The sequence below is a fragment of the Georgenia sp. Z1344 genome (genome assembly GCF_057652375.1).
In genome coordinates, this window is the sequence record NZ_CM172728.1 from 2,966,442 (window position 1) to 3,080,149 (window position 113,708).

A 113,708-nucleotide genomic window follows, 5' to 3' on the forward strand; every position below is an offset into this window, starting at 1 on the left:
CGGCACGGTGACCAAGCTGGACCCGTGGCGCGAGGTCGTCGTGCCGGAGGGCGCCGCGCTGCGCGTGGGGGACTCGCTCCTCGAGTGGGACGACCCCTGGTCGGAGGACGAGGACGACGCCGGACAGACCATCCTGCGCTGACCCGGGCGCGCGGCTACCAGGCCTCGAGGAGGCGCAGCCACACCTCGCTCATCGTCGGGTAGGCGGGCACGGCGTGCCACAGGCGGTCGAGCGGGATCTCGCCGACCACCGCGATCGTCGCGGCGTGCAGCAGCTCGGCGGCGTCGGGCCCGACGAACGTCATCCCGACGATCACCTCCCGCTCCTCGTCGACGACCATCCGGACCTTCCCGGCGTACCCGTCGGCGTGCAGCGCCGAGCCCGCCACTGCGCCGAGGTCCTGGTCGACGACCCGCACCGGGTGGCCGGCCTCCTCGGCCTGGGCTGCCGTGCGGCCGACGCTCGCGACCTGCGGGTCCGTGAACACCACCTGGGTCGTCGCGAGCGCGTCGGCCGTCGCCGCGTGCATGCCCCACGGCTCGGCCTCGACCGGCTCGCCTGCCGCGCGGGCCGCGATCGCCGCACCCGCGGCGCGCGCCTGGTACTTCCCGTGGTGCGTGAGCGGGGCGCGGTGGTTGGCGTCCCCGACGGCGTAGAGCCAGTCCAGCGGCGCGCCGTCGGGGCCCAGCGCACGCAGCGTCTCGTCGACGTCGACCCACCCCTCCGGCAGGCCGACGGCGTCGAGCCCGAGCCCTGGCCGCGGCTCCCGGCCGGTGGCCACGAGGAGCTGCTCGGACCGCACGGTGGAGCCGTCGTCGAGATCGATCTCGACACCCGAGGCGATCCGGCGCACGGCCGACGGTGAGACGCCCGTGCGGACGTCGACGCCGCGCGCGGCCAGCGCCTCGGTGACCGTCTCGCCCGCGAACGGCTCGTAGCCGCCGAGGAGGCCGCCGCGCACGAGCATGGTCACCCGCGCACCGAGGTCGCTGAAGGCTCCCGCCAGCTCGGAGCCGACGGCCCCGCCTCCGATCACCACGAGGGAGTCGGGGATCTCGGTCGCGGACACCGCCTCGCGGTTGGTCCACGGCTCGGCCTCGCGCAGTCCCGGGACGTCGGGCAGGAACGGCCGCGTCCCCGTGGCGAGCGCGACGGCGTGACGGGCCCGCAGCACGCGCTCGCCGCCGCCCTCGAGCTCGACCGTCACCTCGCGCACCCCGCTCAGCCGGCCCCTCCCGCGGACGAGGTCGATGCCGGCCGAGCCGAGCCACTCGACCTGACCGGCGTCGTCCCAGTCGGACGTGAACGAGGTCCGTCGCGCGAGGACGGCCCCGACGTCGAGGTCGCCGGTGACCGCCTGGCGGGCGCCGTCGACGGCCAGCGCGGCGCGGCGTGCGTCGCCGCTGCGCAGGAGCGCCTTGGACGGCATGCACGCCCAGTACGAGCACTCCCCGCCGACGAGCTCGGCCTCGACCACCACCGCCGAGAGCCCGCCCTGGACGGCGTAGTCGGCGACGTTCTCCCCGACCGGTCCGGCCCCCACGACGACGACGTCCCAGGTGTCGGCGTCGTCGTCGGGCGGTGACGGGTGCTGCTCGGACGGGTCGCTGACGGACATGGAGCCCCACTTCGTCGGGCGGTGCTGGCGCTGATGACCCTACGCTCGGGGGATGGCATGCGCACGAGGGGCCGCCGGATGATCGAGCTCCGGTCCGTCACCAAGACCTTCCCGGGCGGCACGCGCGCGGTCGACGATCTCGACCTCGTCATCCGTCCGCACGAGGTGACCGTCCTCGTCGGCTCGTCCGGCTCGGGCAAGACGACGATCCTGCGGATGATCAACCGGATGGTCGAGCCGAGCTCGGGCACCGTGTCGATCGACGGCACCGACGTCGCCACCCGCGAGCCCGTCGCGCTGCGCCGCAGCATCGGCTACGTCATGCAGAGCGCCGGCCTGCTGCCGCACCGCCGGGTGATCGACAACGTCGCCACCGTCCTGCGCCTCACCGGCACGCCGAAGGCCGCCGCCCACGAGAGGGGCCTGGAGCTGATGGACACCGTCGGCCTCGAACGGTCGCTCGCGCGCCGCTACCCCGCCCAGCTCTCCGGCGGGCAGCAGCAGCGCGTCGGCGTCGCCCGGGCGCTGGCGAGCGATCCGAACATCCTGCTGATGGACGAGCCCTTCGGCGCCGTCGACCCCATCGTCCGCACCGAGCTGCAGGACGAGCTGCTCCGCCTCCAGCGCACCCTGTCGAAGACGATCGTGCTCGTCACCCACGACATCGACGAGGCCTTCCGGCTCGGCGACCACGTGGTGCTCCTCGCCGAGGGCGGCCGGATCGTGCAGCAGGGCAGCCCCGCCGAGCTGCTCGCCGCTCCCGCGGACGACTTCGTCGCCTCCTTCATCGGCGCCGACCGGGGTCGCCGTGCGCTCCGGATCGAGGAGGCGGACGGACGCCGGATCGTCGTCGACGCCGACGGGCGCCCCGCGGGCGTGCTCGCCGACGACCCGGGCACCTCCCGAGAGGGCGCCGGATGACCTGGGTCGCGGACAACCTCGACCTCATCGGGGAGCTCACGCTGCGGCACGCCCGGCTGTGCCTCATCCCGATCGTCGCGGGCTTCCTGCTCGCCCTGCCGCCCGGCATCCTCGCGTGGCGCTACCCGGCCGCCCGCGGCGCGGTGCTCACCGTCGTCGGGCTCCTCTACACGATCCCCTCGCTCGCCCTGTTCGTCCTGCTCCCGCCGGTCCTGGGGATCGGGTTCCTCAGCGAGCTCAACGTCGTCGTCGCGATGACCATCTATGCGGTCGCTCTCATGACGCGCACCGTCACCGACGCGCTCGGCGCCGTCGACCCCGACGTCCGCCGCTCCGCCACCGCCCAGGGCTACTCCGGGCCGGGACGCTTCTGGTCGGTCGAGCTGCCGCTGGCCGGACCCGTCCTGCTCTCCGGGCTCCGCGTGGTCGCCATGAGCACGGTGAGCATGGTGACCGTCGGCGTGCTCGTCGGCATCCCGAGCCTCGGCTACCTCTTCATGGACGGGCTGCAGCGCGGCATCGTCGCCGAGATCGTCGCGGGGATCGTCGCCACCGTCGTCGTCGCGCTCGTCATCGACGTCGCGCTCCTCCTGCTGGGCCGCCTCCTCATGCCATGGAGCCGATGGACGGGGGCGCGCGCATGAACCTCTTCCGCGACGCCCTCGCGTGGCTCACCGACCCCGAGCAGTGGACGGGGCCCGGGAACCTGCTCGAGCGCATCGGTGAGCACGCCTGGTACTCGCTCGTCGCGCTGCTGATCTCGGCGCTCGTCGCCGTGCCGCTCGGCTACCTCGTCGGACACACCGGCCGCGGGAAGCAGCTCGTCGTCGGCCTCTCCGGGGCTGGTCGCGCCCTGCCCTCGCTCGGCCTGCTCACGGTCCTCACCCTGCTCGTCGGTGTCGGGGACGCGCTCCTCGCCGCCACGGTGGTGTTCGTCGTCCTCGGCATCCCCTCCGTGCTCGCGGGTGCCTACGCCGGCGTGGAGAACGTCGATCGCGTCGTCGTCGACGCCGCCCGCGCCCAGGGAATGACGCACTGGCAGGTCCTCACGCGGGTCGAGGCACCGCTCGGGCTGCCCCTGCTCGTCGGCGGGCTGCGGAACGCCGCGCTCCAGATCATCGCCACGGCCGTGCTCGCCGCTTACGTCGGCCTCGGCGGCCTGGGCACCTACATCCAGCGCGGCATCTCGCTGCAGCGCTACGACGAGATGCTCGGGGCGGCGCTGGTCATCGTGGTCCTGGCCCTCGTCGTCGACGGCGTGTTCGCGCTGATCGCGAGGCTCGCCGTGCGGGCGAGCGGTGCGCGGGGGAGACTCGGAGACGTCGTCCCTACGGAAGGTCGCTGATCATGCGTCGCCACACCACCACCGCCGCGGTCCTCGCCGCGGCCGCCCTCACGCTCGCGGCCTGCGGGTCGGAGGACCCCTTCGAGGAGGAGACCTCCGCGGACGCGCCCGACGACGCCGGCGAGTCCGGCTCGGAGACCGGTTCCGACGGCCCGGGGGCGGCGGGGGAGACGGTGGTCGTCGGCTCGCAGGCCTACTACTCGAACGAGATCATCGCCGAGATCTACGCGCAGGTCCTCGAGGACGCCGGCTACGGGGTGGAGCGGCAGTTCCAGATCGGCCAGCGCGACGTCTACCTGCAGGCGATGGAGGGTGGCGAGGTCGACGTCCTGCCCGAGTACACGGGCAACCTCCTGCAGTTCTACGCGCCCGACACGGAGGCGCGGGCGAGCGAGGACGTCGCCGCCGAGCTCGAGCGGGCCCTTCCGGAGGGGATGGCGGTTCTCGAGTACTCCGAGGCCCAGGACGCCGACTCCTACAACGTGACGGCCGAGTTCTCCGAGGAGAACGGCATCACGAGCCTCGCGGACCTTGCCGAGTACGACGGCGAGATCACCGTCGGGGGCAACGCCGAGCTCGAGGAGCGCCCGTACGGACCGGCGGGACTCGAGGAGTTCTACGGCGTCGAGGTCGAGTTCCTCGCCATCGGCGACTCCGGCGGCCCCCTGACCAAGGGCGCCATCCTCGACGGCACCATCACGATGGGCGACATCTACACCGCCGACCCGGACCTCGCGTCGGGCGACTTCGTCACGCTCGAGGACCCGGAGAGCATGATCCTCGCCCAGAACGTCGTCCCCCTCGTGCCGGAGGATCTGTCCGGTGAGCTCGGCGAGGTGCTCGACCCCGTCAGCGAGGCGCTCACCACATCCGAGCTCATCGAGCTCAACGCGCGCAGCGTCGAGGAGCAGCTGGACTCCGCGACGATCGCGACCGACTGGCTCGCCGAGAACGACCTGGGAGGGAACTGATGGCCACGACCAACGACATCCTTGTCGATGCGTTCACCCGCATCAACGGCTCCGTCCACCGCGCCGGCTTCTCGCTGACCCGTGAGCAGCTCGACGCCCGCCTCGATCCCGGGGCGAACTCGATCGGCTGGCTCCTGTGGCACCTCACGCGGGTGCAGGACGACCACGTGGCCGGCGCCTTCGGCGTCGACGAGCTGTGGTCGACGGAGGGCTGGGCGCAGCGGTTCGACCTCGACGTCGAGGGCATCGGCTACGGGCACACCGCCGAGGACGTCGACCGGGTGACGGGCTTCGACGCGCGTCTCGTGCTCGACTACCACGACGCCGTCCACGAGCAGACGATCCGGTGCGTCCGCGGGCTCACGGAGGCGGACCTCGACCGGGTGGTCGACGAGAGCTGGGACCCGCCGACGACGATGGGGGTGCGGCTCGTCAGCGTCGTCGACGACTGCCTCAAGCACGTCGGCCAGGCCGCGTTCGTCCGGGGGATCCTCGAGCGCCGCTGACCACGCGGGCGCCCCGGGGCCGGCTCGATGGCCGACGGGCAGGTTAGACGGGCTGGTTCGCCTGGCCGGGTCGCCGGCGTGGTCGACGGGGCGGTTCGCCTGGCCGGTTCGCCGGCGCCGGCGGTCAGACGGCGAGCAGCTCGCGGGCCACGAGTCCGCGCTCGTGCAGCGCCGCCTCGACGCCCGCCCAGATCGCGTCCGCCCACACCTCGTAGCCGGCCGCGTTGGGGTGGAACAGGTCCTCGGCCATGTGCGTGAAGACGATGCCCGGCCACAGCGGCCGGGTGGCCGCGTGCAGCGGCGCCACGTGGAGGTCGTGCGTCTGCGCCACCTCCTCGATCGCCGCGTTGGCGCGGCGCACCCACACCTCGTGCGGGCCGTAGCCGTAGCTCGGGACGTCGGCGACGACGCTGCCGTGCGGCAGGGCGGTCGCGATCGTCTCCATGCGCTCGGCCAGGCCGGGGGCGGTGACCTGCCGCTTCGCGACGTCGTTTGCCCCGATCTCGCAGATGACGAGGTCCGGAGATCGCTCGAGGTCCTCGAGGAGCGGCAGCTGGTCGGCGATGAGATCGGCGGAGGTCGCTCCGGAGACCGAGAGGTTCGTCGTGACGACCGCGCGGTCGAGCGTCTCGGCGAGACGCCGCTCGACGCGGGCGACCCAGGCGTGGCTCGGGTCCGGGACCCCGACACCCTGGGCGGCGGAGTCGCCGACGACGACGAGGTGGAACGCCTCCGGGACCGCGGCGGCCCTGACCTCGTGGGTCCGCTGCGCCCAGTACTCGCGGTGCACCGGCACCTGCCGGCTGACGATGCAGCGTCGGCCGAGGTAGGTGGCGGCGGCCCCCGCGGTGGCCACGGCACCGGCGGCCACGGCGCTCGCGACGACCGCGACAGGACCCCACTGGGGGCGCGCGGAGGACGACGATCGAGAAGGCATGCCCGCCAGGTTAGGGCGCGTCGCGCCGGACCGGCCAGTGGAGAGGGCCCGCGGCGGAAGGATCACAGGGTGGGCGTGGCCCAGGTCGATGGACGCCGTCACGTGGCAGGGGCCGCACCGTGGTCGGATGCGGGGCGCGCCGCCGTCGCCGCGCGGACGGCCGGGGTCGCGCGGACGGCCGCCCAGATGGCGTCCGCCCACACCGCGTACCCCCGGGCGTTCGGATGGAACCAGTCCCCGGCCACGTACCCGAGGATGCGCACCGGCCACAGCGCGGCCGACGCCCCGTGCAGCTCGGCCACCGTGTGGCCGTGCCGCTGGGCCGCGGCGCTCACGAGCGGGTTGAGCCGCCGCACGCGCGGCTCCCACGGCGGGTGCCCGAAGCAGGGCACCTCACCGAGCACGCTCCCGGCCGGCAGGGCGGCGGCGATCTCCTCGATGCGGGCACCGAACCCTGCCGGCTCGTAGTCCCCACGCACCACGTCGTTGGACCCGATGACGCACACGACGAGGTCGGTGTCTGCGCGCAGGCCCTCGAGGAGCGGGAGCTGGTCGGCGATGAGGTCCGCCGTCGTCGCCCCGGAGACCGAGAGGTTCGTCGTCGCGACGGGACGGTCCAGCTCCGTCGCCAGGCGCTCGGCGACCCGCACCACGTAGGCGCGCGCCGGGTCCGGCACACCGACGCCCTGCGCCGCGGAGTCGCCGAGCACGACGAGGTGGAACGCGTCGTCGTCGGGCGGGGTATGTGTCCGGGCGGCCCACCAGTCGCGATGGATCTCGACCTGGCGGCGTGTGCGCCGGGAGCCGAGCGCGAGCGCGGACGCCCCGATCGCCGCCGCCGCGAGAGCGACGACGGCCGCCACCGCGCCGGGGGAGAGTCGCACGCGGACACCGTATCGGCGGACGGATGGTCGACCACCGCGGCGGGCGGAGTATGGTCGTCCCCGTGCGTACCGAGCTCCTGCTCCTTATTTGCCGCGGCGAGGCCCTCTGAGGCCGGCTCCTCGTCGCGGGAGACGTCGTGCTGGCCGCACGTGACCCTCGACCAGGAGACCTGATGAAGACTCGCGGCACCACCAACCTCCAGCGCCCGTCCGGGATGCCGGTGACGAAGTACCGGCCGTTCGCCGAGACGAACCCGGTCCACCTCCCGGACCGCACGTGGCCCGACAAGCGGGTGACCGTCGCCCCCCGGTGGCTCTCGACCGACCTGCGCGACGGTAACCAGGCGCTCATCGAGCCGATGACGCCGGAGCGCAAGCGCACGATGTTCGACCTTCTCGTCCGCCTCGGCTACAAGGAGATCGAGATCGGCTTCCCGGCCGCCTCGCAGGCCGACTTCGACTTCGTCCGCTCGCTGGTCGACGATGACGCCGTGCCCGAGGACGTCACCGTCTCCGTCCTCACGCAGGCGCGCCCCGAGCTCATCCACCGCACGGTCGAGTCGCTCGTCGGGTTCCCGCGCGCGACCGTGCACATGTACAACGCGACGGCGCCCGTGTTCCGCGACGTCGTGTTCCGCGCCGGCCGGGAGGGCACGCGTGACCTCGCCGTCGACGGCACACGCGAGGTGATGGCGCACGCCGAGAAGGTGCTCGGCGACGAGACCGTGTTCGGCTACCAGTACAGCCCCGAGATCTTCGTCGACACCGAGCTCGACTTCGCCCTCGAGGTGACCGAGGCCGTCATGGGGGCGTGGCAGCCCGAGAGCGGGCGCGAGATCATCCTCAACCTGCCGGCCACGGTCGAGCGCGCGACGCCGAACGTCTACGCCGACCAGATCGAGTGGATGAGCCGGCACCTGAGCAACCGAGAGCACGTCGCGCTGTCGGTGCACCCGCACAACGACCGCGGCTCCGGCGTGGCGGCCGCCGAGCTGGCGATGCTCGCCGGCGCCGACCGGGTCGAGGGCTGCCTGTTCGGGCAGGGCGAGCGCACCGGCAACGTCGACCTCGTCACCCTCGCGATGAACCTGTACTCGCAGGGCGTCGACCCGATGATCGACCTCTCCGACATCGACGAGGTGCGCCGCACGGTCGAGCACTGCACCCAGATGGACGTCCACGCCCGCCACCCGTACGGCGGCGACCTCGTCTACACCTCGTTCTCCGGATCGCACCAGGACGCCATCAAGAAGGGCTTCCAGGTCCGCGACGCCAAGGTGGCCGAGGCGGGCGACGACGACGCCGCCGTGGTCTGGGACCTGCCCTACCTGCCCGTCGACCCGAAGGACGTCGGGCGGACGTACGAGGCCGTGGTGCGCGTCAACAGCCAGTCCGGCAAGGGCGGCATCGCCTACCTCCTGCACTCGACGCGCAGCCTCGACCTGCCGCGTCGCCTGCAGATCGAGCTCGCCGGCATCGTGCAGAAGCACACCGACGCCTACGGCGGGGAGATCGACGCCGAGCGGCTGTGGTCGATCTTCGTCGACGAGTACCTGCCCTACACCGTGACCGACGGCCTCGCGCCGTGGGGCCGGTACACGCTGCGCAGCACCTCTCTCACCTCCCACGGGGAGGGCGGCGACGCCGACCTCACCGTGGTGCTCGACGACGGCGGGGAGGAGCTCCTGCTCTCCGGGCGCGGCAACGGACCGATCGACGCGTTCGTCCACGCGCTCGGCAGCATCGGGGTCGAGGCCTCCGTGCTCGACTACGCCGAGCACGCGCTCTCGGCGGGCGGGGACGCGATGGCGGCGGCCTACCTCGAGGTGGAGACCGGCGACCAGGTCGTCTGGGGAGTAGGCGTCGACCCGTCGACGATGACCGCGTCCTTCCAGGCGATCATCTCGGCCGTCAACCGGGCCGCGCGCACGGCAGGGGGTCCGGCCGCGGGCTGACGGGCGGGCCTGCCGCGGGCTGACGGGCGGGCCTGCCGCGGGCTGACGGGCCCGCGCGCCGGGACGCCCGTGCCTACCTCAGGTCGATGACCTCGAGGCCCGTCGCCCGTGCGAGGTGCTCGTAGTCGACGTCCCGGTGCGCGAGTCTCGCTCCGTGTCGGAGGGCGATCGCCGCGATCAGGCAGTCCTGGAGAGCCCGGGGCTTCGTGCCCGCGGCGCGAGCCGCGTGAAACACGTCGACGGCGCCGCGGTAGTCGAGGGTCGGATCCACCCGGCACCAGTGCTGGCTGAGCATGAGCCGCTCCACCTGCTCGGTCCGGCGGCCTGCCCGGGTCCCCGCGAGGAGCTCCATCATCACCGGCTCGGTCGTCGCGAGGTCACTGCCCAGGTGGTCGCGGACGAACTCCGTGGCCGGCGTCGTCGTCCCGCGGAGGAACTCGATCCACACCGATGTGTCGACCAGGATCACGGGCGAACCACGCGGTCGGCCCGCATCTCGTGGAGGTCGCCCTCCCAGCCGGTCCCCTCGAGCGAGAGCATCTCGGAGCGGTTCATCGCCGGCCCGACCAGGCGTCGCAGCGCCAGGTCGACCGCCTCGCGCTTGGTCCGCACGCCGTACCTCTGCATCACCTCGGTGACGAGGTCGTCGTCCAGGTCGATGTTGGTGCGTGCCATACACCAACGATACACCTCGCTTGTGCGACGCGCGGCGCGGCCCGTGGTGGTCCGTCGTCCTGTCGGACCGAGGGGCGACAATGGGGGAGTGAGGCTCTACCGGGACGAGGCGGTGGTCCTGCGCTCCCACGACCTGTCGGAGGCGGACCGCATCGTCACCATGCTCTCGCGCGAGCACGGTCTGGTCCGGGCGGTCGCCAAGGGCGTGCGCCGCACGAGCTCCCGCTTCGGCGCCCGGCTCGAGCCGTTCACCGTCGTCGACGTCCAGCTGCATCGCGGCCGCAACCTCGACACCGTCACGCAGGTGGAGACGATCGCCCCGTACGGCCGTTCCCTCGCCACCGACTACTCGCTGTTCACGTCCGCGACCGTCATGGTCGAGACCGCGAACCAGCTCACCGAGGCCGAGGAGGTGCCTGCGCCCCAGCAGTACATCCTGCTCATCGGGGCACTGCACGCGATGAGCATGCGTCGGCACGCGGCCACGCTCGTGCTCGACTCCTACCTGCTGCGCTCGCTGGCCGTGGCCGGCTGGGCGCCCAGCTGCTACGACTGCGCCCGCTGCGGGGCCGACGGCCCGCACCGCGCCTGGTCCACCCAGATGGGCGGGGCGATGTGCGCGTCGTGCCGGCCGCCCGGGTCGGCCTCGCCGGCGGAGGAGACGATGACCCTGCTCGGCGCCCTGCTCTCCGGCGACTGGCCCGTGGCCGACGCCTCGCACGACCGCCACCGCACCGAGGCCTCGGGGCTGGTCGCCGCCCACCTCCAGTACCACCTCGAGCGCCGCCTGCGCTCCCTGCCCTTCGTGGAGCGCGCATGAGCCGGCCCCCCCGCACCGACCCCGTCCCGCCGCCGCCCCACCCCTCCGGCGAACGCCCGCCGCAGATCCCGCGCGAGCTCGTGCCCGCGCACGTCGCCGTCATCATGGACGGCAACGGCCGGTGGGCCAACGCCCGCGGGCTGCCCCGGACCGAGGGCCACGCGGCGGGGGAGGCCTCGCTCCTCGACGTCGTCGCCGGAGCGATCGACATCGGCGTGACGCACGTCAGCGCGTACGCGTTCTCCACCGAGAACTGGAAGCGCTCGCCCGCCGAGGTCCGCTACCTCATGGGCTTCAACAGGGACGTCATCCGACGACGACGGGACGAGATGCACGCCTGGGGCGTCCGCGTGCGCTGGGCCGGTCGGCGCCCACGGCTGTGGGGCTCCGTCATCCGCGAGCTCGAGACGGCCGAGGAGCTGACTCGGCACAACACGACCGCCACGCTGACGATGTGCGTGAACTACGGGGGGCGCGCCGAGCTCGCCGACGCCGCCGCCGACCTCGCCCGCGACGTCGCCGCCGGCAGGGTCAACCCCGACCGGGTGACCGAGCGGACCCTCGCGCGCTACCTCGACGAGCCGGACATGCCCGACGTCGACGTGCTGTGGCGCACCGGCGGCGAGCAGCGCACGAGCAACTTCCTCCTGTGGCAGTCCGCCTACGCCGAGCTCGTCTTCACCGACGAGGCGTGGCCCGACGTCGACCGGCGCTCCCTGTGGCGGGTGGTCGAGGAGTACGCGCGGCGGGATCGCCGTTGGGGCGGTGCCGTCGACCGGGCGGCCGAGCCGTCGGGCTGACGGAGCCCTCGTCGGGTGTCGTGGGATGGCTCACTCAGGTGAGCCTTCGACCAGGCCGCCCGGCCGTCGGGCTGACGGAGCCCTCGTCGGGTTTCGTGGGATGGCTCACTCAGGTGAGCCTTGCCTATGCATTCGCAGGTCGGTAACTTTTCGACACGCAAACGTAGCGTAATTGGTGGTCACGGCGTCGTGAGACGAGGTGGCCGCCCCCGAACGAGAGCTGGTCCCCCGTGCGTCACCCCCGACTCCATGTCATCGCCGCTGCCTCGGCGGTGGCCCTCACCCTCGCCGCCTGCGGCGGCTCCGACGACTCCGCCGACGAGGGGGACGACGCCGCGGTCGAGGAGACGACGGACGAGCGCTTCGACGACGACGGCGCGGGTGACGAGAGCGCCTCGGAGTCCGGCTCGGAGTCGGGTTCGCAGGGATCGGCGGACGAGTCGTCGTCGGGCGATGCGGGTGACGGGTCCGCGGACGCCGGCGCGGCCGGGATCTCCGGGGCCGAGCTCCCGATCGAGATCGAGCACGCCTTCGGGACCACCGTCATCGAGGAGGTCCCCGAGCGGGTCGCGACCGTCAACTGGGCGAACCACGAGGTCCCGCTCGCCCTCGGTGTCGTGCCCGTCGGCATGGCGTCCGCAGACTTCGGCGACGACGACGGCAACGGCATGCTGCCCTGGGTCGAGGAGGAACTCGAGGCGCTCGGCGGCGAGCAGCCCGTCCTGTTCGACGAGACCGACGGCATCGACTTCGAGGCCGTCGCCGACACCCAGCCCGACGTCATCCTCGCCGCGTACTCCGGCCTCACGCAGGAGGACTACGACACGCTCAGCGAGATCGCGCCCGTCGTCGCCTACCCGGAGACGGCCTGGGGGACCTCCTGGCGGGACACGATCAGCTACAACGCCGCCGGCCTCGGCCTGGTCGAGGAGGGCGAGGAGCTCGTCGCCGAGCTCGAGGGCGAGATCGACGCCACCGTCGAGGCGCACCCCGAGCTCGAGGGCGTGTCGACGATGTTCATGACCCACGTCGACGTCGCCGACCTCAGCACCGTCAACTTCTACACCGCCAACGACACCCGCGCCGCGTTCTTCGAGGACCTCGGCCTCGCCACGCCGGCCGCGGTCGAGGAGGCCTCCGCCAGCGGCGAGTTCTCCGGCTCCGTGAGTGCCGAGCAGGTCGACATGTTCGACGACGTCGAGCTCATCGTCACTTACGGCGACCAGGAGCTCGTCGACACGCTCGAGGCGGACCCCCTCCTCTCCCAGATGCCGGCCGTCGAGTCCGGCGCCATCGTCTTCCTCGACGGGTCCGGCCCGATGGGTACGGCGGCGAACCCCACGCCGCTGTCCATCTCCTGGGTCCTCGAGGACTATGTCGACCTCCTCGCCGAGGCAGCAGCCGGGTCGCAGTGACCCAGGCCCCGGAACGCGAGGAGGTCGGGAGGGCGCCGTCCACGCCCTCCGGACCCGGGCCGGACGTCGCCATCCTCCGACGTCCGGCCCGGGCACGTCTGTTCTGGCTCCTCGTGCTGCTCGCCGCGGTCGCCGCACTGACGATGGCCTCGGTGGCGATCGGCTCGCGCGCGGTCTCCGTCCAGGAGATCCTCGCAGGACTCACGGGCTCCACCGACTCGGTCGGTGAGGCGGTCGTCTACACCCGCGTGCCCCGGACCTTCCTCGCCCTGCTCGTCGGGGCCGCGCTCGGCGTGGCCGGCGCCGCCATGCAGGGCGTCACCCGCAACCCGCTCGCCGACCCAGGGATCCTCGGCGTGACGATGGGCGCCTCGCTCGCGGTCGTCGTCGGGATGGCCTGGTTCGGCCTGTGGACCCGGACCGGCATGATCTGGACCGCGATCCTCGGGGCGGGCCTCGCCGCCGTGTTCGTCTACGTCATCGCCTCGGTCGGCCGCGGGGGTGCCACGCCGCTCACCCTTGCCCTCGCGGGAGCCGCCACCTCGGCCGCGCTCGCCTCCTTCATCACCGCGGTCGCCCTCCCGCGCGGCGACATCGCCGGCAGCATCCGCTCCTGGCAGGTCGGCGGGGTCGGCGGCGCGACCCACGAGGCCACCGGCCAGGTACTGCCGTTCCTCGTCGTCGGGCTCCTCGTCTGCCTGGCCTCCGCGCGCAGCCTCAACTCGCTCGCCCTCGGTGACGACGTGGCCGCCGGCCTCGGCGTGCGCGTCGGGGTCGCTCGGCTCGTCGCGGCCGCCGGGGCGGTCGTCCTGACCGGTGCCGCGACGGCGGTCGCCGGACCGATCGGGTTCGTCGGCCTCGTCGTCCCGCACCTGTGCCGGCTCCTCGTCGGGACCGACCACCGGTGGCTCATGCCCTTCTCCGCGCTCGCCGGCGCGGGGCTGCTCGTCGGAGCCGACGTCCTCGGCCGAGTCGTGGCACGCCCCGGCGAGATCGACGTCGGCATCATCACCGCCGTCGTCGGCGCCCCGGTCTTCATCGCCATCGTCCGCCGCACGAAGGTCCGCGAGCTGTGAGCGCGGTGACCGAGCGAGCGCGGACGACTGCCTCGTCGACACGCCCCGACGACGCCGGACGGACCGTCACGGGGCGCCCCCGCGCGGCGGACGCCCTCGCCCGGGCGCGCCGGCGCCGGACGCGTCGGGGCCTCACGGTGGCGCTCGTCCTGCTCGGCGTCGTCGTCGCGCTGTGGTGCGCCTCCCTCATGGTCGGACGCACGTTCTACCCGCCCGCCGACGTGTGGGCCGTCGTCACGGGCGAGCAGGTCGAGGGGGCGAGCTTCACCGTCGGTCGGCTGCGCCTGCCGCGGGCGACCCTCGCCTTCGTCGCCGGCCTGTGCCTCGGCCTCGGGGGCGTCACCTTCCAGACGATGCTCCGCAACCCGCTCGCGAGCCCGGACATCATCGGGATCAGCGCGGGCGCGAGCGCGGCAGCCGCCTTCGCCATCATCGTGCTCGACCTCGACGGCGGGCAGGTCTCCGCGGTCGCCGTGATCGCCGGGCTCGGTGTCGCGGTACTCATCTACGCGCTGTCCTACCGGGGCGGGGTCGCCGGCACGCGGCTCGTGCTCATCGGCATCGGGATCGCGGCGATGCTGGACTCGGTGACGAGCTACCTGCTCGACGGCGCCGCCCAGTGGGACCTGCAGGAGGCCATGCGCTGGCTCGTCGGCAGCCTCAACGGCACGACGTGGGGGGCCGTCGTCCCCGCCGCGATCGCCCTCGCCGTCCTCGGTCCCGTCCTGCTGTCGCGCGGCCGCGACCTGTCCGCCATGCAGCTCGGCGACGACGCCGCCCGCGCACTCGGCGTCCGGGTCGAGCGCACGCGCCTCACGCTCGTCGTGGCGGCGGTCGGCCTCATCGCGTTCGCGACCGCGGCCGCCGGCCCGATCGCGTTCGTCGCCTTCCTCTCCGGGCCGATCGCCGCGCGCGTGGTGGGCCCCGGGCGGTCCCTGCTCGTCCCCGCGGCGCTCGTGGGCGCCGTCCTCGTGCTCGCCGCCGACCTCGCCGGGCAGTACGCGTTCGGCACCAGGTTCCCCGCCGGCGTCATCACGGGCGTCCTCGGGGCCCCCTACCTCGTCTACCTCATCGCACGCACCGACCGGGCCGGAGGCTCACTGTGACCGACCGAACGCTGACCGCCGAGAACGTGTGGGTCGGGTACCGCGACCGCCGGGTGATCGAGGACCTCAGCCTCGCCGTCCCGCCGGGGCGGATCACGGCGATCGTCGGTGCCAACGCCTGCGGGAAGTCGACGCTGCTCCGCGCGATGTCTCGCCTGCTCGCGCCCGCGAAGGGGCGCGTGGTCCTCGACGGGAAGGACGTCCACCGCATCCACGCCCGCAAGCTGGCCCAGGTCCTCGGCCTGCTCCCGCAGACGCCCCTCGCCCCGGAGGGGATCACCGTCGCGGACCTCGTGGGGCGCGGCCGGCACCCGCACCAGGGCATGCTCGCGCGCTGGAGCGAGGCCGACGACGTCGCCGTCGCGCGCGCCCTCGAGGCCACCGGGACGACTGACCTCGCGGACCGGCCGGTCGACGAGCTCTCCGGCGGGCAGCGGCAGCGCGCCTGGATCGCCATGGTGCTCGCCCAGGAGACGGACGTGCTCCTGCTCGACGAGCCGACGACGTTCCTCGACGTCTCCCACCAGGTCGAGGTCCTCGATCTGCTCACCGACCTCAACATCGAACGCGGCACGACGATCGTCATGGTGCTGCACGACCTCAACCTGGCCGCCCGCTACGCCGACCATCTCGTGGCCGTCGCGGGCGGGACGGTGCACGCCGCGGGGAGGCCGACCGAGGTGCTCACCTCGGCGTGCGTCGAGGCGGTCTTCGGGATCGGCTCGACGATCGTGGCCGACCCGGTGACCGGGAGCCCGCTCATGGTGCCCATCGGCCGGCACCACGCCCGACCCATGGAGGTGGCCTCATGACCCCGACCGCCACGATCACCCCCGCGCGGGCCGGCGCCGTGACCTACCCGCCCTCGCGCGCCTTCCGTACGCGGGTGCGCGCCGTCGAGCCGCTCACGCCGCACCTCACCCGCATCACCCTGACGGGCGACGAGCTCGAGCATGCCGGTCCGTTGTGCCTCGACCAGCGGATCAAGCTGTACCTGCCCCGGGCCGACGGGACCCTGCCCGACGTCGGGCTCTTCGACGAGCCGCGTCCCACGATGGCCGAGTGGTACCGCCGCTGGCGCGAGCTGCCCGACGCCGAGCGCAACCCGATGCGGACCTACACGCTGCGGGCGGTGCGACCCGGGTCGAGCGAGATCGACATCGACTTCGTCCTGCACGGCACCGAGGGTCCGGCGTCCGCGTGGGCGAGCGCGGCGCAGGTCGGCGACGAGCTCGTCGTCATCGGCCCGGACGCGCGCAGCGAGTCGGAGAACGGCGGCATCGCGTGGCATCCGGGCCGGGCGCGCCGTGTACTTCTCGCCGGCGACGAGACGGCTCTCCCGGCGATCTGCGGCGTCGTCGAGACCCTGGACGCGAGCTTCTCCGGGGAGGTGTTCGTCGAGGTGCCGACCGCGGAGGACGTGGTCGAGCTCGCGGCGCCCGACGGCATGACCGTCCACTGGCTCGTGCGCGGCGAGCGCGAGCACGGGGCCGCGCTCGATACCGCCGTCCGCGCGTGGGGCGACGAGCGTTTCCCGGCGGGCGGACCGGTGGCCGACGGCGCGGCGCGCGCGGGCACGGGACCTGCGCCGCAGACCGGCCCGGGCGACGACGCACCCTCCGCCCCGACCCCGGACCCGGAGGGGATCCTCTGGGACGTCCCCGCCGACGTCGAGGGACCCGACTACGCGTGGCTGGCGGGGGAGGCGAGCGTCATCACCGCGCTGCGCCGCTTCCTCGTGCGTGACAAGGGGCTCGACCGCCGCTCGGTGGCGTTCATGGGCTACTGGCGCCGCGGGCGGTCCGAGGGCAGCTGACCGGCGCGGCCGGGCGGTAGGACCGGTGCTGCCGTCCGGCACGGGAAAGGTGCACCCCGCGGGGAAGGTCCCGCCGGAGGACCCCCTGCTGCGGGTGGCCTCCGACGTGGTCGGCACCCGGCGAGGTGGGCTCCATGCCCTCCTGCTCCAGGCCGGGCACGTCATGCGGTCGCCGACCGTCGACCGCCTGGTCGAGCGCTGGCCGCGCTGCTGTCGGCCGGCAACCTGCTGGTGCTCATGGACCACGAGATCCCGTGGTCCGGACGCGTGCACGAGCGCGGTGCGGCGCTCGAGAACGGCGGGTGGGGAGCAGCGGCCTCCGCCGATGTCGGTCCGCTGCTCGACGCCATGGTGGCGGGCAACCTGTTCGGGACCCTCAAGCTCCTCACGATCAGCTGAGCGCCGTACCCGCGAACGAGGCGCCGGGTCTCGTCCCACGCCCCACGTCGGAGGTGTCGGGACGAGACCCGGGGCGGCCCGGGCGATCGACGTCAACGCGCCGGCGGCTCCCAGCCCGGGTCGCGCCCGATGAACCCGACGAGCCGGTCCTGCGCCGAGGCGTCCTCGGGCACCGGCACCGCCGGCCCGTACTGGCCGCTCGAGCGCAGGACGTCCTCCATCGGCGCCATGCCGTCGAGCATCGCCTCGGCCAGCTCGGGATCGAGACCCGGCTCCTGACCGGTCGCTCGCGCGAGGTCCCACGTGTGCATGAAGACGTCGCCCACGTAGAACTGGCTGATCGCCTGCGGGAGCGGGACCTCCCCGACGTTCGGGTTCGACAGGGACAGGTCGGCGGACGCCGGGTCGTCGAGGAGCGCCTGGACGGCGTCCCGCTGGTGGTTCCAGGCGCCCGCGGGGTCGTCGTCCGCCGACGGCCCCGGCGGGAGGTCCGGCCCGCCGGAGCCCGCGAGCATCGCGGGGAACCACGTGGTCAGGTGCCCGACGACGTCGCGGGCCGTCCAGCCCGCCACCGGTGACGGCGCGTCCCACGCCTGCGGTGCGACGCCGTCGACCACCGCGGTGAAGGTGCCGGCGACCTCGCGGTGGAAGTCGGCCGGTGGGGCGTCGGGCCTCATGCCGCGCCCGCCTCGAGGAGGTCGTCGAGCTTCTCGAAGCCCTCGACGACGCCGGTCTCCATGCCGCTCGCGAGCATCGCGTCGCGTGCCTCCATCGTGTCGACGACCGAGTGCAGCGTGAGCCGGGTGCGGCCGTCGCCGAGGTGCTCGAACGTGCCCGTCTCGAGGGACACGCCGTTCGGAAAACCGGTGAACGTGAACGTCTGGACGATCCGCTCGTCGGGCCGGACCTCGTGGAACGAGCCGTAGAAGCGGTACTCCTCGCCGTCGGCCCGGCTGACGTACCGGTACTTTCCGCCGGTCGTGCAGTCCCACTCCTCGATCTCGGTGGGGAGCTCCCTCGGGCCGATCCACCGCGCGAACAGGTCGCGATCGGTGTAGGCGTGGAACACCTTCGACACAGGGTGGTCGAACTCGCGGACGATCGTGATCGTCGGCAGTGCGGGGTCGGCCTGGATGGTGGTCTCGGGGTGCTGGGTGGTCGCGCTCATGGTCTCTGCTCCTTCGGTGAGGTGCTGCTGGCGGTGATGTCGGTGGCGGCGTCGTCGTCCATCGAGTCGAGGACGGCGTCGAGGCGGCGGAACCGGTCCTCGGCCCGTGCCCGGTACAGCTCGATCCACGTCGTCATGCCGGCGAGAACCTCCGCCTCGAGGTGGATCGGTCGGCGCTGGGCGTCCCTGGTGCGGGTGACCACACCGGCGCGCTCGAGCACCGCGATGTGCTTGGCGACCGCCTGCACCGAGAACGGGTAGCCCTCGGCGAGCTCGGTCAGCGTCGCGTCACCCTCGGCGAGCCGGGCGACGATGTCGCGCCTGGTCCGGTCGGCGAGTGCCGCGAACATCTGATCGAGGGAGTCGTCCTGCACGGTGTCATCCTCTGCGTCCCTGTTGTTCAACCTCTCGGTTGACTATGAAGGTAGGGGACGGGCGTGGCGTGGTCAACCCTTTGGTTGAGTACGCAGGGCGAACGTGTCAGGTCGTGGTGCCGCGGTCCGCGGTGGTGACCGCCGCGGAGTCGCCGTCGGCCGGCGTGGCGTCAGCCGTGAGGGCGTCGGCCGGCGTGGCGTCAGCCGGGAGGGCGTCGGCCGGGGTGGTGGCCGCCGTGGAGTCGCCGTCGGCCGGGAGGGTGTCGGCCGGGAGGGTGTCGGCCGGGGTGGCGTCGGCCGAGCGCCGGCGCGCCCGGCGGTGCAGGGCGAACGTCGTGAACCCGACGACGAGGAGCGCGGCGATGACGAGGAGCCCGAGCGGCGATCCGGCGAACGCCGCGATGAGCGCACCCCAGACCGCGAACCCGATCGTCGAGTAGATCGCCGCCCACGCGAGGGCCCCGGGGACCTGGGCGATCGAGTACTTCCACCAGGCGATGCGCAGGATGCCGGCACCGGCCTGGATCATCGACTGGAACCCGACGGTGAGGTAGCCGATCGGCACCATGACCAGGCCCCATCGGCGCAGGGCGTCGACCCCGCGCTGCGGGCCCTCGCCCGAGAGCCAGCCATGCGCCCTCGCCTGCCAGCCTCCTGTCGGGTGGGTGCGGGTGACCGTCAGGTGGGTCGCCCACCGGCCGAGCCAGTAGATCATCTGCCCGCGCGCGGTCGCCCCGAGGTAGAGGACGACGAAGACGACCCAGAAGGGCCATCCGGCGAGGAAGTCGGGCACACCAGCATTGTCACCCCCCGGGGTGGCGGGCGGGCCGCGACGTGAGGAGATCCACCGCGCCGCCCCGGCGCGGGTGCGCGGGCGGTCGGGGCGCGCGGGGCGCCGATCGGCGGAGAGACCGTGGCGTCAGCGAACGGAGGTGATCGGCGCGGTGTCGTGCGTGCGGCGCGACAGCGGCGTCAGCCGGCGGAGCTGGGCGGCGCGGTGACGGTGACGTCGTCGTCGTGCTCGGGGTGGGGGTCGACGGGTGCGGACCGCCGGCGGCGCGACGCCTCGAGGACCGGCCGGACGACTGCCGCCGCGGCGTAGGCCCCGATCGCGATGACGACGATCGTGGCCCCGGGGGACCAGGGGTTGACGTAGGTGACGACGAGGCCGAGGACGGTGACCACGAGGCCGATCGCCATCGCGAGCCGCATCGTTCCCCGGAAGGACCGGGTGAGCTGCTGGGCCGCCGCGACGGGGACGATCATGAGCGCCGACACGAGCAGGACGCCGACGACCCGCATCGACACCGACACCGTCAGCGCCGCCATGACCGAGACGGTCGCGGACAGGAGCCAGGTGGGCAGGCCGGAGGCGCGGGCGAGCTCCTCGTCGTGGCACAGGGCGAAGAGGGCGGGCCGCAGCCCGACCCCGACCCCGATGACGACCACGGCGAGCGCGAGGGCGAGCCACATGTCGAGCGAGCTGACGGTGGCGATCGACCCGAACAGGTAGCCCGTGAGCGTCGAGCTCGAGCCGCCCGAGATCGTGATGATGAGGACGCCACCCGCGATGCCGCCGTAGAAGAGCATGGCGAGCGCGACGTCGCCCGAGGTGCGGCCACGCGCCCGGACGAGCTCGATGAGCAGGGCGCCGACCACGGACGCCACGACGGCTCCCGGCACCGCGAACCGGTCCACCGGCATGACGCCGAGCGCCGAGCCGACGAGCCAGCCGAGCGCGACGCCGGTCAGCGCGACGTGCCCGATGCCGTCCCCGAGCAGGGCGAGCCGCCGCTGGACGAGGTAGGTGCCCATGACCGGGGCCGCGATCCCGACGAGCACCGCCACCAGCAGCGCGCGGCGCATGAGGGGGCTGGCCAGCATCTCCTGGAGCGTGGTGAGCAGGTCCATCAGCGCACCCCCGAGGGGTCGGGGAGCGGGGCGCCGACGTCGAGGACGCCGGGCCGTGCGTCGTCGGTGTCGCCGTGCGCGTGGTCGTGGTGATGGTCGGGATGGTCGTGGCCGGCCGCGGGCGCGGGCGGCGCCCCGTCGTGGACGACCCGGCCGTGGCGCAGCACGACGGCGCGGTCGAGGAGGGGGCCGAGCGGCCCGGGCTCGTGGAGGACGACGACGACGGCGCCGCCGCCCGCGGTGAACTCGGCGAGCAGGTCGGTGGTCGCCCGCTGCGACGCGGTGTCCATCGCTGACAGGGGCTCGTCGAGGACGAGCAGGTCGGGGTCGCGCACGAGGGCGCGGGCGAGGAGGATGCGCTGCTGCTGGCCCCCGGACAGGATGTGCACGGGGTCGGCCGCACGGTCCGCGAGGCCGACCCGGTCGAGCGCCGTGCGGGCCCGGTCCGCCACGCCGCGGCGGGGCCGCCAGCGCCAGCCCGCGAGGTCGCCCGCGGCGACCACCTCGAGCGCCGTGGCCGGGACGCCCGCCGCCGCGGACGACCGCTGCGGCATGTAGCCGAGCCGACGCCAGGGGACGAGTCGGCGCGGCCCGGCGAGGTCCGCGCCGTGCAGCCGCACGATGCCCGAGGTCGGCGGCCGCACGCCGACGACGGCGCGCACGAGCGTGGACTTGCCCGACCCGTTGGGCCCCATGAGGGCGACCCGTTCGCCGGGCCGGACGGTGAGGGAGACGCCGCGCAGGATCGGTTGGCCGTCGATGCTCACCCGGACGTCGTCGACCTCGAGGGGGCTGGGGGCGGGGGCGGGGTCAGCCACAGCGCTGCCCGGTGGCGAGGGCGTCGATGTTCGCCTGCATGGCGTCACGGTAGTCACCCTCGGCGGGGGCGATCTCGAGCGGGTCGAGCACCGCGACCTCGGTCGAGGTCTGCTCGGCGACCGCGCGGACCGCGTCGTCGGGCGCGTTCGCGTCGCGGTAGAGCGTGCTCACGCCGGTGTCCTCGACGAGCGCCGTCAGCTCGGCGATGCGCGCCGGGCTCACCTCGGTGCCGCCGTCGAGCCCCGCGAGCCCGGTCTCCTCGAAGCCGTGCGGTGCGAGCAGGTAGCCGTACGCCTCGTGCCCGACGACGACGGTCGACACCTCGCAGCCGGCGAGCTCCGACCCGATCCGACCGCCCAGGTCCTCGAGGTCGGTCACGACCGTCTCGAGGTTGGCGGCGTAGGTCTCCGCGCCGTCCGGGTCGATCTCGCTGAGGGACGCCGTGATCTCCTCGGCCAGGGCGATCATCCGCTCGGGGTCGAGCCACACGTGCGGGTCGAGCGCGCCGTGGTCGTGGCCGGCGTGCGCGTCCTCGCCACCCGTCTCGGGGGCCGCGTCCTCGTGCGTGTCGTCGTCGTGCTCGTGGTCGTCCGAGGCGGAGTCCTCGTCGTCGTGCTCGTGGTCCTCGTCGGCGCCGGCGCCCTCGGCGAGGAGCTCCTCGGGGGCGAGCGGCCGGGTGGGGGTCGAGGCGTCGAGGACGGACGTGCCGCCGAGCTGCGCCACGGCGTCGTCCATCGCGGACTGGTACTCCGGCAGGTGGACGACGAGGTCCGACTGCTCGAGGTCGACGACCTGGGCGGGGGCGAGCTCGAGCGAGTGGGCGTCGGCTCCGGGCGGCGTCACGTTGGTCACCGCGACCCGGTCGCCGCCGAGCTCCTCGGTCAGCCACTCGAACGCATAGACGGCGGTGCCGACGGTGACCTCGGCGTCCGGGTCGTCCCCGGAACCCGAGCCGCAGCCGGCGAGCAGGAGTGCGGCGGCAGGCGCAGCGAGCGCGAGGGGGCGGCGGGGCATGAAAGTCATTCTCAAGAGGTGTGAGAACGGTTGTCAACACGAGGGAGTCGTCGGCGGTATGACGTGCGACGCACCCGCCCGTCGCGGGCACGACCCGGGTCGGGCACCGTCCGCCGGCCACGAGCCACGGGCCACGGGTCACGGCGACCCGGGTGGTGCGCGTGGGCCCCACCCTGCAGGACCGCCGGTGGTCAGTACCCTGTTCTGGTGGTGCGCCTGCGCGACCGTGCCGGCGAGCAGGGGGAAGAGGAGTCATGTCAGGTCGGCCGCTCGGCAGCCGGTACACGCTCGATCGCGAGATCGGCCGGGGCGCCGTCGGGTCCGTCTGGCGCGGGCACCGCAACGACGACGGCCAGGTGGTCGCGATCAAGCGCCTGCGCTCGGAGGTGGCCGAAGACCTGGAGATCGTCCGCCGGTTCATCCAGGAGCGGGCGCTCCTGACGAACGTCGTCCACCCCAACGTGGTGCAGGTGATCGACCTCGTGGTCGAGGGCAGCACGCTGGCGATCGTCATGGAGCTCGTCGAGGGCGGTGACCTGCGCCAGGAGGTCGACCGGCGTGGGACCCTCGCGCCCGGCGACGCCGCCGCGTACGGCGCGGGGGTGGCCCGCGGGCTGGCCGCGATCCACGCCGGCGGCGTCGTCCACCGCGACGTCAAGCCCGCGAACATCCTGCTCGACCGCACCGACGACGGGGCGGTGCCGAAGGTGACGGACTTCGGCGTCGCGCGCGTGACGCACGGCGAGATCACCGAGGCGACGAGCGCGACGATGGTGGTCGGCACCCCGCTGTACATGGCCCCGGAGATCGTCCTCGAGCGGCTGCCCACCCCCGCGAGCGACATCTACTCGTTCGGGATCCTCGTGTACCGGATGCTCACCGGCGTCACCCCCTTCACCGGTGACGGCGGGACCTACGGCGTCATGCGCCGCCAGACCGAGCTCCTGCCGGGCCGGCCCGACGGCCTCCCGGACGAGCTGTGGGACGTGGTCCAGCGCTGCCTCGACAAGGAGCCCGAGGCGCGCCCCGAGGCCGCGGCGCTCGCCGACGAGCTCGACGCGCTCGCGACCGTGCTCGCCGACCTGCCGGCCCGACCGAGGCTCGTCCACCCGCCGGTGGGGACACCCGCCCGGCGCCCGGCTCTCGCCGACGGTCCGACGGCGCTGGGCGTGACGGCGGACGGTTCGAGCGAGGGCGGACGCCCGTCGGGCAGCTCGCCGGCCGCCGGGTCCAGGCCCGCCGACGACAGCTCGGCCGGTTCCCGGGCGGCAGGCTCGTCGTCGTCCTCGTCCGTAGGAACGGCCTCCGCCGGCTCCTCGTCGTCGGGGACCGCGGGTGAGCACGCGCCCGACGACGCCGAGCCGACCGTGCGACGCGACCGGACCGGGCTCGTCCCGGCCGTCGGGGGCCCGGTCGTCTCCGCCGGGGCGCCCGGCAGGGGAGCGCCGCTGCGCGTGCACGGCGAGGTCGTCGACGACGGGTACGACGCGCGTCGCAGGCGCGGCCGCACCCTCCCGCTCGTCCTCGTCTCCGCCGTCGCCGTGCTCGCCCTCGTCGTGGCCGGCGTCCTCTGGTTCACGCGCGACACCGAGCCCGAGGTGACGGTCATGCCGAACCTGTGGGGCATGACGCTCGAGGAGGCGGAGGAGGAGATGGGCGGCGTCGACGTCGTCGCCGTGGACGGCCTCGCCGACAGTCACGAGATCGGCACGGTGATGGGTCAGTCGCCGCGGACCGACGAGCCCGTCGACGGCGAGGTCGAGGTGACGATCGCGCGGGAGAGTGAGCGCCGCGACCTCGCGGACCTCGAGCCCCTCACCGGCGATGACCTCTCCGAACCCGTCCAGGAGGCCGTCGACCTCGGCGAGGAGGCCTTCCTGCGCGGATACACCTCCGAGCCGAGCGTGCCGGAGGGCGCCTGGGGGTGGGACCTGGACTCCGGGTTCCGGGTGTTCCGCGCAGAGATCGGCCGGATGCCCGCCACCTTCGACGACGAGGCGCATCAGACGACCTACGACTCGTACACGGTCGCCGTCGAGGTCACGGGCGACGGCGAGATCCTGTGGAGCGGGTCCGTCACGCTCGACGAGCCCCGGGCGCTCACGCTCGACGTCGAGGGGGTCGACGAGATCGTGGTCCGCTGGTCGCTGACGAGCGGCGGCGACAATGCCACTGCCGGCTTCGCCATCGGTGACGGGCGTGTGCTCGCCGCGCCCGGCGAGCTCCCCGAGCGCTACCAGGACGGCTGACGCGCCGCGGATCGGTACCCTGTCGCAGGACCGTTCCCCCCTTCCCGCCCCTCCGCACCGACACCCGAGGATCCATGACGTCACGCCCGCTCGGCAGCCGATACACGCTCGACCGCCAGGTCGGCCGCGGCGCGATGGGCTCCGTCTGGGCGGGGCACCGCAACGACGACGGCCACGAGGTGGCGGTCAAGATCCTGCGGTCGGAGTACGCCGAGGACCCCGAGATCGTCCAGCGGTTCGTCCAGGAGCGCTCGTTCCTCGTCCGGGTCGTCCACGCCAACGTGGTACGGGTCCACGACCTCGTGGTCGAGGGCAGCACGCTCGCCATCGTCATGGAGTTCGTCGCGGGCGGCGACCTGCGCGGCCTGCTCGACGAGCGCGGGACGCTCCCGCCGGGCGAGGCCGCGTGGTTCGGCCGACAGATCGCGGTCGGGCTCGCCGCCATCCACGATCGCGGTGTCATCCACCGCGACGTCAAGCCGGGCAACGTCCTGCTCGCCGGCGGAGGCGGTGACGTCGCCGAGGGTGACGACGGCGGCGCGGGCGAGGGGATCGTGCCGAAGGTGTCCGACTTCGGCGTCGCCCGCGTCACGCAGGCCCTCCACTCGACGACGTCGACCGCGATGCTCGGCACCCCCCTCTACATGGCGCCCGAGGTCATCGAGGAGCTGCCGCCCGGCCCGGCGACGGACGTCTACGCGCTCGGCGTCATGCTCTACGAGATGGTCGTCGGGGTGACCCCGTTCGCCGGCCCCGGCGGCACGTACGGCGTGCTGCGCCGGCACTCCGAGCTGCTGCCCGGCCGCCCCGACGGGTTCCCGGACCAGCTGTGGACCGCCGTGACGCGGATGGTCGACAAGGAGGCCCGCGAGCGTCCGTCGGCCACCGACGTGGCCGAGGAGCTGGGGCACCTGGCCGAGGAGCTGCGCGGCCTGCCGGCGCTGACCGCGCTCGACGCGCCGCCTCCGGGTGCGCCCGCGCCCCGGCGGACCGACGACGACGCCACGGCCGACCTCGGCCGGCGCACCGCGACCGCCGCAACCGGTGGTGACGAGACCCGTCAGGTCGACCCGGCCCTGCTCGAGCAGGGTGCGGGTCCCGGCAGCACGCGGCTCGCGCCGAGCGCGGGAGGTGCGGCGGCCGCGGGAGGCGCCGCGGGGGCCGGTGGCGCCTCCGCGCCAGGCTCAGTGCCGGCGGCCGGTGCCCAGGGCGCGCCGCCGTGGTCCGCGGCGTCCGCGCACGACCCGGGTGCGGGGCCGATGGTGGCGGGGTCGCCCGCCGCAGCGCCCGGCACGTACGGCAGCCCCGGCGCGGGTGCACCAGGCTACGGCGGGCCGGGTGGCGGCTCGTACGTCGGACCGGCCGCAGGTGGTCCCGGGTACGGGGGAGCGGCCGGCGGGCCGTACGGCGGTTCGGCGTCCTACGGCGGTCCGGGCTCGCCCGGGTCCGCCGGTGGTGGTCCGGCCGGGTACGGCGGCGCGGCGGCCTACGGCGGCGCAGCGGCCACCGGTGGGAACGCCTCCCGCGCCCCGGGTGCGGCTGCGCGACCGCGCCTGCCGCTGCTCGTCGGGGGCGGCGTCGTCGCGCTCCTCGTCGTCGTGCTCCTGCTCTGGGCGTTCGTGTTCCGGTCGAGCCCGACCCCGGACCTTGCCGGGCAGACGGTCGAGCAGGCGCAGGCAGAGCTCGGCGACGGCACCGAGATCGCCACCACCGAGGTGCTCTCGGACGGTGAGCCGGTCGGCACGATCGTCGGGCAGACCCCCGCGGCGGGCGAGGACCACGACGGGTCGGTCGAGGTCGAGGTCGCCGTCCCGAGCACCTCGATGTATCTCGACGAGCTCGACTACATCTCCGGCTCCGGGTTCAACATCGCGGGGCAGGGGCCGATCGAGATCGCGGGCCGGTCCTACCCGAGAGCGCTCGACTCCGGCAACTACAACGACTCGGGTACGTGGGGCTGGACGCTCGACGGCGGCTTCGAACGGTTCCGCGGGACGATCGGGCGGTTCGAGGACCCCGAGCTCGCCGGTGACGACCTCGAGGGCTTCGACGACCGGGTCGTGCGCGTGCAGTTCTCCACTGACGGCGCGCTGCGGTGGAGCGAGGAGGTCACCCTCGGCGAGCCCGTCGAGATCGACCTCGACGTGGCCGGCGCGGAGGAGCTGACGATGACCTACACGTCGCTCGACGGAGGTATCGCCACCGTGGCGATCGGCGACGGCCGCGTCCTCGCCTACCCGGACCAGGTCCCGGAGATCTACCGGGAGAGCTAGCGGCGAGCGTGTCCGAGCCGGGCGAGCCCCCGGTCCCCGTGCTGCAGCGGGCCGCGTGGCGCCCGACACCGGTCGCGGTCCGCGCTGCGGCGGATCGATGTGCCCCGCGGCGTCCCGTCCGTCTACGGTTGTCCCCGTCCGCACCACCCGGGTGCGGCTCGAGCGCCGGGCACCGCCCGGCAGAACCTGGAGACCACATGGCCGCCACCGCTCTCGACAACGTCATCTCCCTCGCCAAGCGCCGGGGATTCGTGTTCCAGTCCGGCGAGATCTACGGCGGTACCCGCTCCGCCTGGGACTACGGTCCCCTCGGCGTCGAGCTCAAGGACAACATCAAGCGCCAGTGGTGGCGGCACATGGTCACCTCGCGCGACGACGTCGTGGGGCTGGACTCCGCGATCATCCTGCCGAGCCAGGTGTGGCACGCGTCGGGCCACGTCGGTGTGTTCACCGACCCGCTGACGGAGTGCCTCGAGTGCCACAAGCGGTTCCGGGTCGACCAGATGCAGGAGGAGTACGCCGAGCGCAAGGGCCTCGACGACCCCGACGCCGTCGAGCTGACCGAGCTGCCGTGCCCCAACTGCGGCAACCGCGGGAAGTGGACCGAGCCCCGCGACTTCAACATGATGCTCAAGACCTACCTCGGCCCGATCGAGGACGAGTCCGGCCTGCACTACCTGCGGCCCGAGACCGCGCAGGGCATCTTCGTCAACTTCGCCAACGTCATGACCTCCGCGCGCCGCAAGCCGCCGTTCGGCATCGGCCAGATCGGCAAGTCGTTCCGCAACGAGATCACGCCCGGCAACTTCATCTTCCGCACGCGCGAGTTCGAGCAGATGGAGATGGAGTTCTTCGTCGAGCCCGGCACCGACGAGGACTGGCACGAGTACTGGATCGAGCAGCGCACCGCCTGGTACACGGGGCTCGGCATCGCCCGCGAGAACCTCCGGCACTTCGAGCACCCCGCCGAGAAGCTCTCCCACTACTCCAAGCGGACCGTCGACATCGAGTACAAGTTCGGGTTCACGGGCAGCGAGTGGGGCGAGCTCGAGGGCATCGCCAACCGCACCGACTTCGACCTCTCGACGCACTCCGAGCACTCCGGCAAGGACCTGTCCTACTTCGACCAGACGAAGGACACCCGCTGGACGCCCTACGTCATCGAGCCGGCCGCCGGTCTCACGCGCTCGCTCATGGCGTTCCTCGTCGAGGCCTACACCGAGGACGAGGCGCCCAACGCCAAGGGCGGGGTCGACACCCGCACCGTGCTCAAGCTCGACCACCGGCTCGCGCCCGTCAAGGCCGCCGTGCTCCCGCTCTCGCGCAACGCCGACCTCTCGCCGATGGCGCGCGACCTCGCGGCCGAGCTGCGGCAGAGCTGGAACGTCGACTTCGACGACGCCGGGGCCGTGGGCCGACGCTACCGTCGGCAGGACGAGATCGGGACGCCCTACTGCCTCACGGTCGACTTCGACTCGCTCGAGGACCGGGCCGTCACCGTGCGCGACCGCGACTCGATGACCCAGGAGCGCGTCTCGCTCGACCAGGTGGCGGGGTACCTCGCCCAGCGTCTCGTCGGAGCCTGACCGCCGTCCCGGCGCCTGACGGATTCAGCGCGCGGGCGGGTCGACATCGTCCGACCCGCGTCGGTCACTCGTCCTGGGTGGCCGGCGCGGGGGCGCCGTGAGGACCGTCGCACGCCTTGGGCCGGTTCGCTGCCGCACAATGGAGGGTCCGTCGCCCGGTGCGGCGGGCACGAGGCGGACGGCGGACGAGCAGGAGCTGGTGGATGAGCGAGTCGACGACGCGGGTGACCGGCGAGCCGGACCCGCCGCACACGGCGACGGACGCGCTGCGCACCCCGGCCCCGCTCCAGGTGGGGGAGGTTCGCGTCGGCGTGCCCGTCGTCCTGGCCCCCATGGCCGGCGTCACCCTGCCGCCGTTCCGGCAGCTGTGCCGTGAGGCGGGCGAGGCGGCCCTGGCGCCGACCGCCCGGGTGAGCTCCGCCGTCGGGACCCATGCCCCGGCCGGGCTGTACGTGTGCGAGATGATCACCTCCCGCGCGCTCGTCGAGCGCACGCCCGAGACGATGCGGATGATCACCCCCGACCCCACGGACCCCGTGCGGTCAGTGCAGCTCTACGGCGTCGACCCGGTCACGGTGGCGGCCGCGGTGCGGATCCTCGTCGAGGAGGACTGGGCCGACCACGTCGACCTCAACTTCGGCTGCCCGGTCCCCAAGGTCACGCGCAAGGGCGGGGGAGCGGCGCTGCCGTGGAAGGCCGACCTGTTCAGCGACATCGTGCGCGGTGCCGTCGACGCCGCCCGCTCGGCCAGCCGGGGTCGCGGGCACGAGGTGCCGGTGACCGTGAAGATGCGCATGGGCATCGACGACGAGCACCTCACCTACCTCGACGCCGGACGGGCCGCCGAGGCCGCCGGCGCCGCGGCCGTCGCGCTGCATGCCCGCACGCTCGAGCAGCACTACTCGGGGACCGCGCGCTGGGAGGCGATCGCCCGACTCAAGGAGGCCGTGACGACCGTCCCCGTGCTCGGGAACGGCGACCTGTGGTCCGCCGAGGACGCCGCCGAGATGATGCGGACGACCGGGGCGGACGGCGTCGTCGTCGGTCGTGGGTGCCAGGGCAGGCCGTGGCTGTTCACCGACCTCGTCGCGGCGGCGACCGGCTCGGACCGGCGGGTGCGGCCCGGGCTGCGCGACGTGACCGGGGTGCTGCGCCGCCACGCCGAGCTCATGGCCGAGCACTTCGGCGACGAGGACCGGGCCATGCGCGAGATGCGCAAGCACGTGGCGTGGTACTTCAAGGGTTACCCCGTCGGCGGCGACGCGCGTCGGGCGTTCGCCCTCATCTCCACGCTGGCCGAGCTGGATGCGCTGATCGCCGACCTCGACCTCGACTCGCCGTACCCGGGTGAGGGAGCCGAGGGGCAGCGGGGAAGGGCCGGCGGACCGAAGCGCGCGCACCTGCCGGACGCCTGGTTGAGCTCGCGCACCGTCGACGACGAGTTCGCCGCGGTGCTGCGGCAGGCCGAACTGTCGGTGTCCGGGGGCTGACACCGGGGCGGGGGAGCGTGAGGTCGCGGGAGCCGGACGCGCGAAGGGGCGCGCAGCCGCGGTGGCCGCGCGCCCCTCGGCACGTCGGGGAATCCCCTCGCTCGCGGGAGGAGTTCCCCTCACTCGTCGATCAGTTGACGTCCTCGTCGACCCAGTCGAACGTCTTCGTCACGGCCTTCTTCCACAGGCGGTAGGTCCGCTCGCGCTCGGCCTCGTCGAGCTGCGGCGTCCACCGCTTGTCCTCGGCCCAGTTGTCGATGACGTCCTGCTCGCCGTTCCAGAACCCGACGGCGATGCCCGCGGCGTACGCGGCGCCCAGCGCGGTCGTCTCGGCGACGACGGGCTTGACGACGTCGACCCCGAGGATGTCGGCCTGGAACTGCATGAGGGTCTCGTTGGCGACCATGCCGCCGTCGACCTTGAGCTCGGCGAGGTCGACGCCGGAGTCGGCGTTCATCGCGTCGAGGACCTCGCGCGTCTGGAAGGCCGTGGCCTCGAGGGTGGCGCGGGCGATGTGCCCCTTGTTGACGAACCGGGTCATGCCGACGAGCGCGCCGCGGGCGTCGGACTTCCAGTACGGGGCGAACAGGCCGGAGAACGCCGGGACGAAGTAGGTGCCGCCGTTGTCCTCGACCGTCTTGGCGAGCTCCTCGACCTCCGGAGCGCTGGAGATGATGCCGAGGTTGTCGCGCAGCCACTGGACGAGCGAGCCGGTCACGGCGATCGAGCCCTCGAGGCAGTACACGGCCGGCTGGTCGCCGATCTTGTAGCCCAGCGTGGTGAGCAGCCCGTTCTCGGAGAACACCGGCTCGTTCCCGGTGTTGATGAGCATGAAGTTGCCCGTGCCGTAGGTGTTCTTGGCCATGCCCTTCTCGAAGCAGGCCTGGCCGAACGTGGCGGCCTGCTGGTCGCCGAGGATGCCGGAGATCGGCACGTCGGCGAGCAGCCCCTGTCCGCGACCCTTGCCGTAGACCTCGGAGGAGGAGCGGATCTCGGGGAGCATCGAGAGCGGGACGCCCATGTCGGCCGCGATGTCCTCGGCCCAGCTCAGGGTCTTGACGTCCATGAGCATCGTGCGCGAGGCGTTGGTGACGTCGGTGACGTGCAGGCCGCCGTCGACGCCGCCCGTCATGTTCCACAGCACCCAGGCGTCGGTGTTGCCGAAGATGAGGTCGCCGGACTCGGCCTTCTCGCGGGCGCCGTCGACGTTGTCGAGGATCCACTTGATCTTCGGCCCGGAGAAGTAGGTGGCGAGCGGCAGTCCGACGCGGGACTTGTACTTCTCGTCGCCCTCGGAGCCCGCGAGCTCCTTGCAGATGGCGTCGGTGCGGGTGTCCTGCCAGACGATCGCGTTGTAGATCGGCTCACCGGTGGTCCTGTCCCAGACGACGGTGGTCTCGCGCTGGTTGGTGATGCCCGCGGCGGCGATGTTGCCCGCGTTGAGGGAGGCCTTGGACAGGGCCTGGCCCACGGCCTCCCGGACGTTGTTCCAGATCTCCTTCGGGTCGTGCTCGACCCAGCCCGCCCTCGGGAAGATCTGCTCGTGCTCGAGCTGGCCGACCGAGACGATCTGCCCGGAGTGGTCGAAGATGATGGCCCGGGAGGAGGTCGTTCCCTGGTCGATCGCGAGGACGTACTTCTGGTCGCTCATGGTGGGGGCGGTTCCTTTCGACTTCGGTGTCGATGTGCATCCGGCCGCCGGCGGTTTCCGGTGGCCGGTCCTTGTGGGGGTGGACGGACGGGCGGGGACCGGTGGGTTCCCGCCCGTCCAGGCAGTACGTGTCAGTGTGCCGACGAGAGGTCCTCGACGGGGACCAGCTGCGGGGCCTGCACGCGTGCGGCCGAGGCCGCCTCGTCGTTGTCGGTCTGCTGGGCGGCGAGGATCGCGTCCGCCTGCGCGACCCAGCTCTGGACCTCCTGCTCACGCCGGGCGTCGTCCCAGCCGAGCAGGGAACCCATGACCTCGGCGACCTCGGGGGCCGCCGCCTTGCCACGGTCGGGCAGCTCGAAGTCGAGCCGGACGCGGTGCAGCAGCATGTCCTCGAGGTGCAGCGCACCCTCGTGGGTGACGCCGTAGGCGACCTCGGCGCGCAGGTAGTCCGGCGCGTGCTCGAGCGGCGCGCCGAGGCTCGGGTCGGCGTCGACGGTCGAGAGGACCTCGGTCACCTCGGACCCGTAGCGCGAGACGAGGTGCTCGGCGCGTGCCCGGGTGAGGTTGTACTTCGACGCCAGGCGCGGTAGCTGCCGGCGCGTGGCCTCGAGCCCGGGAGCCCCCACGAGCGGGGTCCTCTCGGTGATCGACGGCGTCGCCTTGGCCCGAGCCTTCCCGATCGCGTGGTCGACCGCGTCCTGGGCCATGAGCCGGTACGAGGTGAGCTTGCCGCCGGCGATGACGGTGAGGCCGGGCTGCGGCGTGGTCACCGTGTGCTCGCGGGAGACCTTCGTCGACTCGCCGTCGCCCTTGTCCACCGGCTGGAGGAGGGGGCGCAGGCCGGCGTACGTGCCGATGATGTCGTCCCGCGTCAGCTTGTCGAGAAGCACCGAGTTGGCCTGCTCGAGGACGTAGTCGATGTCCTCCGCGGTCGCCACCGGCGAGTCCACCTGCTCGGTCCACTTGGTGTCCGTGGTGCCGATGACCCAGTAGCGCTGCCACGGGATGATGAAGAGGACCGACTTCTCGGTGCGCAGGAAGACGCCGGTGCTGCCCTCGATCCGCTCCTTGGGCACCACGATGTGGATGCCCTTCGAGGCGAGGACCTGGAGCCCGCCCTCGGCGCCGCCGAGCGTCTCGGTCTCCTCGGTCCACACGCCGGTCGCGCCGATGACGTTCTTCGCGCGCACGGTGATCTCGCGGCCGGTCTCGAGGTCCTTGACGATCGCGCCGGTCGCGCGGCCGGTGGCATCCGTGGTGATCGACGTGACCTGCGAGCGCGTCGCGGCGTGGGCGCCGTAGCCCTGCGCGGTCCGCACGAGGGTCATGACGAGCCGCGCGTCGTCCACGCGGGCGTCGTAGAAACGGATGCCGCCGATGAGGGTGTCGGGGTCGAGGCTCGGGACGAGGTCCATCGCGCCCTTGTGGCTGTAGTGCTTCTGCATCGGCACGGTCGCGCCCTTGTTGCCGAGGATCGACAGCGCGTCGTACATGCCGACGCCGACCGCCGAGTAGCCACGCTCGATGACGCGCTGCTTGAGCGGCCAGAGGAACGGCTGGGCGGAGACGAGGTGCGGTGCCGTCGTCGTCAGGAGGATGCCGCGCTCCTTCAGCGCCTCGGAGACGAGGGCGAAGTTGAGCTGGTAGAGGTAGCGGAGCCCGCCGTGGATGAGCTTGGAGGACCACTGCGAGGTGCCGGACGCCCAGTCGCGCATCTCGACGATCCCGGTGCTGAGGCCGCGCGTGGCCGCGTCGAGCGCGATGCCGGCGCCGGTGACGCCTCCGCCGATGACGAGGACGTCGAGCTCGGTCTCGGCCATCGTGTCCAGGGCGTCCTGCCGGGACTCCTGCGTGAGTGCTGTCGTGTTCACGTGCTCGCTCCTCCATCGGCTCGTGCGTCGACGTCGGGGATCGCGTCCACCGCGTCGTGTTCTCCTTAGGATGGTCGCCATCGCACATCCGCACAACTTGGGTGAGCGGACGTGCAGAGTGACGGAGGACCGGTGGACGAGCGTGACCGAGAGCGGGAGGTCTTCGAGGCCGCCTCGATGTACTACCTGCAGGACGAGACCATGGAGACGATCGCCCGGCGCACGGGGGTCTCGCGCTCGACCGTGTCCCGACTCATCAAGCAGGCGCGCGCGTCGGGCATGGTGCGGATCGAGCTGCACCCGCCCGCCGAGATGGGGACGCGCGAGTCGATGGTGCTGCGCGACCTGTTCGACGTGCAGACCCATGTCGTGACGGTCCGGCCGGCGTCGACGGACGTGCAGCGGCTCGAGCAGGTGGCGCGCGTGGCCGGGCGGCTCGTGTCGGGCTGGATGCAGCCCGGCTCCGTGCTCGGGATCGCGTGGGGCAACACGATCGCGGCCGTCGTCGCCCAGTTCGTCGCCCGCTCGGCGCCGCGTTCGGCCGTGGTCCAGCTCAACGGCGCCGCCAACCCGACGACGACCGGCATCCCGTACGCCGGGGCCATCATGGAGGCCGCCGCGCGGGCCTTCGAGTCGTCGGTGCACCACTTCCCGGTGCCGGCGTTCTTCGACTACCCGGAGACCAAGCTCGCGATGTGGCGGGAGCGGTCCCTCGCCGCGGTCCGGGCGCTGCAGGCGCGCACCGACGTCGCGCTGTTCGGCGTCGGAGCCTTCACCGGTGCGCTCAGCTCCCAGGTCTACGCCGGGGGATACCTCGACCAGCAGGAGATCCAGACGCTCCAGGCGGCCGGCGTCGTCGGGGACATCTGCACCGTGCTCCTGCGCGAGGACGGGACCTACGCGGACATCGCGACCAACGCCCGGGCCTCGGGGCCGTCGCCGGCGGCGCTGCGGCGGATCGAGCGCCGGGTGTGCGTGGTGTCCGGCGCCGCCAAGGTGCGACCGACCCTCGGCGCGCTCCGCTCGGGCGCTGTCACCGACCTCGTCATCGACGAGCCGACCCTGCGTGCGCTCGCCGAGCGGATCGCCCGGTCGGGTCTCTCCCGGGGCCGGCCGCTGCCTCCCCTGTGACTAGGGGGAGGGGAGGCGCAGATGAGCGTCGTCCCGCGCGCTTTCGCACGCCTGGACGACACGCCTGCACTTCCGTTCACCATGGGTGAGCATCTGTCGACGCCTTTGGTACGGTTCCGACGCAGATCGCGCCGCACGGGCGTGACGGGTGACGGAGCCCGAGAACCGTCACCCGAGAGGCGCACAGGCGCCAGAACGGGAGGCGACATGGGCCTGCGGATCGTGGTCGGTTCGGACAACGCCGGATACGACTACAAGGAGAAGCTCAAGGCTGACCTCGAGTCCGACCCCCGGGTCGACGAGGTCATCGACGTCGGCGTCGGCACGTCCGACGACGGCAACCCCTACCCCAACATCGGCACCGCAGCCGGCGAGAAGGTCGCGGCCGGTGACGCCGACCGTGCGCTCCTCGTGTGCGGTACCGGCATGGGCGTCGCGATGGCCGCGGGCAAGGTCCCCGGCATCCGGGCGTCCGTCGCGCACGACAGCTTCAGCGTCGAGCGGCTGATCAAGTCCAACAACGCGCAGGTCCTCACCTTCGGCCAGCGCGTCATCGGCCTCGAGCTCGCGCGCAAGCTCGCGGGCGAGTGGCTCGGCCACGAGTTCGACGAGAGCTCGCCGTCGGCCGAGAAGGTCGCCGTCCTCAGCGACTACGAGGCGAAGCAGCAGCAGTCCGGCACCGCCGGATCCTGACCCTCCGCACCCCGGCCCCACGGCCGGGGTGCGGTCCCCGGTCGGCGGGGTTCCCCCCGCAGGCCGGTCCGGCCATCGTCGCTCCAAGACGTCGGCGGCCCGACACCGCAGTCACAACACTCCCCACGGCGCCGTGGGGGAAGAGAGAGGTACCACCGACGTGGAAATCGACATCGTCTGGTTGATCGTCGCGTTCGCCGGCGGCGCGTTCGGCGCCGCCATCGGCGGACAGACCGCATTCATCTTCACCGGCTTCGCCTTCCTGTTCGGGTTCTCCGCCCTGCTCGGCGGCGTCCCGGTGGCGCAGGACTTCATCAGCATGTTCGCGTTCGGCCCGGTCTTCGGACCGCACATCGCCTTCGCCGGTGGTGCCGCCGCGGCCGCCTACGCCGCGAAGCGGGGGTACTTCCCCGAGGGTGTCAACGGACGTGACATCGTCACGCCGCTGGCCGGCTACCCGAAGGCCGACATCTTCGTCGTCGGTGGTGTCTTCGGCATCCTCGGTTACGTGATGAACCAGTTCTTCATCTGGCTCTTCGGCCTGTGGGCTCCGGAGGGTGAGGGTCTGCTGTTCACCACGGACACGGTCGCCCTCTCGGTCGTCGGCGTCGCCCTCGTCGCCCGCCTCGTGTTCGGCGTGAAGTCCAGGTCGCTGGTCGGCCCGTTCAAGGGGCACAACCCGCTCTCGCTCAAGGACGGCACCCACTGGGTCGAGCACCAGGAGAAGTGGAGCATCTCGGCGCTGCACGGCCTGACCTCCGGTCTGCTCTTCGCGTTCGTCGCCGTGTGGCTCATCGGCAACGTCCCGACCGACAACCCGGCGTACACCAACATCGTCAGCCAGGTGTTCCTCATCGGCTGGGCGATCTCGGCGATCTCGCTCATCTTCCTCAGCCTGGGCCTGAAGACCCCGGTCACGCACCACATGACGATCCTCGCGGGCCTCGCGGCCGTGCAGCTGCTCACCGTGGTCGGCACCGACCCGTGGGTCGCGGTCATCGGCGGTGGCATCGCCGGTCTCCTCGGTGGCGTCGGTGGCGAGGCGTTCTCGCGGATCTTCAACGCCCGCGGCGACACGCACATCGACCCGCCGGCAGGCATCATCTTCATCGGGACCACGGTCATCTACCTGGTCACCACGATCTGACAGCCGCACCGGGGCGGGGGCCACGGCCCCCGCCCCGGAGCAGTTCCACCCCTGTCCGGCCCCGCCGGCGGTGGGGCGCGACTTCGCGCCGCACGACGACGTACACCCCGCAGCCCGCCGTACCCCCGCGGGCGCGAACATCGGGCCTCTGCAACGCTGGAGGCCCCACTTCGAGAGAGACGGAGCAGGCGCGATGATCGATCAGGCCGGACCCACGGACTTCTACGAGGCCTATGTCTTCGACATGGACGGCACGATCTACCTCGGCGACCACCTGCTCCCCGGCGCCAAGCGCCTCATCGAGGAGCTGCACCGCCGCGACCTGCCGGTGCGCTTCCTGTCGAACAACCCCACGAAGGACCCCGAGGAGTACTCGGCCAAGCTCGAGCGCCTCGGACTGCCGACCCCGGTCGACGAGATCGCCAACACGGTCGTCACGACGGTGCGCTGGCTCCAGGCACACCACCCCGACGCCACGGTGTACCCGATCGCGGAGGAACCGCTGATCCGCGCCCTCGACGCCGCGGGCATCAAGCGGTCCGAGGACCCGGCCGCGATCGACATCGTCATCGCCTCCTACGACCGCACCTTCGAGTACAAGAAGCTGCAGATCGCCTTCGACGCGCTGTGGTTCCACAAGCGCGCCATCCTCATCACGACCAACCCCGACCGCTACTGCCCGTTCCCGGGCGGACGCGGTGAGCCCGACGCCGCCGGCATCGTCGCCGCCATCGAGGCGACCACCGGCGTCTCGCTCCACGCCAACATGGGCAAGCCCGAGGGAGCGATGCTCGAGGCGGCCCTCGTCGGCCTCGACGTCGACCCCGCCCGCTGCATGATGGTCGGCGACCGGCTCGGCACGGACATCGGCATGGCCGTCCGCACCGGCATGGCCTCGACTCTCGTCCTCACCGGCGACAACACCCTCGTCGACGCCGAGGAGCTGCCCGCGCAGGAGCAGCCGACCTTCGCGCTCGAGCGCATCGACCACCTGATCCCCGCCGCCGAGCGTCAGGCGCTCGGGTGGGGCGACGACGACACCGACTGACAGCGCGGCCGGTCCGCCGTCCCGGGACCGGCCGTCACCCAGGCCACCTGCGCGGAGATGCGCGGAACACCCCCACGAGAAAGAGGCGACGATGTCCGCTCGTACCCCTACCGGCCCCTTCGTCATGGGCATCGACTTCGGCACCGAGAGCTGCCGGGTCGGGATCTTCGACCTGGTCGGCCGCCCGATCGTCTTCGCGGCGACCACCTACCGCACCACCCACCCCCGGCCGGGATGGGCCGAGCAGTCGCCGTCCGACTGGTGGGAGGCGCTCAAGGCGTCGACCGCCAAGGCCATGCGCGAATCCGGCCTCACCGGCCGGGACATCGCCGGCATCTCCTACGACGCGACGACGATGACCGTCGTCGCGATGGACCGCTCGGGCCAGGCCATCCGCCCGGCCATCATGTGGATGGACGTGCGCGCCACCGAGCAGGCCCAGCGCGTCGTCGGGCACAGCTCGCCCGCGACCCGGTACACCGGTGACGGCACCCTCCCGCCGACCGCCGAGTGGTACCCCTTCAAGGCGGCCTGGCTCAAGGAGAACGAGCCGGAGACCTACAACAGGGCGTACCGCCTCATCGACGCGCCCGACTGGCTGACCTTCCAGCTGACCGGCGAGTGGACGCTCAACATCAACACCGCCGCGCACCGCTCCTACTACGACCGGGACAACGGCGGCTGGCCCGTCGACCTCTACGAGGCGGCCGGCGCCGGGGACGTGTTCGACAAGCTCCCCGAGACGGTCAACGACCTCGGCGTCGCCGTCGGCGGCCTGACGTCCCACGCCGCCGAGGAGCTCGGCCTCATGCCCGGCACCCCCGTCGCCCAGGGCGGAGGCGACGCCTGGCACGGCCAGATCGGCCTCAACGTGCTCTCCCCGGGGAAGATGACGCTCGTGACCGGCTCGAGCCACGTGATGTCCGGCCAGAGCGCGGAGCCGATCTCCGGCAAGGGCTTCTTCGGCGGCTACGTCGACGGCGTCGTCCCCGGCCAGTACACGGTCGAGAGCTCGCTGACCTCGACCGGATCGGTCCTCAAGTGGTTCAAGGACGAGTTCTGCCAGGACATCGTCGACGCCGCCGAGCGCACCGGCCTCAACCCCTACGACGTGATGAACGCCAAGGCCCGCGAGATCGCACCGGGCTCCGACGGCGTCATCTTCACCGAGTACTTCCAGGGCAACCGCACGCCCTACTCGGACTCGAAGGCCCGCGGCACCGTCTCCGGGCTCTCGCTCTCGCACACCCGCGCGCACCTCTACAAGGCCGTCCAGGAGTCCGTCGCCTACGGCGTCGAGCTCAACATGCGGGCCCTGCGCGAGGTGGGGTTCGAGGTCGAGGAGTTCGTCGCCGCCGGTGGCGCGCTCAAGTCGGCCGACTGGATCCAGATGCACGCAGACGTCACCGGCGTCCCGATCACGCTCACCGAGGTCGGCGACGCCGTCACGCTCGGCTCGTGCATCCTCGCCGCCGCCGGCGCCGGGCTGCACCCGTCGGTCGCGGAGGCCGCCGAGGCCATGGTGCACACCCGGGCCCGGCTCGAGCCGGACGCCGCGCGCCACGAGGAGTACCGCTTCTACGTCGACCAGTACGCCAAGCAGTACCCGGCGCTGCAGGAGCTCATCCACGACACCGTCGACCACGTCGCCGGCTGACCGGCGTCGTCGCGTCGTCCCCACCGCCGTATCCCCATCCCGACAAGGAGAGACCTCATGACCGAGGACCTGATCGCCACCGCGCTGACAACCGCCACCGACACCCAGGCGATCGTCCACGGACGAGGCGTGGTGGGCCGCACCGGGGAGGTGTTCGCCGAGCAGTTCGCCGGTCGGCGCGGCATCGTCGTCGCCGACGGCAACACGTGGGCCCTCGCGGGCGAGGCCGTCACCGAGTCGCTGCGCGCGGCCGGGATCGACCTCGACGAGCCCTACGTCTTCCCGGGCACGCCCACGCTCTACGCCGGCTACGAGAACGTCGAGCTCATCCGTGAGCACCTGCGGGGCACCGACGCGGTGGCCTGCTCGATCGGGTCGGGCACGCTCAACGACATCGTCAAGCTCGCCTCGGGCGAGCTCGAGCGGCCCTACATGAACGTGTGCACCGCCGCCTCGATGGACGGGTACGCCGCCTTCGGGTCGTCGATCACCAAGGACGGCTTCAAGATCACGCGCAACTGCCCGGCGCCGACCGCGCTGGTGGCGGACCTCGACCTCATGGCGACGGCCCCGCAGCGCCTGACGGCGACCGGCTTCGGCGACCTCGTCGAGAAGGTCCCCGCCGGCGCCGACTGGATCATCTCCGACATCCTCGGGGTCGAGACGATCGACGAGTACGTCTGGGGCCTCGTCCAGGGCCCGCTGCGCGAGTCCCTCTCGCGGCCCGACGACCTCGCGAAGTCGGACCCCGATGCGCTCGCGGGCCTCGCCGAGGGTCTGCTGATGTCCGGCCTGGCCATGCAGGCGCACCAGAGCTCGCGGCCCGCCTCGGGCGCCGGCCACCAGTTCTCGCACACGTGGGAGATGGAGGGGCACGGCCTGGACTGGGAGCCCCCGCTCTCGCACGGCTTCAAGGTCGGCCTCGGCACGGTGGCGCTCTGCGCGCTCTACGAGGTCGCGCTGACCAAGGACGTGCCGGCCATCAACATCGACGCGCTCGTGGCGGCCTGGCCGTCCCGCGAGGAGATGGAGGCCCGGGTGCGCGCGATGCACACCACCGAGCGCGCCGCCCCGCTCGTCGAGCCGGCCGTGCAGCAGACGCTGGCGAAGTACCTCGAGCCCGAGCAGCTGCGCGAGCGGCTCGAGCTGGTCGTCCGCGAGTGGCCGACCATCGTCGAGAAGTGCCGTGAGCAGCTCGTGAGCGCCGACGAGGCCCGCGAGATGCTCAAGGCGGTCGGCGCCGTGTACCACCCGGAGCAGATCGACATCGACATGGAGCGGTTCCGGCTCACCTACTACCGCGCGCAGACCATCCGCTCGCGGTACACGCTCCTCGACCTCCTCCTCGAGGTCGGGCTGCTCGAGGAGTGCGTCGAGGAGCTGTTCTCGCCCGAGGGCTACTGGTCGCAGGAGTCCGCGCGCTGACCCCCGTCGGGTCCCGGTCCGGCGGGCACCGGGACCCGACGACGAAGCACCACGTCCCCGCCACCGACGACGGCGTCACCCCGCCGGGAGGAAGGCAGCACAGTGACCAAGGACAGCAAGTTCGTCATCGGCATCGACTTCGGGACGCTCTCGGGCCGGGCCAGCATCATCCGCGTGAGCGACGGCCTCGAGAAGGGGTCCTCGGTCATCGTCGACTACCCGAGCGCGGTCATGGACCGCACCCTGGACGCGGCGGACGGGCAGAAGCTCCCGCCCGAGTTCGCCCTCCAGGACCCGGCCGACTACATCCACGTCCTCAGCAAGGCCGTCCCGGCCGCCATGAACGACGCCGACATCACGGCCGACCAGGTGGTCGGGCTCGGCATCGACTTCACCTCCGCGACGGTCGTCGCCGCGAAGGAGGACGGCACGCCGCTGTGCGAGCTCGAGGAGTTCCGCAACCGCCCGCACGCCTGGGTCAAGCTGTGGAAGCACCACGGCGGCCAGGAGCAGGCGACCCGCATCGTCGAGGTGGCCAAGGAGCGTGGGGAGACCTGGCTCGGCCGCTACGGCAACACGATCTCCTCGGAGCTCCTCCTGCCCAAGGTCCTCGAGACCCTCGAGGAGGACCCGGAGGTCTACGCGGCCACCGACGTCTTCGTCAACGCGCTCGACTGGATCGTCTGGAGGATGACGGGCACCCTCGTGCAGTCCGCCGGCGACTCCGGCTACAAGCGGATGTTCCAGGACGGTCAGTACCCCTCGCGCGAGTACCTCGAGGCGCTCAACCCCGAGTTCGGGGGCATCTTCGAGGAGAAGATGGCGGCCCCCGTGGCCGCGCTGGCCTCGAAGGCCGGCGAGCTGAACGAGGAGTTCGCCTCGCTCATGGGGCTCGCCGCCGGCACCGCCGTGGCGGTCGGCAACATCGACGCCCACGTCACCGCGGCCGCCGTCAAGGCCGTCGAGGCGGGCCAGCTCACGGCGATCCTCGGCACCTCCGCCGTGTACGTCGTCTCGGGTCCGGATCTCGTCGAGGTCCCCGGGATGTTCGGCGTCGTCGACGGCGGAATCGTCGACGGCCTGTGGGGCTTCGAGGGCGGCCAGTCCGCCGTCGGCGACATCTTCGGCTGGTTCGTCGACCACAGCGTCCCGCCGGAGTACCACGAGGCCGCGAAGAAGGCGGGCAAGTCGGTCCACGACTACCTCACCGACCTCGGGGCGAACCAGCAGATCGGCGAGCACGGACTCGTCGCGCTCGACTGGCACGGCGGCAACCGGTCCGTCCTGGTGGACACCGACCTGTCCGGGCTGATGATCGGCACCACGCTCACCACCCGCCCGGAGGACCAGTACCGGGCGCTCCTCGAGTCGACGGCCTTCGGCGCCCGCATGATCGTCGACACCTTCAAGGAGCACGGCGTCGAGATCAACGAGTTCGTCGCCGCCGGCGGCCTGCTGAAGAACAAGTTCCTCATGCAGCTGTTCTCCGACGTCACGCGCCTGCCGATCTCGGTCGCGACGGCGGCCCACGCGGGCGCCCTCGGCTCGGCCGTCCACGCCGCGGTCGCCGCCGGCGAGTACGAGACCATCCAGGAGGCCTCGGAGGCGATGGGCGGAAAGGTCCGCAACGCCTACCTGCCCAGCGAGCAGCGCGCGACGCTGTACGACGAGCTGTACGCCGAGTACGTCCAGCTGCACGACTACTTCGGGCGCGGCGGCAACGAGCTGATGCACCGGCTCAAGGCGATCCGCGCCCGCGCGGCCGCCCGGGGCGCGAAGAAGTAACGACGCCGCGCCCGGCCGGGCCGCTCCCGGCCGGGCGCCGTCGCCGTACCGGCACGCCGGACCGACCAAGGAGAGCAGTGACCGCAGGACAGGTAGTCGACGAACCGACCGGGGACGTCCCCGCGCTGGCGGACCTCGCGCCCGAGGTGCGTGCCACCGTCGAGCAGGCTCGTGCGGAGGTGGCCGCCCTGCACGCCGAGCTGCCCCGCTGGGGGCTCGTCGTGTGGACGGCGGGCAACGTCTCGGCCCGCGTGCCGGTCGACGGCGGCGAGGACCTCATGGTCATCAAGCCCTCCGGCGTCAGCTACGACGAGCTCGCGCCCGAGCTCATGGTCGTCACCGACCTGTGGGGGCGGGCCCTGGCCGACCCGGACGCCTCGCGCGTGCTCAGCCCGTCCTCCGACACCGCCGCGCACGCCTACGTCTACCGGCACATGCCCGAGGTCGGGGGAGTGGTGCACACCCACTCCACCTACGCGGTCGCCTGGGCGGCCCGCGGCGAGCCCGTCCCCTGCGTGCTGACGATGATGGCCGACGAGTTCGGCGGGGAGATCCCCGTCGGACCGTTCGCGATCATCGGCGACGACTCCATCGGCCGGGGCATCGTCGAGACGCTGCGCGGGCACCGCTCCCCGGCCGTCCTCATGCAGAACCACGGGCCCTTCACGATCGGGACGGACGCGAAGGCCGCCGTCAAGGCCGCCGTCATGTGCGAGGAGGTCGCCCGCACCGTGCACGTCTCGCGCCAGCTCGGCGAGCCCCTCCCGATCCCCGACGACGCCGTCACGCGCCTGTACGAGCGCTACCAGGGCGTCTACGGCCAGAACTGACCGCATCACCCACGACAAGGAGCAGCACATGACCACCGTCGTCGTACTCGGGTCCGGCATCATGGCGACAGCCCTGACCTTCCCGCTCCGTCAGAACGGGCACGAGGTCCGGCTCGTCGGGACCCACCTCGACCGCGACATCATCGAGTCGATCCAGACCACCGGTCGGCACCCCGACCTCGACCTCGTGGTGGAGGACGGGATCACGGCGTACCAGCTCGAGGACGCGGAGCAGGCGTTCGACGGCGCCGACGTCGTCATGTCCGGCGTCAACTCCTTCGGCGTGGACTGGGTCGGGGAGCAGCTCGCCCGCCTCCTGCGGCCCGGCCAGACCGTCCTCTCGGTCACCAAGGGCATGCTGGCCGACGACGACGGCACCCTCGAGATGATCCCCGACGCCCTCAAGCGGATCGTCGGCGACGAGCTCGCGGGGCAGGTCGACTGGGCCGCGATCGTCGGCCCGTCGATCGCCGGCGAGCTCGCGGTCGGTCACGACACGGCGGTCGTCTTCTCGGGCGACAAGGAGGAGGTGGTCGAGCGCCTCGCGCAGCTGTTCCGTACGGACTACTACCACGTGTGGACGACGACCGACTTCCTCGGCGCCGAGATCGGCGCGGCCACGAAGAACATCTACGCGTTCGCGGCCGGGTTCGGGGAGGGGCTGCAGCTCAAGGAGGGCGACGACGCCAACGAGCGCTACCGCCGCCTCAACCTCACCGCGGCGATCTTCGCCCAGGGCGCGCAGGAGATGCACCGCTTCTACGAGATCCTCGGGGGCGACCCGAGGATGGTCTGGGGCCTGCCCGGCGTGGGGGACATGCACGTGACCTCGGCCGGCGGCCGCAACGTCAAGGCCGGCACCTACGTCGGCTCCGGCATCCCGTTCTCCGAGGTCCGCGACTCCCTGATGAAGGGCGTCACCCTCGAGGGCGTCAACGCGATCCGCGTGGTCGGGGCGGCGATCGAGAAGCAGATCGAGCGCGGCGTGCTCGAGGCCCACGAGTTCCCGCTGCTGCGCCACCTGCACGGGATCATCGCGCGCGACGAGCCCATCGACCTCCCGTGGGACGAGTTCTTCGGGGGGCGGAAGTGAGCGACGACCCGCTCGTCATCGCGATCGACTCCTCGACCTCGGCCACCAAGGCCGTCGTCGTGGACGCGGCAGGCAGGACCCTGAGCGAGGGCCGGGCGGAGATCGACCTGCTCCAGCCGCGGATGAACCACTACGAGCACGACGCCCGCCAGTGGTGGTTCTCCACCGACTCGGCGGTCGGGCGCGCGGTGGGCGGCCTGAGCGCCGAGCAGAAGGCGCGCGTCGCCGCGCTCGCGATCACCCACCAGCGCGAGAGCTTCGTGCCGGTGGACGCGACGGGCGCGCCGACCCGGAACGCGGTGCTGTGGCTCGACTCGCGCGCGGCGAAGCAGATCCGTGAGCACGGGTCCGACGAGATCCACCAGCTCTCCGGCAAGCCGGCCGACACCACGCCGGCGCTCTACAAGATGATCTGGCTCAAGGAGAACGAGCCCGACGTCCTGGCGGGAGCGGACAAGGTGGTCGACGTCCACGCCTACCTCGTGCACGCGATGACCGGCCGCTGGGTCTCCTCCCACGCCTCGGCCGACACGCTCGCGCTGTTCGACATCGAGGCGCTCGACTACTCCGACCAGCTGCTCGAGCTCGCCGGCGTGCGCCGCGACCAGATGGCGGAGCTCGCGGCCCCCGGGGACGTGGTCGGCGAGCTCGACCTCGAGGTGGCGCAGCACTGGGGGCTCAAGCACACGGTGCCGGTGATCTCCGGGCTCGGCGACGGGCAGGGCTCCGGTCTCGGCACCGCCGCCATCGACCCCGAGGTCGCCTACATCAACATCGGCACCTCGATCGTGGCCGGCGTGCACTCGGCCGACTACCGGTACGGGAAGGAGTACCGCACGCTCGCCGCGGGGCTCGCGGGGCAGTACGTCCTTGAGATCGTGCAGAACTCGGGATCGGTGCTCGCGAACTGGTTCCGCTCCGAGCTCGGGAAGCCGGAGCTCGACGGGAGGCCGGACCCCGAGCTCGAGGCGGCGGCCGCGAAGGTCGCCATCGGCGCCGAGGGCCTGCTCACGCTCCCGTACTGGAACGCCGTGCAGTCGCCGTGGTGGAACCCGGTGGCGAGCGGTGCGATGGTCGGCTTCGGCGGCGCACACACCCGCGCCCACATGTACCGCTCGATCCTCGAGGGCACCGCGTACGAGCTGCGGCAGAACCTCGCCGGGATGCAGCGGGGCACCGGCACGCGGCTGACCGAGCTGCGTGCCACGGGCGGGGGGTCGCGGTCCGACCTGTGGACGCAGATCCTCGCGGACACCGTGGGGCTGCCGATCGTGGCCTCCGGCGTCGAGGAGGTCTCCGCCCAGGGAGCGGCCGTCCTCGCGATGGCGCACACGGGCGTCCACGGCGACGTCCCCGCCACCGCTCGGGCGATGGCGCGGACCGGGCACGTGACCGAGCCTGACGAGAAGCGGGGCGAGGAGTATGCGCGCTGGGGCGAGGCCCAGGCCACGCTCTACGAGCACCTCGAGCCCGTCTACGAGCGCCTGTGGGAGCTCACGGGGGAGTGACGCCCCGCGGGTGAGGGCGCGGCCGGGCCGGTGCGGGTGACCGCACCGGCCCGGTGTGCGCCCGTCGTCGGAGGCACGAGCGTCCGCGACGGGACGGACGCACCTTCGTCGTCGTGGACGCGGGTTCCGGATGCCTGCACGCTGCGAGCTCGCAGACCTGCTCGACCATCGCCGGCATACTCGCGCCATCACAAGTGTGCTGTTGTTTTTCACGCGCGTGATGTGGGATGCTCGATGCGCGGTCCGACGTCGGGCCGTGGGACCCACCGCCGAGCCCGCAGCGTCCGGCCGGGCGTCCCCCGTGGTCACGCCGAGACCTGCGACCCAGGAGAGCTGTCATGACGACGATCACCATCCTCGGTGCCGGTGCGATGGGCTCCGCCCTCGCCACCCCGTACCGCGCCCAGGGCCACGACGTCCGACTCTGGGGCACCTGGCTCGACGACCACCTCCTCGACGCCGTCGAGGCCGGCCGGCCGCACCCGCGCACGAACGTCCGGCTCGCCGAGGGCACCCGGCTCTTCCGGTCCGGCGAGCTCGAGGCCGCGCTCGACGGCGCCGAGTACGTCGTCCTCTCGGTCGCCTCCGTCGGCGTCGAGAAGGTCGCCGAGCTCGCGCTGCCCGGCATCGCCAGGGCGCGTGCCCTCCTGCTCACCTCGAAGGGTTTTGCCCCCGATGCCGAGGGCCGGATCGAGCTCCTGCCCGACGCCGTGCGGCGGGTCGCCGCCACGAGCGGCACCCCGCTGCCGCCGATCGTCGCCGTCGGCGGGCCCTGCAAGGCCAACGAGGTGGCGGCCGACCGCTGGACCGCCACGCTGTACGCCGGCAAGGACGAGGCGATCGTGGCGGAGGTGGCCGACTCGCTCAGCTCGACCACGTACCGCATCGAGGGCGCGACCGACGAGGTCGGGCTCGAGGTGAGTGCCCCGATGAAGAACGTCTACGCCATCGCGCTCGGCATCGCCGACGGACTCCACGAGGCACACGACGAGCCGTTCCACAACCTCAAGTCCGCGACGTTCGCCCAGGCGGTCCGCGAGATCGCGGCCCTCGGCGAGGCGCTCGGCGGCCGCACCGAGACCGTGTACGGCCTCGCCGGGGTGGGGGACCTCGAGGTGACCGGGCTGTCCGGGCGCAACAAGGTCTACGGCTCGCGCATCGGACGGGGCGAGGAGGCAGGGGCGGCGCTCGAGGCGATGGTCGCGGCCGAGCAGACCGTCGAGGGCGTCCCCGCCGCGGGGCTCGCGGTGCGCCTCGTCGAGCAGATCGGTGGCTCTCTGCCGGATCGGATGCCGCTGCTCGCCGCGGTCGCGGCCGTCATCGACGGCGCCGAGGATCCGGCCGGACGCGTCGCCGCCGCGGTCCTGCCGTGACGGAGCACGTCCCCACGACGAGCCGCACCGCCGCGTCCGGCACCGTTGCGTCGACGTCCGACGTATCCGTGAGCCGCGTGTGCGGGCGGAGCGCCGAGGAGCGCCGATGAACCAGGAGGACGCGCGCGGCGCCGGGGAGCTGAGCCGACGGCGCCACCGGCTCGCGGACATCGTGGTCGAACGCGGCTCGGTCCAGGTCGAGGAGCTCGTCGGCGAGCTCGGCGTCTCGGCCATGACCGTCTACCGGGACCTCGCCGCGCTCGAGCAGCTCGGCCTCCTCGCGCGCTCGCGCGGAACGGTGACGTCGGTGGTCACCTCGCTCGTCGAGGCGTCGGCCGCCTACCGTCTCGCCCGGGACACCGCGGTCAAGGACCAGCTCGGGACGGTCGCGGCGAGCCTCGTCCCGCCGGACAGCGTCCTCATGCTCGACGACTCGACGACCGGCCTCCACGTGCTCCGGGCCCTCGGGGACACGAGTGGTCTGACGGTCATCACACACAGCCAGTTCGTCGCCACGGAGGCGCAGGGTATGGACGGCGTGCGCCTGCACATGGTCGGCGGCCGCTGGACCGCCTGGGCGCAGGCCTACCACGGTCCCGCCACGGTGGCCGCCCTGCGCGAGCTGAGCGCCGACTGCTGCGTCATGTCGGCGACCGCGATCTGGGACGACGCGATGCACCACCCCGACGGCGACGTCACCGAGATCAAGCGCACCATGCTCGCGCGGTCGGTGCGCAAGATCCTCGTCGTCGACTCGAGCAAGTTCGCGAGGCGTGCCATGCACCGCGTGGCCGACCTCGCGCAGGTCGACGACATCGTCGTCCCGTCCTCGCTGCCCGAGGAGCGCGTCGACCACCTGCGCGACCTCGGCCTGCGCGTCCACCTGGCATGATCCCCGTGAGACCGTCAGCACCCGTGAAGGAGACCGAGATGTCGACGTCCCCCCAGGTCCGCACCCGTGGTCGGAGCCACCGATGAGGGCGGTCGTGCTGCGCGGGAAGGGCGACGTCGTCCTCACCGACGTCGAGACGCCCCGCCCCGGACCCGGTGAGGTGCTGCTCGAGGTGGCGGCCAACACCGTGTGCGGGACCGACGTGCGCCTCGTGCGCGGGGAGAAGGACGCCCGCCCCGGGGTCGTCCTCGGCCACGAGGCCGCCGGCGTGGTCCACGAGGTGGGCGAGGGCGTGAGCGCCGTGTCCGTCGGTGACCTCGTCGCGGTCCTGCCGACGATCTCGTGCGGCTCGTGCTACTTCTGCCGGCGCGACCTCGAGCACCACTGCGAGCAGGCTCGCCTGTTCGGCTACCAGGTCGACGGCGGGCTCGCTGAGTACCAGCTGGTCCCGGCCGACGCGGTCGCGCGCGGCAACCTCGTCCCGGCCCCCGCGGGCACGGACCCGGCACACCTCGCGCTCGCCGAGCCACTGGCATGCGTCCTCAACGGTCTGCGCGAGTACATGGTCGAGCTCGGGGACACCGTGGTCGTCATGGGCGCCGGGCCGATCGGCCTCCTGCACGTGCAGGTCGCACTCCTGCGCGGGGCGCGGAACGTCGTCGTCACCAACCGCTCGGCCGAGCGCCGGCAGGTCGCCTTCGACATGGGCGCCACCCTCGCCCTCGACCCGACCACGGACGACGTCGACTCCGAGGTACGGGCGCTGACGGACGGCCGCGGCGCCGACGTCGCCGTCGTCTCCATCGGCGTGCCCGAGCTGTTCTCCGAGGCGTCGAGGCTCGTGCGCATCGGCGGCCGGGTGAGCGCGTTCGCCGGGTTCCCCAAGGGCGGCACCGCCGTCATCGACCCGAACGACATCCACTACGGCCAGCTCACCGTCACCGGCGGGTCGAACTGCCGCCGGTCCGACTACCACCAGGCCGTCGACCTGCTCGCCTCCGGCGCGATCGACGGGTCCCGGTACGTCACCCACCGCTTCGGGCTCTCGGACGCGCTCGACGCGATCGAGACGACCGCGCAGCGCGGCGGGATCAAGGTCGCCGTCGTCCCGGATGCGGAGGCCGGCCCCGCCTGACCCGGCTGCGGCCCACGCCGCACGGTCGTCGGCGCCGATGAGTCGTCGGAGCGCCGTCCGTCGTCGTCGGAGGCCACGTCCTCCCGGTCCCGACTCGACCCGATCCGACCTGCTCGACCGTCCCGGCCCCCCACCCCGACCATCCACCCATCACCCATCACCAGCACGACATCGAAGGAGCTGTCATGACCAAGCTCGTCAACGACCCGTCGGACTTCCCGGCCGAGCTCGTCTCCGGGTTCGCCGCCGCGTTCCCCCACCACGTCCGCGAGGTGTACGGCGGCGTCGTCCGCGCCACCCGCACGCCCCAGGGCAAGGTCGCCGTCCTCACCGGCGGCGGCACCGGCCACTACCCGGCCTTCATGGGCTGGGTCGGCCCCGGCTTCGCCGACGGCGGCGTGACCGGCAACATCTTCGCCTCGCCCTCGGCCGCGCAGGCCGTGTCGGTCGCCAAGGCCGCCGAGCGCGGCGGCGGCGTCATCATCGGCTTCGGCAACTACGCGGGCGACGTCCTGCACTTCGGCGACGCCGTCGAGCGGCTCCGGGCCGAGGGCATCGACGCGCGCGCACTGGTCGTCACGGACGACATCGCCTCGGCCGGGGTCGACGAGATCGAGAAGCGCCGCGGCATCTCCGGCGACCTGCCCGTCTTCAAGATCGCGGCCGCGGCGGCGGAGGAGGGCATGGACATCGACGAGGTCGAGCGCGTGTTCCGCCACGCGAACGACCGCACCCGCACCCTCGGCGTCGCGTTCTCCGGCTGCACCCTGCCCGGCTCCGACGAGCCGCTCTTCACCGTGCCCAAGGGGCGGCTCGGCATCGGCCTCGGCGTGCACGGCGAGCCCGGTATCGACGAGACCGACCTCGGCACCGCCGACGAGACGGCGACCACGCTGGTCGAGGCGCTGCTCAAGGAGCGACCCGAGGGGGCGGACGGCCGCGTGGTCGTCCTGTTCAACGGCCTCGGCACCGCCAAGTACGAGGAGATGTTCGTCGCCTACCGGACCATCGAGGGTCAGCTCGAGGCGGCGGGCCTCACGGTCGTCGACCGGCTCGTCGGCGAGCTCGTCACCTCCCTCGACATGGGTGGTGTCTCGCTCACGCTCGTGTGGGTCGACGACGAGCTCGAGCGCCTGTGGAAGGCCCCCTGCGACACCCCGACCGTGAAGATGGGGCAGATCGCCGGCGAGGAGCTCACCGCCAACGAGATCCAGCAGGTCGAGTCTGCCGAGCAGGCGATCCCCGAGGCCGACGACGCCGGGAAGGCCGCCGCGGCGCGCCTCGTCGACGTGCTGTCCTCGGTCTCCGAGGCGCTGGCCGCGAAGAAGGACGAGCTCGGCGAGCTCGACACCTTCGCCGGCGACGGCGACCACGGCACCGGGATGGCGCGCGGCTCGAGCGAGGCCCTGGCCTCCGCCCGGGAGGCCGCCGACGCCGGTGCGGGTCTGCGCACGGCGCTCGGTCGCGCGGGGGAGACCTGGTCCGACCGTGCGGGCGGCACGTCCGGCGCGCTGTGGGGCGCGCTGCTCAACGCTGCCGCGGGCGAGCTGTCCGACACCGGAGCTCCGAGCGCCGACGACCTCGTCCGAGCCGCGAAGGCCGCCGTCGACGCCGTCGCTCGCGTGGGCGGGGCCGTGGCCGGTGACAAGACGATGCTCGACGCGCTCCTGCCCGGGATCGACGCCCTCGGTGCCGGTGACTGGGCCGCCGCCGCGGTGGCCGCCCAGCAGGGCGCCGAGTCGACCGAGCAGATGCGTCCCAAGCTCGGCCGCGCCCGACCGCTCGCCGAGAAGTCGGTCGGCCACGCGGACCCCGGCGCGGTGTCCGCCGCGCTCGTCGTCTGTACGATCGCCCGGCACGCGGGCACCGCCAGCTGAGGCAGCGCCGCTCACCTGTATGACGAGTGAGGTGATTCCTCCTCACGAGTGAGGGCCGCCGGGCCGCCACGACGTGGCGGCCCGGCGGCCCTCCGTCGTCGAGAGTGCGGTTCAGGTGCCGCGGGCACGCCCCTGGCTCGTCGAGAGTGCGGTTCGTCCTCGTCGAGATGGCGGTTTCAAGTGGTTGTTGCAACGAGTAGGTCGTTGAGTCGTTTCGCTGGAGTCTGCCAGCCCAGTGTCATGCGTGGTCGTGTGTTGAGTTCGCGGGCGACGGCGTCGAGGTCGCGCTGGGCGTAGGTGCGGAAGTCGGTACTCGAGCGGGGAAAGTACTGCCGCAGCAGGCCGTTGGTGTTCTCGTTCGAGCCTCGCTGCCAGGGCGAGTGCGGGTCGCAGAAGAAGACCCGGCAGTCTGTCGCCAGCGTGAAGTGGGCGTGCTTGGCCATCTCAGCGCCCTGATCCCAGGTCAGAGTCGCGGCCAGCTCGGCCGGCAGGCGGCCCATCGTCTCGATCAGCACGTCGATCACCTGCTCGGAGACCCTGCTCTCCGGTAGAGCGCCGAGCATGACGTACCGCGTGGAACGCTCGACCAGGGTGATGATCGCCGACGCGCTACGCGCACCGATGATCAGGTCACCTTCCCAGTGCCCGGGCACGGCCCGGTCTTCGACCTCGGCCGGCCGGGTGCTGATGTTCAGGCCATGGGTCCAGGCCTTGCCCGAGTGTGCCGCCCGCGCGAGGCGGGACTGGGGGCGCCGCCTGGTCCGCCCGGTACGGAGTGCGACCTGGCGTGCGATCTCGCTGCGCAGCCCGCCACGAGCTTGGTAGTAGATCGCTTGGTAGATCGTCTCGTGGGACACCCATCGCTCCGGCCGGTCGGGATACTCCTGACGAAGCCAGTGTGCGATCTGCTGCGGAGACCACCGCTGTTCGAGCTTGTCCCGCACCAGGGGCCATAGCCGGCCGCGACCCGAGGTCACCCCGCGGCGGCGATCGCCGGTCAACTTGCCGGGCCTGGGCCTGCGGGCCCGCTTGTCGGCCCTGCGCTGCGCGTTCCGGCACGAGTACGCCCACCGGTAGGCGCCACCACGACCGGCGGGATTGGCCTGCCGGCGTCCCGCCGGGGAACGCGTCCCGGGTGTGTCCAGGTGAGCGCCCCGGTAGGAGTTATTGCGAGTGACCTCGCGCCACACCGTGGTCCGGTGACGACCGATCCGCTCAGCGATCTGCGGGAACGTCAATCGCTGACCGAACAGCGCCTCGATCTTCGCCCGCTCCTCAAGTGTCAATCTCTTCCCAGCCATCCGTACACCCTCCCAAGGCGCACGTTGCAACAACCGATTGAAACCGCCGATTGCGGTTGGGCCCCAACCGCAATCTCGACGAATCGGCCTGGTGCGTGCGCGTTCTCCGCGCGGGAAGGACGCGCACGGGTGGGCCGACGCCCCGGGCGAGGTCAGCCCTCGCGGACCGCCCAGACCGCGGTGTCGACCGGGACCGTCCCGTCCTCGCCCGCCCCCGGCTGCGAGGACAGGACCACCCGCCAGCCCTCGGGCAGACGGGCCGGAGCCCCGCCGGTGACGAGCACGACGAGGACTTCGGATCCGGAGGAAGGGCGGGAGATCAGTGCAAGGACGCCGTCGGCACCGAGCTCGCCGAGATCCTCGGCCGGTGCCACCGCGCCGTCGACTGCCGACACGCCGTTCGTGCCCACGTCGTCGCCGCGAACGATCGCGAGCGAGGCCCGGCCGAGGCCGAGCTCCCGGCGCAGGCGCAACGCCTCGCGGTACAGCTCGAGCGTCGACCCCGCCACGCCCTCCTGGCGATCGGCCGCGAGCTCGCCGAACGCCGCCGGCTGCGGGAGCCACGACCTCCCCGACGGCGAGAAGCCGTACGCCGGCGCGTCGGCCTCCCACGGCAGCGGCACGCGGCACCCGTCGCGCCCCGTCTCCTCGCCGCCCGTGCGGGCGAACGCCGGGTCCTGCCGCAGCTCGTCGGGCAGGCTCGTGTGCTCGGGCAGCCCGAGCTCCTCGCCCTGGTAGACGTACGCCGAACCGGGCAGCGCGAGCATGAGCGTCGAGACGGCGCGGGCCCGGCGCAGGCCGAGTGCGGCGTCCGGCTGCGGCTCGTCGGCGCCGATCCCGTTCGGGCCCTTCCCGGTGTCCGCGTGGGCCAGGCCGAGACGGCTGGCGTGCCGCACGACGTCGTGGTTGGACAGCACCCACGTGGACGGTGCTCCGACCAGGTCCGCCGCCGCGAGCGAGTCCCGGATCGCGTCCGCGTACAGGCCGGCGTCGTACCGGGTGGACAGGAAGTGGAAGTTGAACGCCTGGTGCATCTCGTCGGGGCGGACGTACCGGGCGAGCCGTTCGTCGTCGTCGACCCAGGCCTCGGCCACGAGGATCCGCGCGGGGGAGTACTCATCGAGGACGCGACGCCAGGACCGGTAGACCTCGTGGACGCCGTCCCGGTCCCACATCGGGGCGGGCGGCACGTCGGCGGGATCGACGTCGGACCCCGAGACCATCCGCAGGTGCCACGGCCAGTCGGGCAGGCCCTCCTGCTTGACGAGGCCGTGGGCGACGTCGACGCGGAAGCCGTCGACCCCGCGGTCGAGCCAGAACCGCAGGATCGACTCGAACTCCTCCCTGACCTCGGTGTTCTCCCAGTCGAGGTCGGGCTGGCTCGAGTCGAACAGGTGGAGGTACCAGTCGGGGTCGTCCGACCAGGCGGAGCCCGGCGCGTCCGCCCGGTCACGCACGCGGGTCCACGCGATCCCGCCGAACACCGAGGTCCAGTCGTTCGGCGGCAGCTCGCCGCCCTCGCCAGAACCCGGACGGAACAGGTACCGCGCCCGCTCCGGCGATCCGGGCCCGGCGGCGAGGGCCTCGCGGAACCAGACGTGCTGGTCGGAGGTGTGGTTGGGGACGAGATCGACGACCACCCGCAGCCCGAGCTCGTGGGCCCGCGCGACGAGCGCCTCGGCGTCGGCGAGCGTCCCGAGGAGCGGGTCGACGTCCCGGTAGTCGGCGACGTCGTACCCCGCGTCCTTCTGGGGCGAGCGGTAGAACGGGGAGAGCCACAGCGCGTCGACGCCGAGGTCGGCGAGGTGCCCCAGCCGCGCCGTGATGCCCGGCAGGTCGCCCACGCCGTCCCCGCTCGCGTCCGCGAACGAGCGCGGGTAGACCTGGTAGACGACGGCGTCGCGCCACCAGTCCTCGGCGGTCACTCGGCCGCCTCGAGCCGCGCCGCACCGGTCGAGCGGCGCACGACGAGCTCGGGCACGAAGGTCAGCTCGGCGGGGCTCGGCGAGCCGCCCCTGATCATGGCGACGAGGGTGGACACCGCGGCCTGGCACATCGCCGGCACGGGCTGACGGACGGTCGTCAGCGGCGGGTCGCTGAACGCCATGAGCGGCGAGTCGTCGTACCCGACGACCGAGACGTCCTCCGGGACGCCCAGGCCGGCCGCCCGGACCGCCCGCACGACGCCGAGCGCCATGAGGTCCGACGCGGTGACGATCCCGGTGCACCCTGCCTCGAGGAGCTCGAACCCGGCCGCCCGGCCGCCCTCCACCGTGAACAGGGTCGAGACCGTGGGTGGCTCGGCGTCCTCGAGGTAGCGCGACGTCGCGGCCCCGAACGCCTCGACCTTGCGGGCCACGGGCACGAACCGGGTGGGTCCGACGGCGAGTCCGATCCGGCGGTGCCCCTGCGCGGCCAGGTGGCGCACGGCGAGGTCCATCGCGTCGGCGTCGTCGGCGGCGAACGCGGGTGCGGCGATGTCCGGGTTCGTGCCGTTGACGAGGACGAACGGGATGCGACGGTCGATGAGCCGGTGGTAGCGCGACGGGTCCGCGGACGTGTCGGCGTGCAGGCCCGAGACGAAGATGATGCCGTCGACGTCGTGCTCGAGGAGCATCTCGACGTAGTCGTCCTCGGTGGTCCCGCCGGGGGACTGGGTGCACAGCAGCGGGGTGAGGTCCGAGCTGCTCAGCAGGGTCTCGATCTGCTGGGCGAACGCCGGGAAGATCGGGTTCGACAGCTCGGGGACGATGAGGCCGACGAGCCCGGCCGCACGCTGGCGCAGGCTCGAGGGCCGCTCGTACCCGAGCACGTCGAGCGCGGCGAGGACCTCGCGGCGGGTCGGCTCGGCCACCCCCGGGCGGCCGTTGAGCACCCGGGAGACGGTGGCGGTGGAGACCCCCGCCTGGTCGGCCAGGTCGGTCAGCCGGGTCCGCCCGCTCACGGTGCGTCCGTCGTCGTCGTGGAGAGAGTCGGTGGTCCCGGTACGTGGGTCCGCCGGCTGATGGGGAAGGGCATCGTGCGCTCCTCGTCGAGCGTCCCGCTCGCACGGTCGTGGTGGCTGTGGTGCAACAGCTCCGTCATGAGATCTGAAAGTTACTGCAAGTGCTTGCAGATTGCCAGTCGGCTGCGTACTGTCTGCCTCGTCCCGCGAGGTGCACAGCGATGAGCACGTCCGCGGGAACGTCCCCGTCACCTTCGAACACCTGGAGACACAGATGCGACGGAGCATCACCACCCTTGCCGCGACCGCAGCCGTGGCCCTCACCCTTGCCGCCTGCGGCGGGGGCGACGACGAGTCGAGCGACACCGAGGAGGAGACCTCCGAGGAGACCTCGGAGGAGACCGGCTCCGACGACGCCGAGTCCGGGTCGGACGAGGCCGAGTCCGGCGAGAGCGAGTCCGGCGCCGCTGGCGAGGACGAGGTCGCCGAGGCCGGCGCCGTCACCCCCAACGAGGAGGGCACCCTCGTGGTGTGGGTCGACGAGACCCGCCAGGCCGCCGTCGAGGAGGCTGCCGTGGCCTTCGAGGAGGAGACCGGCGTCGAGGTGCAGACCGTGCTGCGCAACTTCGAGGACATCCGCACCGACTTCGTCACCCAGGTCCCCACCGGGGAGGGCCCGGACATCACCGTCGGCGCGCACGACTGGCTCGGCGAGCTCACCGTCAACGGCGTCGTCGCCCCGCTCGAGCTGACCAACGCCGACGACTTCGAGCAGGTCGCGATCGACGCCGTCACCTACGACGGCCAGATCTACGGCCTGCCCTTCGCCATCGAGAACATCGCCCTCATCCGCAACACCGAGCTCGCCCCCGAGGCCCCGGCCACCTGGGACGACGCCCTGGCCGCCGGCGAGGAGGCGGGCACCGAGTTCCCGATCCTCATCCAGTCCGACGGCGAGAACGGCGACCCGTACACCTTCTACCCGCTGCAGACCTCCTTCGGTGCGCCGGTCTTCGTCACCGACGAGGAGGGTGCGTACACCGAGGAGCTGGGCCTGGGCGGCGAGGGTGGGGCGGCCTTCGCCCAGTGGCTGGCCGAGCAGGGCGAGAACGGCACCGGCGCCCTGGACACCAACATCACGTACGACATCGCGGTGGAGGCCTTCGCCAACGGCGAGTCGCCGTTCATCATCGGTGGCCCCTGGATGCTCGCCTCCTTCGAGGACATCGATGTCGCCATCGACCCGATCCCGGCGCCCGGCCCCGAGGCGGCGGTGCCCTTCGCCGGCGTGCAGGCCTTCTTCGTCAACGCGCAGTCGCCCGACGCGCTCATCGCCAACGACTTCCTCGTCAACTTCATGTCCACCGAGGAGGCGCAGACCTCGCTGTTCGAGACCGGCGACCGCGTCCCGGCGCTGACCGTGGCGGCCGACGCGGCCGCGGAGGACGAGATCGTGGCCGGCTTCCGCGAGGTCGGCGCCGAGGCCGCGCCGATGCCCGCGCTGCCCGCCATGGGTCAGGTCTGGCAGTTCTGGGGCGTGACCGAGGGCGGCATCATCTCCGGCGCCGAGGACGACCCGGCCGGTGCCTGGGAAGCCATGGTCGCCGACATCCAGGGCGCCATCGACGCCGGCTGACGTCCAGCCACCCGCCCGGGGCGGCCGCCTGCCGAGGCGGTCGCCCCGGGCCTCGCGCCCTCGACGGTCGGGCCCGCCGACCTCGGGGGAGCGCGAGCGGCAGGACCCGCAGCACCGCCGGCACACCCCGGTCCCGCAGGACCACCAGGTGCCGCAGCACATCCAACCCCGCAGGCCCCCCGCCGGGCGGTCGTGAGAGCACCCGATCCCACCCGGCGCCACACGACGACGTGCCACGTTCCGAGAAAGGACGTCCATGACCACGACCGACATGCCGCCGGCGACGCAGCCGCCGGCATCCAGCGGCGGCCGGACGCGCCCCGCCCGCGGGGGTGACGTCAACGGCTGGTTCTTCGTCAAGCTCGTGCTCGTCGCGCTGGTCGACGCCCTCGGCGTGACGATCCTCTTCCAGGCCTGGAACAACGACTCGTGGTGGCTCTTCGGCGGGACCCTCGTCATCCTCGCCGCCGTCAACTGGGTCTACTTCTCGCGGCGCACGGTGCCGATGAAGTACCTGCTGCCGGGCCTGATCTTCCTGGCCGTGTACCAGATCTTCACGATCGTCTACACGGGCTACGTCTCCTTCACCAACTACGGCGACGGCCACAACCTCACCAAGCCCGAGGCTGTCGAGCAGCTGCTCGCCCAGAACGAGCGCACGCTGCCCGACGCCACGCGCTACCCCGTCGTCGTCGTCGAGCGCGAGGGGGTCGACGGCGCCGAGCTCGGCCTGGCGATCCTCGACGAGTCCGACGGCACCGTGCGAGTCGGCTACGCCGAGGAGCCGCTCGTCGACGCGCCGGACGCGGTGGTCGAGGACGGCCGGATCACCTCCGTGCCGGACGTCACCGTGCTCCAGCAGGCCGACATCTACCAGCGTCCCCAGGAGGTCGCGGAGCTGCGGGTGCCCTTCTCCGAGGACCCCAACGACGGCTCCCTGCGCACCACCGACGGCCGCTCGGCCGCCCAGGCCACCTCCCGGCTCGTCTACGACGAGGACGCGGACGTGATGACGAACGTCGAGACCGGCGTCGAGTACCGGCCGAACGACCGCGGCAGCTTCGTCTCCGAGGACGGCGAGGCGCTCAACGTGGGCTGGCGGGTGTTCGTCGGGCCGGAGAACTACGTCGACGCCTTCGCCGACTCGCGCTACTCCGGCCCGCTGCTGCAGGTGCTCCTGTGGACGATGGCGTTCGCATTCCTCTCGGTCGTGACGACCTTCCTGCTGGGCCTGTTCCTCGCCGTCGTCTTCAACGACGCCCGGCTCAAGGGCCAGAAGATCTACCGGACCCTGCTCATCCTCCCGTACGCGTTCCCTGGGTTCCTTGCCGCCCTGCTGTGGGCGGGCCTGCTCAACGAGCGGTTCGGGTTCATCAACAACGTCGTGTTCTTCGGGGCCGACATCCCGTGGTTGACCGACCCGTGGCTGGCCAAGCTCTCCGTCCTGCTGGTCAACCTCTGGCTGGGCTTCCCCTACATGTTCCTCATCTGCACCTCGGCGCTGCAGTCGATCCCCGGAGACGTCAAGGAGGCCGCGCGCATCGACGGCGCCGGCGTGCTCCAGCAGTTCCGCTCGATCACGATGCCGCTGGTGCTGGTGGCCACCGCGCCGCTGCTCATCGCGTCCTTCGCCTTCAACTTCAACAACTTCAACCTCATCTACATGCTCACCGGCGGCGGGCCGCGGATGGACTCGGCCAGCGTCCCCGTCGGGCACACCGACATCCTCATCTCGATGGTCTACAACATCGCCGGCATCGACGGCAGCTCGCAGAAGGACTACGGGCTGGCCTCGGCGCTGTCGATCCTCATCTTCATCATCGTCGCCGCGGTCTCCGTCATCGGCTTCCGTCAGGCGCGCAAGCTGGAGGAGTACAACTGATGTCCGCCACCCCCTCCAGCCCCGCCGACGGCGCGGGCCGCGATGCCGCGACGACCACCGGCGCCGGCCGGGCCACCGACCGGAAGGGGCAGGAGCTCCCGCCCCAGCCGAGGATGGCGTTCGGCCGCTGGTTCGCCGAGCTGGGCATCCGCCACGTCATCGGGATCGTGTTCGTCATCTACGCCGCGTTCCCCATCGTCTACGTCATCTCGGCGTCGCTGGCCGGGCAGGGGGCCACGCTCACCGGGTCGAACTCGCTGTTCACGTCGTTCGACGTCGGCAGCTACTCCCAGCTCAGCGACACCACCCTGTACTGGACCTGGTTCCGCAACACCATGTTCATCGGGCTCTCGACGGCGATCGGCACCGTGGTCATGGCCGCTGCGGCCGCCTACGCCTTCTCCCGGTTCCGGTTCAAGGGGCACGCGTTCGGTCTCAACACGCTCCTCGTGCTGCAGATGTTCCCCCAGCTGCTCGCCTTCGTCGCGATCTTCCTGCTGCTGCTCTCGATCGGGGAGGTCGTGCCCTCGCTCGGGCTCAACTCCCGGATCGGACTCATCTGCGTCTACCTCGGCGGGGCCCTGGGGACGAACACCTTCCTCATGTACGGGTTCTTCAACACCGTGCCCAAGGAGCTCGACGAGGCCGCGAAGATCGACGGCGCCAGCCACGCCCGCATCTACTGGACGATCATCCTGCGCATGGTCGCGCCGGTGCTCGCGGTGGTCGGGCTGCTCTCCTTCGTCTCGACCTTCTCCGACTTCGTTATCGCTCGCGTGGTGCTGCAGTCCGAGCAGAACTGGACCCTGGCGCTCGGGCTGTACCAGATGGTCTCCTCGCTGACGAACCAGAACTGGGGCATGTTCGCCGCCGGCGCCGTCATCGCCGCGGTCCCGGTCCTGCTGCTGTTCCTCTTCCTCCAGCGCTACATCGTCGGCGGCCTCACGGCCGGTTCCGTCAAGGGGTAGCGCGGCGAGCGAGGTCGCAGACGATCAGGGCCGTAGCCGGGGGTCGTGCGTCGGGTCGAGGTACTGCGCCGGGCAGCCGTCGTCGATCGCCTCGGGGAGGTACTCGATGTGCCACGGCTCGTTCGCATAGGTCTGGCAGAGGCCGTAGGCGGCGCCCCGGTCGTGGTCGGCGAGCCAGAGATAGGCGGCCATGCCGCCGATGTCGACCGCGTTCCCGGAGACGTGCGCGGACGTGTCCGGGCCGGCGACCCATCGGGCGGCCTCCGCGCGCGACCCGTACTCGGCCACGGCGTCGTCGAGCAGCCGGGTCTGGATCTGGGCTGACCGCCACCCGCTCGTGACGACGATCGAGACGTCGTCACCCCGAGCGTCCTCCGTCGCCTCCTGCACGGCCGCCCGCAGCGCGGGGTCGAGGCGGCTGATTCCGGGGAGCTCCTCGTCGAACGCGGTCGTGCCGTCGGGGAGAACGCCGTGCGCCGAGTCGTCGACGTCGAACGGCGACGGCTGCCCGCCGACCAGCGGGGACGACGAGAGCAGCAGGGAGGCGACGACGCCGAGAGCACCGACGAGCAGCAGCGCCACGGCTCCGCCGCGGAGCAGCCGGGCATGAACTGGCGTGGTGTGATCGTTCATGCCCCCAGTGCAGGCGAGGGCGTGTTGCCGGGCCGTCTGCGTTTCTCGATACGTCGTCGATATCCGTCGGCGCGTAGCCTCCAGGCATGCGGGTGCTGGTGCTGGAGGACGAGCCGTTGCTGGCGGAGGCGGTCCGCGACGGGTTGCGCCTCGAGTCGATCGCCGCCGACATCGCGAACGACGGCCATGCCGCGCTGGACCTGCTGGGTGTCAACGAGTACGACCTGGCGATCCTCGACCGGGACGTCCCGGGAGCGTCGGGCGACGAGGTCGCCGAGCGGATCATCCGGTCCGGGGCGGACGTCCCGATCCTCATGCTCACGGCCGCGGACCGGATCGACGACAAGGCGTCGGGCTTCCGGCTGGGCGCGGACGACTATCTGACGAAACCGTTCGCGTTCGAGGAGCTCGTGCTGAGGATCCGGGCGCTCGACCGGCGGCGGGCGCGGAGGCGGCCACCGGTCCGGGAGCTGGCCGGCCTCACGGTCGACCCGTTCCGGCGTGAGGTGTACCGGGACGGTCGCTACATCGCTCTGACCAGGAAACAGTTCGCCGTGCTCGACGTCCTGGTCGCGGCGGACGGCGGGGTGGTCAGTGCCGAGGATCTGCTCGAGCGCGCGTGGGACCAGCACGCCGACCCGTTCACCAACGCGGTGCGGATCACGGTCTCGGGCCTGCGCAAGCGTCTCGGCGAACCATCGCCGATCCATACCGTGCCGGGCGTCGGTTACCGGATCGGCGCCATCCCGGACGGCCCGAGCTGAGGACCGGGGTGTGAGCTCACGCTGGAAGCTGACCCTCAGCTACGCCGGGTTCCTCATGGTGGCCGGCGTCCTGCTGCTCGCCGTCGTGTGGGTGTTCCTCCTGCGGTACGTCCCGGACTCGACGATCGACACCCGGGGCGGATTCGTCCCGAACCGGTCCGACCTGCTCGAGGCCTTCGTCCCCCCGACGGTCGTCGTGCTCGTCCTCCTCCTCACCCTGGGTCCGGCCGGGGGATGGCTGCTCGCCGGCCGCATGCTCTCGCCGCTCGAGCGGATCACGCGGGCCACGAGGATCGCGTCCACGGGCGCGCTCGACCACCGCGTCGACATGTCGGACCGGACCGACGAGTTCGGCGAGCTCGCTGACTCGTTCGACCACATGCTCGAACGGGTCGAGGCCCGGGTCGAGGAGCAGAGGCGCTTCGCCGCCAACGCCTCCCACGAGCTTCGTACCCCGCTCGCCGTCATGCAGACGATCATCGACGTCGCAGCGAAAGCACCCGACAAGAACCCCGCCGCCACACTTGCCCGGCTGAGGGCGACCAATGCGCGCGCCGTCGAGCTCGTCGAGGCTCTCCTCCTGCTCGACCGGTCCGGACACCCCCTCACCCGACATGAGGAGGTCGACCTCTCGCTGCTCCTCGACGAGGCCGTCGAGAGCCTGCTGCCCCTGGCGGAGCAGCACGGCGTGACGATCGAGATCGACGCGTCGCCGTCTCTCGCCGAGGGCTCCGAGCCGCTGCTGCGGCAGATGATGACGAACCTCCTGCACAACGCCGTGGTGCACAACGTCGCGGACGGAGGCCGCGTCTGGGCGACCACCGTGGGCGCCGCCGACCGCGCGACCGTGACGATCGCCAACACCGGGGGCGCGGTCGGTCCCGGGACCGTGCACCGACTCACCGAACCGTTCCTCAAGGGCGCGGGCCGGACCCGCCTGGACGAGCGCACCGGCAACGGCCTGGGTCTGTCGATCGTGGAACGGATCGTCGACGCGCACGCCGGCACGCTCGTCCTGGCCCCGCGAGCCGACGGCGGGCTCGAGGTGCGGACCGAGCTCCCGCCCGCGCGAGGGCGAGACGTGGTGCTCATGTGAGCGAAACCGGCGAGCGCGTTGCGCGCATGCGCGCTGTCTTGGCAGTCTGATCGGACCAGCGCACCGGTCGCCCGCAGGCGTCCCGCAGCGTGCGCACACCCCCGAGAACATGGGAGTTCCCGATGACTGACGGTCCGTTCCTGCTGGGCATCGACATGGGCACCGGCGGCGCCCGCGCCGGCATCTTCGACGCCGCCGGAGGCCTCAAGGGCGTCGCCTCCACCGAGTGGAAGACCTCGTTCCCGCGGCCCGGCCGCGCCGAGCAGGACCCCGACGCCTGGTGGTCGGCGATCGTCACGTCCGTGCGCGGCGCGCTCGAGCAGGCGAAGGTGCCGGCCGACGCGATCGCGGGCATCTCGGTGGATGCGACGAGCGCCACCGTCGTCGCCACGACCAAGGACGGCCAGCACCTGCGCCCGGCGCTGCTGTGGATGGACGTCCGCGCCGCCGACGAGTCCGAGGCGCTCGCCCGCGCCGAGGACCCGGCGCTCAAGTACTCCGGCCACGGCGCCGTATCCGCCGAGTGGGGCACGCCGAAGTCGATGTGGCTGAAGAAGAACGAGCCCGAGATCTTCGCGAAGGCCGACCTCCTCGTCGACTGCACCGACTGGCTCGTCCACCGGCTCACCGGCGAGTGGACGATGTCCCTCAACCACGCGGCCGGCAAGTACTTCTACGACACCTCCGTCGGCGGCTGGCCCACCTCGCTGTACGAGAAGGTCGGCGGCGCGGACATCCTCGAGAAGTTCCCCGAGCGCGTGCTCCCGGTCGGCACCACGGTGGGCGGGCTGCGCCCGCAGATCGCCGAGGAGCTGGGCCTCGCCGCCGGTACCCCGGTCGCCGAGGGTGCGATCGACGCCTACGCGGGAGCGATCGGGCTCGGCGTCGTCGAGCCCGGCAAGATGGCGCTCATCACCGGGTCGAGCCACGTGATGATCGGCCAGTCCCCGGTCCCGTTGCACGCCAAGGGCCTGTGGGGCTCGTACACCGACGCCGTCATCCCGGGCGAGTGGACGGTCGAGGCCGGGCAGGTCTCGACCGGCTCCGTCGTCGCGTGGTTCCGCGACCACCTCGCGCGCAGCGCGAACGAGCGCGCGGCGAAGGAGAACCGCCCGGCCTACGAGATCCTCGACGAGCTCGCCGCCGAGGTCCCGATCGGGTCCGACGGTCTCGTGCTCCTCGACCACTTCCAGGGCAACCGCTCGCCGTACTCCGACCCGCGCTCGCGCGGCGTCTTCTGGGGCCTCACGCTCGGCCACACCGAGGGCCACATGTTCCGCGCAATCCTCGAGGGCATCTGCTTCGGCACCGAGAATATCTTCCGCACGATGCGGGACAACGGCTTCCCGCCGAAGGAGGTCGTCGTCTCCGGCGGCCCGACGAAGAGCCGGTTCTGGATGCAGATGCACGCCGACGTCTCCAACCTCCCGATCACGTTCACCGACGTGAGCGAGGGCCCGCTGCTGGGCTCGGCGATGATGGCCGCCGTCGGCGCGGGCGTCCACGCCGACCTGCCCACGGCCGCACGGGAGATGGTGCGCACCGTCGAGGTCATCGAGCCCGACGCCGAGGCGCACGAGGCGTACCAGTACAACTTCGACGCATACGTCCAGACCTACGACGCGATGCGGGACCTGACCAACGCCATGTCCCGGCACGTCGACGAGGCCTGACCCGCCGGGTGGCGCGCCTCCCGGGAGGGGCGGCGCGCCACCCGCCGGCCGGGCGGTACGCGCCAGGAACCTGTCACGCGCAAGCAACCGACTCGCGCCTGGGACCGCCACGCACCACCGACCGCCACGCACTACACGGCGGCGCCGCACCCGCGGCCCCGCCCGAGCACCAGAAGGGATCACGAGCTCCACATGACCGAGAAGATGAAGGCCGTCCAGCTCCACGCCGTCGGGGACGTTCGGCTGGAGGAGGTCGAGAAGCCCACGCCGGGTCCCGGCGAGGCGCTGCTCAAGGTCGCCGCGTGCGGCGTGTGCGGGTCCGACCTGGACCGCATGTTCAAGAAGGGCGCGCACAAGCTCCCGCTCATCTGCGGTCACGAGTTCTCCGCCTGGGTCGAGGAGATCGGCGAGGGCGTCACCGAGGTGGCCGTCGGTGACCTCGTCACCGTCCCCCCGATGCTCCCGTGCTTCGAGTGCGGCCCCTGTGTGGCCGGGCACTACAGCCTGTGCGAGGACTACGACTACTACGGCTCCCGCCGCCACGGCGCCTACGCCGAGTACGTCGCCGGCCCGGCGAAGCTGCTCCTCAAGGTGCCCGCCGACCTCGACCCTCGGGCGGCCGCCATGGTCGACCCCTCGGCGATCGCCCTGCACGCCCTGCTGCGCACGAAGCTCGCCCCGGGCAAGCGCGTCGCGGTCGTCGGCGCGGGTGGCCCCATCGGCCTGTTCGCGATCCAGTGGGCGCGCCTCGGCGGCGCGCTCGACGTCCTCGCGGTCGACGTCTCGCCCGAGAAGGCGGAGCTGGCCCGCGAGGCGGGCGCCACCACCACCGCGACGACGCCGGAGGCGGCCGCCGAGGCGGCCGGGCTCGGCTACGACATCGTGGTCGAGTGCTCCGGCAACCCGATCGCCGAGAACCAGGCCGTCGGGCTCGCCGCCCGCCACGGCGAGGTCGTGCTCATCGGAATCCCCAACGCCGACGTGACGATCAGCGACAAGAACTGGGCCCGGATGATGCGGCTCGAGATCGACATCAAGGGCTCGTGGAACTCGTTCTCGGCGCCGTTTCCCGGCACCGAGTGGACGACCACGGTCGAGGCCATGCACCAGGGCCTGCTCAAGTGGGAGTTCATGATCACGCACGAGCTGCCGCTGGAGAAGGTGGGCGAGACGATCGAGGCGATGTACAAGCGCACGATCCACAGCTCGAAGGTCCTCTTCCTTCCCCACGGCGCCTGAGCCGGCAGGGACGACGCGGAGGTGACGGTGAGAACCGACCGGGACGGCGACCGTGCGCGGTGACGACGAGGAGCGCGACCTCCTCCTGCTGCGGGTGGCCACGCTCTACCACGAGCAGGAGCTGACGCAGCAGGAGGTGGCCGAGCGGCTGCACCTCACCCGCTGGCAGGTCGGCCGCCTCCTCCAGGAGGCGCGCCGCACCGGCATCGTCCGCATCGAGATCGTCCACCCCCGCGCGCGCTCGCACGCGCTGGAGGCCGAGCTCGTCGCCCGCACCGGCCTCACCGCGGCCGTCGTCGTCCCGGCCGAGCGCGAGCCGGTGGCCACCCGCCGCCGGGTCGCGGCGGCCGCCGGCGAGCTGCTCGCCGACCTCAAGGAGTCGCCGGCCACGCTGGCGGTCTCCTGGGGCCGCACGATGGTCGACCTCGTCGAGCAGATCCCGCCGTCCTGGGCGGACGGCACCGTGGTGGTGCAGGCGAACGCCGGCCTGCCCCTGCCCGGGGCGAGCAACCCCGGCCAGGTGGTCGCCGAGCTGGCCCGACAGGCGCGGGGCACCGCGGTCTTCCTCCAGGCCCCGGCGATCGTCGACTCGCCGGACCTGGCCGCCACGCTCATGAGCGACGGGTCGGTCCGCCGCGTCCTCGACCAGGCCCGCGAGGCGGACGCCCTGCTGTTCTCGCTCGGCGAGCCGGTCGGCACGTCGGTCCTCGTCGAGGCCGGCTACCTCAGCCACGCTGAGGTCGACCGCCTCGTCACCCGGGGCGCGGTCGGCGACGTCCTCGGCCGCTACATCGACGCGGAGGGGCGCCCGGCGGACCCCTCGATCGACGCGCGCACCGTGGGCCTCACGCTTGACGAGGTCCGCTCCGCGCGGCTGCCGATCGCCGTCGCCGCGGGCGTGGCGAAGACCCCGGCCGCGCTCGCCGCCGTCACCCACGGGCTGTGCGACATCCTCGTCACCGACGAGGAGCTCGCCGCCGGCCTGCTCGACTCACTCCCGGACACCCACGCACGACCACCCCGAACGACAAGGAGCACGTCATGACCGCTCGTACCCGCACCGAGGTCGCCCAGCTCGTCGACCACACCCTGCTCAAGCCGGAGTCCACGCCCGACGACGTCGCCGCCCTCGTGCGCGAGGCCGCCGAGCTCGGCGCCTACTCCGTGTGCGTCTCGCCCAACCTCGTCCCGCTCGACGTGCCCGAGAGCGTGAAGCTCGCCGTCGTGTGCGGCTTCCCGTCCGGTGCGCACGCCGCCGAGGTCAAGGCGGCGGAGGCCGCGCGCTCCGCGGCCGACGGGGTCGACGAGATCGACATGGTCATCAACCTGGCCCTCGCGCTGACCGGCCGCTACGACGAGACCGAGGCCGAGATCCGCGCCGTGCGCGACGCCGCCCCGGGCGTCGTCCTCAAGGTCATCATCGAGTCCGCCGCACTGACCGACGAGCAGATAGTCGCCGTGTGCGAGGCCGCCGAGCGCGCGGGCGCCGACTTCGTCAAGACCTCGACCGGGTTCCACAAGGCCGGCGGCGCCACGGTCGAGGCCGTCGCCCTCATGGCCCGGACCGTCGGCGGCCGCCTCGGCGTCAAGGCGTCGGGCGGCATCCGCGACACCGAGAAGGCCCTCGCGATGATCGAGGCCGGGGCCACCCGCCTCGGGCTGTCCGGCACGGCCGCCGTCCTCGACGGCCTCGCAGGCTGACGTCCGCCCCCTGACGTCCATCCCCTGACGGGCTGAGCCCCGTCCCCCGACGGGCTGTCCGGCTGCTGCGTGAGGCGCGGCGGCCGGACGGCCTTCCCACGGACGGCGCGCGACGTCGTCGATACCCACCGGCCGCACCGGCCACCGCGAGAGGATGTGCGCATGCTGGCGTACGAGCACCAGGCCGACGGCGCGATGGCTCTCGTCGAGCGGCCCGTCCCGGTCGCGGCCGAGGGCGAGGTGACGATCGACGTCGCCGCCACCGGCGTGTGCGGGACCGACCTCAAGATCGCCCGCGGCGAGCACCGCATGTACCCCGCGGGGACCGTGCGCGTGCCTGGCCACGAGGTCGTCGGCCACGTCCGGGAGAACCGGTCGGAGGACCCGCGGCTCGCTCCCGGCACGCTCGTCGCCCTCGCGCCCAACGTCGGGTGCGGCACCTGCCACGCCTGCACGGCCGGCCGCAGCAACCTGTGCACCGACTACGCCGGCGTCGGCCTCACCTTCGACGGCGGGTTCGCCGAGGTCGTGCGCGTGCCGGCGCGGGGCGTGGCGGCCGGCAACGTCCTGCCCGTCGCCGACGGGCTCGAGGCGCTCGACGTCGTCATGACCGAGCCGGTGGCGGCGGTCGTGCGGGGCCTGCGCCCCCTCGACCCCGGGCCGGGCGACACCGTGCTCGTCTGCGGCGCGGGCCCGATCGGCCTCACCGCCCTCCTCCTCGCGCGGATGCGCGGGGTCGACCAGGTGATCGTCAGCCAGACCTCCGCGCCGCGGCGCGAGCTCGCCGCCCGGCTCGGCGCGGACCACACGATCAACCCTCGGGCCGAGGACCTCACCGATCGGGTCCTGGAGCTGACGAACGGGCGCGGGGCGGACTGCGTCGTCGTCGCCACGCCGGTGGCCGCCGTGTTCGCCGACGCCCTGCGCGCCGCCGCCCTCGGCGGGCGGGTCAACTTCTTCGCCGGCCTGCCCTCGGGGAAGGGGGAGATCCCCCTCGACGCCAACCTCGTCCACTACCGCGAGCTCATGGTCACCGGCTCCACCGCGAACACCCCCGAGGACAACGCGGAGGCCCTCGCGATCGTCTCCTCCGACCCGCAGCGCTTCCGCCGCCTCGTCACCGACCGGGTCCCGCTCGCCGACGCCCCGGCGGGGTTTGCCCGCGCCGCCGCGGGGGAGACCCTCAAACTCGTCCTCGAGCCGTAGCGCGCGACAATGACCGCATGATCGAGATCCTCAGTCCGGCCGAGATCGCCCGCGGGCGGATCACCGGGGCCGTCGTCGCCAACATCCTCGCCACCGTCCGTGAGCAGACGGTCCCGGGGACGAACCTCCTCGAGATCGACGGCTGGGCCCGCGAGCTGATCGAGCGGGCCGGTGCCACGTCCTGCTACGTCGACTACGCGCCGTCGTTCGGGCGCGGCCCGTTCGGGCACCACATCTGCACCGCCGTCAACGACGCCGTGCTGCACGGGCTGCCGCACGACGCCGAGCTGGCCGAGGGCGACCTTCTCACCCTCGACCTCGCGGTGGCCAAGGACGGCGTCGCCGCCGACGCGGCGATCAGCTTCGTGGTCGGCGAGGTGGCGCACGAGGAGAGCGACCGCCTCATCGACGCCACCCGCCGCGCGCTCGACGCCGGCATCGCGGCGGCCGGCCCCGGCGCGCGCATCGGCGACCTCTCCCACGCGATCGGCACCGTGCTCTCGGACGCCGGCTACCCGGTCAACACCCAGTTCGGCGGCCACGGCATCGGCTCGACCATGCACCAGGACCCGCACGTGCCGAACACCGGCCGCCCGGGCAGGGGCTTCCCGCTCCGTCCCGGTCTCATGCTCGCGATCGAGCCGTGGGTCATGGTGGACACCGACGAGCTGACGATGGACGAGGACGGCTGGACCCTGCGCAGCGCGACCGGCTGTCGCACCGCCCACACCGAGCACACGATCGCCGTCACCGAGGACGGCGTCCAGATCCTCACCCTGCCCTGAGGGCGGGGCCACGACCCTGCACGACGCCGGAGGGCGGGTTCCGTACGGAACCCGCCCTCCGGCGTCGTGCCGCTTCCGTCAGAGCGTGTCGACGACGTCCGCGATCGCCCCGAGCAGGACCGACACCGAGATCGCGCCGGGGTCGGGATGACCGACGCTGCGCTCCCCGAGCGAGCGCGACTTGCCGAACCCGGAGACGAGCTCGGCCGAGCGCTCGACGCCATCGGCCGACGCGACCGCCGCCGCGCGTGCCGTGGCGGCGAGGCCCTGGCCCACGGCGGCTCGGGCGGCCTCCGCGGCAGGGACGAGCGCGTCGAGCATCGTCTTCTGCCCGACCTCGGCCTTGCCGCGCCGCATGACCTGCTCGGCGCCGGCCTCGAGCGCGGTCGCGAACCCGTCGGCGTCGAGCGTGTCCCCGGTCAGCACCTTGGCGGGTGCCCGGAACATCGTGCCGAAGATGGCGCCCGAGGCACCGCCGCTCGTCGCGAGGACCGCGGAGCCCACGGCCTTGAACGCCTCCCCGGGCGTCGCGGGCGACGCCTCGGCGAGGGCCTCCTTCGCGGCGGTGAACCCGCGGGCCATGCCGACGCCGTGGTCGCCGTCGCCGATGGCCTGGTCGGCGCGGGTGAGCCGCTCCTTGGCGGCGACGATCGCGTCGCACGCCGCGGTGAGCGCGGTGGCGGTCTGGGCCGCCGTCAGCTGGTCCGCCATCGCTCAGGCCTGCGAGTAGGGCAGCGAGCGGCAGGGGGCGGCCAGGAGTCGCTCGAGGTCGTCGTCGAGCCGGAGCAGGGTGAGGGAGAAGCCCGCCATCTCCTGGGACGTGAAGTACGAGCCGACGTCGGTGCGCACCACCTCGATGCCCCGGGCCTCGAGCAGCTCGCGGGCCTTGCGGTTGACGACGAACAGCTCCATGAGCGTGGTGGCGCCGAGGTTGTTGACGAGCAGGGCGACCCGGTCGCCGGAGGAGTAGGGCAGGTCGGCGATCAGCTTGTCGACCATCTTCTCGGTCAGCTCGTCGGCGGTCATCATCGCGGAGCGCTCGACGCCCATCTCGCCGTGCATGCCCAGGCCGATCTCGATCTCGTCGTCGCCGAGCTCGAACGTCGGCTCGCCGGTCTCCGGGAGGGAGCCCGCGCGGACCGCGACGCCGAGCGTGCGGGTGGCCTGCTGCGCCTTGACGATCAGCGCCTCGGCCTCCTCCAGGGAGCCCGCCTCGGCGCACGCCGCGCCGGCGATCTTGACGACGTAGAAGGCGCCGCCGATGCCGCGTCGGGTGTCCGGGTCGTCGGTCGCGACGTCGTCGTTGACGAGCACGGTGCGGGTGGCGATGTCGTCGTCGTCCTCCGCGAGCTCGGCGCCCATGTCGAAGTTGAGGACGTCGCCCGCGTAGTTCCCGTAGAGGAGGATGACGCCCTTGCCCTGGTCGGCGGCGACGATCGCCTCCTGGACGTGCTGCGGCGCCGGGGCGGCGAACACGTTGCCGGCCACGCTCGCGTCGGCGAGGCCCTGGCCGACGTAGGCCGTGTACATGGGCTCGTGGCCGGAGCCGCCGCCGACGACGAGACCGACCTTGCCGGCCTCGATCGAGTCGCGGACGAGCACGCGCGAGCCCGGCGCGCGCGTGAGGGAGCCGTGCGAGGCCAGTACGAGACCGTCGAGCACCTCGTCGACGAGGTGCTCGGGGTCGTTGATGATCTTCTTCGCCTTGGACATGACGTACCTCGTGGGTCTCGGGCGGTGGGCCCGGCGGCGGGGGAGTCGGTGGTCCCGGGCCGCGTGCTCACCGCGATGTGAGAAGTTCTCAGCGTCGAGCGCTGCAGTCTCATCCTAGGCGCGGGCCGCCGGGGTGCGAAGGCCGGGTCCGCGCCGCCGCGGACAGATGCTCATGTGAGCGCAGCGGAACCTGTGTCGGTGCCCGCCGAGGAGATGCGGTGGTGTCGAGGAGGTCCGGGGCCCGGCTGCGCAGGGGCGCGTCCGGCTCAGGTGATCCGGAGGAGCGCGGCGGTGCCCGGCTCGAGCACCGTCGCACCGTCCTCCTCGAGCACGCCGGCGGAGGAGTGGGTGACGAGCGCGTTCAGCGGCACCGCCACCGGGTCCGGGCCGAGCGTGAGGACGAGGTGACGGGTGTCGAGGGCGAGCACGAGCGCGTCGACGTCGACGTCGAGCACGCCCAGGTAGCCGGAGGCCGTGCCGAGCTCGCGGCGCAGGCGCAGCCACGCCCGCAGCCGTTCGTAGGGGGAGTCGTCCCGGTGGCGGTCGGGGGCCAGGGCCGCGACGAGGGCGGCGAGGGAGCCGGTGGCGGCGTCGTCGTCGGAGTGGGTGCCGCTCGTGCCCCCGCCGGTGGCGCCGGCCTCGGGGGCGATCTGGCCGCCGAGCTCGATCCCCTGCCGGAGATAGACCGCGCCGGGCAGCATGATCGACAGCGCCGTCATCGCGCGCACCCGTCGGGCGTTCTCCTCGGGGGAGGGGCGGTGCGCCCAGGTCGGCGTCGGGACCGGGTGCCGGCCGGTCGCGAGGGCCCAGGCAGGGCGGGCGCCGAGGGGCTCGTGGACGCCGAAGACCTGGGCGAGGGTCTCACCCACGGCGGGTGCGTCCCAGCTGGTGCGGGCGAGGCGGTCGTCGCGGGTGGCGTGCAGCCAGTCCTCGTGGAGCACCTCGGTGTAGGCCGCGAGGTCGAGCCCGCGCACGGCACCGGTGAGCGCCGCCTCGGCGTCGGGGCGGTCCCCGGAACCGCGCTCGGCGAGGCGCGCCTGCAGGGCGCCGGGGTCCGCGCCACGGGGGTGGCGCACGAGGGTCGGCGTCGTCGTGCCCGGCGCGGCGGCGTCGGCCTGATCGAGGCCGAGCGCTCCGGGGTCGCTCGTGCCCCGGGCGATGCCCAGGTCGATCCCGTCCACCCCGAGGGCGAGCCAGCGGCCCACGCGGGACAGGTGCGCGGCGTCGGTGTCGGACGGGTGGATCGGGAGCACCGAGGCGACGACCCGGAGCGCCCGCCGATGGGCCCTGCGGACGACGGCGCCGACGGCGTCGGCCACCTGGCGATGACGCGGGTCGAGCTCCGGTGCCGTCAGCAGGAGCGTGTCGCACCCGAGCGAGGCGACGTGCGGGACGTGGGCGGCGACGTCGTCGATCGCGGCCACCGTGCGCAGCTCGGCGGTCTCGTAGACCGCGGCCGTCGACCACCACGGCATCGGGGTCTTCGGCCGGCGGTGGAGCATCCGCGTGGCGCGCGACCCGGTGGTGGCGGCGTCGGTCGTGATCGTCGCGAGGGGCATCGCCGACCATTGTGGCCCCGGTCTCGTTCGTGACCAAGCGCCGCCGCTCGGATGTGCGAGAGTCCGGCGCCCGCGTCAGGTTCACCGGGTGGCTCCCTGACGTTCAGCGGGCGGTGGTTGCCTCGGCGCAGGAGCGCCGCCGGCGTTCCCAACCCCTGATCGAGACACTCAAGGAGAGTCGTGCACGCACGAGCTCGACGAACGGCGGCCGTCGCCGCCACCGCCCTGCTGACCACCATGCTCGCCGGGGCCGTCGTGCCCCCGGCGATGTCGGAGCCCGCCCCCGACACCCCACCCACGCCGGAGGCCGAGCCGGCCACCGAGGGTGACGCGGCGCCCGAGGAGGACGCCGTCCCCGACGGCTCCCGCTGGACCCTGGCCACCCTGCCCGACACGCAGTTCTACTCCCGGTACGGCGCCAGCCAGTTCGAGCCCCGCTACGGGACCAACCCGTACCAGGCGCAGGCCGAGTGGCTCGCCGAGGTGCACGACGAGCTCAACATCCCGTTCGTCACCCACCTCGGCGACCTGGTCGACCGCGCCGGCGTCGAGGCCGAGTGGGAGATCGCCGACGCCGCCCACCAGGTGCTCGAGGACGCGGGACTGCCGTACTCGGTCCTGCCCGGCAACCACGACCTGCTCAACAGCTCGGCGAACGACACCGAGCTCGCCGACGACGAGCCGTTCCTGCGCTGGTTCTCCCCCGAGCGCTCGGCGGCGCAGTCGCCGGACTCGGGGCGCGACCCGTCGGGCTTCAGCGAGTACCACGTGTTCGAGGCCGAGGGCCAGGAGTACCTCGTGCTCGCGCTCGCCTGGCGGACGTCGGACGAGACCCTGGCCTGGGCCGACCAGGTCATGGCCGACCACCCGACCCTGCCGACGATCCTCACCTCGCACGAGATCCTCGGCGTCGACTCCGACGGCGTCACCGCCGTCACGGGTGGCAACGGCGAGCGGCTGTGGGAGGGCCTGATCCGGGACAACGACCAGATCTTCCTCACGCTCTCGGGCCACAACCACGGCTCGGCGCACCGGGTCGTGCAGAACGACGCCGGCAACGACGTCATCCAGATCCTGCAGGACTGGCAGATGGCCTACGAGGGTGGCAACGGCTACCTCGGCCTGCTCGAGTTCAACCTCGAGAACGACTCGATCGACGTGCTCGCGCCGTCGCCGTGGGTGGTCGGTAAGGACGCAGCCGACCTCACCGTCCACGACCGACCGCTGCTCGACGCGCCGAACGAGGAGTTCAGCGTCGACATCGACTTCGACGAGCGCTTCGCCGGTTTCAACGCCGAGTGGGAGCCCGGCGACGGCCAGGAGACCTCCCTGCGCGAGCGCGCCCGCGCCCTCATCCTCGACGGCTTCGAGGGCGTCCCCGCCGTCGACCGCGCGGAGCCGGGTTCCACCGAGGACTACGTGCGCGTGGACGGGACGCTCGCCCACTGGCGACCGAACCTCGTCGACGCCGCGATCGGGGACGTCCTGCCCGAGGGGACGGAGCTTCCCGACGTCGTGCTCGAGGAGCAGGCGATGGCGCGCGGCCCGGTCGACACCTCGCCGACCGCCCAGGAGGAGGACGTGCGGCTGTGCGAGGCGCACGCCTTCTCGTCGTCCGACGCCGGCATCTGCTTCGACAACTCGTCCAACGCGGACAACCGGTTCAGCTACTTCACCACCGAGCACGGCGTCCCGGTGACGAACGCGACCTTCGAGAACGGCTACACGATCGAGGCGTTCGTCAACATCGCCGAGGACTGGACGGCCGAGGACAACGCGTGGACCCGCGCGCTCGCCCGCTCCGGCAACCGGTCCCGCATCCCGGGCATGGCGCAGATCTGGGACTACACCCACTCGCCCGCGTCGATCGGGTTCTCCAACCTCCGGGAGTTCCAGTGGTCGGTCGTCCCCGGCGACCCGACGACCGGTGACCGCAGCGCCTGGTCCGGCGAGATCACGTCCGACGACTGGTACCACCTCGCGATGGTCAACGACCCCGCCGACGGCTCGGTGACGATGTACGTCGACGGCATGCCGATCCTGCGCAACATCAGCGACGGCAACGGGATGTCCTTCGAGGAGGGCTACCCCTGGATGATCGGCGCCGCCATGACGGACGACGCGATCGGCTCCGGCTGGCACGGCGGTGTCGGCGAGGTCCGCGTCATCGACCGCGCCACCGAGCCGGGGGAGTGGCTCATCGACCGGCCCGACGTCGAGGCCTTCGAGATCGAGAACGGCGAGCTCGAGGTCGGGCCGGACGGATCGGTCCCGGCGCTCACCGGCACCGGCGCGTCCGGCGCGACCGTGGTGCTGGACGGTGCGCTCACCGGCGAGGCCGTCGTGGCCGAGGACGGGACCTGGTCGGTCGAGCCGACACTCGTCGACGAGGCAGCGGGCACCCGCGAGTTCGCCGTCTCGCACGGCTTCGGTGAGCGTCGCTCCGGCGACCAGCTCGGTCAGATCACGGTGCCCGACGACGAGGAGCCGCCGGTGGATCCGGGTGAGCCGGTTCCGCCGACGCCGGGTCGTGGGTTCTACCTCAACGACGGCTGGGACGCCTGGGCGGACCACGAGTTCTCCTTCGGTCGCCCGGGTGACGAGGTCCTCGTGGGTGACTGGGACGGCGACGGGTCCGACACGCTCGCGGTGCGTCGTGGGAACGCCTACTTCCTGTCCAACTCCCTGTACGGGGGCGACGCGGATGTCGAGCTGACCTTCGGCCGCTCCGGCGACACCGTGCTCGTGGGTGACTGGGACGGCGACGGCGTGGACTCCTTCGCGGTGCGTCGTGGGAACTCCTACTTCCTCACCAACGAGCTGGTCGGTGGGGACGCGGAGACCGAGCTGGACTACGGCCGTGCGAACGACCAGGTCCTCGTGGGCGACTACGACGGCAACGGCACCGACACCTTTGCCGTGCGTCGTGGGGCCCGCTACTTCGTGTCGAACTCGCTCAGCTCCGGCTGGGCGGACGAGGAGTTCACCTACGGCCGCTCGGCCGACCAGGTGCTCGTGGGTGACTGGGACGGCGACGGCAGCGACACGTTCGCCTCGCGTCGCGGGAACCTGTACCTGATGTCGAACACCCTGACCGGTGGTTGGGCGGACCGCGAGGTCCGCTACGGCCGCTCGGGCGACGAGGTGTTCGTCGGCGACTGGAACGCCGACGGCTCCGACACCCTGGGTATCCGCCGCTGACCGCCGTTTGCTCGTCCGTGAGCGACGAGTGAGCGGATGTCGGTCCGACCAGTGAGCGGGCCCCGCACCCTGATGGGTGCGGGGCCCGCTCCGTCGTCGTCGGAGGGGGTGGTGGTGAAGCGGGACTCGGCTCACTCGTCAGGAGGAAAGCCGCTCACTCGACAAGGGGTGACCGCACTCGCCGGGAGAAGTCCCCTCACTCGTGGGGTGTGGAGGGGCGAGCGTCCAGATCGGCGCGGCCGCATAGACTCGAGCGGTGAGCGCATCGGCGGAGCAGGTGGCACGGGCGAGGTCCGTCCCGGCCCCGTACGTCGCGGCGGACGCGGACCGCTGGTGGCCCGAGGAAGGCAAGAACCCGCGGCGCTCCCCGTTCCAGCGCGACCGCGCCCGCGTCCTGCACTCCTCGGCCCTGCGTCGCCTCGGAGCGAAGACGCAGGTGCTCGGCCCGAGCTCGGACGACTTCGTCCGCACCCGGCTCACGCACTCCCTCGAGGTCGCGCAGGTCGGCCGCGAGCTCGGCCAGGCCCTCGGCTGCGACCCGGACGTCGTGGACGCGGCCTGCCTCTCCCACGACCTCGGCCACCCGCCGTTCGGCCACAACGGCGAGCGTGCGCTGCACGAGGTCGCGGCCGGCATCGGCGGCTTCGAGGGCAACGCCCAGACGCTGCGGCTGCTCACCTCGCTCGAGCCCAAGATCATGACCGACTCCGGCACCGGAGCCGGCCTCAACCTCACGCGCGCCACGCTGGATGCCTCGGTCAAGTACCCGTGGGCCGCCGGCGCGGGACCGGTGCGCGCCGACGGCCGGCCCACGGGCAAGTTCGGCGTCTACGCCGACGACGCCGAGACGTTCGCCTGGCTGCGCGAGGGCGCCCCCGACAGGCGCCGCTGCCTAGAGGCCCAGGTCATGGACCTGGCCGACGACGTCGCGTACTCGGTGCACGACGTCGAGGACGCGGTGGCCGGCGGTCGCGTCGACCTCGGCGTCGTGCGGGCCGACCGGGCGCAGAACGGCGTCGTCGAGCAGGTGCGAGCCTGGTACGACCCCGAGCTGAGCGACGACGAGATCGGCGCCGCCCTCGACCGCGTCCTCGCCCTGCCCGTCGTCCCGCGGGTCTTCGACCACACGTGGGCCTCGCTCGCCGCGCTCAAGGACATGGCGAGCCAGCTCATCGGCCGGTTCTGCGCCGCCGCCGAGGACGCCACCCGTGAGCGGCACGGCGAGGATCCCCTCGCGCGCTACGCGGCCGACCTCGTGGTGCCCCGGGAGACGGAGGCCGAGATCCTCGCGCTCAAGGGCGTCGCCGCCCACTACGTCATGGCGCCGCGCGAGACCGAGCCGCTCTACCTCGCCCAGCGCACGATCATCTTCGACCTGGCCGACGCCCTCGCCGCGGGCGGCCCGGACCAGCTCGAGCCGCACCTCGCCCAGCGCTGGCACGGCGTCGGGTCCGACGACGAACGGCTGCGCGTCGTCGTCGACCAGATCGCCTCCCTCACCGACACATCCGCCCAGCAGTGGCACGCCCGGTTGTGCGGGATGCTCTCCGAGGTGTACTGAGTGGCGGGGATGATCCGCCGCGAGGACATCGAGGCGGTCAAGGAGAAGGTCCGGATCGAGGAGGTCGTCGGCGCGCACGTCACGCTGCGCACCGCCGGCGTCGGGTCGATGAAGGGCCTGTGCCCCTTCCACGACGAGCGCACGCCGTCCTTCCACGTCCGCCCGCAGGTGGGCGTGTGGCACTGCTTCGGGTGCGGCGAGGGCGGCGACGTCGTCAGCTTCGTCCAGCGCATCGAAGGACTCTCGTTCGCCGAGGCGATCGAGATGCTGGCCGACCGGGTCGGGGTCGAGCTCCGCCGCGAGGACGAGGACGGCCGACCCCGGGAGCGGTCCCAGGGGGAGCCCGGCCGGCGTCGTCGGCTCGTCGAGGCCAACCGGATCGCCGCCGAGTACTTCGTCGCGCAGCTCGCCTCGCCCGGCGCCGCTCCCGCCCGCGCGTTCCTCGCCGAGCGCGGGTTCGACCAGGCTGCTGCCGCGCACTTCGGCGTGGGGTTCGCGCCCGAGGGCTGGGACCACTTGCTGCGCCACCTGCGTTCCAAGGGGCTCACCGACCAGGAGATCCTCGCGGCCGGGCTCGTCTCGCAGGGGCAGCGCGGCGTCTACGACCGGTTCCGCGGGCGACTCGTCTGGCCGATCCGCTCCACCTCCGGCGAGACGCTGGGGTTCGGCGCGCGACGCCTGCTCGAGTCCGACCAGGGTCCGAAGTACCTCAACACCCCCGAGACCCCGCTGTACCGCAAGTCGCACGTCCTCTACGGGATCGACCTCGCTCGCAAGGAGATCGGCCGCGGGCGGCAGGTCGTCGTCGTCGAGGGGTACACGGACGTCATGGCCGCGCACCTCGCCGGCGTCACCACCGCGGTCGCCACGTGCGGCACGGCCTTCGGCGACGACCACGTCCGCATCGTCCGGCGCCTGCTCGGGGACGTCGGCGACGCCGCCTCCGGCGTCATGACGGCGGGCTCCGCGCGAGGCGGCGAGGTCGTCTTCACGTTCGACGGCGACGCCGCCGGTCAGAAGGCCGCCCTGCGCGCGTTCGACGAGGACCAGCGCTTCGCGGCCCAGACGTTCGTCGCGGTCACGCCCGGTGGGATGGACCCCTGCGACCTGCGCCTCGAGCGCGGCGACGCGGCCGTCCGCGACCTCGTCGCCGGGCGCGAGCCGCTGTTCGAGTTCGTCATCCGCTCCGCCCTGGCCACGCTCGACCTCGGGACCGCGGAGGGGCGTGTGGCGGGGCTGCGGGCGGCGGCGCCGGTCGTGGCAGCGATCCGTGACCGCGCCCTGCGCGGGGAGTACGCCCGCCAGCTCGCGGGCTGGCTCGGCATGGACGACGTGAGTGTCCGCCAGGCGGTCCGTAGCGCCGAGAGCTCGGCGCGGCGCGCCGGCGCCCCCGGAGGGTCGTCCGTGCCCGACGCCGGTGGGCCGGGCCGGGCGGGCGGCGCACCCGGTGAGACTGGTCGCCCGGGCGGGCAGAACGGACGGCCGGGCGGGCAGCCGGGCGGATCCGGTCCCTCGGGCGGTGCCTGGGAGACCTCCGCAGGAGCCGGCGGTGGACGCGGCCCCGAGGATCCCGTGGCGCGCCTCGAGCGGCAGGTCCTCGAGGTGGCACTCCAGCTCCCGGCCGAGGCGGCGGCCGCCGGGTTCGACTCGCTCGCGGCCGACACGTTCACCGTGCCCTCGTACCGCGCGGCACACGACGCGATCCGGGCGGCCGGTGGCGTGGCGACCTTCGCGGCGCACCTGGCCGAGCGCCGCCGCGCGGGCGCAGGGGAGGAGGCCGCCCAGCGGGAGGCCGCTGCCCACTGGGTCGAGGCGGTGCGGGAGAACGCCGTCGGTCCCGTCGCGGACTCCGTGACCGGCATGGCGGTCGCCCCGCTTCCCCAGGACCGCCCGGACGCGCTGACCGACTACGCCCGCGGCGTCGTCGTCGCGCTCGTCCGCATGGGGCTGACCCGGCTCATCGGTGACGCGAAGGGGACGCTGCAGCGCACGGACCCGGACGATCCCGCCTACGCCGAGCGGTTCGCCGCTCTCATGGAGCTGGAGTCACGACGGCGCTCGCTCGGCTCGCCGTAGCGGGCCCAACGAGCGCCGTGGTGGGCGGACGCCGGCGCGTCCGCAGGTGTCGCGGCGGGTGGGTCAGTCGATCGTCCAGGCGAGGGACTCGGACTCGCCGGTGACGATGCCGGCGGCCGGGCGGAAGAGGACGTCGAACGAGTCGTCGGACGGCTCGGGAACGTAGATCGTCGCCGTGACCTCCTCGCCCCCGTCGACGACCGGGGGCATCGAGTCGCCGGTGCTGCAGCCCATGCCGTCCGTGGGGCTGAGGTCGCCCTCGGAGGTCGACAGAGTGATGCCGGGCAGCGGCGGGACGGTGGGAACCACCTCGTCCTCGCCGGCGGACACGGTGAAGGTCAGGGCCGTGTGCGGCGTGCCGGGGGAGGTGAGGCACTGCGCGTCGCGCTCGGCCTCGTCGAGCGTGATCTCCATGCCGTTGTCGAACGTGTGGGTCTCGCCGATCTCGAGGACCGTGGCGTCGTCCGCGCCGCCGGAGCCGTCGTCGGACGGGGACTCGTCGTCCTCGTCGGTGTCGGCGTCGTCGGACGGGCTCTCGGAGTCGGGCCCCGACTCGGTCTCGGAGTTCTCGTCGGTCTCGTCCTCGGTCTCGTCCTCGTCGTCGCTCGGGGCCTCGTCGTCGGAGCTCTCCTCCTCGCCGTCGGTCCCGTCGGAACCGGCCTCGCCGCTCGGTGCCTCGATCCCGGAGTCGTCCGGCGTGGGCTCCTCGCCACCGTTCTCGTCGCCGTCGCGCAGGAGGAAGAACCACACCGCGGCTGCGGCGACGGCGACCGCGAGGACGCCGAGGATCACCGCCAGCCAGGGGAAGCCGCCTCCGCGCTGCGGGCGGTCGTCGCCGGGCGGGTAGTCGCCGCCGCCGCCCGACCCGCCGCCGTACGAGGGTGCGTAGGTCGGGGCGGCGCCGGACGAGGGGTAGCCCGAGGCTCCCTCGCCGCCGGTCGCCGCGTGCGAACCCGACGCGCCCGGGGCGGACGCGCCGCCGGACTGCGACGCCGCGCCGTACCCGCCGGCACCCCGAGCCGCGTCGTACCGGCTCGCGCCCTGCGCCGCGGCGGAGTCCGCCGGGATCGGCCTCGTGGCGTCGCCGTCGGGCTGCTCGAAGGCGTTGCCCTCGCGCCGCCAGCGTGAGTCGTTGCTCATCGTGTCCTCCCAGGTCTGCCGCCCGGCCGGACGACGCCCGTCAGCCTACGACCGGGGCACACCCCGGGCGCGTCGACGTCGCCGGGGAGTGCTGCCCGCCCCGCCCGGGGGCGCGGGACGCGGGGCCCGGTTCGTGTCAGTCGATCGTCCAGCGCGCGAGCGTGCGGTCGGGGGAGCCGTGCCTGAGCACGTCCGGGTCGAGCTCGAGGACGAGACGCCCCTGCGTGGGAGCGACCATGAGCACCGTCCCCGTGACCGTCTGCGCGGGCGAGGCGGTCGGCGGCAGCACGTCCGACGGATCGGCGAGGCACGAGGCCGGGGCGGGGAGCAGCGGCCCGTCCGGTGAGGACAGGCCGAGACCGGGAATCGGGGTGAGGACCGGTGCCGGGGCGTCCGCCGGCACGGTGACCGTCACCTCGAGGGCCACCAGCTCGCCGGCCACGGCGCCGTCGACCGCGCAGGTCACGTCCCGTTCGGCGGCCGTCAGCGCGTAGGTCGTGCCGTCGTCCGCGGTCCATGTCTCCCCGACGGCGACGTCGACGACCTCCGCGTCGGTACCGGTGCCGCCGCCCGTGTCCGCGCCCGCGGCGGAGCCCTGGAGGAGCTGCAGGAGCCATGCGAGGTCCTGGGCAGGGTCGCCCGAGGAGGCGCCCGGTGACCCCGGCGTGCCAGGTGACCCGGGCGTGGCCGGTGGAAGCGGGATCGACGTCCCGGGCGGGACCGCGGGAACCGGGACGGTCCACGTCGGGGGTCCGGCGTCGGGCTCGGGCTCGGTCTCGGGCGAGGGCGAGGGTGTGGCCGGAGGCGAGGTGGGCGGGGGAGCGCCCGGGACAGTCGTGGTGGGACCCGCGGTGGCGGCGGGCGCGCGGAGCAGGGCGTCGCTCGGTCCCCGGTCGGTGGCGGCCACGAACCAGTAGCCCAGGAGGGCGGCCGCGATGACGGACGCCGCTCCGGCGAGGAGCCATGGCCGGACGCTCTCGTGCTGGTCGGACGTCTCGGACCCCGGAGCTCCGTTCCCGGCGGCGGTCGAGGGCGCGTCGCCCGGCGATCCCGAGTGCCCGAACGCGTTGAGTCGAGGAACAGGCTTCGAGGGGTAGCCGGTTCGCGCCGCGTAGTCGGTCGAGCGAGGGTCGGCGAGATCGGCCGGCAGCTCACCGGTCGCGGCGGTGGGTGGTTCGTCGTCGTCGAAGAAGTGGGCGAGGTACCCGGTACCGACGGGCCCGTCGTCGTCCGCCATGCCGACCTCCGCGTCGACCACCGGGGCCGGCACGGTCCGTCCGCCCCCGGGCCCGCCGGTGGGGCGGACGCTCGTCACGCTAGCCCCGCGGCGATGTGCGTGGTCGTCGCCGCGGGCGATCCGCACAGATCTCGACGGACCTCGACGCCGCTGGACGCAGGAGGTCCTTCGGCTCGGCCGTGGGCCGACGGACGCGGTGGTGCGGCCCCGGCGTCGCCCGACGCGACGGCGCCCCGGCCGCACGTGCGGACGGGGCGCCGAGGAGGGCCTGAGGTGGCGGGTCAGTCGACCGACCAGCGAGCCACCGTCAGTTCGGTGCCGGGCATGGCGATGCCGAACATCGGGTCGTACTCGAGCGTGAACGGGCCGCTCGTGGGTGCCTCGACGAGGATGAGTCCTGTGGCCGTCTGCCCGGGCTCGATGTACGAGGGCAGCTCGCGGGAGGTGTCGGCGAGGCAGCCGATGGTGGAGAAGGAGTCGATCGTTCCCTCGGGCGACTCGAGGGTGATGCCCGGCATCGGCGCCGATGCACTGGCACTCGGGCTCGCGGTCACCGTGTACTCGAGCGCGACGACCTCGCCGGAGACGCTGGCGTACCCGTCGCAGGTGATGTTGCGCTCGACCGAGTTCAGCGTGACAGTCGCGCCGTCGTAGGTCTGGTGCGGGGTGCCCATCGGGACGTCGACGACGGTGACGCTGCCGGATCCGTCGCCACCGGGGATCGAGGGGACGTCGCCACCGGGGACCGACGGGATGTCACCGCCCGGGATCGACGGGATGTCGCCACCCGGGATCGACGGGATGTCGCCACCCGGGATCGACGGCGCCGTCACCCCGCCCTGCTGGTCACCGCCGGAGGCTGTCTCGTCGTCGTCCCCGTCGACGAAGAGGAAGTAGGCCCCGGCACCGAGGGCGGCCACCACGACGACGGCGACGATCGCCCAGATCCAGCCCTTGCCTCCGCCGGAGCCGCCGGACTGACCAGGGCCGCCGTAGCCGGGCTGCTGGCCGTAGCCACCCTGCTGGGGGAACCCGCCCTGTTGGGGATAGCCGCCGGGCTGGCCGAATCCGCCCTGCTGCGGGTAGCCGCCCTGCTGGCCGAACCCGCCCTGTTGTCCGAAGTCGCCCTGCGGGTAGCCGCCCTGCTGGCCGAACCCGCCCTGCTGACCCCACTGGCCGTCGTACGACACGTCTGACCTCCACCGCTGCGCCCGCCACGTGGCCGGTCGAGGACCTGCCGCGCCGCCCGCCGGTCCCGGCGGGCAGCGCCACCGTAGAACGGTGTCCGAGCCGGGCAACCGCTCCCCGATGGGGAGTCCTCACCCGTGCCGTGGACCCCGGCTGAGGTGGGGCGACGTCGAGAACCCGGGCGAGGTGGTCGCAACCGGTCGGCTCGCCGGCGTCCTCCGGGCCACCTCCGGCGTCGTCCCCCGTGCAGCCCTCGCCGGCGCCGACCGCCCGGGTAGGGATCAGTTGATCGACCAGCGGGCGATGGAGATCTCGGTGTCCTGCCGGTCGACCCCCATCGACGGGTCGTACTCGAGCGTGAACGCTCCGTTGGTGGGTGGGGTGACGATGACGAGGCCCGTGGCGGTCTCGCCGGCGTCGACGAACCCGGGCAGGGCGCGGGAGGAGTCCGCCAGGCACGCGAGGGTGTTGAAGGACCCTCCGATGCTCCCCGAGGACGACTCGAGGGTGGTGCCGGGCACCGGCGCCGACGTGCCCGCGGTCGAGCTGCCGACGACGGTGAACTCGAGGGCGTAGGCCCCGCTGAGGCCGCGCACGTCGCTGCCGCAGGTGAAGTCCTCCTCGACGGAGTCGAGCGTGACGACCCCGCCGTTGTGTGTCATGAACGGCGTACCGATCGGCACGTCGACCACCGTCGGACCGCCGGACCCGTCGCTCTCGGTGGTACTGGGCTCCTCGCTGCCGGGGGTGGGTGCGGGAGCAGCGGTGGGAGCTGGGGCCGATGGGGTCGGCGGGGCCACTGCGGTGACAGTGTCCGATTCCCGCTGCCCCTCCGCGGAGGTGCTCTCGTCGTCGTCACCGTCGAGGAACAGGAAGTACACCCCGGTGCAGAGCGCGGCCGTCACGACGACGGCGATGAGCGCCCACAGCCAGCCCCTGTCACCGCCGGGGCGTCCAGGTCCGACACCCGGCCCGTGCCCATCGTGGTCGGGCGGCTGCGGACGGCCGTGCTGCTGGGAATGATCGGGCTGCGGGCCGTGTGCCCCGTGCTGCGGATAGCCGCTCGGGTTGCCCCACTGGCCGTCGTTCGACACGTCTGTTCTCCACCTCGTCACCCGCCGCACCGCCGGTCCACGGGCGGAACGCCCCCGCCGGTCAGGGCGGCTGACGCCACGGGCGAACGTTACCGGACCCAAACGGTCCGTCCCCGACCTGGGCGCCATGACCGCGTCGGCGCCGCGCGTGACCCGCGCGGCGCCGACGCGTCAGGTCAGTTGCCGCTTCCCTCGGCCGAACCGGTCGTGTCCGCCGGGGTGGTGAGGATGCAGATGCCCTCGCGGTCGTTCGCCTGGTCCCAGGTGCTCTGGGTCGGCGTGAGGAGCTGGACGAAGTACACGCTCGAGGCGTAGTCCGTGCCGACGTACCCCTCGAACGCGTCAGCGCAGACGGACTCGAGCTCGCTGGAGACCTGCTCGTCGCCCGGGTACTCGTCGCCCTCGAACGTGTGGACGACGTAGACCTCACCGTCGTGCTCCTCCGCGCAGTCGATCACGGGCAGCTCGGAGACCTGACCGGTGGCCCCCTCCATGTCGAGGCACTCGCCGACCGTGAACTGCTGGACGGTGGCCGTGCCGCCGGACGGCGGGCTCGACTCCTCCGTGGTGGGTTCCTCGGAGTCCTCGGTCGTCGGTTCCTCGGACTCCTCCGTGGTGGGTTCCTCGGACTCCTCGGTGGTCGGCTCCTCGGACTCCTCGGTGGTGGGTTCCTCCGAGTCCTCGCTCGTGGGCTCCTCGGACTCCTCTGTCGTGTCCTCCTCCGGCGGCGCGCTCGTCGTTGCCTCGTCGGTGGCGTCGCCGGACGACTCGTCGTCATCACCCGTGAAGAACAGGAAGTAGGCGCCGACCGCCAGGGCTGCGGCGACGAGGACGCCGATGATCGCCCACAGCCAGCCCTTGCCGCCGCCCGAGCCACCGCCGTCGCCGTTCCCGGGATCGTTCGGGCCACCGGCGCCCTGGCCGTAACCGGGCTGGCCGTAGCCGGCCTGCCCGTAGCCGGCTCCCTGGCCGTACCCGCCCTGGGCCGGGTAGGCGCCCGCAGCCCCGTAGGCGGGTGGCTGGCCGCCGGCCGCCCCCTGCCCGTAGCCGCCCGCCGCGGGAGCACCCGCGCCCTGACCCTGGTCCCAGCCGGCCTGCGCCGGCGTTCCCGCACCCTGCGACTGGTCCCAGCCGCCCTGCGCCGGATTGCCGGCGCCCTGGCTCTGGTCCCAGCCGCCCTGCTGCGGGGTGCCGCCGGGCTGTCCCCACGTCCCGTCGTTCGACATCGTGCCCTCCTCGATCGTCCTCGGTCGTGTCCGGCACCCGAGACCACGCCTTCGGTCGGCGTTCGTCGGCAACGGGTACCGGGCCACGATATGCGCAGGTCGCCACGAGCGCGCACGGACGCGCGAGTGCCACAGACCGCCGCGTCGGTCGCCTGACCTGCATGTGCCCCGGGCGCGGATACCGTGCGAGGACACCGATCGACGACGAGGAGACCACCGTGACCGGACCCAGAATTATGATCGTCGGCAGCTCGATGACCGACCTCGTCTCCTACCTCGGGCGCATGCCAGAGCGGGGCGAGACCGTCTTCGGGAAGGACTTCGCCCAGGGCTTCGGTGGCAAGGGTGCCAACCAGGCCGCCATGGCCGCGCTCCTCGGGGCCGAGGTGTCGATGGTCGGCGCCGTCGGCGGGGACTCGTTCGGGCGCGACACGGTGGAGAACCTCCGCGGTCTCGGCATCGACGCGACCCACGTCGTGGAGATCGACGACGCGCACAGCGGGATCGCGATGATCCTCGTGGACCCCGACGGCGACAACCGGATCGTCCTGGCCCCCGGCGCGAACGAGCGGCTGACCCCGCAGCACGTCGACGACGCGTTCGACGACGCCGGGGGCCCCGACCTCGTGCTCAGCCAGCTCGAGGTGCCGCAGGAGACGATCCGCCGTGGGTTCGAGCGCGCCAAGGGGGCCGGTGGCATCACCGTCCTCAACCCCGCACCGGCCGCGGCGGTCGACCCCGGGGTGCTCGCGGTGACCGACTGGGTGATCCCCAACGAGACCGAGTTCGCCATCCTGCTCGAGGCAGAGCTCGGGCGTGGCGTCGAGGACCTCGAGGCCGACGCCGTCGCCCTCGGCGAACGGATCGGGGCCTCGCTCGTGGTCACCCTGGGAGAGCGCGGCGCCCTCCTCGTGCACGACGGCGACCTCACCCGCCTCGAGGCGCCCGCCGTGGAGGCGGTCGACACCACCGGCGCGGGCGACGCGTTCTGCGGCGGGTTCGCGTTCGCCCTGGCCGGCGGCGCTGCGCCGGCCGACGCGACCCGCCTCGGCATCGCGCTTGCGTCGGACTCGGTCACGCGTCGTGGCACGCAGGCCTCCTACGCGCGGGGCGCGGACCTCGAGCGCATCCTCGCGGGCTGACGCGGCGACGGTCACGGAGCCCGGGTGATGGGAGAACGGTGCCCCCGGCGGGGCTTGAACCCGCGACCGACGAATTATGAGTTCGCTGCTCTGACCGGCTGAGCTACAGGGGCGCGCGGCCACGCCGCCTCCCGCTCGCGCGGGGGCGTCGGCCACGGCGTCCCATCCTAGTTCGGCGGGGGACGCGCGGACGCGCACGTCGCCACCGTGGCGCGCGGCCCTGGACCCACGGACCCACGTGCGTGCACGGCCGCGTGGACCCGGTCCCGTCCGCCCACGGAGCCCCTAGCCTGAGCCCCAGGGCGCGCACCTGACCGCGCCCGCGACCCGGACGGAGACCGACATGGCCGTTCGCACGCTCACGCTCACCCGCGAGATCGCCGCGCCCCCGAGGCTGTCTGGCGGATCCTCACCGACCCCGCCGGCAGCGAGCAGGTCCTCAGCGGCGTCAGCTCGATCGAGATGCTCACCGACGGCCCGTACCGCGTGGGCACTCGCTGGAAGGAGACCCGCACGTTCATGGGCGGCTCCGAGACCGAGGAGATGTGGGTGACGGCCGTCGACGAGCCCCGCTCGACCACCCTCGCCGCCAACGCCCGCGGCGCCACCTACGGGACTACCTTCGTCCTCGAACCGATCCCCACGGGCACCCGGTTGACCATGACCTTCGGCGGCGAGGACACCTCGGCCGGCGGGCTGCGCAAGCTGCTGGGCGCCGTCACCGAGCGCATCGGCATGGCGATGTCGAAGAAGATGATGACGCAGGACCTCGCCGACATCGCGGCCGCAGCCGAGGCCGCGCCGGGGGACTGACGCCACCGCCGGACCAGGGGTGCACCTCGGACCGGCCCCATGTCCGGTGCCGTCCCCGGATAGCGTGAGACCATGCGTCGTCGTCGCCCCCTCCCGCCCGCCGATGTCCGCGCCCACCTCGCCAAGGACCCGCTCCTCGCCGCCTCCGAGCTCGCGGACGGGTCCTGGGCCCTCGCCTCGCCCGTCGCGCTCGTCATCGCGACCGCGGGCGAGCAGCGCCTGCGCCGGCCCTGGCACGAGATCCTCCACGCGCGCTGGGACGGCGAGTCGCGGCTCTTCTCCGTCACCTACGTCGACACGAGCGAACCGGTCCTCGAGCTGCGCACCAAGGACGACGACGTCCAGGCGCTCGCCGACGTCGTCCGTGAGCGAGTGACCTCCTCGCTCGTCCACACCCTGCGCCGGGAGCTGCCGAACGGGTCCGAGGTGCACGTCCACATCCGCCGCGGCGAGGACGGGGAGCTGCTCTCCCAGACGACGACCACCGGGCCGCTCGCGGGCGACACCGAGGAGGCCCAGGTCATCCTCGCAGCGGAGGCCGAGGCGCGCGGCGCCGTCGGGCTGGGGGAGTAAGAGGCTCGCCCGACTCGACACCGCGGCCCGGCACCGGCGACAGTAGCGTCATGACCGTCGACGACGACTTCCTCACCGCCCTGCCCAAGGTGGAGCTCCACCTGCACATCGAGGGCACGCTCGAGCCCGAGCTGCGCTTCCGGCTCGCCGAGCGCAACAACCTCGACAAGCCGTACGACACGGTCGAGGAGCTGCGCGCCTCCTACGACTTCGACGACCTGCCGTCGTTCCTCGCGATCTACTACGCAGGCATGAACGTCCTGCTCACCGAGGAGGACTTCTACGACCTCGCCCGGGAGTACCTCGAGCGCGCGGCGGCCCAGAACGTCGCCTACGTCGAGATGTTCTTCGACCCGCAGGCGCACACCTCGCGCGGGGTGCCGTTCGACGTCGTCGTCCGCGGCCTGCGCCGCGCCCAGCAGGACGCCGAGAACCGCCTCGGTGTCCGCAGCGCCCTCATCATGTGCTTCCTGCGCGACTTCGAGGCCGGCTACGCCATGGCCACGCTGCTCGAGTCGCTCCCGTACAAGGAGTGGATCGTCGGCGTCGGGCTCGACTCCGACGAGAAGGGGAACCCGCCGAGCAAGTTCACCGACGTGTTCGCCCGGGCCCGCCGCGAGGGCTACCGGCTGACGATGCACTGCGACGTGGACCAGGAGAACTCGATCGAGCACATCCGCCAGGTGCTGCACGAGATCGGGGTCGAGCGCATCGACCACGGCACCAACGTCCTCGAGGACGAGGCTCTCACGGCCGAGCTCGTCACGCGTGGCATCGGGCTCACCTCCTGCCCGATCTCCAACACGTTCTGCGGCGACGGCACGAAGGCCGACGAGATCCGCCGCTGCCTCGAGGCCGGCATCCGGATCACCATCAACTCCGACGACCCGGCCTACTTCGGCGGGTACGTCCAGGAGAACCTCGCGGTCCTCGCGAACGAGTCCGGGTTCACCGCGGAGGAGCTGATCCGGCTCGAGCGCAACGCGGTCGACATCAGCTGGGCCCCGCCGGCTGTCAAGGCCGACATCCGCGAGCGGCTCGACGCCCTCGCATAGGACGCTGCGGACAACGACGACGGCCCTCGGCCGCCCGGCGGTACCCGGGTGGCCGAGGGCCGTTCACGTGTCGTGGCGCCAGGCGGTCAGCCGACGACGTCGACCGGCACCTCGCGATCGTCGGCGCGACCCTGACCGGCCGGGTCCCGGGAGACGGTGGGCCGACCGCCGGGGTCCGTCGTCGGGGCATGGGCCTCGTCCGGGAGCGCGGATCCCAACGGGGGTTCGGCGTCGTCGTGCTCCTCCTGGTCCTCCGGCGTGCGGATGAACCACGCGAGGACCGCGGCGACGAGCGCGAAGCCCGCGGCCACGAGGAAGCCCGTGCGGGCGCCCGGCTCGCCGGCGGCGGCCCTGGGCAGACCGTCGTCGAGGTTGGCGCCGAGCACGGCGGAGTACAGCCCGACGAGCACCGCCACGCCCGCGGCGCCGGCCACCTGCTGCAGGGTGTTGAGGACCGCCGACCCGTGCGAGTACAGCGGGCGGGGGAGCGACCCGAGGGACGCCGAGAACAGCGGCGTGAATGACATCGCGAGCCCGAGCGAGATGCCGGTCTGGACCACGACGATGAGCCAGATGGGCGTGCCCTGGCCGATCGTCCCGTAGAACAGCAGCCCGCCCGTCAGCAGGGTGGTGCCCGGGACGAGGAGCGCCCGGGGGCCGCGCGCGTCGTAGATCCGGCCGATGACCGGGGCGAGCAGACCCATGACCAGCGAACCGGGCAGGAGGATGAGGCCGGACTGGAGGGCGTCGAGCTCGGCGACGTCCCGGAGGAACAGTGGCAGCAGGTTGAGCGTGCCGAACATCGCGAGCGCGACGATCGCCATGATGCCTACGGCGATCGTGAAGTTGCGCGAGGTGAAGACGCGGAGGTCGAGCAGCGCCCGGTCGGTGCGCTGGAGCACGAGCTGGCGCCACACGAACAGGCCGAGCATGACGAGCGCGACACCGAGGACCGAGGACGCGAACGCGACGGTCGACATGCCGAGCTGCCCGGCGAGCCCGCCCTCGCCCTCCGCCGCGAACTGGCTGAGCGCGAACACGGTGCCGCCGAAGCCGAGCGCCGTGAGGACGACCGACACGGGGTCGAAGGAGGGGCGGGTGGTCTCGCCGAGGTTCGTCATCCAGCGGGCGCCCAGGAGCAGGGAGACGACGGCGATCGGCAGGACGATGGCGAAGAGCCAGCGCCAGCTCAGCGTCTCGAGCACGGCGCCGGAGAGGGTGGGGCCGATCGCGGGGGCCAGCGAGATGACCATGCCGACCAGGCCCATCATCCGGCCCCGGGAGCCGGGCGGGACGACGTTCATGATCGTCGTCATCAGCAGCGGCAGCATGATGCCGGTTCCCGTGGCCTGCACGACGCGCCCGGTGAGCAGGAGAGGGAAGCCGGGCGCCACGAGGCAGACCAGTGTGCCGAACGTGAACAGGCTCGACGCGGCGAGGAACACCTGGCGGGTGGTAAAGCGCTGGAGCACGAACCCGGTGGTGGGGATGACGACGGCCATGGTCAGCATGAACGCGCTGGTCAGCCACTGCCCGAGCTCGGGGTCGAGGCCGAGGTCCCGGTTGAGGTCGGGGACCGCGATGCCCATCGTCGTCTCGTTGAGGATCGCGACGAAGGCGGCGACGAGGAGCAGCCAGATGACCTTCATGGCGCGGGGATCGACGAACTCCTCCGCGCGGGTGGAGGTGGTGGTGCGGGATGACATGAGGTCTCCGGTCGGAGTGCGGGTGGTGCGGGTGGCGACGGGCCGCGGTGGTGCCGGGCGGCGGGTCGTCCGGGGCCGACGCGGTGCGTCAGCCGGTAATGGCGGCCGGAGGAGTCCGGCTGGCGGCCGGCACGGATCCGGTGGGCCGCGAGCGACCCTACGACCGAACCGAGACGGGCGCGAGAACATTCCGGACGCGTGCCCGAGGGACGAGAAGGGCCCGGGATCCGATCGGATCCCGGGCCCGGGTGCTCCCGCGGTTGGACTCGAACCAACAACCGTTCGATTAACAGTCGAATGCTCTGCCATTGAGCTACGCGGGATCGTGCGACGACCGACTCTAACAAACAGCCGCGGCGCTCCGGGCCCCGAATCCGGCCCGGGACGCGACCTGTGGGCAGACTCACCGACGGGTGCCCGGCACCGCTGCGACGCGAGCCGGAGGCGCCCCGACCCGGTGGAACAATGAGCGCCATGGCCATGCGTGAGATCAGGACCGTCGGTGACCCCGTGCTGCGCACCGTGTGCGACCCGGTGACGGACGTCGACCACACCGTCAAGCAGCTCGTCGAGGACCTGCTCGAGACGGTCGACCACGACGGGCGGGCCGGGCTGGCCGCCAACCAGATCGGCGTCTCCCTGCGCGCGTTCTCCTGGAACATCGACGACGAGATCGGCTACATCCTCAATCCCACCCTGGTCGCGGTCGACGAGGAGCACTACCAGGACGGCGACGAGGGCTGCCTCTCGGTCCCCGAGCTCTGGTTCCCCACCGAGCGCGCCTGGTACGCACGCGCCGAGGGGACCGACCTCGACGGCAAGAAGGTCGTCGTCGAGGGGGAGGAGCTGATGGCCCGCTGCATCCTCCACGAGCTCGACCACCTCGACGGCATGCTCTACCTCGACCGACTCGAGCGTTCCGTGAAGAAGAAGGCCATGAAGGCCGTGCGCGAGATGATGGCCTGACGCTAGTTACTATACCGTACGTACGGTATAGTAACTCGGCGTGACCGCGACCGATCCACGCCCCACCGACAATTCGAGACCCGCCACCGGCTCCCGCCGCTGGCTCCTGCTCGCCACGGTCGGCTTTGGCCTGCTCCTCATCACGCTCGACAACTCGGTGCTCTACACCGCGCTGCCGACCCTCACGGCCGAGCTCGACGCCTCCGCGTCCCAGTCGCTGTGGATCATCAACGCCTACCCGCTCGTCATCGCGGGCCTGCTCCTCGGCTCCGGCGCACTGGGGGACCGGATCGGCCACCGGACCATGTTCCTCGGCGGGCTCGTCGTCTTCGGCCTCGCCTCGCTCGCGGCGGCCTTCGCCCCGACGGCGGGCGCCCTCATCGCTGCCCGGGCCTTCCTCGCGGTCGGCGCAGCGGCGATGATGCCGGCGACGCTCGCGCTCGTGCGCCTCGGTTTTGACGACGTCCGCGAACGCAACTTCGCCATCGCCGTGTGGGGGAGCATCTCGCTCATCGGCTTCGCGATCGGCCCGATCATCGGCGGTCTGCTGCTCGAGCACTTCTGGTGGGGGTCGGTCTTCCTCGTCAATGTGCCGATCGTCGTCCTCGCCCTCGTCGTCACCCCGTTCGTTGCGCCGCGTGCACCTCGGGACTCGTCGAGGTCCTTCGACGTCCTGTCCTCGGTCCTCGCGCTCGCGATGCTCAGCGGCGCCGTGCTCGCGATCAAGGAGGCCTTCCACCAGCCGCAGGCATGGGGGACCGTCGGGGCGGCGGCCGTGGTCGCCGTCGTCGCCGGGGTGCTCTTCGTCCGCCGGCAGCGCAGCCTCGCCGACCCGCTGCTCGACTTCTCGGTCTTCCGCAACCGCGCCTTCTCCGCCGGCGTGCTCGCGGCCGTCACCGCGATGTTCGCCATCGGGGGCGTCCAGCTCCTCACCACACAGCGATTCCAGCTCGTCGCCGGGTACACCCCGCTCGAGGCCGGGCTCCTGGTCACCGCGATCGCCGTCGGATCGCTGCCGAGCGGGCTCCTCGGGGGCCTCCTCCTTCATCGCCTCGGCCTCCGGGTGCTGGTCTCCGGCGGCCTTGCCGTCGCCGGTCTCGGGATCGTCGTGTCGATCATGGGGACGGAGATGGGGCTCGCGATCTTCGTCGTCGGACTCGTTCTCACCGGCCTCGGGCTCGGCGCCTCGATGTCCGTCGCCTCGACGGCGATCCTCGGCAACGCACCGCCCCGCCGGGCCGGCATGGCCGCCTCCGTCGAGGAGGTGAGCTACGAGTTCGGCGGGCTGATCGCCGTCGCCGTGCTCGGCAGCCTGTCGTCCTTGCTGTACGCGGCGAGGGTGGTCCTGCCCGACGGTGCGCCGGTGGCCGCCGGCGAGAGCATCGGGGAGGCCCGCGAGGTCGCCGACGTCGTGCCCGGCCTGATGGAGGCCGCGTCCGCCGCCTTCGACGAGGCGTACCTCGTGATCCTCTCCGTCGTGGCCTTCGCCCTCGTCGTGGCGGCCACGGCAGCGGCACTGCTGCTGCGGCACCACGGCCCTGGAACCGCAGCCAGCAGCTTCGAGGGGAACGAGTGATGGCACGCCCGAGCAGCCGCATCCGTGCCCTCGACGCCGCCGCCACGATCGTCGGGCGCGACGGACTGCGGGCATTGACCTATGAGTCGCTGGCCGCCGAGACCGGGCTGACCAAGGGCGGACTTCTCTACCACTTCCCCTCCCGCGACGCCCTGGTCGTCGCGATGCACGACCACCTCGCCGCGCGGTGGGACGCGGACATCGCCTCGTTCGTCGACGGTGACCCGGCCGAGGCGGACGCGGAGGCGCGCCTGGCCGCCTACGTCCGCAGCACCGCCAGCACGCCGACCCGTGCCGAGCTGCTCCTCCTGCTCGAGTCCGTCGACGTCCCCGGCCTCGTCGGGGCGTGGAACCGGGTCATCGAGGACTGGGCGCCGCCCGTGCCTGCCGAGGTCGACCCGGACGGGGAACCGTCGGGAGATGCCGGAGGCGATGGTGCGGACGGGGCGGCCGAGCTCGATGCCTTCGTCGCGCGCCTCGCGGCCGACGGCCTGTGGGTGTTCGAGGCGCTGACGGGCAACGCGCTGCCGGCCGCCGTGCGAGAGCGGGCGGTCGAGCGGATCATCGCACTCGGAACCGGGCGCCCCGCAGGCTGACCGACGGGACCGACGACGACGATCCCCGGTCGCCGGCGACCCGAATCGTTCACACCGGCACCACCCGTCCCACCCGCCACAGGCACACGTCCCGTTCCTGGCGCGATCGCCGACATTCAGGCATCCTGGTGCCGTTCCGCCGTGGATCATGCTCAGCCCGGTTCTCGCGAGGCCGTTGGGGAAGACGTCCCTCGCAACCGAACCAGGAGGCTCGACATGAGTGGTGCCTACACCCGCGGCGTTGTCTTCGTGCACTCCGCGACCCGTGCGCTGTGCCCCCACGTCGAGTGGGCCGCCGGCCAGGTCCTCGACGCGCGGCTCTCGCTCGAGTGGACCGATCAGCCGGCCGCGCCCGGACTGCTGCGCGCCGAGCGCTCCTGGGTCGGTCCCGTCGGCAGCGGCGCCCGCCTCGCCTCCGCGCTGCGCGGCTGGCAGCACCTGCGCTACGAGATCACCGAGGAAGCCGCACCCGGCTCCGACGGCGGCCGCTGGTCGCACACGCCCGAGCTCGGGATCTTCCACGCCCAGACGGATGCGCACGGCAACGTCGTGGTGCCGGAGAACCGACTGCGGGCGGCCCTCGAGCACGCCGGCGACCCCGTCCGGATGCGGCACGAGCTCGATCTCGCGCTCGGTCAGGCCTGGGACGACGAGCTCGAGCCCTTCCGCTACGCGGGCGCCGGGGCGCCCGTGCGCTGGCTGCACCGCGTGGGCTGAGGCGGTTCGTCGCGGGACCTCCTTCGTCGGGGGATGACGGCCCTCCGGGTCCTCCCGGCCCGTCGTCGAGGGCCGGCGACGGCACCCTTCGGTTCCGGCACTCGGTGCCATAGCCTGGTCGGACCGTCCCCGGGCACCGGCGCCCGGGGTACCCGACGAAGGGAGCACGCCATGGCAGGCCGTCTCGAGGGCAAGGTCGCCTTCATCACCGGAGCCGCACGCGGGCAGGGTCGTAACCACGCGATCCGCCTCGCCCAGGAGGGCGCGGACATCATCGCGGTCGACGTGTCCGACCAGGTCGCGACCGTCCCCTACGACACGGCACGCGCCGAGGACCTCGCCGAGACCGTGCGTCAGGTCGAGGCGCTCGACCGCCGCATCGTCGCCCGCGAGGCGGACGTCCGGGACCTCGCCGCGCTGACCGCCGTGGCCGACGAGGGCGTGGCCGAGCTCGGCCGGCTCGACATCATCCTCGCCAACGCAGGCATCAACACGATGTCGCCCACCCTCGAGATGGACGAGGAGATGTGGCAGACGATGATCGACGTCAACCTCACCGGCGTGTGGAAGACCGTGCGCGCCGCGGCCCCGCACATCGTGGCCGGCGGCAACGGCGGAGCGATCGTCATCACCTCCTCGCTCGCCTCCATGAAGACGAACGCCAACATCGCGCACTACACGGCGGCGAAGTCCGGCGTCGTCGGGCTCATGCGGGTCCTCGCGAAGGAGCTCGCCCCCCAGAGCATCCGCGTCAACACCATCCACCCGACCACGCTCGCCAGCCCGATGATCCTCAACGACCCCACGTACAAGCTGTTCCGGCCGGACCTCGAGAGCCCCACGCGCGAGGACTTCGAGGAGGCGGCGCGGCAGATGAACCTCATGCCGACGGCGGCGCTCGAGCCGGACGACACCTCCGAGGCGATCCTCTACCTCGTCTCGGACAGCGGCCGCTACGTCACCGGCATCGAGCACGTTCTCGACGCCGGGGCGCGCCAGGGCTGAGCAGCCGCCCGGGAGTCGGGGACGAGGTCACGACGGCGGGTGGACCGGTAGCGAGTCCGGCCCACCCGCCGTCGTGCACGGGGTGCGGGGTGCGTCCGTACGGACGGACGTCCGAGGGCGTCGGTCAGACGCTGCCGACGAGGATGGCGGCGTTGTGGCCGCCGAACCCGAAGGCGTTGTTGAGCGCGGCGACCTGCCCGGTGGCGCTCAGCTCGCGAGGGGTGTCGCGGACGACGTCGACCTGGACGGCCGGGTCGAGGTTCTCGATGTTGATCGTCGGGGGAGCGGTGCGCTCGCGGACGGCCAGCACGGCGAAGATCGTCTCGAGCGCGCCCGCACCGCCGAGCAGGTGACCGGTCATCGACTTCGTCCCCGAGACCGTGACCTGCTCGCCGAACAGGCGGCGGATCGCCTCGGCCTCGATCGTGTCGCCGACCGGGGTCGACGTCGCGTGGGCGTTGACGTGCACGACGTCGGCGGCGGCGAGCCCCGAGTCCTCCAGCGCGATGCGCATCGCGCGCTCCTGGCCCTGGCCGGAGGGGTCGGGGGGAGCGACGTCGAAGGCGTCGGCCGTCATGCCGGTGCCGAGGACCTCGGCGTGGACGGTGGCTCCGCGGGCGGCGGCGTGCTCGGCAGACTCGAGGACGACGATGCCGGCGCCCTCGCCCATGACGAAGCCGTCGCGGTCGACGTCGTAGGGGCGCGAGGCGCGCTGCGGGTCGTCGGTCCGCCTCGAGAGGGCCTGCATCTTGCCGAACGACGCCATGGTCACCGGGTGGATCGCGGACTCGGTACCGCCGGCGACGACCACGTCGGCGACGCCGGTGCGGATCATCTGGACGCCCTGGGCGATCGCCTCGGCGCCCGACGCGCAGGCGGAGACGGGTGCGTGCGCGCCGGCGCGCGCGCCGAACCGGACGGAGATGTTGGCGACCGGCGAGTTGGCCATGAGCATCGGCACGGTGAGCGGGAGGACGCGGCGGGCGCCCTTCTCGCGGACGGTGTCCCAGGCGTCGAGCAGGGTGTGGATGCCGCCGATGCCCGTCGAGACGACGGCGCCGAGGCGCTCGGGCACGACCTCGGGCTCTCCAGCATCCGCCCAGGCCTCGAGCGCGGCGACGACGGCGAGCTTCCCGGACGGATCGAGGCGGCGGGCCTCCTGGCGGGTGAGCACGGTCTCCGGGTCGACGGCGGCCTCGCCGGCGAAGTCCACGGTGATCCCGTACTGCTCGGCCCAGTCGTTGTCGAGCGTCGCGATACCGGAGGTTCCGGCGAGCGCGGCCGTCCAGGTGCTGGCGACGTCCCCGCCGATGGGGTTCGTCGTCCCCATGCCGGTGACGACGACCCGGCGGCGCTGGGTGGACTGCTCGGACACGGGTTCCTCCTCGGGTGCGCGCCGGTGCGGCGCGGCGGATCTTTCCCCGCTGCGGCGTGCCGAGTGCAGCGGGGAGGTCGGGGGCACCGGACCGGAGCCCCCGACCGGGGTGTCAGGCCTGGGCCCCGACGATGTACTTCACGGCGTCCTGGACGGTCTTGAGGTTCGCGACCTCGTCGTCCGGGATGGTGACGCTGAAGCGCTCCTCGGCGAGGGTCGCGATCGTCATCATCGACAGGGAGTCGACGTCGAGGTCGTCGGTGAACGACGCCTCCGGCTTGACGTCCTCGACCGGCAGGCCGGTCTCCTCGTTGACGATCTCGGCGAGGCCCGTGAGGACCTCCTCCTCCGTGTGTGCCATGTGCTTCTCCTGGTGTGGTTGAAACTGGACGGGGGTCAGTGTGTCAGGCCCCGCGCGGGGGTCACGGTACGACGACCACCTGCGCGGCGTAGGCGAGGCCCGCGCCGAAGCCGATCTGGAGCGCGATGTCCCCGCTCGTGGCCTGCCCCTCGCGGATGAGGCGCTCGAGCGCGAGCGGGATCGAGGCGGCCGAGGTGTTGCCCGTGTCGGCGATGTCCCGGCCCACCACCACGTCCTCGCGCAGCCCCAGGTACTTCACCATGTGGTCGATGATCCGCATGTTCGCCTGGTGCGGGACGAAGACGTCGATCTGGTCGGGGGTGAGTCCGGCGGCCTCGATCGCCCGTGCGGCGACCTTGGTCATCTCGAAGCTCGCCCACTTGAAGACGGTGGGGCCCTCCTGGCGCAGGGTGGGCCAGGACCGGTCGGCCTCCGGGTCGTCCGAGCGGAAGGTCGACCACGGGTGGGTCTGGGAGATGACGTCCGCCTTGGAGCCGTCCGAGCCCCACACGGTCGGGCCGATGCCGGGGGTCTCGGAGGGGCCCACGAGGGCGGCGCCGGCACCGTCGCCGAGGATGAAGCTGATGGAGCGGTCCGTGGGGTCGATGTACTCGCTCATCTTCTCCACGCCGACGACCAGCACGTGGTCGGCGGTCCCCGAGCGTACGAGGGCGTCCGCCTGGGCGATCCCGTAGGCGTAGCCGGCGCAGGCCGCGGAGATGTCGAAGCTCGCCGCCGGGTTGGCACCGATACGGTCCGCGACGATGCCGGCCAGCGACGGTGTCTGGGTGAACCAGGTGACGGTGCCGACGATGACGGCGTCGACCTGTGCCGCCTCGACCCCGGCGGCGGTCAGCGCAGCCTCGGCTGCGGCGCTGGCCATGTCCACCACCGTGGTCCCGGCGTTCGCGTACCGGCGGGTGACGATCCCGGTGCGCTGCTGGATCCACTCGTCGGAGGAGTTGATGGGCTCGACGATGTCGTCGTTGGGCACCGTTCTCTCGCCGCGGAACCCGCCGACGCCGAGGATCCGCGCGTGGGCGTTCGGCGCAGCGGTGGTGAGGACGGGGCGGCTCATGAGGCTCCTTCGGTGTCCGAATCGGCGAGCTCGGCGGCCGCCAGGAGGTCGTCCGGGGTGGACAGGGGGCGGACGGTCACGCCCGGGAGCGTGCGCTTGGCGAGGCGCGTGAGCACGCCGGCGGGGGCGAGCTCGACGGCGGCTGTCACCCCGCGCGCGAGGATCGTCTCGCAGCACAGGTCCCAGCGCACGGGGTTGGCGACCTGCGCGACGACGCGGGCGAGCGCCTCGGTGCCGGCGGAGACCTCGGCGCCGTCCCGGTTGGAGAGCAGCGCCGTGCGCGGGTCCGCCGTGGTCAGCCCGGACGCGGCGGCGGCCACGGCGTCGAGCGCCGGCCGCATGTGCTCGGTGTGGAACGCGCCGGCGACGGCGAGCGGCACGACCCGTGCCTTGGCGGGGGGCTGCTCGGCGAACGCGGCGAGCTGCTCGAGCGTGCCGGCGGCGACGATCTGGCCACCCCCGTTGACGTTGGCGGCGGTCAGACCGGCCGCCTCGATCGCCGCGGTCACCTCGGCGGCGTCCCCGCCCACGACGGCGGACATGCCCGTCGGCGTGACGGCGGAGGCGTCGGCCATCGCGCGGCCACGGGCGGCGACGAGGCGGACGGCGTCGACGTCGGACAGGACCCCGGCGACGGCGAGGGCGGCGAGCTCGCCGACGGAGTGGCCGGCGGCGACCGACGGGGCGAGGCCGGGGGAGCGGGCCTCGAGAGCCCGGAAGGCGAGGATCGACGAGGCGACGATGAGCGGCTGCGCGAGGGCCGTGTCCTTGATGGTCTCGGCGTCCGCGTTCGTCCCGAGGTCGGCGAGGTCGAGGTCGGCCGCGGCCGAGAGGTCGGAGAGCAGGGCGGCGGAGGCCCGGTCGTCGAGCCAGGGCGCGAGCATGCCCGGCGTCTGGGCCCCCTGTCCCGGGGCTAGCACAGCAATCATTCGGCCAATCTACCGCCGCGCCACCGGGCGGCCGGAGCGGCGGCTGCGTGTCGGACGGGAGCGCGGGTCCGTCGTCGTCGGGGGAGGATGCGCGTGCGTGCGTCCCGGCAGACGAGACCGGCTGCGCGTCGTCGTGCGCGGTCCGGCTCCCAGCGGGCGGGATCGGGCCCGGCCGCTATCCTGGCGGACATGTCCCTCGTGCGCCGCCCTGCTCTCCTGCTTGCACTCCTGCTCGCCACGACCGACCACGGATCCCACCGGCACGCCGCCGACCAGGACTCCGACCCCCGTGAGGAGGAGCTGCGCGCGCGGCTCGAGGAGGACCCGAACGACACCGTCGCCTTCAACGAGCTCGCCGAGATCGTGCGCCGCCACGGCTCCCAGGTGCGGGCCGCCGACCCGCTGACCGCGGACGTGCCCCAGTCCGACCCGCGGTCCGCCGACCTCGCCGTGTGGGCGCTGGCCGAGGAGCTCGCCGGTCGCCCGAACGCGTGGTACCCGCTCATCGAGCTCGCCCGACTCTCGGTCGAGGACGACCTCGACGGGGCCAACCGCCGGCTCGGTGCGGCGTGCGCCCGCGAGGAGACGGGGCTCGCGCTGGCCGAGTCGCTGTGGGTGCTCCGGGAGTCCGGTCACCCGACGCACGCGCACGCCCTGGCGACCGCCCACTGGGACGCCGAGCGGCACGTGCCCGCCGCGGGCCGGCAGATCGTGCTGGCCGCCATCGAGTCCGAGCGGTACGAGGACGCCGAGCGGTACCTCGAGCTCATCGGCGCGCGCGAGGACGAGGAGAGCGCCGCCGCGGTGACCGAGCTCCGGTCGGTGCTCGGCGACGCCCGCCCTCAGAGGTAGCACCCCGTTCGTCGAGATTGCGGTTGGTGCACGTCGAGATTGCGGTTGGGAGATCTCGCACGACCGACCATCTGGTCGAGAGTGCGGTGTAGGCGCGCCCGTTGCTCGCCCTGCTGATGTCGAGAGTGCGGTGCAAGCACATCGATGGCTCGGCGTAGTGGAACCGCGAGCGACGCGCGGATGGGGCTGCGAGTACTGACCGGGGTGGACAGTCCGAGCTATGCACAGGAGGAGCGGTAGCCGCCCGACCGGTGACGGCGGACGCTAGCCTCGGCGACATGACGCGACCAGGGGGGCGCCATCCGTGTCGGTTCGCTGCGCTGCTGCTCGTCGGTGCGCTCGGGCTGACCGGATGCGGCGGCGACGACGACAACGCGAGCGAGACCCAGCGACCACCGGTGTACGTGGGGCCCGATGACGAGTCCGAGTCGGGGGAGACCGCGTCCGACGACGAGACCCCGTCCGAGTCCGCGAGTGGACGTGAGTCCGGGACCGACGGCGCCGAGGCGAGCACCGACGACATCGAGTGGACCGAGTGGGAGCTCGAGCGGCGTGAGCGTCCGGAGCCGGAGCCACCACCTGAGATGGACGACGACGGCGAGGCCGGTGCGCTCGCGGCGGCCCACTACTTCGTGGAACTCATCGAGCACATGGTCGAGACGGGAGTTTCTGAATCGTTCGAAGCTGTTTCTGGTGCGGACTGCGGATACTGCTCCTCGCTCGTGGACTCGAGCATACAAAACGCTATCGAGGGTAGTTATGTCGACCAGTACGTTATTCGGGTTGATGAGTCGCAGGTTGGTGCGCCGACCGAGGACCACCCTGATTGGATCGTCGAGTTTCGAGGCGAAGAAGAGGCTTATTCGGTCGTAGATTTCAATGGTGATGAGATCGAGCATGTGGAACCGGAATCATTCACCATGCACATCATTCTCAGCCACACCGACGGTAAATGGGTGCTGCAAGCCGGTGCATACACGCCAGGATCCGAAGAGTCCGCGTCGTGATGAGGAAATCCACGAGGCTTGGGTTCGTTGGAATGGTGGTCATGCTGACGTTGGGAGTGGGCTCCGCAAGTGCTGTCGATGGCGATGATCGAGGTATCAGTGCAGGTACCTCCGATGACGGAGTCGATCTTGCTGCCCTTGAGCAGCTGCGGTCGTCTACTCCGGTGGCGGAGCGAGGTCAGAACATCGAAGAAGATGTCGGCAGTATCGCGGCCCGTGGGCCCTTGCGAGAAGCTGTGCGCCGACATGTGAGGACAGGTGACGGAAAGACGCAGGTCGGGCAAACAGGGCGGTTCCTCGGGCAATGCGTGATCATCGAGGCTGAAACGGGTAGCACGTGCCCGTACAGGTTGCCCTTGGGGGCGAACAGCCCGGCGGCAGTCCCACAGGAAGTCCCGGCCGGCGCGGACCCCGTCGAGGTCACTCTCACGCGCTCGGAGGCGGCGAGCCTGCTGGTCAACACCGGGGAGGCGATGATGGACGGCCGGTGGCAGCTGGCGAACATGCCGGTCCTGCTGTGGACGACCGCGTCTGAGCACACGGTGAGCGCCGACCTCCTCGGCCAGCAGGTGGACGTGCGGTTCAGCCCTCTCGAGTTCGAGTGGGACCCGACGGACGGATCGCACCCGTTCGTCACCTCGGACCCGGGCGCCCCGTACCCCGAGCACACGGTCTCCTACCCGTATCCCGACGGGCACGAGTCCATTCACGTCGAGCTGACGACGCTGTGGGAGGCGGAGTTCCGAGTGGGTGGCGGCGACTGGGAAGCGATTGACGGGACCATCCCGATCACCACCCGGACGCAGGCCTTCGAGGTGCGGGAACGCCAGGTCCGACTCGTGCCGGAGTGTGCGGTCCACGACCGCTGCTGAGGTCGCGGGAACTACTGCGTGGCAGCGACCCCCGACGCTGCCCGCGGACCGCGACCGAGTGCATGCACGCCGATCGTCGCCAGTGCGACGGCGATCCCGCTGAACACGGTGCGCGTGACGTTCCACGACTGCCAGCTGCCGGAGTAGTCCGACCAGACTCGCGCGGCCTCCGCGATGTCCTGCGGGACCGATACCCCCGCCAGCTCCTCGTTCATCGGCACGTTGACCAGCATCGTGAGGAGCAGTCCGCCGGCCAGGTAGACGAGCCCGGCGGCGAGGAGGTACGCCGCGGCCCGCGGACGTCGGGATCGGCGCGCGAGGAGGGCGGCCGCCGCCATGACCACCGGGGTGAGGAAGAACGCCGGGAAGAAGACCGCGTTCTGGACCGAGTCGTTCATCGCCTGCATCGCGGCGATCGCCACGCGAGGATCTGCGGCGTCGAGGCCCCACATCGTCGAGCACACCCAGGCGAAGAAGAATCCGAAGATCGCGGCGCCGAGGACGACCGCGGCGACGGCGCAGATCATCGCGGTGCGCATGCGACCTGGTGGCACCGCCCCGGCACCTGAGTCGTGGGACATGAGGGAGACGTGGTCGGTACGGGCGTCGGACGGGACCTGAGCAGACATGTCGACTCCAAGATCGGAACGCACGAGTTCGGTTCCAATAATGGAACCGGGTAGTACGGTTGTCAACATGCCGACGACGACGAACCGACGCGTGGGCCGATTACCCGCCGCCGCCCGCGCGGGCCGCGAGGTGGAGATCCTCGACGCCGCACGCGCGGTCCTCGTCGAGATCGGCTACGAACGACTGACGGTCCAGGCGATCGCCACGCGTGCGGGTGCGTCGAAAGAGACGATCTACTCGTGGTTCGGCGGCGTCGAGCAGCTGCTCGCCCGAGTCGTCGAGGCCAATGCCGACGCCGCGGCGGCAGCCGTGTCCGACGTCCTCGCCGCGGACGCCGCCCCCACGCCTACGTCCGCTCGTGCCACGCTCACCGGGTACGTGCGTGCGCAGCTCACGCTCCTGACCGGGGCGGAGTCGGTGGCGCTCAACCGGGCGGCCATGGCGTCGTCGTCGTTGGCCGAGGTCTTGCTCGCCGGTGGTCGCCACCGGGTCGGCCCGATCGTCGAGTCGTACCTCGCGCGGCTGGGCGCAGCGGGCGTCCTCCGGGTGAGCGACCCGGCGGACGCGTTCCGGCTCCTGTACGGACTCGCGGTCCAGGACACCCAGATCCGTGTGCTCCTCGGGGAGGACCGGCCGACTCCTGCGCAGATCGGGGCGACGGCCGAGAGTGCGGTCGAACGGTTCCTCGTGCTCACGTCTACGTAGCTAGTCGCGGCTCTGTCGGGGGCCGGGGGTGGGGCTGCGCCGGCCGGCGGTGGTGGTCCGGGCTGCGCCCCGGAAGGATTGTGACGTCGGCGGCGAGCCGCGTCGTCATGCCAGGGCGACATGACGCCACACGCACAACGTGTCTCGGCCCTATCCCCAGGCCTGGCGCATCGAGCGCGCGCGACGCGTGCGGCGGACCTGGACGATGATGCCGACAACGGCCAGGGCCAGCTGACCGACGTACCAGAGCGGTTGGTCGACGACCGCGAACTGGGTGTCGCCGTACCGGTCGAGGTCGACCGTGCCGAGCAGCAGCATGAGCCCGCCGACCGCGGCGCTCGAGCCGGCGAGCGCGCTGACGACGACGAGCACAAGATCGGGCATGTCGGTGACGACGGCGATGAGCCCGAGGACGATGCCGCCGGCCACGCCCACGGCCATGACCATCCACGGCTCGTCGACGCCCAGGGCGCCCGCGACGCTCCGCCCGACCACGAATCCCATCGAGGCGAACCCGAGGACGACGGCGATCGAGAAGAAGGCGAACGTGAGCCAGGAGAAGACCAGTGCGAGGACGACGGCGACCACCCAGGCCGTTGTGGTCGCGAGGTACCCGTCGCCGGACATCTCGGCCACCACGACCGTGCCGAGCCCGAATCCGATCAGCGCACCCCACAGCGCAAGCAGGATCCGCATGGCTCCGCGCCCGCGGAAGCACAGCAGCAGGCCGATGACGAGGGCGAGCGCACCCACGACGACGTCGTTCAATCCGGTCTCCGTCCCTCTGGCGATGGGGTCGGCCGCCCTGCAGTCGGGCAGCCGTTCCAGTGTCTCGCGCTCGGTTCCGCCGGTGGGGTCGGCCTGCTGCCTGCTGCCCGCTGCCCGCTGCCCGCTGCCCGCTGCCCGCGCTACGTGCTCGCAGGAACGAGCCGCTCGAGGAGGTCGCGTACCTTTGCGAGCCGCGGAACGTCGTCCTCACGGGCAAGCACGGCGCCGTCGGGCCCGAGAAGGAAGAACGTCGGCGTCTGCGTGACGCCGAGAGCCTCACCGAGGTCGAGGTGCTGCGTGACCTCGAGCTCGACGTGCCGCACGCCGGGCTCCCTGTCGGCCACCCAGGAGAGCAGGCCCCGCGTCGACCGGCACGGAGCGCAGAAGTTCGACGAGAACTGCAGGAGCGTGGCGCGCGTCCCGAGCCGTCCGCGGATGCCGAGCAGCTCGGCGGTGAGGACGGTCGTCCCGGCCGGTGGCGTGCTCATGCGATGTCGTGCTCCTCGTCGACGGGCGGGCGGGCGCGGATCGCGCTCCCTCAGGGTCAACCGTCAGGGGCGACAGGAATTCCTCGCGAGGAGAACGCCCGGTGTGGGTCGGACCGGTCAGCTGACCCAGGCGAATGGTTCGAGCTCAGGTTGCTCGGCTACGTCCTGTACTGACCAGTTGATTGCTGTGTTGTACCCCGTGATGTGCCACGTGTCCCCGTCCGATAGAAGCTGGGTCCTGCGCGTGTCGGCCCAGGACGTGATGGCGAGTGCGGTGCAGGTTGGCGTCGCACACCGCGGGGTCCCGTAGGTGATCTCGTGCTCGACCATGAAGGTCGGTTCGAATCCCGGTTCCGTATAGACGGACACGTCGGTGACTTCGACCCTGAGGTCGGTGACCCGGGGCTCGTCAGGAAAGCCCACAACCTCGTCGAGATCGGGTATCAAATGCGGATGATCGATGCCCTCCATGCTCGGCGAAATGTAATGGTGGATCGGCAGCAGACCGTAGGCCTCGAGGCCGTCTGCGACCTGGTCGGAGAATCCTGGGGAGAAGCGCCATCTGTTCCGGCTGATCCAGTCACGCAGGTCGCGAGGCCGATCACTACGTCTCACCTCGGAGTCGACCGCTTCCTCGACGACGAACTGCGATGCGTGAGCCACGGCGCCGTCGGCCAGGGCGAGCAACTCGTCTGTGTCGGCTCCCTCAACAGTGAGTCCGTCGGGCACGTGCATGAGTGGCGAGTCCTCCGCGATCTCGATCGAGACGTAGGGGCCAACGTCGTCCTCGTCGACCGGCCCGCGAGCAAAGCTCGGACCCAGCTCTGACGTGTGACCGTCGGGAAGCCGTAGTTGTGCGGCCTGCCGCTGGGTGCGGCTGAGGGTGTCCTTCGGTTGTGTCCACTCCCGACCGACCTCGACTGCGGCGGTCTGCCCTTCGAACCTCACGATGGAGTCTGCCTCGGCACCGATTGTCGTCGACGCGTCGACACCCATCACGACACCGGACCCGGAATCGTCGTCGCCTCCCGGCGCACCGCCGCAGGCACCGAGCAGAAGCGCGACCGCCGGCACAACTGCGGACGTGGCAGCACGGCGCCGTCGCCGGGACGGCCGTGGCGCGGTTGGGACAGACGGGTGCTGCTCGACGGTCACGTCGGTCTCCTCGATCGTTCGGCGTCGGGGGGACGTCCGGACCGGTCGGGGGTCGCCGGCGCGTTCAGCGTATGAATGACGGCGACGCGCCGTACCGGTTCTCCACAAGCGCGGTCGGAGCAGCCCTGACAGGTGCGCCGGAGGATCGTCGTCGTCGGGCAGGTCTCGTCCGGTCGCGGTCCGAGTGGGCACGACTGCCCCTTCCGCGGACGCGCGACATCTGGTTGATTGCGTGCTGCCGAGCCTCCTGATCAACGACTGCCCGGGACGTTCGGCGTCGCGCTCGTTCGTCCGCCGTTGCGACCCGCCCCCGCCGGCCGCACCGACCTCCGTCGCACCCGTCGACGCTCCCTGCACCCGCATGCACACACCACGAGGTCGCCATGTCCCGCACGCTGTCCCCCCGCACGCCCGCCCCACGCCTGCTCGCCATCGTCCCCGTACTGCTCCTCGGATCCGCCGCGCTCGCCGCCTGCGAGGGAGGAGAAGTCGTCCCACCCGTCGAGGGGGTCGAGGCGCCCCCGACCGCCGAGGCGCCGGCCACGGACACGCCGACGACCGACACGCCCACGACCGAGTCCCCGACGACCGAATCACCCCCGACCGAGGACACGCCCACCGATTCCGAGCCCCGGTCCGACGACCCCGCCTCCGTGTCCGTCGACGAGGTCGAGTGGACGGCCTGGGAGCTCGAGCGCCGTGGCCGCCCCGCCCCGACGCCTCCCGCCGCGTACGACGAAAACTCCGAGGCGGGAGCGATCGCCGCCGCCGAGTACTTCATGGAGGTCCTCGAGCACGGGTACGAGACGCTCGTCCCCGACACGCTGGCCGCCCTCTCCGGCCCCGACTGCACCTACTGCTCGGGCCGCATCGACGCATGGACGACCTGGTCGATCCGCGGAACCTATGACGAGGACTTCGAGGCCGAGGTGCACTCCATCGTGCCCGAACCTGGGGACACCGACTCGGAGTGGGGCGTCATCCTTGAGCTGACCGAGCCCGAGCGGACGATCGTGGACAGCGTCGGTGGCTTCGTGGAGACTGTGAGGCCCTACTCGTCCATGCTCGCCATCGGGATGCGGTGGGACGGACAGGGGTGGGTCTGGGAATCGGGCGTCCAGATCTGAGGCTGCCTCACCCGGCCGACGACGACGAACCCCGCCTGCGCTCTCGAGCGACCGTGCCAGGAGGCGCGCCTCAGCCGCACTCTCGACCGACGCGCGGCGTGCACCAACCGCAGTCTCGGCGTGCACGAACCGCAGTTTCGATGACGCGGGTGGCGCTGAACCGCACTCTCGACCAACTTGGGGCGCGCACCAACCGCAATCTCGACGACGACGAACCGCAATCTCGACGACGCGACGGCGAAGGGGCGCCCGGCCGAAGCCGAGCGCCCCTTCACGTCGAAGGATCTGGGTCAGGCGTCGCCGCCCGCGGTGCCGGACTGGCCGGCCTTCGGGTTGAGCAGGTCGTACTTCTCGATCGCCTCGCGGACGACCGAGGCGTCCATCGAGCCCTGCTTGACGAGGGCCTGCAGCGCCTTGACCACCATCGAGTGGGAGTCGATGAGGAACTGCCGGCGGGCCGCCGGGCGGGTGTCGGAGTAGCCGAAGCCGTCCGCGCCGAGCGTGTGGTAGTCGCCCGGCACCCACTGGCGGATCGAGTCCTGCACCTGGTGCTCGTAGTCGGACGTCGCGATGAACGGGCCACCGGCGCCGTCGAGCTTCGTCGTCACGTACGGGACGCGCTGGTCCTCGGGGTTGAGGAAGTTGTGCTTCTCGACCTCGAGGGCCTCGCGGCGCAGCTCGTACCAGCTGGTGACGGACCAGACTCCGGCCCGCACGCCCCAGTCCTGCGCGAGGATCTCCTTGGCGTGCTCGGCCCACGGCACACCGACGCCGGAGGCGAGCAGCTGCACCCACGGGCCGTCGCCCTCGGCCGCCGAGATGCGGTGGATCCCCTTGAGGATGCCCTCCACGTCGACGTCCTCGGGCTCGGCCGGCTGCTGCAGCGGCTCGTTGTACACCGTGAGGTAGTACAGCACGTTCGGGTCGCGGTCGTCCTCGCCGTACATGCGCTGCAGGCCGTCGCGGACGATGTGCCGGATCTCGTAGCCGTACGCCGGGTCGTAGTGGACGAACGCCGGGTTGGTCGAGGCCAGCACGGGGGAGTGGCCGTCCATGTGCTGGGTGCCCTCGCCCGCGAGCGTCGTGCGGCCCGCGGTGGCGCCGATGACGAACCCGCGCGCGAGCTGGTCGCCGGCGGCCCAGAACTGGTCGCCGGTGCGCTGGAACCCGAACATCGAGTAGAAGATGTAGACGGGGATCATCGGCACGCCGTGGGTGGCGTGCGAGGTTCCGACGGCCTGCAGCAGCGACGCCGAGCCGGCCTCGTTGATGCCGGTGTGCATGATCTGCCCCTGCTCGGACTCCTTGTAGGAGAGCATGAGCTCGGCGTCGACCGGCGTGTAGTTCTGGCCGTAGGTGTTGAAGATCTTCGCCGTCGGGAAGATGGAGTCCAGGCCGAAGGTGCGGGCCTCGTCCGGGATGATCGGCACCACGTGCCGGCCCATGCCCTTGTCCTTGATGAGCTCCTTGAGCAGGCGGACGAACGCCATCGTCGTGGCGACCTCCTGCTTGCCCGAGCCCTTGGCGAGGACCTCGAACGGCTTGTCGCCCGGCATCTCGAGGGAGGGCTTCGGCTCGCGCCGCTCGGGCAGGTAGCCGCCGAGCTGGCGGCGGCGCTCGAGCATGTACTGCAGGGTCGGGTCGTCGTCGGCGGGCCGGTAGTACGGCGCGTCGTAGGGGTCCTCGAGCTGCTCGTCGCTGATCGGGATCCGCATCGAGTCGCGCAGCATCTTGAGGTCCGCGACCTGCATCTTCTTCATCTGGTGCGTCGCGTTGCGCCCGGCGAAGTGCGGGCCCAGGCCGTAGCCCTTGACGGTGTGCGCGAGGATGACCGTCGGCTGGCCGGTGTGCTTCGTGGCGGCCGTGTAGGCGGCGAAGATCTTGCGGTAGTCGTGCCCGCCGCGCTTGAGCGCCCAGATCTGGTCGTCCGTCATGTCCTTGACGAGGGCCTTCGTGCGCGGGTCGCGGCCGAAGAAGTGCTCGCGGACGTAGGCGCCGTCGTTGGCCTTGAACGTCTGGTAGTCGCCGTCGTTGGTGGAGTCCATGAGGTTGACGAGCGCGCGGTCCTTGTCCGCCTGCAGCAGCGCGTCCCACTCGCGGCCCCACACGACCTTGATGACGTTCCAGCCCGCGCCGCGGAAGAACGACTCGAGCTCACGGATGATCTGGCTGTTGCCGCGGACCGGCCCGTCGAGGCGCTGCAGGTTGCAGTTGACGACGAACGTGAGGTTGTCGAGCCCCTGGTGGGCGGCGAGCTGGAGCATGCCGCGCGACTCGGGCTCGTCCATCTCGCCGTCGCCGAGGAAGGCCCACACGCGCTGGTCGGAGGTGTCCTTGATGCCGCGCTCGGCGAGGTACCTGTTGAACCACGCCTGGTAGATCGCGCCCGAGGGGCCCAGGCCCATCGACACGGTGGGGAACTCCCAGAAGTCCGGCATCTGGTGCGGGTGCGGGTAGCTGGGCAGGCCCCGCCCGTCCTCGCGGTGGCTGTACTCCTGGCGGAAGCCGTCCATGTCGGCCTCGGACAGGCGGCCCTCGACGTAGGCGCGGGCGTAGTTGCCCGGCGAGGCGTGGCCCTGCCAGAAGATCTGGTCACCGCCGCCCGGGTGGTCCTTGCCGCGGAAGAAGTGGTTGAGGCCCACCTCGTACAGGGTGGCGACCGACGCGTAGGAGGACAGGTGCCCGCCGACGGCGACGTCCGGCTTCTGGGCCCGCGCCACCATGACGGCGGCGTTCCAGCGGATCCAGCCGCGGTAGGTCCGTTCGACCTGCTCGTCGCCGGGGAAGTAGGGCTCGTTCTCGACGCCGATGGTGTTGACGTGCGGGGTGGTGAGGTTGCCGGGGACCGCGATGTCCCGGCGCCGCGCGTGACGCAGCAGGTTGAGCAGGATGTACCGGGCCCGCGGACCGCCCCGGTCGTCGATGAGGCCGTCCAGGGACTCGAGCCATTCGGCGGTCTCGTCCTTGTCGATGTCCGGTACCTGGCTCAGCAGGCCGTCGATCAGCGGCCGACCGTGATCAGTGGCAGTCACGTCATCTCACTTCCCGGGTGTGTGCGCCGAGAACGTCCGGCGCCTGCATATGGGCCCGACCATCGTAGGCCGCCCCGTGAGTCGCGGCCCACCGCTTCGCCTGCACCCGAGGAGGTGAGATGCCCGATACCGTGCGGGGTGACGAGTCGCCGAGCCGGTTCGTCGACGCGGCCCCCGGGACCCCGGGGGCGCATCGGTCGGGCGCGAGCCCGGGGAGGAGCAGTCGGGCTGTGCACGCCAGTGCGTACGAGGCAGTCGCCGGAGCGTTCGCGCCCGGCCAGGTCGTCCAGGAGTTCTGGTGGGACGACGACGCCGACGACGGGCTGAGGCAGGCCGTCGAGAAGCAGACGGGCACCGAGCTCGTCGACGAGAACCACTCCGACGTGTGCGACGGCGCGATCATCTGGTGGCGCAAATCAGACGCGGAGGAGGGCGACCTCACCGACATGCTCGTCGACGCCCAGGCCAACCTCGACGACGGCGGCACGATCTGGGTGCTGACCCCGAAGCCGACCTCGCCCGAGCACGTGGGCCCGGCGGACATCTCCGAGGCCGCGCAGATCGCCGGCATGAACGCCACCTCGGCCGTCTCCGCCGGCGCCGAGTGGTCCGGCACGCAGGTCGTCTCCCGCTCGCGCGGGAAGTAACGGGGTCGAACGCCCGACGACGACGCCCGGCGCGCGGTGGGCGGGCGTCGTCGGCGTGGCGCGGCTCGTGGCCGGTCGACCGCAGGACGGCCCGGCGCCGCGCGGCGCCCGTGCGGTTCGGCGCCGCCCGGGACCGGATCCGATACGGTGTGCCGACTGCATGACGGGAGCGGGGGTCCCGCCTCCCGACGTCGACGGCGACGATCGGAGTACTCGTGAACTCGGTGATCCTTGCGGTGATCGGCATCGCCATGGTGCTGGCCGGCTACGTCCTCTACTCCCGGTTCCTGGGGAGCCGTGTCTACCGGCTCCGGCGCAGCTTCGTCACGCCGGCGCACGAGATGGAGGACGGGGTCGACTTCGTCCCGACGAACAAGTTCGTGCTGTGGGGGCACCACTTCACCTCGGTCGCCGGCGCGGCGCCGATCGTCGGCCCGGCGGTCGCAGTGATCTGGGGCTGGCTGCCGGCCTTCCTCTGGGTCACGCTCGGCACCGTCTTCTTCGCGGGCATGCACGATCTCGGCGCGCTCTGGGCGTCGGTCCGGAACAAGGGCCAGTCGATCGGGACGCTGTCCGGCAGGTACATCGGTGCCCGCGGCCGCAACCTGTTCCTCGTCGTCATCTTCCTGCTGCTGCTCATGGTCAACGCGGCCTTCGCCGTCGTCATCTCCGATCTGCTCGTCGCCACGCCGACGGCGGTCATCCCGGTCTGGGGGGCGATCCTCGTCGCGCTGGTCGTCGGCCAGGCGATCTACCGCTGGAAGCTCAACCTCGTCGTCGTGTCGATCATCGGCGTCGTCGCGCTCTACTCGCTCATCATCCTCGGTGACAACTTCCCGATCGTCCTGCCCGACAGCATCCTCGGCCTCTCGCCGGAGGCCTTCTGGGTGGTCGTGCTCTTCCTCTACGCCGGTGTGGCCTCGGTCCTGCCGGTGTGGGTGCTCCTCCAGCCGCGCGACTACATCAACGGACTGCAGCTCTTCATCGGCCTCGGCATCCTCTACACGTCGGTGCTCATCGCCTCGCCGGAGCTGGTCGCCCCGGCCTTCAACAACGACGTCCCCGACGGCACCCCGAGCATCGTCCCGCTGCTCTTCGTCACGATCGCGTGCGGTGCCATCTCCGGCTTCCACGGGATCGTCTCGTCGGGCACGAGTGCCAAGCAGCTCGACAAGGAGACGGACGGACGGTTCGTCGGGTACTTCGGTGCCGTCGGGGAGGGCCTGCTCGCGCTCGGTGCGATCATCGCCACCACCGCCGGCTACCGGACGCTCGCCGACTGGGAGGCCGTCTACTCCGCCTTCAACGAGGGCGGCGTGGCCGCGTTCGTCGAGGGCGGCAGCGGCATCATGAACGCCGGCCTGGGCATCCCGTCGGGACTCAGCGCGACGATCCTCGCCACCATGGCTGTGCTGTTCGCGGCCACGACCATGGACACCGGGATCCGGCTGCAGCGATTCGTCGTCCAGGAGTCGCTCGAGCTCGCCGGTCTCCGCCTCGGCAAGGCGATCGCGACGGTCGTCGTGCTCGCCGTGGGCATGGGCCTCGCGTTCGGCGCGGGCGCGGACGGCACCGGTGGCATGGTCATCTGGCCCCTGTTCGGCACGACGAACCAGCTGCTCGCCGGGCTCACGCTGTCCATCATCGCCGTCATGCTGCTGCGCAAGCGGCGCCCGGTCCTCCCTGTCCTCATCCCGCTCGTCTTCGTGTTCGTCATGTCGCTGTACGCCGCGATCGTGCAGGTGGGCACGTTCTACAGCTCCGGCAACTGGCTGCTGCTGGTCCTCGACCTCATCATCATCGTCGCCGCGCTCTGGGTGATCCTCGAGGCCACGCTCGCGATGAGCAGTGCCCGCCGGAGTCCCGCCGAGGTCGACGAGGACGAGCCGTCGGTCGCCGCGGGGAGTGACGCCGGCCGATGACCGACGCCTCCTCGGGACGCGGCGCCGCGCGGTCCCGGCTCGCAGCGGGCCTGCGCGAGTTCTACGTGGCGCCCTACCGCCGGACCTTCGCCCGCGCGCAGCGCGACGAGGACGACCTGTTCATGATGATCGTGCTGGGCGAGATGCTCGGCGTGCCCAACCCGGCGAGCTACTACACGATCGAGCTGGTGCCCGTGATGTACGAACGGTTCCACGACTGGCACCGCCGCATGGGCATGGATCGCTCACCGCTGGACCACCTCTCGTGCTGCTAGAGCTCGCCGCCGGGCGACGCGTGCTGTTCGTCGGCGGCAAGGGCGGCGTCGGCAAGACCGTTGTCGCCTCCGGTGTCGCACTGGCACAGGCGCGTGCCGGCCGTCGTGTCCTCGTCGTGTCCACCGACCCGGCCCACAACCTCGGCCACCTCTGGCAGGTGCCGGTGGGCGACCGGACCGTGGAGCTCGCGCCCGGGCTCGACGGGCTCGAGATCGATCCCGGCCGCACGACCGACGAGCACCTGACGGCGGTGGGACACACGATGCGCCGCCTCATGCCGGAGCACCTCTCCGGCGAGGTCGACAAGCACCTGGCCCTTGCCCGCGACGCCCCTGGCACCCACGAGGCCGCCGTGCTCGAGCGCGTCGCCGAGGTGCTCGAGGACACCGACCACGACCTCGTCGTCCTCGACACCGCGCCCTCCGGTCACACCTCCCGGCTCATGGCACTGCCCGAGATGATGACCGCGTGGACCGACGGACTGCTGCGCAGGCAGGATCGGTCCGCGCGGTTCGGTGCGGCCCTGCGCGGCTTCGACGACGACGGTGCGTCCGAGAGCATCGTCGGCACGGGTACCCGGCGTGATCGGCGGGCCGAGCGCGACCATGAGGTGCGGCGCATCCTGCTGCGGCGGCGCACCCGGTTCGCCCGGTTGCGCGACCTGCTCACCGACGCCGACCGGACCGCGTTCGTCATCGTGCTGGCAGCAGAGCGACTTCCCGTCCTCGAGACGATCGAGCTCTACGGCCAGCTCCTGCGATCCGGTGTCCACATCGGTGGGCTGGTGGTCAACAAGCGTTCGCCGGGCGACGCGTCGGGACTGCTCGCGCGGCGGCGCGCGCAGGAGGAGCTGCACCTCGACACCGTGCGTGAGGCGCTGCCGCACCTTCCGTTCGTCGAGCTGCCGCTCCTGCCGGAGGACGTCGTCGGCGCGGAGCGGGTGGCGAGCTTCTCGGAACTGATCGCGGCGGCGGGGAAGGACGCGGGGAGCCGATGACGCGCGGATGTCCGGCACGGCCCGGTCGGCGGGTTCGCCGAGCCCGGGCGGTTAGGCTTCGCCTGGGCCCGTAGCTCAGCTGGTCAGAGCGCCGCGTTTACACCGCGTAGGTCGCCGGTTCGAACCCGGCCGGGCCCACCACTTGCCGGTTGCTCCCGTCCGCGGAGTGGACGCAGGCACGCGGCGCACCCGCGAGGCCGGTCAGGACTGCTTGCGCGAGCCTCCGGCGATGAGCGCGATCGCGATCGCCATCATCCAGGAGTCCTTCGC

The 113,708-nt window shown here is 72.4% G+C and carries 102 protein-coding genes and 3 tRNA genes (2 of these 105 cut by a window edge); 66 read left to right on the top strand and 39 right to left on the bottom strand.

Features of this window, described 5'->3' with window-relative positions; genetic code table 11:
* Positions 1-142 carry the end of an FHA domain-containing protein gene (locus AC24FB_RS13470; protein ID WP_425715109.1) on the top strand. Its footprint begins 1,670 nt before the window's first position, so 142 of the gene's 1,812 nt are visible here — the last part of the coding sequence; the start codon falls outside the window, past its left edge; the stop codon is at positions 140-142.
* A gap of 13 nt (positions 143-155) precedes the next feature.
* On the opposite strand, the gene AC24FB_RS13475 is transcribed toward AC24FB_RS13470, so the two are convergent.
* Positions 156-1,619 carry a dihydrolipoyl dehydrogenase family protein gene (locus AC24FB_RS13475; protein WP_425715108.1) on the bottom strand — a complete coding sequence of 488 codons (1,464 nt, stop codon included), beginning with the start codon at positions 1,617-1,619 and terminating at the stop codon, positions 156-158.
* Between the two features lie 78 nt (positions 1,620-1,697).
* On the opposite strand from AC24FB_RS13475, the gene AC24FB_RS13480 reads away from it, so the two are divergent.
* Genes AC24FB_RS13480 through AC24FB_RS13500 form a run of 5 tightly spaced genes read left to right on the top strand, consistent with a single transcriptional unit; the run spans position 1,698 to position 5,362 of the window.
* Positions 1,698-2,540, top strand: a complete 843-nt coding sequence (locus tag AC24FB_RS13480; RefSeq protein WP_425715246.1) for an ABC transporter ATP-binding protein — start codon at positions 1,698-1,700, stop codon at positions 2,538-2,540.
* Positions 2,537-3,184, top strand: coding sequence for an ABC transporter permease (locus AC24FB_RS13485; RefSeq protein ID WP_425715107.1), 648 nt, complete (start codon positions 2,537-2,539; stop codon positions 3,182-3,184). Before AC24FB_RS13480 ends, AC24FB_RS13485 begins: the two co-directional genes overlap by 4 nt.
* The gene (locus tag AC24FB_RS13490; RefSeq protein WP_425715105.1) at positions 3,181-3,885 is read left to right on the top strand and encodes an ABC transporter permease; all 705 of its coding nucleotides are present in this window, start codon (positions 3,181-3,183) and stop codon (positions 3,883-3,885) included. Before AC24FB_RS13485 ends, AC24FB_RS13490 begins: the two co-directional genes overlap by 4 nt.
* A 2-nt stretch (positions 3,886-3,887) precedes the next feature.
* A complete protein-coding gene (locus AC24FB_RS13495) occupies positions 3,888-4,856 on the top strand; it encodes an ABC transporter substrate-binding protein (protein ID WP_425715104.1) in 969 nt (322 codons plus the stop codon).
* A complete protein-coding gene (locus AC24FB_RS13500) occupies positions 4,856-5,362 on the top strand; it encodes a mycothiol transferase (protein ID WP_425715102.1) in 507 nt (168 codons plus the stop codon). Before AC24FB_RS13495 ends, AC24FB_RS13500 begins: the two co-directional genes overlap by 1 nt.
* A gap of 124 nt (positions 5,363-5,486) precedes the next feature.
* Here the strand turns inward: AC24FB_RS13500 and AC24FB_RS13505 are convergent, their stop codons facing one another.
* Together AC24FB_RS13505 and AC24FB_RS13510 are read right to left on the bottom strand one after the other, a co-directional pair.
* Positions 5,487-6,299 carry an SGNH/GDSL hydrolase family protein gene (locus AC24FB_RS13505; RefSeq protein ID WP_425715101.1) on the bottom strand — a complete coding sequence of 271 codons (813 nt, stop codon included), beginning with the start codon at positions 6,297-6,299 and terminating at the stop codon, positions 5,487-5,489.
* Positions 6,300-6,397: 98 nt separating this feature from the next.
* Positions 6,398-7,183 carry an SGNH/GDSL hydrolase family protein gene (locus tag AC24FB_RS13510; protein WP_425715100.1) on the bottom strand — a complete coding sequence of 262 codons (786 nt, stop codon included), beginning with the start codon at positions 7,181-7,183 and terminating at the stop codon, positions 6,398-6,400.
* Between the two features lie 173 nt (positions 7,184-7,356).
* Between AC24FB_RS13510 and leuA the strand changes: the two genes are divergently transcribed.
* The gene (leuA, locus tag AC24FB_RS13515) at positions 7,357-9,138 is read left to right on the top strand and encodes a 2-isopropylmalate synthase (protein WP_425715099.1); all 1,782 of its coding nucleotides are present in this window, start codon (positions 7,357-7,359) and stop codon (positions 9,136-9,138) included.
* A 73-nt stretch (positions 9,139-9,211) separates the two neighbouring features.
* Here leuA and vapC read toward each other — a convergent pair whose 3' ends face one another.
* Both vapC and AC24FB_RS13525 read right to left on the bottom strand, forming a co-directional pair.
* Positions 9,212-9,607 (bottom strand): type II toxin-antitoxin system VapC family toxin, encoded by a 396-nt coding sequence (gene vapC / locus AC24FB_RS13520; protein WP_425715098.1) that lies wholly within the window; start codon positions 9,605-9,607, stop codon positions 9,212-9,214.
* A complete protein-coding gene (locus AC24FB_RS13525; protein WP_425715097.1) occupies positions 9,604-9,813 on the bottom strand; it encodes a type II toxin-antitoxin system VapB family antitoxin in 210 nt (69 codons plus the stop codon). The genes vapC and AC24FB_RS13525 overlap by 4 nt, the downstream gene beginning before the upstream one ends.
* A gap of 88 nt (positions 9,814-9,901) precedes the next feature.
* Between AC24FB_RS13525 and recO the strand changes: the two genes are divergently transcribed.
* From recO to AC24FB_RS13565, 8 genes are all read left to right on the top strand, one after another.
* A complete protein-coding gene (gene recO / locus AC24FB_RS13530; RefSeq protein ID WP_425715096.1) occupies positions 9,902-10,633 on the top strand; it encodes a DNA repair protein RecO in 732 nt (243 codons plus the stop codon).
* A complete protein-coding gene (locus AC24FB_RS13535) occupies positions 10,630-11,433 on the top strand; it encodes an isoprenyl transferase (RefSeq protein WP_425715095.1) in 804 nt (267 codons plus the stop codon). Before recO ends, AC24FB_RS13535 begins: the two co-directional genes overlap by 4 nt.
* A 230-nt stretch (positions 11,434-11,663) precedes the next feature.
* Positions 11,664-12,848 (top strand): iron-siderophore ABC transporter substrate-binding protein, encoded by a 1,185-nt coding sequence (locus AC24FB_RS13540; protein WP_425715094.1) that lies wholly within the window; start codon positions 11,664-11,666, stop codon positions 12,846-12,848.
* Positions 12,845-13,924 carry a FecCD family ABC transporter permease gene (locus AC24FB_RS13545; RefSeq protein ID WP_425715093.1) on the top strand — a complete coding sequence of 360 codons (1,080 nt, stop codon included), beginning with the start codon at positions 12,845-12,847 and terminating at the stop codon, positions 13,922-13,924. The genes AC24FB_RS13540 and AC24FB_RS13545 overlap by 4 nt, the downstream gene beginning before the upstream one ends.
* A 5-nt stretch (positions 13,925-13,929) precedes the next feature.
* On the top strand, positions 13,930-15,030 hold the full coding sequence (locus tag AC24FB_RS13550; protein WP_463653556.1) for a FecCD family ABC transporter permease: 1,101 nt from the start codon (positions 13,930-13,932) through the stop codon (positions 15,028-15,030).
* On the top strand, positions 15,027-15,842 hold the full coding sequence (locus tag AC24FB_RS13555) for an ABC transporter ATP-binding protein (protein ID WP_425715091.1): 816 nt from the start codon (positions 15,027-15,029) through the stop codon (positions 15,840-15,842). Before AC24FB_RS13550 ends, AC24FB_RS13555 begins: the two co-directional genes overlap by 4 nt.
* Positions 15,839-16,846 carry a siderophore-interacting protein gene (locus AC24FB_RS13560; protein WP_425715090.1) on the top strand — a complete coding sequence of 336 codons (1,008 nt, stop codon included), beginning with the start codon at positions 15,839-15,841 and terminating at the stop codon, positions 16,844-16,846. Before AC24FB_RS13555 ends, AC24FB_RS13560 begins: the two co-directional genes overlap by 4 nt.
* Before the next feature lie 237 nt (positions 16,847-17,083).
* A complete protein-coding gene (locus tag AC24FB_RS13565) occupies positions 17,084-17,245 on the top strand; it encodes a hypothetical protein (RefSeq protein ID WP_425715089.1) in 162 nt (53 codons plus the stop codon).
* 92 nt (positions 17,246-17,337) lie between these two features.
* Here the strand turns inward: AC24FB_RS13565 and AC24FB_RS13570 are convergent, their stop codons facing one another.
* The 7 genes from AC24FB_RS13570 to AC24FB_RS13600 form a co-directional block, all read right to left on the bottom strand.
* Complete coding sequence (locus AC24FB_RS13570; RefSeq protein WP_425715088.1) at positions 17,338-17,922, bottom strand: TIGR03086 family metal-binding protein; 585 nt, start codon at positions 17,920-17,922, stop codon at positions 17,338-17,340.
* Entirely contained in the window at positions 17,919-18,413 is a 495-nt protein-coding gene (locus tag AC24FB_RS13575; protein WP_425715087.1) for an SRPBCC family protein, read from the bottom strand. The genes AC24FB_RS13570 and AC24FB_RS13575 overlap by 4 nt, the downstream gene beginning before the upstream one ends.
* A complete protein-coding gene (locus tag AC24FB_RS13580) occupies positions 18,410-18,763 on the bottom strand; it encodes an ArsR/SmtB family transcription factor (protein ID WP_463653557.1) in 354 nt (117 codons plus the stop codon). The genes AC24FB_RS13575 and AC24FB_RS13580 overlap by 4 nt, the downstream gene beginning before the upstream one ends.
* Positions 18,764-18,893: 130 nt before the next feature.
* Entirely contained in the window at positions 18,894-19,580 is a 687-nt protein-coding gene (locus tag AC24FB_RS13585; RefSeq protein ID WP_425715085.1) for a DedA family protein, read from the bottom strand.
* 179 nt (positions 19,581-19,759) lie between these two features.
* Positions 19,760-20,698 (bottom strand): metal ABC transporter permease, encoded by a 939-nt coding sequence (locus tag AC24FB_RS13590; protein WP_425715084.1) that lies wholly within the window; start codon positions 20,696-20,698, stop codon positions 19,760-19,762.
* Positions 20,698-21,516 carry a metal ABC transporter ATP-binding protein gene (locus AC24FB_RS13595; protein WP_425715083.1) on the bottom strand — a complete coding sequence of 273 codons (819 nt, stop codon included), beginning with the start codon at positions 21,514-21,516 and terminating at the stop codon, positions 20,698-20,700. Before AC24FB_RS13595 ends, AC24FB_RS13590 begins: the two co-directional genes overlap by 1 nt.
* Positions 21,509-22,531 (bottom strand): metal ABC transporter substrate-binding protein, encoded by a 1,023-nt coding sequence (locus AC24FB_RS13600; protein ID WP_425715082.1) that lies wholly within the window; start codon positions 22,529-22,531, stop codon positions 21,509-21,511. Before AC24FB_RS13600 ends, AC24FB_RS13595 begins: the two co-directional genes overlap by 8 nt.
* Before the next feature lie 254 nt (positions 22,532-22,785).
* Between AC24FB_RS13600 and AC24FB_RS13605 the strand changes: the two genes are divergently transcribed.
* The 4 genes from AC24FB_RS13605 to dusB all read left to right on the top strand — a co-directional run bounded on the left by AC24FB_RS13605 (position 22,786) and on the right by dusB (position 30,129).
* A complete protein-coding gene (locus tag AC24FB_RS13605; RefSeq protein ID WP_425715081.1) occupies positions 22,786-24,780 on the top strand; it encodes a serine/threonine-protein kinase in 1,995 nt (664 codons plus the stop codon).
* Positions 24,781-24,854: 74 nt separating this feature from the next.
* The gene (locus tag AC24FB_RS13610; protein ID WP_425715080.1) at positions 24,855-27,053 is read left to right on the top strand and encodes a serine/threonine-protein kinase; all 2,199 of its coding nucleotides are present in this window, start codon (positions 24,855-24,857) and stop codon (positions 27,051-27,053) included.
* A 197-nt stretch (positions 27,054-27,250) separates the two neighbouring features.
* A complete protein-coding gene (locus tag AC24FB_RS13615) occupies positions 27,251-28,639 on the top strand; it encodes a glycine--tRNA ligase (protein WP_425715079.1) in 1,389 nt (462 codons plus the stop codon).
* Between the two features lie 203 nt (positions 28,640-28,842).
* Positions 28,843-30,129 carry a tRNA dihydrouridine synthase DusB gene (gene dusB, locus AC24FB_RS13620; protein ID WP_425715077.1) on the top strand — a complete coding sequence of 429 codons (1,287 nt, stop codon included), beginning with the start codon at positions 28,843-28,845 and terminating at the stop codon, positions 30,127-30,129.
* 130 nt (positions 30,130-30,259) lie between these two features.
* On the opposite strand, the gene glpK is transcribed toward dusB, so the two are convergent.
* Together glpK and AC24FB_RS13630 are read right to left on the bottom strand one after the other, a co-directional pair.
* Complete coding sequence (glpK, locus tag AC24FB_RS13625; protein WP_425715076.1) at positions 30,260-31,780, bottom strand: glycerol kinase GlpK; 1,521 nt, start codon at positions 31,778-31,780, stop codon at positions 30,260-30,262.
* A 131-nt stretch (positions 31,781-31,911) separates the two neighbouring features.
* Positions 31,912-33,651 carry a glycerol-3-phosphate dehydrogenase/oxidase gene (locus tag AC24FB_RS13630; RefSeq protein ID WP_425715075.1) on the bottom strand — a complete coding sequence of 580 codons (1,740 nt, stop codon included), beginning with the start codon at positions 33,649-33,651 and terminating at the stop codon, positions 31,912-31,914.
* Positions 33,652-33,783: 132 nt separating this feature from the next.
* On the opposite strand from AC24FB_RS13630, the gene AC24FB_RS13635 reads away from it, so the two are divergent.
* The 14 genes from AC24FB_RS13635 (at position 33,784) to AC24FB_RS13700 (ending at position 51,245) form a co-directional block, all read left to right on the top strand.
* A complete protein-coding gene (locus AC24FB_RS13635; RefSeq protein WP_425715074.1) occupies positions 33,784-34,782 on the top strand; it encodes a sugar-binding transcriptional regulator in 999 nt (332 codons plus the stop codon).
* Positions 34,783-34,989: 207 nt separating this feature from the next.
* On the top strand, positions 34,990-35,475 hold the full coding sequence (locus AC24FB_RS13640; RefSeq protein WP_425715073.1) for a ribose-5-phosphate isomerase: 486 nt from the start codon (positions 34,990-34,992) through the stop codon (positions 35,473-35,475).
* A gap of 160 nt (positions 35,476-35,635) precedes the next feature.
* Positions 35,636-36,622: a DUF7973 family transport facilitator gene (locus tag AC24FB_RS13645; RefSeq protein ID WP_425715072.1), complete on the top strand. Its 987-nt coding sequence runs from the start codon at positions 35,636-35,638 to the stop codon at positions 36,620-36,622.
* Positions 36,623-36,815: 193 nt separating this feature from the next.
* The gene (locus AC24FB_RS13650) at positions 36,816-37,670 is read left to right on the top strand and encodes an HAD-IIA family hydrolase (protein ID WP_425715071.1); all 855 of its coding nucleotides are present in this window, start codon (positions 36,816-36,818) and stop codon (positions 37,668-37,670) included.
* Positions 37,671-37,761: 91 nt separating this feature from the next.
* Positions 37,762-39,327: an FGGY-family carbohydrate kinase gene (locus AC24FB_RS13655; RefSeq protein ID WP_425715070.1), complete on the top strand. Its 1,566-nt coding sequence runs from the start codon at positions 37,762-37,764 to the stop codon at positions 39,325-39,327.
* A 57-nt stretch (positions 39,328-39,384) separates the two neighbouring features.
* Complete coding sequence (locus tag AC24FB_RS13660) at positions 39,385-40,752, top strand: sn-glycerol-1-phosphate dehydrogenase (protein WP_425715069.1); 1,368 nt, start codon at positions 39,385-39,387, stop codon at positions 40,750-40,752.
* Positions 40,753-40,854: 102 nt separating this feature from the next.
* Complete coding sequence (locus tag AC24FB_RS13665; RefSeq protein ID WP_425715068.1) at positions 40,855-42,537, top strand: ribulokinase; 1,683 nt, start codon at positions 40,855-40,857, stop codon at positions 42,535-42,537.
* Between the two features lie 125 nt (positions 42,538-42,662).
* A complete protein-coding gene (locus AC24FB_RS13670; RefSeq protein WP_425715245.1) occupies positions 42,663-43,367 on the top strand; it encodes an L-ribulose-5-phosphate 4-epimerase in 705 nt (234 codons plus the stop codon).
* A 28-nt stretch (positions 43,368-43,395) separates the two neighbouring features.
* The gene (locus AC24FB_RS13675) at positions 43,396-44,460 is read left to right on the top strand and encodes an NAD(P)H-dependent glycerol-3-phosphate dehydrogenase (protein WP_425715066.1); all 1,065 of its coding nucleotides are present in this window, start codon (positions 43,396-43,398) and stop codon (positions 44,458-44,460) included.
* Entirely contained in the window at positions 44,457-45,968 is a 1,512-nt protein-coding gene (locus AC24FB_RS13680) for a xylulokinase (RefSeq protein WP_425715065.1), read from the top strand. The genes AC24FB_RS13675 and AC24FB_RS13680 overlap by 4 nt, the downstream gene beginning before the upstream one ends.
* A 338-nt stretch (positions 45,969-46,306) precedes the next feature.
* Positions 46,307-47,341, top strand: a complete 1,035-nt coding sequence (locus AC24FB_RS13685) for an NAD(P)H-dependent glycerol-3-phosphate dehydrogenase (RefSeq protein ID WP_425715064.1) — start codon at positions 46,307-46,309, stop codon at positions 47,339-47,341.
* Positions 47,342-47,447: 106 nt separating this feature from the next.
* Complete coding sequence (locus tag AC24FB_RS13690; protein WP_425715063.1) at positions 47,448-48,233, top strand: DeoR/GlpR family DNA-binding transcription regulator; 786 nt, start codon at positions 47,448-47,450, stop codon at positions 48,231-48,233.
* Positions 48,234-48,315: 82 nt separating this feature from the next.
* Positions 48,316-49,368 carry a zinc-binding dehydrogenase gene (locus AC24FB_RS13695; RefSeq protein WP_425715062.1) on the top strand — a complete coding sequence of 351 codons (1,053 nt, stop codon included), beginning with the start codon at positions 48,316-48,318 and terminating at the stop codon, positions 49,366-49,368.
* Positions 49,369-49,553: 185 nt separating this feature from the next.
* Entirely contained in the window at positions 49,554-51,245 is a 1,692-nt protein-coding gene (locus AC24FB_RS13700; RefSeq protein WP_425715061.1) for a dihydroxyacetone kinase family protein, read from the top strand.
* Positions 51,246-51,421: 176 nt separating this feature from the next.
* Here AC24FB_RS13700 and AC24FB_RS13705 read toward each other — a convergent pair whose 3' ends face one another.
* The 3 genes from AC24FB_RS13705 to AC24FB_RS13715 form a co-directional block, all read right to left on the bottom strand.
* A complete protein-coding gene (locus AC24FB_RS13705; RefSeq protein WP_425713196.1) occupies positions 51,422-52,546 on the bottom strand; it encodes an IS30 family transposase in 1,125 nt (374 codons plus the stop codon).
* 152 nt (positions 52,547-52,698) lie between these two features.
* Positions 52,699-54,471 carry a glycoside hydrolase family 13 protein gene (locus tag AC24FB_RS13710; protein ID WP_425713197.1) on the bottom strand — a complete coding sequence of 591 codons (1,773 nt, stop codon included), beginning with the start codon at positions 54,469-54,471 and terminating at the stop codon, positions 52,699-52,701.
* Positions 54,468-55,490: a LacI family DNA-binding transcriptional regulator gene (locus AC24FB_RS13715; protein WP_425713198.1), complete on the bottom strand. Its 1,023-nt coding sequence runs from the start codon at positions 55,488-55,490 to the stop codon at positions 54,468-54,470. Before AC24FB_RS13715 ends, AC24FB_RS13710 begins: the two co-directional genes overlap by 4 nt.
* Before the next feature lie 274 nt (positions 55,491-55,764).
* Between AC24FB_RS13715 and AC24FB_RS13720 the strand changes: the two genes are divergently transcribed.
* The 3 genes from AC24FB_RS13720 to AC24FB_RS13730 all read left to right on the top strand — a co-directional run bounded on the left by AC24FB_RS13720 (position 55,765) and on the right by AC24FB_RS13730 (position 59,976).
* Positions 55,765-57,126, top strand: coding sequence for a sugar ABC transporter substrate-binding protein (locus AC24FB_RS13720; protein ID WP_425713199.1), 1,362 nt, complete (start codon positions 55,765-55,767; stop codon positions 57,124-57,126).
* Positions 57,127-57,382: 256 nt separating this feature from the next.
* A complete protein-coding gene (locus tag AC24FB_RS13725) occupies positions 57,383-59,008 on the top strand; it encodes an ABC transporter permease subunit (protein WP_425713200.1) in 1,626 nt (541 codons plus the stop codon).
* Positions 59,008-59,976: a sugar ABC transporter permease gene (locus AC24FB_RS13730; RefSeq protein ID WP_425713201.1), complete on the top strand. Its 969-nt coding sequence runs from the start codon at positions 59,008-59,010 to the stop codon at positions 59,974-59,976. The genes AC24FB_RS13725 and AC24FB_RS13730 overlap by 1 nt, the downstream gene beginning before the upstream one ends.
* A gap of 24 nt (positions 59,977-60,000) precedes the next feature.
* On the opposite strand, the gene AC24FB_RS13735 is transcribed toward AC24FB_RS13730, so the two are convergent.
* Positions 60,001-60,609: a M15 family metallopeptidase gene (locus tag AC24FB_RS13735; protein ID WP_425713202.1), complete on the bottom strand. Its 609-nt coding sequence runs from the start codon at positions 60,607-60,609 to the stop codon at positions 60,001-60,003.
* 86 nt (positions 60,610-60,695) lie between these two features.
* Between AC24FB_RS13735 and AC24FB_RS13740 the strand changes: the two genes are divergently transcribed.
* The 8 genes from AC24FB_RS13740 (at position 60,696) to map (ending at position 69,073) form a co-directional block, all read left to right on the top strand.
* On the top strand, positions 60,696-61,373 hold the full coding sequence (locus tag AC24FB_RS13740; protein WP_425713203.1) for a response regulator transcription factor: 678 nt from the start codon (positions 60,696-60,698) through the stop codon (positions 61,371-61,373).
* Between the two features lie 10 nt (positions 61,374-61,383).
* Positions 61,384-62,469 (top strand): sensor histidine kinase, encoded by a 1,086-nt coding sequence (locus AC24FB_RS13745; RefSeq protein ID WP_425713204.1) that lies wholly within the window; start codon positions 61,384-61,386, stop codon positions 62,467-62,469.
* A gap of 122 nt (positions 62,470-62,591) precedes the next feature.
* The gene (locus tag AC24FB_RS13750; RefSeq protein WP_425713205.1) at positions 62,592-64,142 is read left to right on the top strand and encodes an FGGY-family carbohydrate kinase; all 1,551 of its coding nucleotides are present in this window, start codon (positions 62,592-62,594) and stop codon (positions 64,140-64,142) included.
* Between the two features lie 192 nt (positions 64,143-64,334).
* The gene (locus tag AC24FB_RS13755; RefSeq protein ID WP_425713206.1) at positions 64,335-65,381 is read left to right on the top strand and encodes a galactitol-1-phosphate 5-dehydrogenase; all 1,047 of its coding nucleotides are present in this window, start codon (positions 64,335-64,337) and stop codon (positions 65,379-65,381) included.
* 52 nt (positions 65,382-65,433) lie between these two features.
* Entirely contained in the window at positions 65,434-66,426 is a 993-nt protein-coding gene (locus AC24FB_RS13760) for a sugar-binding transcriptional regulator (RefSeq protein WP_425713207.1), read from the top strand.
* Positions 66,423-67,082: a deoxyribose-phosphate aldolase gene (gene deoC, locus AC24FB_RS13765; protein ID WP_425713208.1), complete on the top strand. Its 660-nt coding sequence runs from the start codon at positions 66,423-66,425 to the stop codon at positions 67,080-67,082. Before AC24FB_RS13760 ends, deoC begins: the two co-directional genes overlap by 4 nt.
* 162 nt (positions 67,083-67,244) lie before the next feature.
* A complete protein-coding gene (locus AC24FB_RS13770; RefSeq protein ID WP_425713209.1) occupies positions 67,245-68,288 on the top strand; it encodes a zinc-binding dehydrogenase in 1,044 nt (347 codons plus the stop codon).
* Positions 68,289-68,305: 17 nt separating this feature from the next.
* The gene (map, locus tag AC24FB_RS13775) at positions 68,306-69,073 is read left to right on the top strand and encodes a type I methionyl aminopeptidase (RefSeq protein ID WP_425713210.1); all 768 of its coding nucleotides are present in this window, start codon (positions 68,306-68,308) and stop codon (positions 69,071-69,073) included.
* Between the two features lie 78 nt (positions 69,074-69,151).
* On the opposite strand, the gene dhaL is transcribed toward map, so the two are convergent.
* From dhaL to AC24FB_RS13790, 3 genes are all read right to left on the bottom strand, one after another.
* Positions 69,152-69,784, bottom strand: coding sequence for a dihydroxyacetone kinase subunit DhaL (dhaL, locus tag AC24FB_RS13780; protein WP_425713211.1), 633 nt, complete (start codon positions 69,782-69,784; stop codon positions 69,152-69,154).
* A 3-nt stretch (positions 69,785-69,787) separates the two neighbouring features.
* Positions 69,788-70,786 carry a dihydroxyacetone kinase subunit DhaK gene (locus tag AC24FB_RS13785; RefSeq protein WP_425713212.1) on the bottom strand — a complete coding sequence of 333 codons (999 nt, stop codon included), beginning with the start codon at positions 70,784-70,786 and terminating at the stop codon, positions 69,788-69,790.
* Positions 70,787-71,052: 266 nt separating this feature from the next.
* Complete coding sequence (locus tag AC24FB_RS13790; RefSeq protein WP_425713213.1) at positions 71,053-72,345, bottom strand: alpha-amylase family protein; 1,293 nt, start codon at positions 72,343-72,345, stop codon at positions 71,053-71,055.
* 180 nt (positions 72,346-72,525) lie between these two features.
* On the opposite strand from AC24FB_RS13790, the gene AC24FB_RS13795 reads away from it, so the two are divergent.
* The 3 genes from AC24FB_RS13795 (at position 72,526) to dnaG (ending at position 79,183) form a co-directional block, all read left to right on the top strand.
* Entirely contained in the window at positions 72,526-75,546 is a 3,021-nt protein-coding gene (locus AC24FB_RS13795) for a metallophosphoesterase (RefSeq protein ID WP_425713214.1), read from the top strand.
* A 256-nt stretch (positions 75,547-75,802) separates the two neighbouring features.
* Positions 75,803-77,107 carry a deoxyguanosinetriphosphate triphosphohydrolase gene (locus AC24FB_RS13800; RefSeq protein ID WP_425713215.1) on the top strand — a complete coding sequence of 435 codons (1,305 nt, stop codon included), beginning with the start codon at positions 75,803-75,805 and terminating at the stop codon, positions 77,105-77,107.
* Complete coding sequence (gene dnaG, locus AC24FB_RS13805) at positions 77,108-79,183, top strand: DNA primase (RefSeq protein ID WP_425713216.1); 2,076 nt, start codon at positions 77,108-77,110, stop codon at positions 79,181-79,183. It abuts the gene before it with no gap.
* 63 nt (positions 79,184-79,246) lie between these two features.
* Here dnaG and AC24FB_RS13810 read toward each other — a convergent pair whose 3' ends face one another.
* From AC24FB_RS13810 to AC24FB_RS13830, 5 genes are all read right to left on the bottom strand, one after another.
* Positions 79,247-80,323, bottom strand: a complete 1,077-nt coding sequence (locus tag AC24FB_RS13810) for a hypothetical protein (RefSeq protein WP_425713217.1) — start codon at positions 80,321-80,323, stop codon at positions 79,247-79,249.
* A gap of 136 nt (positions 80,324-80,459) precedes the next feature.
* The gene (locus AC24FB_RS13815) at positions 80,460-81,638 is read right to left on the bottom strand and encodes a hypothetical protein (RefSeq protein WP_425713218.1); all 1,179 of its coding nucleotides are present in this window, start codon (positions 81,636-81,638) and stop codon (positions 80,460-80,462) included.
* A 203-nt stretch (positions 81,639-81,841) separates the two neighbouring features.
* Positions 81,842-82,750 carry a hypothetical protein gene (locus tag AC24FB_RS13820; protein WP_425713219.1) on the bottom strand — a complete coding sequence of 303 codons (909 nt, stop codon included), beginning with the start codon at positions 82,748-82,750 and terminating at the stop codon, positions 81,842-81,844.
* A gap of 279 nt (positions 82,751-83,029) precedes the next feature.
* On the bottom strand, positions 83,030-83,842 hold the full coding sequence (locus AC24FB_RS13825; protein WP_425713220.1) for a hypothetical protein: 813 nt from the start codon (positions 83,840-83,842) through the stop codon (positions 83,030-83,032).
* A gap of 176 nt (positions 83,843-84,018) precedes the next feature.
* On the bottom strand, positions 84,019-85,068 hold the full coding sequence (locus tag AC24FB_RS13830) for a septum formation family protein (RefSeq protein WP_425713221.1): 1,050 nt from the start codon (positions 85,066-85,068) through the stop codon (positions 84,019-84,021).
* Positions 85,069-85,322: 254 nt separating this feature from the next.
* Here AC24FB_RS13830 and AC24FB_RS13835 point away from each other — a divergent pair, with 254 nt between their 5' ends.
* On the top strand, positions 85,323-86,210 hold the full coding sequence (locus tag AC24FB_RS13835; RefSeq protein ID WP_487560281.1) for a ribokinase: 888 nt from the start codon (positions 85,323-85,325) through the stop codon (positions 86,208-86,210).
* Positions 86,211-86,249: 39 nt separating this feature from the next.
* On the opposite strand, the gene AC24FB_RS13840 is transcribed toward AC24FB_RS13835, so the two are convergent.
* Positions 86,250-86,323: transfer RNA gene (locus tag AC24FB_RS13840), tRNA-Ile, on the bottom strand.
* A gap of 292 nt (positions 86,324-86,615) precedes the next feature.
* Between AC24FB_RS13840 and AC24FB_RS13845 the strand changes: the two genes are divergently transcribed.
* The 3 genes from AC24FB_RS13845 (at position 86,616) to add (ending at position 88,651) form a co-directional block, all read left to right on the top strand.
* Positions 86,616-87,023, top strand: a complete 408-nt coding sequence (locus tag AC24FB_RS13845; protein ID WP_425713490.1) for an SRPBCC family protein — start codon at positions 86,616-86,618, stop codon at positions 87,021-87,023.
* Between the two features lie 72 nt (positions 87,024-87,095).
* The gene (locus AC24FB_RS13850; protein WP_425713223.1) at positions 87,096-87,596 is read left to right on the top strand and encodes a hypothetical protein; all 501 of its coding nucleotides are present in this window, start codon (positions 87,096-87,098) and stop codon (positions 87,594-87,596) included.
* A 50-nt stretch (positions 87,597-87,646) separates the two neighbouring features.
* Positions 87,647-88,651, top strand: a complete 1,005-nt coding sequence (gene add / locus AC24FB_RS13855) for an adenosine deaminase (protein ID WP_425713224.1) — start codon at positions 87,647-87,649, stop codon at positions 88,649-88,651.
* An 86-nt stretch (positions 88,652-88,737) separates the two neighbouring features.
* Here the strand turns inward: add and AC24FB_RS13860 are convergent, their stop codons facing one another.
* Both AC24FB_RS13860 and AC24FB_RS13865 read right to left on the bottom strand, forming a co-directional pair.
* The gene (locus AC24FB_RS13860) at positions 88,738-90,357 is read right to left on the bottom strand and encodes an MDR family MFS transporter (protein ID WP_425713225.1); all 1,620 of its coding nucleotides are present in this window, start codon (positions 90,355-90,357) and stop codon (positions 88,738-88,740) included.
* Between the two features lie 251 nt (positions 90,358-90,608).
* A tRNA-Asn gene (locus AC24FB_RS13865) sits at positions 90,609-90,680 on the bottom strand.
* A 151-nt stretch (positions 90,681-90,831) separates the two neighbouring features.
* On the opposite strand from AC24FB_RS13865, the gene def reads away from it, so the two are divergent.
* The 5 genes from def to AC24FB_RS13890 all read left to right on the top strand — a co-directional run bounded on the left by def (position 90,832) and on the right by AC24FB_RS13890 (position 95,217).
* Positions 90,832-91,323 (top strand): peptide deformylase, encoded by a 492-nt coding sequence (gene def, locus AC24FB_RS13870; protein WP_425713226.1) that lies wholly within the window; start codon positions 90,832-90,834, stop codon positions 91,321-91,323.
* A 40-nt stretch (positions 91,324-91,363) separates the two neighbouring features.
* Positions 91,364-92,899, top strand: a complete 1,536-nt coding sequence (locus AC24FB_RS13875) for an MFS transporter (RefSeq protein WP_425713227.1) — start codon at positions 91,364-91,366, stop codon at positions 92,897-92,899.
* Positions 92,899-93,495, top strand: a complete 597-nt coding sequence (locus AC24FB_RS13880) for a TetR/AcrR family transcriptional regulator (RefSeq protein ID WP_425713228.1) — start codon at positions 92,899-92,901, stop codon at positions 93,493-93,495. Before AC24FB_RS13875 ends, AC24FB_RS13880 begins: the two co-directional genes overlap by 1 nt.
* A gap of 216 nt (positions 93,496-93,711) precedes the next feature.
* Positions 93,712-94,212: a DUF3145 domain-containing protein gene (locus tag AC24FB_RS13885; RefSeq protein WP_425713229.1), complete on the top strand. Its 501-nt coding sequence runs from the start codon at positions 93,712-93,714 to the stop codon at positions 94,210-94,212.
* 171 nt (positions 94,213-94,383) lie between these two features.
* Complete coding sequence (locus AC24FB_RS13890; protein WP_425713230.1) at positions 94,384-95,217, top strand: mycofactocin-coupled SDR family oxidoreductase; 834 nt, start codon at positions 94,384-94,386, stop codon at positions 95,215-95,217.
* Positions 95,218-95,341: 124 nt separating this feature from the next.
* Here AC24FB_RS13890 and AC24FB_RS13895 read toward each other — a convergent pair whose 3' ends face one another.
* The 4 genes from AC24FB_RS13895 to AC24FB_RS13910 all read right to left on the bottom strand — a co-directional run bounded on the left by AC24FB_RS13895 (position 95,342) and on the right by AC24FB_RS13910 (position 98,960).
* Positions 95,342-96,547, bottom strand: a complete 1,206-nt coding sequence (locus tag AC24FB_RS13895) for a beta-ketoacyl-[acyl-carrier-protein] synthase family protein (RefSeq protein WP_425713491.1) — start codon at positions 96,545-96,547, stop codon at positions 95,342-95,344.
* A 157-nt stretch (positions 96,548-96,704) separates the two neighbouring features.
* A complete protein-coding gene (locus tag AC24FB_RS13900) occupies positions 96,705-96,953 on the bottom strand; it encodes an acyl carrier protein (RefSeq protein ID WP_425713231.1) in 249 nt (82 codons plus the stop codon).
* 61 nt (positions 96,954-97,014) lie between these two features.
* Positions 97,015-98,031 (bottom strand): beta-ketoacyl-ACP synthase III, encoded by a 1,017-nt coding sequence (locus AC24FB_RS13905; RefSeq protein ID WP_425713232.1) that lies wholly within the window; start codon positions 98,029-98,031, stop codon positions 97,015-97,017.
* Positions 98,028-98,960 (bottom strand): ACP S-malonyltransferase, encoded by a 933-nt coding sequence (locus AC24FB_RS13910; RefSeq protein ID WP_425713233.1) that lies wholly within the window; start codon positions 98,958-98,960, stop codon positions 98,028-98,030. The genes AC24FB_RS13905 and AC24FB_RS13910 overlap by 4 nt, the downstream gene beginning before the upstream one ends.
* Before the next feature lie 189 nt (positions 98,961-99,149).
* Between AC24FB_RS13910 and AC24FB_RS13915 the strand changes: the two genes are divergently transcribed.
* The 3 genes from AC24FB_RS13915 (at position 99,150) to AC24FB_RS13925 (ending at position 101,691) form a co-directional block, all read left to right on the top strand.
* Positions 99,150-99,812 (top strand): hypothetical protein, encoded by a 663-nt coding sequence (locus AC24FB_RS13915; protein ID WP_425713234.1) that lies wholly within the window; start codon positions 99,150-99,152, stop codon positions 99,810-99,812.
* A gap of 278 nt (positions 99,813-100,090) precedes the next feature.
* Positions 100,091-100,819, top strand: coding sequence for a DUF6318 family protein (locus AC24FB_RS13920; RefSeq protein ID WP_425713235.1), 729 nt, complete (start codon positions 100,091-100,093; stop codon positions 100,817-100,819).
* Positions 100,820-101,127: 308 nt separating this feature from the next.
* A complete protein-coding gene (locus AC24FB_RS13925; protein WP_487560289.1) occupies positions 101,128-101,691 on the top strand; it encodes a hypothetical protein in 564 nt (187 codons plus the stop codon).
* 11 nt (positions 101,692-101,702) lie between these two features.
* On the opposite strand, the gene AC24FB_RS13930 is transcribed toward AC24FB_RS13925, so the two are convergent.
* Entirely contained in the window at positions 101,703-102,320 is a 618-nt protein-coding gene (locus AC24FB_RS13930; RefSeq protein WP_425713237.1) for an anthrone oxygenase family protein, read from the bottom strand.
* Positions 102,321-102,387: 67 nt separating this feature from the next.
* On the opposite strand from AC24FB_RS13930, the gene AC24FB_RS13935 reads away from it, so the two are divergent.
* Positions 102,388-103,026 carry a TetR/AcrR family transcriptional regulator gene (locus tag AC24FB_RS13935; RefSeq protein WP_425713238.1) on the top strand — a complete coding sequence of 213 codons (639 nt, stop codon included), beginning with the start codon at positions 102,388-102,390 and terminating at the stop codon, positions 103,024-103,026.
* 150 nt (positions 103,027-103,176) lie between these two features.
* Here the strand turns inward: AC24FB_RS13935 and AC24FB_RS13940 are convergent, their stop codons facing one another.
* The 3 genes from AC24FB_RS13940 to AC24FB_RS13950 all read right to left on the bottom strand — a co-directional run bounded on the left by AC24FB_RS13940 (position 103,177) and on the right by AC24FB_RS13950 (position 105,437).
* Positions 103,177-103,794: a hypothetical protein gene (locus AC24FB_RS13940; protein ID WP_425713239.1), complete on the bottom strand. Its 618-nt coding sequence runs from the start codon at positions 103,792-103,794 to the stop codon at positions 103,177-103,179.
* Positions 103,795-103,934: 140 nt separating this feature from the next.
* Positions 103,935-104,282, bottom strand: a complete 348-nt coding sequence (locus AC24FB_RS13945; protein WP_425713240.1) for a TlpA family protein disulfide reductase — start codon at positions 104,280-104,282, stop codon at positions 103,935-103,937.
* Positions 104,283-104,399: 117 nt separating this feature from the next.
* Positions 104,400-105,437 (bottom strand): hypothetical protein, encoded by a 1,038-nt coding sequence (locus tag AC24FB_RS13950; RefSeq protein ID WP_425713241.1) that lies wholly within the window; start codon positions 105,435-105,437, stop codon positions 104,400-104,402.
* Positions 105,438-105,820: 383 nt separating this feature from the next.
* Here AC24FB_RS13950 and AC24FB_RS13955 point away from each other — a divergent pair, with 383 nt between their 5' ends.
* A complete protein-coding gene (locus tag AC24FB_RS13955; RefSeq protein ID WP_425713242.1) occupies positions 105,821-106,564 on the top strand; it encodes a DUF6318 family protein in 744 nt (247 codons plus the stop codon).
* A 290-nt stretch (positions 106,565-106,854) separates the two neighbouring features.
* Here AC24FB_RS13955 and aceE read toward each other — a convergent pair whose 3' ends face one another.
* Entirely contained in the window at positions 106,855-109,596 is a 2,742-nt protein-coding gene (gene aceE, locus AC24FB_RS13960) for a pyruvate dehydrogenase (acetyl-transferring), homodimeric type (protein ID WP_425713243.1), read from the bottom strand.
* A gap of 230 nt (positions 109,597-109,826) precedes the next feature.
* Here aceE and AC24FB_RS13965 point away from each other — a divergent pair, with 230 nt between their 5' ends.
* From AC24FB_RS13965 to AC24FB_RS13985, 5 genes are all read left to right on the top strand, one after another.
* On the top strand, positions 109,827-110,243 hold the full coding sequence (locus AC24FB_RS13965; protein WP_425713244.1) for a DUF3052 domain-containing protein: 417 nt from the start codon (positions 109,827-109,829) through the stop codon (positions 110,241-110,243).
* A gap of 215 nt (positions 110,244-110,458) precedes the next feature.
* Positions 110,459-112,165 carry a carbon starvation CstA family protein gene (locus AC24FB_RS13970; RefSeq protein WP_425713245.1) on the top strand — a complete coding sequence of 569 codons (1,707 nt, stop codon included), beginning with the start codon at positions 110,459-110,461 and terminating at the stop codon, positions 112,163-112,165.
* Positions 112,162-112,440 (top strand): cory-CC-star protein, encoded by a 279-nt coding sequence (locus AC24FB_RS13975; RefSeq protein WP_425713246.1) that lies wholly within the window; start codon positions 112,162-112,164, stop codon positions 112,438-112,440. Before AC24FB_RS13970 ends, AC24FB_RS13975 begins: the two co-directional genes overlap by 4 nt.
* Positions 112,431-113,438, top strand: a complete 1,008-nt coding sequence (locus AC24FB_RS13980) for an ArsA family ATPase (protein ID WP_425713247.1) — start codon at positions 112,431-112,433, stop codon at positions 113,436-113,438. Before AC24FB_RS13975 ends, AC24FB_RS13980 begins: the two co-directional genes overlap by 10 nt.
* Positions 113,439-113,502: 64 nt before the next feature.
* A tRNA-Val gene (locus AC24FB_RS13985) sits at positions 113,503-113,579 on the top strand.
* Between the two features lie 60 nt (positions 113,580-113,639).
* Here the strand turns inward: AC24FB_RS13985 and AC24FB_RS13990 are convergent.
* Positions 113,640-113,708 carry the 3' end of a hypothetical protein gene (locus AC24FB_RS13990; RefSeq protein WP_425713248.1) on the bottom strand. It continues 351 nt past the right edge of the window, so the window shows 69 of its 420 coding nt (coding positions 352-420); the start codon falls outside the window, past its right edge — the gene reads right to left on this strand; the stop codon is at positions 113,640-113,642.

Bases quoted from the DNA above. Each gene is read 5' to 3' on its own strand.
- AC24FB_RS13480 (WP_425715246.1), top strand. From the start codon at position 1,698: ATGATCGAGCTCCGGTCCGTCACCAAGACCTTCCCGGGCGGCACGCGC.
- AC24FB_RS13690 (WP_425715063.1), top strand. From the start codon at position 47,448: ATGAACCAGGAGGACGCGCGCGGCGCCGGGGAGCTGAGCCGACGGCGC.
- AC24FB_RS13735 (WP_425713202.1), bottom strand. From the start codon at position 60,609: ATGAACGATCACACCACGCCAGTTCATGCCCGGCTGCTCCGCGGCGGA.
- AC24FB_RS13860 (WP_425713225.1), bottom strand. From the start codon at position 90,357: ATGTCATCCCGCACCACCACCTCCACCCGCGCGGAGGAGTTCGTCGAT.
- AC24FB_RS13955 (WP_425713242.1), top strand. From the start codon at position 105,821: ATGTCCCGCACGCTGTCCCCCCGCACGCCCGCCCCACGCCTGCTCGCC.
- AC24FB_RS13500 (WP_425715102.1), top strand. From the start codon at position 4,856: ATGGCCACGACCAACGACATCCTTGTCGATGCGTTCACCCGCATCAAC.
- AC24FB_RS13605 (WP_425715081.1), top strand. From the start codon at position 22,786: ATGTCAGGTCGGCCGCTCGGCAGCCGGTACACGCTCGATCGCGAGATC.
- AC24FB_RS13740 (WP_425713203.1), top strand. From the start codon at position 60,696: ATGCGGGTGCTGGTGCTGGAGGACGAGCCGTTGCTGGCGGAGGCGGTC.
- leuA (WP_425715099.1), top strand. From the start codon at position 7,357: ATGAAGACTCGCGGCACCACCAACCTCCAGCGCCCGTCCGGGATGCCG.
- AC24FB_RS13490 (WP_425715105.1), top strand. From the start codon at position 3,181: ATGAACCTCTTCCGCGACGCCCTCGCGTGGCTCACCGACCCCGAGCAG.
- AC24FB_RS13565 (WP_425715089.1), top strand. From the start codon at position 17,084: ATGGACCACGAGATCCCGTGGTCCGGACGCGTGCACGAGCGCGGTGCG.
- AC24FB_RS13810 (WP_425713217.1), bottom strand. From the start codon at position 80,323: ATGAGCAACGACTCACGCTGGCGGCGCGAGGGCAACGCCTTCGAGCAG.
- AC24FB_RS13570 (WP_425715088.1), bottom strand. From the start codon at position 17,922: ATGAGGCCCGACGCCCCACCGGCCGACTTCCACCGCGAGGTCGCCGGC.
- AC24FB_RS13850 (WP_425713223.1), top strand. From the start codon at position 87,096: ATGCGTCGTCGTCGCCCCCTCCCGCCCGCCGATGTCCGCGCCCACCTC.
- AC24FB_RS13895 (WP_425713491.1), bottom strand. From the start codon at position 96,547: ATGGGGACGACGAACCCCATCGGCGGGGACGTCGCCAGCACCTGGACG.
- AC24FB_RS13700 (WP_425715061.1), top strand. From the start codon at position 49,554: ATGACCAAGCTCGTCAACGACCCGTCGGACTTCCCGGCCGAGCTCGTC.
- AC24FB_RS13720 (WP_425713199.1), top strand. From the start codon at position 55,765: ATGCGACGGAGCATCACCACCCTTGCCGCGACCGCAGCCGTGGCCCTC.
- AC24FB_RS13915 (WP_425713234.1), top strand. From the start codon at position 99,150: ATGTCCCTCGTGCGCCGCCCTGCTCTCCTGCTTGCACTCCTGCTCGCC.
- AC24FB_RS13495 (WP_425715104.1), top strand. From the start codon at position 3,888: ATGCGTCGCCACACCACCACCGCCGCGGTCCTCGCCGCGGCCGCCCTC.
- AC24FB_RS13975 (WP_425713246.1), top strand. From the start codon at position 112,162: ATGACCGACGCCTCCTCGGGACGCGGCGCCGCGCGGTCCCGGCTCGCA.
- AC24FB_RS13830 (WP_425713221.1), bottom strand. From the start codon at position 85,068: ATGTCGAACGACGGGACGTGGGGACAGCCCGGCGGCACCCCGCAGCAG.
- AC24FB_RS13505 (WP_425715101.1), bottom strand. From the start codon at position 6,299: ATGCCTTCTCGATCGTCGTCCTCCGCGCGCCCCCAGTGGGGTCCTGTC.
- AC24FB_RS13885 (WP_425713229.1), top strand. From the start codon at position 93,712: ATGAGTGGTGCCTACACCCGCGGCGTTGTCTTCGTGCACTCCGCGACC.
- AC24FB_RS13610 (WP_425715080.1), top strand. From the start codon at position 24,855: ATGACGTCACGCCCGCTCGGCAGCCGATACACGCTCGACCGCCAGGTC.
- AC24FB_RS13560 (WP_425715090.1), top strand. From the start codon at position 15,839: ATGACCCCGACCGCCACGATCACCCCCGCGCGGGCCGGCGCCGTGACC.
- AC24FB_RS13930 (WP_425713237.1), bottom strand. From the start codon at position 102,320: ATGTCTGCTCAGGTCCCGTCCGACGCCCGTACCGACCACGTCTCCCTC.
- AC24FB_RS13685 (WP_425715064.1), top strand. From the start codon at position 46,307: ATGACGACGATCACCATCCTCGGTGCCGGTGCGATGGGCTCCGCCCTC.
- AC24FB_RS13890 (WP_425713230.1), top strand. From the start codon at position 94,384: ATGGCAGGCCGTCTCGAGGGCAAGGTCGCCTTCATCACCGGAGCCGCA.
- AC24FB_RS13880 (WP_425713228.1), top strand. From the start codon at position 92,899: ATGGCACGCCCGAGCAGCCGCATCCGTGCCCTCGACGCCGCCGCCACG.
- dhaL (WP_425713211.1), bottom strand. From the start codon at position 69,784: ATGGCGGACCAGCTGACGGCGGCCCAGACCGCCACCGCGCTCACCGCG.
- AC24FB_RS13785 (WP_425713212.1), bottom strand. From the start codon at position 70,786: ATGTCCAAGGCGAAGAAGATCATCAACGACCCCGAGCACCTCGTCGAC.
- AC24FB_RS13640 (WP_425715073.1), top strand. From the start codon at position 34,990: ATGGGCCTGCGGATCGTGGTCGGTTCGGACAACGCCGGATACGACTAC.
- AC24FB_RS13660 (WP_425715069.1), top strand. From the start codon at position 39,385: ATGACCGAGGACCTGATCGCCACCGCGCTGACAACCGCCACCGACACC.
- AC24FB_RS13935 (WP_425713238.1), top strand. From the start codon at position 102,388: ATGCCGACGACGACGAACCGACGCGTGGGCCGATTACCCGCCGCCGCC.
- deoC (WP_425713208.1), top strand. From the start codon at position 66,423: ATGACCGCTCGTACCCGCACCGAGGTCGCCCAGCTCGTCGACCACACC.
- AC24FB_RS13525 (WP_425715097.1), bottom strand. From the start codon at position 9,813: ATGGCACGCACCAACATCGACCTGGACGACGACCTCGTCACCGAGGTG.
- AC24FB_RS13910 (WP_425713233.1), bottom strand. From the start codon at position 98,960: ATGATTGCTGTGCTAGCCCCGGGACAGGGGGCCCAGACGCCGGGCATG.
- def (WP_425713226.1), top strand. From the start codon at position 90,832: ATGGCCATGCGTGAGATCAGGACCGTCGGTGACCCCGTGCTGCGCACC.
- AC24FB_RS13655 (WP_425715070.1), top strand. From the start codon at position 37,762: ATGTCCGCTCGTACCCCTACCGGCCCCTTCGTCATGGGCATCGACTTC.
- AC24FB_RS13770 (WP_425713209.1), top strand. From the start codon at position 67,245: ATGCTGGCGTACGAGCACCAGGCCGACGGCGCGATGGCTCTCGTCGAG.
- AC24FB_RS13650 (WP_425715071.1), top strand. From the start codon at position 36,816: ATGATCGATCAGGCCGGACCCACGGACTTCTACGAGGCCTATGTCTTC.
- AC24FB_RS13705 (WP_425713196.1), bottom strand. From the start codon at position 52,546: ATGGCTGGGAAGAGATTGACACTTGAGGAGCGGGCGAAGATCGAGGCG.
- AC24FB_RS13485 (WP_425715107.1), top strand. From the start codon at position 2,537: ATGACCTGGGTCGCGGACAACCTCGACCTCATCGGGGAGCTCACGCTG.
- add (WP_425713224.1), top strand. From the start codon at position 87,647: ATGACCGTCGACGACGACTTCCTCACCGCCCTGCCCAAGGTGGAGCTC.
- AC24FB_RS13920 (WP_425713235.1), top strand. From the start codon at position 100,091: ATGACGCGACCAGGGGGGCGCCATCCGTGTCGGTTCGCTGCGCTGCTG.
- AC24FB_RS13725 (WP_425713200.1), top strand. From the start codon at position 57,383: ATGACCACGACCGACATGCCGCCGGCGACGCAGCCGCCGGCATCCAGC.
- dusB (WP_425715077.1), top strand. From the start codon at position 28,843: ATGAGCGAGTCGACGACGCGGGTGACCGGCGAGCCGGACCCGCCGCAC.
- AC24FB_RS13835 (WP_487560281.1), top strand. From the start codon at position 85,323: ATGACCGACCTCGTCTCCTACCTCGGGCGCATGCCAGAGCGGGGCGAG.
- glpK (WP_425715076.1), bottom strand. From the start codon at position 31,780: ATGAGCGACCAGAAGTACGTCCTCGCGATCGACCAGGGAACGACCTCC.
- AC24FB_RS13945 (WP_425713240.1), bottom strand. From the start codon at position 104,282: ATGAGCACGCCACCGGCCGGGACGACCGTCCTCACCGCCGAGCTGCTC.
- AC24FB_RS13905 (WP_425713232.1), bottom strand. From the start codon at position 98,031: ATGAGCCGCCCCGTCCTCACCACCGCTGCGCCGAACGCCCACGCGCGG.
- AC24FB_RS13535 (WP_425715095.1), top strand. From the start codon at position 10,630: ATGAGCCGGCCCCCCCGCACCGACCCCGTCCCGCCGCCGCCCCACCCC.
- AC24FB_RS13900 (WP_425713231.1), bottom strand. From the start codon at position 96,953: ATGGCACACACGGAGGAGGAGGTCCTCACGGGCCTCGCCGAGATCGTC.
- AC24FB_RS13790 (WP_425713213.1), bottom strand. From the start codon at position 72,345: ATGCCCCTCGCGACGATCACGACCGACGCCGCCACCACCGGGTCGCGC.
- AC24FB_RS13750 (WP_425713205.1), top strand. From the start codon at position 62,592: ATGACTGACGGTCCGTTCCTGCTGGGCATCGACATGGGCACCGGCGGC.
- AC24FB_RS13675 (WP_425715066.1), top strand. From the start codon at position 43,396: ATGACCACCGTCGTCGTACTCGGGTCCGGCATCATGGCGACAGCCCTG.
- AC24FB_RS13695 (WP_425715062.1), top strand. From the start codon at position 48,316: ATGAGGGCGGTCGTGCTGCGCGGGAAGGGCGACGTCGTCCTCACCGAC.
- AC24FB_RS13730 (WP_425713201.1), top strand. From the start codon at position 59,008: ATGTCCGCCACCCCCTCCAGCCCCGCCGACGGCGCGGGCCGCGATGCC.
- AC24FB_RS13590 (WP_425715084.1), bottom strand. From the start codon at position 20,698: ATGGACCTGCTCACCACGCTCCAGGAGATGCTGGCCAGCCCCCTCATG.
- AC24FB_RS13580 (WP_463653557.1), bottom strand. From the start codon at position 18,763: ATGTTCGCGGCACTCGCCGACCGGACCAGGCGCGACATCGTCGCCCGG.
- AC24FB_RS13475 (WP_425715108.1), bottom strand. From the start codon at position 1,619: ATGTCCGTCAGCGACCCGTCCGAGCAGCACCCGTCACCGCCCGACGAC.
- map (WP_425713210.1), top strand. From the start codon at position 68,306: ATGATCGAGATCCTCAGTCCGGCCGAGATCGCCCGCGGGCGGATCACC.
- AC24FB_RS13615 (WP_425715079.1), top strand. From the start codon at position 27,251: ATGGCCGCCACCGCTCTCGACAACGTCATCTCCCTCGCCAAGCGCCGG.
- AC24FB_RS13755 (WP_425713206.1), top strand. From the start codon at position 64,335: ATGACCGAGAAGATGAAGGCCGTCCAGCTCCACGCCGTCGGGGACGTT.
- AC24FB_RS13575 (WP_425715087.1), bottom strand. From the start codon at position 18,413: ATGAGCGCGACCACCCAGCACCCCGAGACCACCATCCAGGCCGACCCC.
- AC24FB_RS13600 (WP_425715082.1), bottom strand. From the start codon at position 22,531: ATGCCCCGCCGCCCCCTCGCGCTCGCTGCGCCTGCCGCCGCACTCCTG.